This window comes from Periweissella fabaria, assembly GCF_918814575.1.
Taxonomy (GTDB): domain Bacteria; phylum Bacillota; class Bacilli; order Lactobacillales; family Lactobacillaceae; genus Periweissella; species Periweissella fabaria.
Genome location: NZ_CAKKNS010000003.1, coordinates 1 through 115343, shown reverse-complemented (window position 1 = coordinate 115343; position 115343 = coordinate 1). Strand labels below are relative to the sequence as shown.

At 38.7% G+C, this 115343-nt stretch carries 114 protein-coding genes and 4 tRNA genes; 108 read left to right on the top strand and 10 right to left on the bottom strand.

The window, feature by feature from the left end; translation table 11 throughout:
- The first annotated feature begins 47 nt into the window (after positions 1-47).
- From LQZ75_RS04620 to rpoC, 10 genes are all read left to right on the top strand, one after another.
- On the top strand, positions 48-686 hold the full coding sequence (locus LQZ75_RS04620; protein WP_230096664.1) for a deoxynucleoside kinase: 639 nt from the start codon (positions 48-50) through the stop codon (positions 684-686).
- 12 nt (positions 687-698) lie between these two features.
- Positions 699-1982 (top strand): serine--tRNA ligase, encoded by a 1284-nt coding sequence (gene serS, locus LQZ75_RS04615; protein ID WP_230096663.1) that lies wholly within the window; start codon positions 699-701, stop codon positions 1980-1982.
- Between the two features lie 236 nt (positions 1983-2218).
- Positions 2219-2300, top strand: a tRNA-Leu gene (locus LQZ75_RS04610).
- An 18-nt stretch (positions 2301-2318) separates the two neighbouring features.
- Positions 2319-2391: transfer RNA gene (locus LQZ75_RS04605), tRNA-Thr, on the top strand.
- Between the two features lie 5 nt (positions 2392-2396).
- Positions 2397-2468 (top strand) — tRNA-Gly (locus tag LQZ75_RS04600).
- Between the two features lie 15 nt (positions 2469-2483).
- Positions 2484-2557, top strand: a tRNA-Arg gene (locus LQZ75_RS04595).
- A 151-nt stretch (positions 2558-2708) separates the two neighbouring features.
- The gene (locus LQZ75_RS04590) at positions 2709-3176 is read left to right on the top strand and encodes a CtsR family transcriptional regulator (protein ID WP_230096662.1); all 468 of its coding nucleotides are present in this window, start codon (positions 2709-2711) and stop codon (positions 3174-3176) included.
- Positions 3177-3201: 25 nt separating this feature from the next.
- A complete protein-coding gene (locus tag LQZ75_RS04585) occupies positions 3202-5667 on the top strand; it encodes an ATP-dependent Clp protease ATP-binding subunit (RefSeq protein ID WP_230096661.1) in 2466 nt (821 codons plus the stop codon).
- 399 nt (positions 5668-6066) lie between these two features.
- Positions 6067-9648 (top strand): DNA-directed RNA polymerase subunit beta, encoded by a 3582-nt coding sequence (gene rpoB, locus LQZ75_RS04580; RefSeq protein WP_230096660.1) that lies wholly within the window; start codon positions 6067-6069, stop codon positions 9646-9648.
- An 18-nt stretch (positions 9649-9666) separates the two neighbouring features.
- Positions 9667-13308: a DNA-directed RNA polymerase subunit beta' gene (rpoC, locus tag LQZ75_RS04575; protein ID WP_230096659.1), complete on the top strand. Its 3642-nt coding sequence runs from the start codon at positions 9667-9669 to the stop codon at positions 13306-13308.
- A gap of 44 nt (positions 13309-13352) precedes the next feature.
- On the opposite strand, the gene LQZ75_RS04570 is transcribed toward rpoC, so the two are convergent.
- Positions 13353-13946, bottom strand: coding sequence for a hypothetical protein (locus LQZ75_RS04570; protein WP_230096658.1), 594 nt, complete (start codon positions 13944-13946; stop codon positions 13353-13355).
- Positions 13947-14241: 295 nt separating this feature from the next.
- On the opposite strand from LQZ75_RS04570, the gene rpsL reads away from it, so the two are divergent.
- From rpsL to LQZ75_RS04535, 7 genes are all read left to right on the top strand, one after another.
- A complete protein-coding gene (gene rpsL, locus LQZ75_RS04565) occupies positions 14242-14655 on the top strand; it encodes a 30S ribosomal protein S12 (protein WP_168722269.1) in 414 nt (137 codons plus the stop codon).
- Between the two features lie 17 nt (positions 14656-14672).
- Complete coding sequence (gene rpsG / locus LQZ75_RS04560) at positions 14673-15143, top strand: 30S ribosomal protein S7 (RefSeq protein WP_168722268.1); 471 nt, start codon at positions 14673-14675, stop codon at positions 15141-15143.
- Positions 15144-15248: 105 nt separating this feature from the next.
- Positions 15249-17366: an elongation factor G gene (gene fusA, locus LQZ75_RS04555; protein ID WP_230096657.1), complete on the top strand. Its 2118-nt coding sequence runs from the start codon at positions 15249-15251 to the stop codon at positions 17364-17366.
- A 135-nt stretch (positions 17367-17501) separates the two neighbouring features.
- Positions 17502-18587, top strand: coding sequence for an ABC transporter ATP-binding protein (locus LQZ75_RS04550; RefSeq protein ID WP_230096656.1), 1086 nt, complete (start codon positions 17502-17504; stop codon positions 18585-18587).
- Positions 18588-18599: 12 nt separating this feature from the next.
- Positions 18600-19403 (top strand): ABC transporter permease, encoded by an 804-nt coding sequence (locus tag LQZ75_RS04545; protein WP_230096655.1) that lies wholly within the window; start codon positions 18600-18602, stop codon positions 19401-19403.
- Complete coding sequence (locus LQZ75_RS04540) at positions 19403-20215, top strand: ABC transporter permease (protein ID WP_230096654.1); 813 nt, start codon at positions 19403-19405, stop codon at positions 20213-20215. Before LQZ75_RS04545 ends, LQZ75_RS04540 begins: the two co-directional genes overlap by 1 nt.
- The gene (locus LQZ75_RS04535) at positions 20212-21300 is read left to right on the top strand and encodes an ABC transporter substrate-binding protein (RefSeq protein WP_230096653.1); all 1089 of its coding nucleotides are present in this window, start codon (positions 20212-20214) and stop codon (positions 21298-21300) included. The genes LQZ75_RS04540 and LQZ75_RS04535 overlap by 4 nt, the downstream gene beginning before the upstream one ends.
- Before the next feature lie 76 nt (positions 21301-21376).
- On the opposite strand, the gene LQZ75_RS04530 is transcribed toward LQZ75_RS04535, so the two are convergent.
- Positions 21377-21931, bottom strand: a complete 555-nt coding sequence (locus tag LQZ75_RS04530; RefSeq protein ID WP_230096652.1) for a cysteine hydrolase family protein — start codon at positions 21929-21931, stop codon at positions 21377-21379.
- Positions 21932-22240: 309 nt separating this feature from the next.
- Between LQZ75_RS04530 and rpsJ the strand changes: the two genes are divergently transcribed.
- The 30 genes from rpsJ (at position 22241) to LQZ75_RS04380 (ending at position 37251) form a co-directional block, all read left to right on the top strand.
- The gene (gene rpsJ / locus LQZ75_RS04525) at positions 22241-22549 is read left to right on the top strand and encodes a 30S ribosomal protein S10 (protein WP_133363110.1); all 309 of its coding nucleotides are present in this window, start codon (positions 22241-22243) and stop codon (positions 22547-22549) included.
- Between the two features lie 57 nt (positions 22550-22606).
- Positions 22607-23233 (top strand): 50S ribosomal protein L3, encoded by a 627-nt coding sequence (gene rplC, locus LQZ75_RS04520; protein WP_230096651.1) that lies wholly within the window; start codon positions 22607-22609, stop codon positions 23231-23233.
- Positions 23234-23255: 22 nt separating this feature from the next.
- Positions 23256-23879 (top strand): 50S ribosomal protein L4, encoded by a 624-nt coding sequence (rplD, locus tag LQZ75_RS04515; protein WP_230096650.1) that lies wholly within the window; start codon positions 23256-23258, stop codon positions 23877-23879.
- Complete coding sequence (rplW, locus tag LQZ75_RS04510; protein ID WP_168722259.1) at positions 23879-24166, top strand: 50S ribosomal protein L23; 288 nt, start codon at positions 23879-23881, stop codon at positions 24164-24166. The genes rplD and rplW overlap by 1 nt, the downstream gene beginning before the upstream one ends.
- A gap of 24 nt (positions 24167-24190) precedes the next feature.
- Positions 24191-25024 (top strand): 50S ribosomal protein L2, encoded by an 834-nt coding sequence (gene rplB, locus LQZ75_RS04505; protein ID WP_230096649.1) that lies wholly within the window; start codon positions 24191-24193, stop codon positions 25022-25024.
- A gap of 45 nt (positions 25025-25069) precedes the next feature.
- Complete coding sequence (rpsS, locus tag LQZ75_RS04500) at positions 25070-25351, top strand: 30S ribosomal protein S19 (protein ID WP_168722257.1); 282 nt, start codon at positions 25070-25072, stop codon at positions 25349-25351.
- 19 nt (positions 25352-25370) lie between these two features.
- Positions 25371-25721, top strand: coding sequence for a 50S ribosomal protein L22 (rplV, locus tag LQZ75_RS04495; RefSeq protein ID WP_168722256.1), 351 nt, complete (start codon positions 25371-25373; stop codon positions 25719-25721).
- Between the two features lie 14 nt (positions 25722-25735).
- Entirely contained in the window at positions 25736-26386 is a 651-nt protein-coding gene (rpsC, locus tag LQZ75_RS04490) for a 30S ribosomal protein S3 (protein ID WP_230096648.1), read from the top strand.
- Position 26387: 1 nt separating this feature from the next.
- Positions 26388-26807, top strand: a complete 420-nt coding sequence (gene rplP / locus LQZ75_RS04485) for a 50S ribosomal protein L16 (RefSeq protein WP_168722254.1) — start codon at positions 26388-26390, stop codon at positions 26805-26807.
- A gap of 2 nt (positions 26808-26809) precedes the next feature.
- Positions 26810-27004 (top strand): 50S ribosomal protein L29, encoded by a 195-nt coding sequence (gene rpmC, locus LQZ75_RS04480; RefSeq protein ID WP_168722253.1) that lies wholly within the window; start codon positions 26810-26812, stop codon positions 27002-27004.
- A 23-nt stretch (positions 27005-27027) separates the two neighbouring features.
- Positions 27028-27294 (top strand): 30S ribosomal protein S17, encoded by a 267-nt coding sequence (gene rpsQ / locus LQZ75_RS04475; protein ID WP_230096647.1) that lies wholly within the window; start codon positions 27028-27030, stop codon positions 27292-27294.
- A gap of 60 nt (positions 27295-27354) precedes the next feature.
- On the top strand, positions 27355-27723 hold the full coding sequence (gene rplN / locus LQZ75_RS04470) for a 50S ribosomal protein L14 (protein ID WP_168722251.1): 369 nt from the start codon (positions 27355-27357) through the stop codon (positions 27721-27723).
- 39 nt (positions 27724-27762) lie between these two features.
- A complete protein-coding gene (rplX, locus tag LQZ75_RS04465) occupies positions 27763-28071 on the top strand; it encodes a 50S ribosomal protein L24 (protein ID WP_230096646.1) in 309 nt (102 codons plus the stop codon).
- A gap of 32 nt (positions 28072-28103) precedes the next feature.
- Positions 28104-28646 (top strand): 50S ribosomal protein L5, encoded by a 543-nt coding sequence (gene rplE, locus LQZ75_RS04460; protein ID WP_230096645.1) that lies wholly within the window; start codon positions 28104-28106, stop codon positions 28644-28646.
- A gap of 17 nt (positions 28647-28663) precedes the next feature.
- A complete protein-coding gene (locus tag LQZ75_RS04455) occupies positions 28664-28849 on the top strand; it encodes a type Z 30S ribosomal protein S14 (protein WP_133363096.1) in 186 nt (61 codons plus the stop codon).
- Positions 28850-28908: 59 nt separating this feature from the next.
- On the top strand, positions 28909-29307 hold the full coding sequence (gene rpsH, locus LQZ75_RS04450; protein WP_168722248.1) for a 30S ribosomal protein S8: 399 nt from the start codon (positions 28909-28911) through the stop codon (positions 29305-29307).
- 33 nt (positions 29308-29340) lie between these two features.
- Positions 29341-29877, top strand: coding sequence for a 50S ribosomal protein L6 (rplF, locus tag LQZ75_RS04445; protein ID WP_230096644.1), 537 nt, complete (start codon positions 29341-29343; stop codon positions 29875-29877).
- 52 nt (positions 29878-29929) lie between these two features.
- Positions 29930-30286: a 50S ribosomal protein L18 gene (gene rplR, locus LQZ75_RS04440; protein WP_168722246.1), complete on the top strand. Its 357-nt coding sequence runs from the start codon at positions 29930-29932 to the stop codon at positions 30284-30286.
- Between the two features lie 20 nt (positions 30287-30306).
- Entirely contained in the window at positions 30307-30810 is a 504-nt protein-coding gene (gene rpsE / locus LQZ75_RS04435) for a 30S ribosomal protein S5 (protein WP_168722245.1), read from the top strand.
- A 15-nt stretch (positions 30811-30825) separates the two neighbouring features.
- Complete coding sequence (rpmD, locus tag LQZ75_RS04430; RefSeq protein ID WP_168722244.1) at positions 30826-31008, top strand: 50S ribosomal protein L30; 183 nt, start codon at positions 30826-30828, stop codon at positions 31006-31008.
- A 36-nt stretch (positions 31009-31044) separates the two neighbouring features.
- On the top strand, positions 31045-31479 hold the full coding sequence (gene rplO, locus LQZ75_RS04425) for a 50S ribosomal protein L15 (protein ID WP_168722243.1): 435 nt from the start codon (positions 31045-31047) through the stop codon (positions 31477-31479).
- Positions 31479-32783 (top strand): preprotein translocase subunit SecY, encoded by a 1305-nt coding sequence (gene secY, locus LQZ75_RS04420; RefSeq protein ID WP_230096643.1) that lies wholly within the window; start codon positions 31479-31481, stop codon positions 32781-32783. The genes rplO and secY overlap by 1 nt, the downstream gene beginning before the upstream one ends.
- Before the next feature lie 3 nt (positions 32784-32786).
- The gene (locus tag LQZ75_RS04415) at positions 32787-33347 is read left to right on the top strand and encodes an adenylate kinase (protein WP_230096642.1); all 561 of its coding nucleotides are present in this window, start codon (positions 32787-32789) and stop codon (positions 33345-33347) included.
- A gap of 148 nt (positions 33348-33495) precedes the next feature.
- Complete coding sequence (gene infA, locus LQZ75_RS04410; RefSeq protein ID WP_230096641.1) at positions 33496-33711, top strand: translation initiation factor IF-1; 216 nt, start codon at positions 33496-33498, stop codon at positions 33709-33711.
- A gap of 28 nt (positions 33712-33739) precedes the next feature.
- Positions 33740-33859: a 50S ribosomal protein L36 gene (gene rpmJ, locus LQZ75_RS04405; RefSeq protein ID WP_010621648.1), complete on the top strand. Its 120-nt coding sequence runs from the start codon at positions 33740-33742 to the stop codon at positions 33857-33859.
- A gap of 63 nt (positions 33860-33922) precedes the next feature.
- A complete protein-coding gene (gene rpsM / locus LQZ75_RS04400) occupies positions 33923-34288 on the top strand; it encodes a 30S ribosomal protein S13 (protein ID WP_168722239.1) in 366 nt (121 codons plus the stop codon).
- 32 nt (positions 34289-34320) lie between these two features.
- Positions 34321-34707 carry a 30S ribosomal protein S11 gene (rpsK, locus tag LQZ75_RS04395; RefSeq protein WP_230096640.1) on the top strand — a complete coding sequence of 129 codons (387 nt, stop codon included), beginning with the start codon at positions 34321-34323 and terminating at the stop codon, positions 34705-34707.
- Between the two features lie 94 nt (positions 34708-34801).
- Positions 34802-35746: a DNA-directed RNA polymerase subunit alpha gene (locus LQZ75_RS04390; protein WP_230096639.1), complete on the top strand. Its 945-nt coding sequence runs from the start codon at positions 34802-34804 to the stop codon at positions 35744-35746.
- A 30-nt stretch (positions 35747-35776) separates the two neighbouring features.
- On the top strand, positions 35777-36160 hold the full coding sequence (gene rplQ / locus LQZ75_RS04385; protein WP_168722236.1) for a 50S ribosomal protein L17: 384 nt from the start codon (positions 35777-35779) through the stop codon (positions 36158-36160).
- A 212-nt stretch (positions 36161-36372) separates the two neighbouring features.
- A complete protein-coding gene (locus tag LQZ75_RS04380) occupies positions 36373-37251 on the top strand; it encodes a sodium:solute symporter (protein WP_230096638.1) in 879 nt (292 codons plus the stop codon).
- Positions 37252-37305: 54 nt separating this feature from the next.
- Here LQZ75_RS04380 and LQZ75_RS04375 read toward each other — a convergent pair whose 3' ends face one another.
- Positions 37306-38646 carry an aminotransferase-like domain-containing protein gene (locus LQZ75_RS04375; RefSeq protein WP_230096637.1) on the bottom strand — a complete coding sequence of 447 codons (1341 nt, stop codon included), beginning with the start codon at positions 38644-38646 and terminating at the stop codon, positions 37306-37308.
- Positions 38647-38746: 100 nt separating this feature from the next.
- Between LQZ75_RS04375 and LQZ75_RS04370 the strand changes: the two genes are divergently transcribed.
- The 9 genes from LQZ75_RS04370 (at position 38747) to LQZ75_RS04330 (ending at position 46548) form a co-directional block, all read left to right on the top strand.
- Positions 38747-39607 (top strand): NAD-dependent epimerase/dehydratase family protein, encoded by an 861-nt coding sequence (locus LQZ75_RS04370; protein WP_230096636.1) that lies wholly within the window; start codon positions 38747-38749, stop codon positions 39605-39607.
- Positions 39591-39809 carry a hypothetical protein gene (locus tag LQZ75_RS04365; protein WP_230096635.1) on the top strand — a complete coding sequence of 73 codons (219 nt, stop codon included), beginning with the start codon at positions 39591-39593 and terminating at the stop codon, positions 39807-39809. The genes LQZ75_RS04370 and LQZ75_RS04365 overlap by 17 nt, the downstream gene beginning before the upstream one ends.
- 65 nt (positions 39810-39874) lie before the next feature.
- On the top strand, positions 39875-40462 hold the full coding sequence (locus tag LQZ75_RS04360; RefSeq protein ID WP_230096634.1) for a DUF1349 domain-containing protein: 588 nt from the start codon (positions 39875-39877) through the stop codon (positions 40460-40462).
- A gap of 182 nt (positions 40463-40644) precedes the next feature.
- The gene (locus LQZ75_RS04355) at positions 40645-41091 is read left to right on the top strand and encodes a hypothetical protein (protein ID WP_230096633.1); all 447 of its coding nucleotides are present in this window, start codon (positions 40645-40647) and stop codon (positions 41089-41091) included.
- A gap of 480 nt (positions 41092-41571) precedes the next feature.
- Positions 41572-42690: an ABC transporter ATP-binding protein gene (locus tag LQZ75_RS04350; protein WP_230096632.1), complete on the top strand. Its 1119-nt coding sequence runs from the start codon at positions 41572-41574 to the stop codon at positions 42688-42690.
- Positions 42690-43622, top strand: coding sequence for a carbohydrate ABC transporter permease (locus tag LQZ75_RS04345; RefSeq protein WP_230096631.1), 933 nt, complete (start codon positions 42690-42692; stop codon positions 43620-43622). Before LQZ75_RS04350 ends, LQZ75_RS04345 begins: the two co-directional genes overlap by 1 nt.
- On the top strand, positions 43619-44440 hold the full coding sequence (locus LQZ75_RS04340) for a carbohydrate ABC transporter permease (protein ID WP_230096630.1): 822 nt from the start codon (positions 43619-43621) through the stop codon (positions 44438-44440). Before LQZ75_RS04345 ends, LQZ75_RS04340 begins: the two co-directional genes overlap by 4 nt.
- A gap of 11 nt (positions 44441-44451) precedes the next feature.
- The gene (locus tag LQZ75_RS04335; RefSeq protein ID WP_230096629.1) at positions 44452-45795 is read left to right on the top strand and encodes an ABC transporter substrate-binding protein; all 1344 of its coding nucleotides are present in this window, start codon (positions 44452-44454) and stop codon (positions 45793-45795) included.
- A 15-nt stretch (positions 45796-45810) separates the two neighbouring features.
- Complete coding sequence (locus LQZ75_RS04330) at positions 45811-46548, top strand: glycerophosphodiester phosphodiesterase (protein ID WP_230096628.1); 738 nt, start codon at positions 45811-45813, stop codon at positions 46546-46548.
- A 106-nt stretch (positions 46549-46654) separates the two neighbouring features.
- Here the strand turns inward: LQZ75_RS04330 and guaA are convergent, their stop codons facing one another.
- A complete protein-coding gene (gene guaA, locus LQZ75_RS04325) occupies positions 46655-48202 on the bottom strand; it encodes a glutamine-hydrolyzing GMP synthase (RefSeq protein ID WP_230096627.1) in 1548 nt (515 codons plus the stop codon).
- A 32-nt stretch (positions 48203-48234) separates the two neighbouring features.
- Entirely contained in the window at positions 48235-50298 is a 2064-nt protein-coding gene (locus LQZ75_RS09830; protein WP_432443441.1) for an IMP dehydrogenase, read from the bottom strand.
- 260 nt (positions 50299-50558) lie between these two features.
- Here LQZ75_RS09830 and LQZ75_RS04310 point away from each other — a divergent pair, with 260 nt between their 5' ends.
- Both LQZ75_RS04310 and LQZ75_RS04305 read left to right on the top strand, forming a co-directional pair.
- A complete protein-coding gene (locus LQZ75_RS04310) occupies positions 50559-51533 on the top strand; it encodes a beta-ketoacyl-ACP synthase III (protein ID WP_230096626.1) in 975 nt (324 codons plus the stop codon).
- A 112-nt stretch (positions 51534-51645) separates the two neighbouring features.
- Entirely contained in the window at positions 51646-52308 is a 663-nt protein-coding gene (locus tag LQZ75_RS04305) for a 2,3-bisphosphoglycerate-dependent phosphoglycerate mutase (protein WP_230096625.1), read from the top strand.
- A gap of 93 nt (positions 52309-52401) precedes the next feature.
- On the opposite strand, the gene LQZ75_RS04300 is transcribed toward LQZ75_RS04305, so the two are convergent.
- Positions 52402-53385, bottom strand: coding sequence for a polyprenyl synthetase family protein (locus LQZ75_RS04300; protein ID WP_230096624.1), 984 nt, complete (start codon positions 53383-53385; stop codon positions 52402-52404).
- A 298-nt stretch (positions 53386-53683) separates the two neighbouring features.
- Between LQZ75_RS04300 and LQZ75_RS04295 the strand changes: the two genes are divergently transcribed.
- The 9 genes from LQZ75_RS04295 to LQZ75_RS04255 all read left to right on the top strand — a co-directional run bounded on the left by LQZ75_RS04295 (position 53684) and on the right by LQZ75_RS04255 (position 61941).
- Complete coding sequence (locus LQZ75_RS04295) at positions 53684-54526, top strand: energy-coupling factor ABC transporter ATP-binding protein (protein WP_230096623.1); 843 nt, start codon at positions 53684-53686, stop codon at positions 54524-54526.
- Positions 54502-55371, top strand: coding sequence for an energy-coupling factor transporter ATPase (locus LQZ75_RS04290; protein WP_230096622.1), 870 nt, complete (start codon positions 54502-54504; stop codon positions 55369-55371). The genes LQZ75_RS04295 and LQZ75_RS04290 overlap by 25 nt, the downstream gene beginning before the upstream one ends.
- Entirely contained in the window at positions 55361-56164 is an 804-nt protein-coding gene (locus LQZ75_RS04285; protein WP_230096741.1) for an energy-coupling factor transporter transmembrane component T family protein, read from the top strand. Before LQZ75_RS04290 ends, LQZ75_RS04285 begins: the two co-directional genes overlap by 11 nt.
- 10 nt (positions 56165-56174) lie before the next feature.
- The gene (gene truA, locus LQZ75_RS04280; RefSeq protein ID WP_230096621.1) at positions 56175-56942 is read left to right on the top strand and encodes a tRNA pseudouridine(38-40) synthase TruA; all 768 of its coding nucleotides are present in this window, start codon (positions 56175-56177) and stop codon (positions 56940-56942) included.
- 154 nt (positions 56943-57096) lie between these two features.
- Positions 57097-57540, top strand: a complete 444-nt coding sequence (rplM, locus tag LQZ75_RS04275) for a 50S ribosomal protein L13 (protein WP_168722216.1) — start codon at positions 57097-57099, stop codon at positions 57538-57540.
- Between the two features lie 14 nt (positions 57541-57554).
- The gene (gene rpsI / locus LQZ75_RS04270; RefSeq protein WP_168722215.1) at positions 57555-57947 is read left to right on the top strand and encodes a 30S ribosomal protein S9; all 393 of its coding nucleotides are present in this window, start codon (positions 57555-57557) and stop codon (positions 57945-57947) included.
- A gap of 143 nt (positions 57948-58090) precedes the next feature.
- A complete protein-coding gene (locus tag LQZ75_RS04265; protein ID WP_230096620.1) occupies positions 58091-58996 on the top strand; it encodes a UbiA family prenyltransferase in 906 nt (301 codons plus the stop codon).
- A gap of 142 nt (positions 58997-59138) precedes the next feature.
- Positions 59139-60188 (top strand): tRNA dihydrouridine synthase, encoded by a 1050-nt coding sequence (locus tag LQZ75_RS04260; RefSeq protein WP_230096619.1) that lies wholly within the window; start codon positions 59139-59141, stop codon positions 60186-60188.
- 316 nt (positions 60189-60504) lie between these two features.
- Positions 60505-61941 carry an amino acid permease gene (locus LQZ75_RS04255; RefSeq protein ID WP_230096618.1) on the top strand — a complete coding sequence of 479 codons (1437 nt, stop codon included), beginning with the start codon at positions 60505-60507 and terminating at the stop codon, positions 61939-61941.
- A 40-nt stretch (positions 61942-61981) separates the two neighbouring features.
- Here the strand turns inward: LQZ75_RS04255 and LQZ75_RS04250 are convergent, their stop codons facing one another.
- Positions 61982-62932: an NAD(P)-dependent oxidoreductase gene (locus LQZ75_RS04250; protein ID WP_230096617.1), complete on the bottom strand. Its 951-nt coding sequence runs from the start codon at positions 62930-62932 to the stop codon at positions 61982-61984.
- 130 nt (positions 62933-63062) lie between these two features.
- Between LQZ75_RS04250 and LQZ75_RS04245 the strand changes: the two genes are divergently transcribed.
- Positions 63063-63674, top strand: coding sequence for an ECF transporter S component (locus LQZ75_RS04245; protein WP_230096616.1), 612 nt, complete (start codon positions 63063-63065; stop codon positions 63672-63674).
- Between the two features lie 131 nt (positions 63675-63805).
- On the opposite strand, the gene LQZ75_RS04240 is transcribed toward LQZ75_RS04245, so the two are convergent.
- Positions 63806-64486 (bottom strand): YoaK family protein, encoded by a 681-nt coding sequence (locus LQZ75_RS04240; RefSeq protein WP_230096615.1) that lies wholly within the window; start codon positions 64484-64486, stop codon positions 63806-63808.
- A 166-nt stretch (positions 64487-64652) separates the two neighbouring features.
- Between LQZ75_RS04240 and LQZ75_RS04235 the strand changes: the two genes are divergently transcribed.
- The 6 genes from LQZ75_RS04235 to LQZ75_RS04210 all read left to right on the top strand — a co-directional run bounded on the left by LQZ75_RS04235 (position 64653) and on the right by LQZ75_RS04210 (position 73106).
- Complete coding sequence (locus LQZ75_RS04235) at positions 64653-66137, top strand: nicotinate phosphoribosyltransferase (RefSeq protein WP_230096614.1); 1485 nt, start codon at positions 64653-64655, stop codon at positions 66135-66137.
- A gap of 1 nt (position 66138) precedes the next feature.
- Positions 66139-66972 carry an NAD(+) synthase gene (gene nadE / locus LQZ75_RS04230; RefSeq protein ID WP_230096613.1) on the top strand — a complete coding sequence of 278 codons (834 nt, stop codon included), beginning with the start codon at positions 66139-66141 and terminating at the stop codon, positions 66970-66972.
- A 281-nt stretch (positions 66973-67253) separates the two neighbouring features.
- Positions 67254-69905 (top strand): cation-translocating P-type ATPase, encoded by a 2652-nt coding sequence (locus tag LQZ75_RS04225; protein ID WP_230096612.1) that lies wholly within the window; start codon positions 67254-67256, stop codon positions 69903-69905.
- A 104-nt stretch (positions 69906-70009) separates the two neighbouring features.
- Entirely contained in the window at positions 70010-70456 is a 447-nt protein-coding gene (locus LQZ75_RS04220; protein WP_230096611.1) for a hypothetical protein, read from the top strand.
- Between the two features lie 121 nt (positions 70457-70577).
- On the top strand, positions 70578-71912 hold the full coding sequence (locus LQZ75_RS04215; protein WP_230096610.1) for a C1 family peptidase: 1335 nt from the start codon (positions 70578-70580) through the stop codon (positions 71910-71912).
- A gap of 300 nt (positions 71913-72212) precedes the next feature.
- Entirely contained in the window at positions 72213-73106 is an 894-nt protein-coding gene (locus LQZ75_RS04210; protein ID WP_230096609.1) for a phosphate ABC transporter substrate-binding protein, read from the top strand.
- A 68-nt stretch (positions 73107-73174) separates the two neighbouring features.
- Here LQZ75_RS04210 and LQZ75_RS04205 read toward each other — a convergent pair whose 3' ends face one another.
- The gene (locus tag LQZ75_RS04205) at positions 73175-73813 is read right to left on the bottom strand and encodes a YigZ family protein (RefSeq protein WP_230096608.1); all 639 of its coding nucleotides are present in this window, start codon (positions 73811-73813) and stop codon (positions 73175-73177) included.
- Positions 73814-73899: 86 nt separating this feature from the next.
- Here LQZ75_RS04205 and LQZ75_RS04200 point away from each other — a divergent pair, with 86 nt between their 5' ends.
- From LQZ75_RS04200 to LQZ75_RS04085, 24 genes are all read left to right on the top strand, one after another.
- Positions 73900-75192, top strand: coding sequence for a DEAD/DEAH box helicase family protein (locus tag LQZ75_RS04200; RefSeq protein WP_230096607.1), 1293 nt, complete (start codon positions 73900-73902; stop codon positions 75190-75192).
- The gene (locus LQZ75_RS04195; protein ID WP_230096606.1) at positions 75182-75859 is read left to right on the top strand and encodes a ComF family protein; all 678 of its coding nucleotides are present in this window, start codon (positions 75182-75184) and stop codon (positions 75857-75859) included. The genes LQZ75_RS04200 and LQZ75_RS04195 overlap by 11 nt, the downstream gene beginning before the upstream one ends.
- A 125-nt stretch (positions 75860-75984) precedes the next feature.
- Positions 75985-76536, top strand: coding sequence for a ribosome hibernation-promoting factor, HPF/YfiA family (gene hpf, locus LQZ75_RS04190; RefSeq protein WP_230096605.1), 552 nt, complete (start codon positions 75985-75987; stop codon positions 76534-76536).
- Between the two features lie 265 nt (positions 76537-76801).
- Positions 76802-79165: a preprotein translocase subunit SecA gene (gene secA, locus LQZ75_RS04185; protein ID WP_230096604.1), complete on the top strand. Its 2364-nt coding sequence runs from the start codon at positions 76802-76804 to the stop codon at positions 79163-79165.
- 83 nt (positions 79166-79248) lie between these two features.
- Positions 79249-80364: a peptide chain release factor 2 gene (gene prfB / locus LQZ75_RS04180; RefSeq protein ID WP_230096603.1), complete on the top strand. Its 1116-nt coding sequence runs from the start codon at positions 79249-79251 to the stop codon at positions 80362-80364.
- Positions 80365-80469: 105 nt separating this feature from the next.
- Positions 80470-81177: a response regulator transcription factor gene (locus tag LQZ75_RS04175; RefSeq protein WP_230096602.1), complete on the top strand. Its 708-nt coding sequence runs from the start codon at positions 80470-80472 to the stop codon at positions 81175-81177.
- 3 nt (positions 81178-81180) lie between these two features.
- Complete coding sequence (locus LQZ75_RS04170; RefSeq protein WP_230096601.1) at positions 81181-82569, top strand: sensor histidine kinase; 1389 nt, start codon at positions 81181-81183, stop codon at positions 82567-82569.
- A 388-nt stretch (positions 82570-82957) separates the two neighbouring features.
- Entirely contained in the window at positions 82958-83878 is a 921-nt protein-coding gene (pstC, locus tag LQZ75_RS04165) for a phosphate ABC transporter permease subunit PstC (RefSeq protein WP_230096600.1), read from the top strand.
- Complete coding sequence (pstA, locus tag LQZ75_RS04160; RefSeq protein WP_230096599.1) at positions 83878-84765, top strand: phosphate ABC transporter permease PstA; 888 nt, start codon at positions 83878-83880, stop codon at positions 84763-84765. The genes pstC and pstA overlap by 1 nt, the downstream gene beginning before the upstream one ends.
- Before the next feature lie 27 nt (positions 84766-84792).
- Positions 84793-85611, top strand: a complete 819-nt coding sequence (gene pstB, locus LQZ75_RS04155; protein WP_230096598.1) for a phosphate ABC transporter ATP-binding protein PstB — start codon at positions 84793-84795, stop codon at positions 85609-85611.
- Positions 85612-85625: 14 nt separating this feature from the next.
- A complete protein-coding gene (gene pstB / locus LQZ75_RS04150) occupies positions 85626-86384 on the top strand; it encodes a phosphate ABC transporter ATP-binding protein PstB (protein WP_230096597.1) in 759 nt (252 codons plus the stop codon).
- A gap of 22 nt (positions 86385-86406) precedes the next feature.
- Positions 86407-87084 (top strand): phosphate signaling complex protein PhoU, encoded by a 678-nt coding sequence (gene phoU, locus LQZ75_RS04145; RefSeq protein ID WP_230096596.1) that lies wholly within the window; start codon positions 86407-86409, stop codon positions 87082-87084.
- A gap of 220 nt (positions 87085-87304) precedes the next feature.
- Complete coding sequence (locus LQZ75_RS04140; protein WP_230096595.1) at positions 87305-87703, top strand: PspC domain-containing protein; 399 nt, start codon at positions 87305-87307, stop codon at positions 87701-87703.
- A gap of 3 nt (positions 87704-87706) precedes the next feature.
- Positions 87707-88063, top strand: coding sequence for a phage holin family protein (locus tag LQZ75_RS04135; protein WP_230096594.1), 357 nt, complete (start codon positions 87707-87709; stop codon positions 88061-88063).
- Positions 88064-88076: 13 nt separating this feature from the next.
- Positions 88077-89009, top strand: coding sequence for an HPr(Ser) kinase/phosphatase (gene hprK, locus LQZ75_RS04130; protein ID WP_230096593.1), 933 nt, complete (start codon positions 88077-88079; stop codon positions 89007-89009).
- Positions 89010-89042: 33 nt separating this feature from the next.
- A complete protein-coding gene (gene lgt, locus LQZ75_RS04125) occupies positions 89043-89867 on the top strand; it encodes a prolipoprotein diacylglyceryl transferase (RefSeq protein ID WP_432443442.1) in 825 nt (274 codons plus the stop codon).
- A gap of 18 nt (positions 89868-89885) precedes the next feature.
- Positions 89886-90902 (top strand): NAD(P)H-dependent glycerol-3-phosphate dehydrogenase, encoded by a 1017-nt coding sequence (locus tag LQZ75_RS04120; protein WP_230096591.1) that lies wholly within the window; start codon positions 89886-89888, stop codon positions 90900-90902.
- A gap of 101 nt (positions 90903-91003) precedes the next feature.
- Positions 91004-91876: a UTP--glucose-1-phosphate uridylyltransferase GalU gene (gene galU / locus LQZ75_RS04115; RefSeq protein ID WP_230096590.1), complete on the top strand. Its 873-nt coding sequence runs from the start codon at positions 91004-91006 to the stop codon at positions 91874-91876.
- 132 nt (positions 91877-92008) lie between these two features.
- Complete coding sequence (gene trxB / locus LQZ75_RS04110) at positions 92009-92938, top strand: thioredoxin-disulfide reductase (RefSeq protein WP_230096589.1); 930 nt, start codon at positions 92009-92011, stop codon at positions 92936-92938.
- 95 nt (positions 92939-93033) lie between these two features.
- On the top strand, positions 93034-94761 hold the full coding sequence (locus LQZ75_RS04105; RefSeq protein ID WP_230096588.1) for a phospho-sugar mutase: 1728 nt from the start codon (positions 93034-93036) through the stop codon (positions 94759-94761).
- Between the two features lie 126 nt (positions 94762-94887).
- Complete coding sequence (locus LQZ75_RS04100; protein ID WP_230096587.1) at positions 94888-95517, top strand: YfbR-like 5'-deoxynucleotidase; 630 nt, start codon at positions 94888-94890, stop codon at positions 95515-95517.
- 123 nt (positions 95518-95640) lie between these two features.
- Complete coding sequence (gene uvrB / locus LQZ75_RS04095; protein ID WP_230096586.1) at positions 95641-97659, top strand: excinuclease ABC subunit UvrB; 2019 nt, start codon at positions 95641-95643, stop codon at positions 97657-97659.
- Positions 97660-97668: 9 nt separating this feature from the next.
- Positions 97669-100515, top strand: a complete 2847-nt coding sequence (uvrA, locus tag LQZ75_RS04090; protein ID WP_230096585.1) for an excinuclease ABC subunit UvrA — start codon at positions 97669-97671, stop codon at positions 100513-100515.
- 12 nt (positions 100516-100527) lie between these two features.
- Positions 100528-100917, top strand: coding sequence for a hypothetical protein (locus LQZ75_RS04085; protein WP_230096584.1), 390 nt, complete (start codon positions 100528-100530; stop codon positions 100915-100917).
- Positions 100918-100949: 32 nt separating this feature from the next.
- On the opposite strand, the gene cbpA is transcribed toward LQZ75_RS04085, so the two are convergent.
- Entirely contained in the window at positions 100950-101585 is a 636-nt protein-coding gene (gene cbpA, locus LQZ75_RS04080; protein ID WP_230096740.1) for a cyclic di-AMP binding protein CbpA, read from the bottom strand.
- Between the two features lie 189 nt (positions 101586-101774).
- On the opposite strand from cbpA, the gene pth reads away from it, so the two are divergent.
- The 10 genes from pth to lysS all read left to right on the top strand — a co-directional run bounded on the left by pth (position 101775) and on the right by lysS (position 114942).
- Positions 101775-102338 carry an aminoacyl-tRNA hydrolase gene (gene pth / locus LQZ75_RS04075; RefSeq protein WP_230096583.1) on the top strand — a complete coding sequence of 188 codons (564 nt, stop codon included), beginning with the start codon at positions 101775-101777 and terminating at the stop codon, positions 102336-102338.
- Between the two features lie 37 nt (positions 102339-102375).
- Entirely contained in the window at positions 102376-105906 is a 3531-nt protein-coding gene (gene mfd, locus LQZ75_RS04070) for a transcription-repair coupling factor (RefSeq protein WP_230096582.1), read from the top strand.
- Complete coding sequence (locus tag LQZ75_RS04065) at positions 105896-107470, top strand: putative polysaccharide biosynthesis protein (RefSeq protein ID WP_230096581.1); 1575 nt, start codon at positions 105896-105898, stop codon at positions 107468-107470. The genes mfd and LQZ75_RS04065 overlap by 11 nt, the downstream gene beginning before the upstream one ends.
- Positions 107457-107732: an RNA-binding S4 domain-containing protein gene (locus LQZ75_RS04060; RefSeq protein ID WP_230096580.1), complete on the top strand. Its 276-nt coding sequence runs from the start codon at positions 107457-107459 to the stop codon at positions 107730-107732. Before LQZ75_RS04065 ends, LQZ75_RS04060 begins: the two co-directional genes overlap by 14 nt.
- A 64-nt stretch (positions 107733-107796) precedes the next feature.
- Positions 107797-108171: an FtsB family cell division protein gene (locus tag LQZ75_RS04055; RefSeq protein ID WP_230096579.1), complete on the top strand. Its 375-nt coding sequence runs from the start codon at positions 107797-107799 to the stop codon at positions 108169-108171.
- A gap of 63 nt (positions 108172-108234) precedes the next feature.
- The gene (gene tilS / locus LQZ75_RS04050; RefSeq protein WP_230096578.1) at positions 108235-109602 is read left to right on the top strand and encodes a tRNA lysidine(34) synthetase TilS; all 1368 of its coding nucleotides are present in this window, start codon (positions 108235-108237) and stop codon (positions 109600-109602) included.
- A gap of 19 nt (positions 109603-109621) precedes the next feature.
- Positions 109622-110191: a hypoxanthine phosphoribosyltransferase gene (gene hpt / locus LQZ75_RS04045; protein WP_230096739.1), complete on the top strand. Its 570-nt coding sequence runs from the start codon at positions 109622-109624 to the stop codon at positions 110189-110191.
- A 72-nt stretch (positions 110192-110263) separates the two neighbouring features.
- Positions 110264-112339: an ATP-dependent zinc metalloprotease FtsH gene (gene ftsH, locus LQZ75_RS04040; RefSeq protein ID WP_230096577.1), complete on the top strand. Its 2076-nt coding sequence runs from the start codon at positions 110264-110266 to the stop codon at positions 112337-112339.
- Positions 112340-112483: 144 nt separating this feature from the next.
- Positions 112484-113365 carry an Hsp33 family molecular chaperone HslO gene (hslO, locus tag LQZ75_RS04035; protein ID WP_230096576.1) on the top strand — a complete coding sequence of 294 codons (882 nt, stop codon included), beginning with the start codon at positions 112484-112486 and terminating at the stop codon, positions 113363-113365.
- An 89-nt stretch (positions 113366-113454) separates the two neighbouring features.
- Positions 113455-114942 carry a lysine--tRNA ligase gene (gene lysS / locus LQZ75_RS04030; RefSeq protein ID WP_230096575.1) on the top strand — a complete coding sequence of 496 codons (1488 nt, stop codon included), beginning with the start codon at positions 113455-113457 and terminating at the stop codon, positions 114940-114942.
- The last annotated feature ends 401 nt before the right edge of the window (positions 114943-115343 follow it).

Genomic DNA, 115343 nt, shown 5'->3' with positions numbered 1-115343 from the left:
TTTGATATAGTTATAGGGATAAGTTTGATGATGTAGAGGAGTATGTAATGATAGTTTTATCTGGAACGATTGGGGCAGGTAAGTCAACTTTAACGAAGATGTTGGCTGATCATCTGGGCACACAAGCATTTTATGAAACGGTTGATGACAATACTATTTTAAAGATGTTTTATGCTGATCCACAAAAATATGGTTTCCTTTTGCAAGTTTACTTTATGAATAAGCGCTTGGGCTATATTCAACAAGCTCAGAGCAATGAGTTAGATATTTTGGATCGCTCAATTTTTGAAGATGCACTATTGTTTAAGCTTAACGCTGATCTTGGTCGAGCAACTGAAACGGAAGTTGAAATTCACCAAGCTTTACTTGAAAACATGATGGAAAACTTACCTGGTGTAGCTTCAAAAGATCCTGGTTTATTAATTTATATTCGTGTTTCGTTTGAAACGATGCTTAAACGAATTGAATTACGGGGGCGTGATTTTGAACAAGTTGAACAAGATCCGAGTTTGTATGAATACTATCGGACATTGACAAGTCGTTATGACGCTTGGTTTGAAGCGTACGATCGTTCACCTAAAATTATGATTGATGGTGATCGATTAGATTTTGTTACAGAAGAATTGGCACGGACGGAAGTGCTCGCGGCAATTGATAATAAATTAACCCAATTAGGATTGAGATAGGAGATTTTTTGTATGTTAGATATGAAGTTATTTCGTACTGAAACTGAGTACGTTAAAGAACGATTAGCTACCCGTGGAGTGGCTAGCCAAACTATTGATGAGTTAATTACATTAGATACTAAGCGCCGGGATTTGATTCAAGAAACGGAACAATTAAAGGCTAAACGTAATGTGGTGTCTGAAGAAATCGCTGTGGCAAAGCGCAACAAGCAAGATGCTAGTGCGGTAATCGCTGAAATGCAAGCGGTTGGAGCTAAGATTAAGTCAATTGATGCTGAACTTGAAACAGTTGAAGCATCAATCTTCAGCATTGCTTCACACTTGCCTAACATGCCTCATGAAAGTATTCCAGTTGGCCCAGATGAAGAAGCCAACGTTGAAATTCGCACAGATGGTCAAATTCCTGAATTTGACTTTGAACCTAAAAATCACTGGGAAATTGGTGAAGATTTAGGGATTCTTGATTTTGAACGTGGTGCCAAAGTTGCAGGGGCCCGCTTCTTATACTATGTTGGACAAGGTGCACGTTTGGAACGGGCAATCTACAATTTTATGTTGGATGAACACCGTAAAGAAGGTTACAAAGAAATGTTGACGCCTTACATGGTTAACTACGACTCAATGTTTGGAACTGGTCAATATCCTAAGTTTGAAGAAGATGCTTACCGTGTAGGTGTTGAAAATGACATGACGTTAATTCCAACGGCTGAAGTACCATTAACTAACTACTACCGTGATGAAGTGATTCCAGCCGAAAAGTTACCAGTATACTTTACAGCTGTATCACCATCATTCCGTCAAGAAGCTGGTTCAGCCGGTCGCGATACCCGTGGTTTAATTCGTTTACACCAATTTAATAAGGTTGAAATGGTTAAATTTGCTAAGCCTGAAGATTCATATAATGAACTTGAAAAGATGGTTACAAATGCTGAAAATATCCTACAACGTTTAGGATTACCATATCACGTAATTAATTTATCAACTGGGGACATGGGCTTCTCGGCTGCTAAAACTTATGATTTAGAAGTTTGGATGCCAGCACAAAACATGTATCGTGAAATTTCTTCATGTTCAAATACTGAAGCCTTCCAAGCACGTCGTGCTCACATTCAATACCGGGATGCTGATGGTAAGTTACAATTCGTTCATACATTGAATGGATCTGGACTTGCTGTTGGGCGGACTGTTGCTGCTATTTTGGAAAATTGCCAAAATGCAGATGGTACTGTGACTATCCCTGAAGCACTTCGGCCATACTTTGGTGCTGATAAGATTGTTAAAGAAGACGAATTATAAGCATTAATGTAATTAGATGATATTTAAAAAGCACGCTAAAAATTTTAATTTTTGGGGTGCTTTTTTATTTTGCTTAATTAAATAATTTGGAAATCTTTATTTTAAGGTAAATTCAAGGCGTATTTTTTGATTAATAAAAGTTTTTGTGCTTTTTAGTAAAAAAACAAAAATTTTTGTTGACCTTTTTGTTTCTGCGAGGTATTATAAAATAGTTGTTTCAATAAATACGAAATGAAGCGGATGTGGCGGAACTGGCAGACGCGCTGGATTTAGGTTCCAGTGTCTTATGGCGTGGGGGTTCGAATCCCTTCATCCGCATTTCTTTTTTGGAGAAACGCCGACTTAGCTCAGTTGGCAGAGCACATCACTAGTAATGATGGGGTCGAAGGTTCGAATCCTTTAGTCGGCATTAGTGCGAAAGTAGTTCAGTGGTAGAACATCACCTTGCCATGGTGGGGGTCGCGGGTTCGAATCCCGTCTTTCGCTTAAATTTAATATTATGCACCTATAGCGCAATTGGATAGAGTGTCTGACTACGAATCAGAAGGTTGCAGGTTCGACTCCTGCTAGGTGCATCGCGTAAAATCACGTCTTTGAATAAAGACGTGATTTTTTGTCGACAAACTTTATTGAATAATTTGATACCTTGCAATTTTGAACAGTATTAAGGATAATAAAGTCAAGATTAGTCAAAGAAATGTTCGCAGTGAAAGGAGGCGGTGGATAGTGGAAACACAAAATGTTTCAGATATGATTGAACAATATTTAAAAAATATTTTGCAAGAACATCAACACATCGAGATTCGACGTGCAGAAATTGCACAACAATTTGATGTGGTCCCATCGCAAATTAATTACGTCATTAAAACCCGATTTACGATTCAGAATGGTTATTTAGTTGAAAGTAAACGTGGTGGTGGTGGCTATATTCGCATTGCGAAAGTGCGCTTATTAGAAGATAATCAAGTGTTAGATTTGTTGATAGCAGCAATTGGAACAACGGTTTCACAACATGATGCCATCGCTGTTGTCCAAAGTTTATTTGAAGATAAGTTGATTTCGCCGCGTGAGGCAAGTTTGATTTTGTCGACTATTGATAAAGATACGCTTCGGATTCACGATACTCAAACGGAAAATGCGATGCGTGCGCGTATTTTAATTGGAATTTTAAATCGGCTGCGGTTTAAAAGTTAAGATAGCAAAAAAGTGAGGTGTACAAATGGAAAATGAATACACAAGAAGTGCTCGAAATGTACTAGTATTAGCACAAGAACAAGCAAAATTTTTTAAACATCAAGCGGTTGGTACCGAGCACTTGCTTTTAGCTTTAGCCATGGAATATGAAGGAATGGCTGGAAAAGTGTTGGCTCGCTTTGGGCTAGATGCTGATAAAATTCGCCGTGAAATTGAAAATTATACAGGTTATGGTAATTTAAATCCGCTTGAACGAGAGGATTATTTGCCATATTCACCTAAAGCTGCCGCTACACTACGTGCTGCTGGTGAGGAAGCGCGTAATTTGCAAGCTAAAAATATTGGAACGGAACATATTTTATTAGCGTTGTTAGGATCACAAAGCAATTTGGCAACACGGATGTTAGGTGATTTGAATGTTAAACCAGCTGATATTCAACGCCAAATATTAAAAAATGTTGGTGTTAACGCTGATGCTCCTCGTGGTAAAGGTGGTCGGGTCACGCCAAAGGGCACACCAACACTAGATGGTCTTGGTCGAGATTTAACTAAGATTGCGGCAAGTAAGCAAATGGACCCAGTAATTGGTCGGACTCAGGAAGTAAAACGCGTTATTCAAATTTTGAGTCGCCGTACGAAAAATAACCCTGTACTTGTTGGGGAACCAGGAGTTGGTAAAACAGCGATTGCTGAAGGCTTGGCACAAAAGATTGTCAATAAAGAAGTGCCTGCCAATTTACAAGGTAAGCGGTTGATGTTGCTTGATATGGCGGCAGTAGTTGCAGGTACGAAATACCGTGGTGAATTCGAAGAACGATTACGTAAAATTGTGGATGAAGTTTACAATGATGGTAATGTGATTTTATTTATTGATGAATTGCATACTTTGATTGGTGCTGGTGGTGCTGAAGGTGCGATTGATGCATCTAATTTATTGAAGCCAGCTTTAGCGCGCGGTGAGGTGCAAATTGTTGGGGCAACCACCCTTAATGAGTATCAAAAGTACATTGAAACTGACACTGCCCTTGAACGCCGTTTTGCTAAAGTGTTGGTTAATGAACCTTCAGAAACGGATACGACGGAAATTTTACGGGGCTTAAAGCAACAATATGAAAAGCACCATCGAGTTGGGATAACTGATGAAGCGATTGAAGCGGCAGTTAAGTTGTCGGTGCGTTATATTCCTGATCGCTTTTTGCCTGATAAAGCAATTGATGTGATTGATGAAGCGGCTGCGAAGGTGCGCATTAATAATCCGGAAGTTAGCGATGAATTTTTACCACTAACGCAAAAATTGGCAGAATTAGTACGTCAATGTGATGAGGCTTTGTTACAACAAGATTTTGAACGGGCGGCGCAGTTGCGGCGACAATTTGTTGAGGTAAATGAAGAGTTAGAAGCTAAGCAACGGCAACAAGCGACCCAAAAGTTGTTACGAAAAGATGATGATTATTCATTGGTGGTAACGGCTGAGGATGTGGCGGAAATTGTGGCTGAGTGGACTGGTGTGCCTGTGACGCAGATGGAAAAAACGGAACAGACACGATTAATTAATTTAGAAAAAGTACTCCATGAACGGGTGATCGGGCAAAATGAAGCGGTATCAGCGATATCACGCGCCATTCGCCGGGCCCGTTCTGGTTTGAAAGACCCTAAAAAACCAATTGGAAGCTTTATGTTCCTGGGGCCTACGGGGGTTGGGAAGACGGAATTGGCTAAAGCATTAGCCGAAGCTGTTTTTGGCTCTGAAAAGAATATGATTCGGATTGATATGTCTGAATACATGGAAAAATATTCAAGTAGTCGCTTAGTTGGAGCGGCACCTGGGTACGTTGGCTTTGACGAAGGTGGACAATTGACGGAAAAAGTTCGGCAACAACCATATGCTGTGGTGTTGCTTGATGAAGTTGAAAAAGCACATCCAGATATTTTTAACTTACTTTTGCAAGTGTTAGATGATGGTTATTTAACTGACTCTAAGGGTCGCCGGGTTGACTTTAGTAATACGATTATTATTATGACATCTAACCTTGGTGCAACACGCGTTCGTGATGAAAAGACAATGGGTTTTGGTGCTAAAAAAGCCGAAGAAGATTATGAAGCAATGGCGGCTAAAGTCCGGGAAAGTTTGAAAGAACAATTCCGGCCAGAGTTTATTAATCGGATTGATGAAACGATTATTTTCCACAGTCTAGGTAAAACGGAGCTGCACGAAATTGTTAAATTGATGGCGCGGAGTTTACTTAAACGTGTCCAAGAACAAGGGATTGATATTAAAATTACGCCGGCAGCAATTGATGTTGTTGCGGCAGCTGGTTTTGATCCTGAATATGGAGCGCGGCCATTGCGACGGGCTTTACAAACAAAAGTTGAAGATGTTCTTAGTGAAGAATTACTTGCAGGCCACATTGCGACTAATGACAGTGTGACAATTGGGGCTGCTCGTGGTGAAATTAAGTTAACAATTAAGCATCCCGAAATTTCGCATTAAAAAACTAACAAGCTAGGTGAATTTTTGAATTCGCCTAGCTTGTTCTAATCTATGGCGGTATTTAGGTGTGTAACACAATTTTTTGAGTGTATTTTTGGATATTAAAGGTCTACTATCATGGCGATTCTTTCTAAATAATATTTTTTGGGATAAAAGTCAAGTATTACTTGCAAAAAGTTATTATTTTTAGTAGTATATATAGAGAACAAACTACGAATAAAAATGGCTTTTGTGATATATTGTCCGCAGAAACCTGTATATTAAGACAACTGGAGCTTCGGAAAAAGCTGCAAGTTGTCTTTTTTATGCCTTGGATTAGGATATTATGCTATTTGTAACCATAATGTAATAATTCAGGACGTAAACGTAGGGCAAAAATTTGAGATGAGGTGACCAATTTTGGCAGGGCATTTAATTCAAACCGGCAAACGCCGTACCCGTCGCAGTTACGCGCGAATCAAAGAAATCCTTGATTTGCCTAACTTAATCGAAATTCAAACAGATTCATATCAATGGTTTTTAGACGAGGGGTTACGGGAAATGTTTAACGACATTCTCCCAATCGAAGACTTCCAAGGTAAATTATCATTGGAATTTGTTGACTACAAGTTAATGGAACCAAAGTACACAGTTGAAGAAGCCCGTGAACACGATGCTAACTATTCAGCTCCATTACACGTAACTTTGCGTTTAATTAACAATGAAACTAACGAAATCAAGTCACAAGATGTCTTCTTTGGTGATTTCCCATTAATGACTGACCAAGGTACTTTCATTATTAACGGGGCTGAACGTGTTATTGTTTCACAATTAGTACGTTCACCAGGGGTTTACTTTAATGAAGAACTCGACAAAAATGGCCGCCCAAGTTACGGTACTACTGTAATTCCTAACCGTGGAGCATGGTTGGAATTTGAAACAGATGCAAAAGATGTTGCATATGTTCGAATTGACCGTACACGTAAGATCCCATTGACTGAATTAGTACGTGCACTTGGTTTCTCTTCAGATAGCGATATCTTAGAAATCTTTAGTTCATCATATGATTCATTGATGAACACTATCGAAAAGGATGTTCACAAAGAACTTTCTGAATCACGTACTGAAGAAGCCTTGAAAGACATTTACGAACGTCTACGTCCAGGTGAACCAAAAACTGCTGATTCATCACGGTCATTGTTAACAGCTCGTTTCTTTGATCCAAAACGTTATGATTTAGCACCAGTTGGTCGTTACAAGATCAACAAGAAGTTGAACTTGAAGACTCGTTTACTCGGTCTTACATTAGCTGAAACTTTGGCGGATCCTGAAACTGGTGAAGTTATTGCAGCTAAGGGTACTAAGATTGACAAGAATGTAATGGCTGACTTGGCACCATTCCTTGATAAGGAAGACTTCAAGGCAACAACATTCTTCCCAACTGAAGACGCCGTTGTAACCGAACCAATGACAATTCAAACTATTAAGGTTGAATCTCCAAACGATCCTGAAAAGGAACTCTTGGTAATTGGTAATGGTCACATTGGCGCAACAACTCGTACGGTTACACCAGCTGATATCATTGCATCAATGAACTACTTCTTTAACTTAAAAGAAGGTCTTGGCGCAACTGATGATATTGACCACTTAGGTAACCGTCGGATTCGTTCAGTTGGTGAATTATTACAAAACCAATTCCGAATCGGTTTATCACGGATGGAACGTGTCGTTCGCGAACGGATGTCAATCCAAGACGCCGAAACGGTAACACCACAACAATTAATTAACATTCGTCCAGTAGTTGCTTCAATTAAGGAATTCTTTGGTTCATCACAATTGTCACAATTCATGGACCAAACTAACCCACTTGGAGAACTTTCACACAAACGTCGTCTTTCAGCGCTTGGACCTGGTGGTTTGACACGTGACCGTGCCGGATATGAAGTCCGAGACGTTCACTACACGCACTACGGTCGGATGTGTCCAATTGAAACTCCTGAAGGTCCTAATATCGGTTTGATTAACTCACTTTCATCATATGCGAAAGTGAACCGTTACGGATTTGTTGAAACACCATACCGTCGTGTTTCATGGGATGACCATAAGGTTACTGAAAAAATTGATTACTTAACTGCCGATGAAGAAGATAACTTTGTTATTGCACAAGCAAATACACCATTAAACGATGATGGTTCATTTGTTGAAGCAGCTGTAATGGCGCGTGATGCGGATGACAATATTGAAACTTCAATCGAAAACGTTGATTACATGGACGTTTCACCTAAGCAAGTAGTTGCCGTGGCGACAGCCAACATTCCTTTCTTGGAAAACGATGACTCAAACCGTGCTTTGATGGGAGCCAACATGCAACGTCAAGCGGTGCCATTGGTTAACCCACATGCACCACTTGTTGGTACAGGTATTGAATATAAAGCAGCCCACGATTCAGGGGTTGCAATGATTGCTAAACACGCCGGTGAAGTTGAATACGTTGACGGTCGTGAAATCCGTATCCGTCGTGAAGATGGTTCATTAGATACTTACAAGTTGATGAAGTTCCGTCGTTCAAACTCAGGTAAGAACTACAACCAACGTCCAATTGTACGTGTTGGTGAAATGGTCGATGCCGATGAAGTCCTTGCTGATGGTCCATCAATGGAACAAGGTGAATTAGCCTTGGGTCAAAACCCATTGATTGCCTTCATGACTTGGAAAGGTTACAACTTTGAAGATGCCATCATCTTGAACGAACGTTTGATTCGTGAAGATGTCTACACTTCAATTCACATCGAAGAATTTGAATCAGAAGCTCGAGATACAAAGCTTGGACCTGAAGAAATGACTCGTGAAATCCCTAACGTTGGGGAAGAACAATTAAAAGACCTTGATGCAATGGGTATTATCCGTATCGGGGCCGAAGTTGAAGATGGTGATATCTTAGTTGGTAAGGTTACTCCTAAGGGTGTGACTGAATTATCAGCCGAAGAACGCTTGCTTCACGCCATCTTTGGTGAAAAAGCACGTGAAGTTCGTGATACATCACTTCGTGTACCTCACGGTGGTGGAGGGGTCGTTCAAGACGTTAAAATCTTCACTCGTGAAAACGGTGATGAACTTTCACCAGGTGTTAACATGATGGTTCGTGTCTACATCGCCCAAAAACGTAAGATTCAAGTTGGGGATAAGATGGCCGGACGTCACGGTAACAAGGGTACTGTATCAATCGTTGTGCCATCAGAAGACATGCCATACATGCCAGATGGTACACCAATCGATATCATGCTTTCACCCATGGGTGTGCCTTCACGGATGAACATCGGTCAAGTGCTTGAATTGCACTTGGGTATGGCTGCTCGTACATTGGGTATCCACATGGCCTCACCAGTATTTGATGGTGCTACTGATAAAGATATCTGGGATGCTGTTCGTGAAGCTGGTCTTCCAGCTGATGGTAAAACCGTTCTTTACGATGGTCGTACTGGGGAAGCATTTGATAACCGAATCGCCGTTGGGACAATGCACTACATGAAGCTTGCTCACATGGTTGATGATAAGATTCACGCCCGTTCAATCGGACCTTACTCACTTGTTACGCAACAACCACTTGGTGGTAAAGCGCAATTTGGTGGACAACGTTTCGGGGAAATGGAAGTTTGGGCCCTTGAAGCGTATGGGGCTGCTTACACTCTTCAAGAAATCTTGACTTACAAGTCAGATGACGTTGTTGGTCGTGTTAAGACTTATGAAGCCATTGTTAAGGGTGAACCAATCCCACAACCTGGAGTTCCAGAATCATTCCGTGTGCTTGTAAAAGAATTACAATCACTTGGTCTTGATATGAAGGTGTTGGATGCAGATAAAGAAGAAATTGAACTCCGTGACATGGACGAAGACGATGATGACGTTGTAAACGTTGATGCTCTTGCTAAGTATGCTGCTGAACACGCTGCTGAAAATACTGAAACAGCAAAGCCAGCAACTGATACAATCGAACAAGAATAATGAAAGGTGGTCAATCCTTTGATTGATGTTAATAAGTTTGAAAGCATGCAAATTGGTCTGGCATCACCAGACAAAATTCGCAGCTGGTCTTATGGTGAAGTTAAAAAGCCCGAAACAATTAACTACCGGACTCTAAAACCTGAAAAAGATGGACTCTTTGACGAACGCATCTTTGGACCAACCAAGGACTGGGAATGTGCTTGTGGTAAATACAAACGCATTCGTTACAAGGGGATTGTTTGTGACCGATGTGGTGTTGAAGTTACGCGTGCGAAAGTACGTCGTGAACGGATGGGACACATTGAACTTGCAGCCCCAGTAACCCACATTTGGTACTTTAAGGGTATCCCATCACGAATGGGACTTGTCCTTGACATGAGCCCTCGTTCACTTGAAGAAATTATTTACTTTGCTTCATACGTTGTTACTGAAACTGGTAACACACCGCTTGAAAAGAAGCAATTACTTTCAGAACGTGAATACCGTGAATTAAAAGCTGAATACGGTAACGAATTTAGCGCAGCAATGGGTGCGGAAGCAATTAAAACATTACTTGCTGATGTTGATTTAGCTAAAGAAGCCCAAGCGTTGAAAGCTGAATTAAAAGAAGCTTCTGGTCAAAAACGGACGCGGGCCGTTCGTCGTCTTGACATTATTGAAGCGTTCTTAAAATCAGGTAACCGTCCTGACTGGATGGTAATGGATGTTATTCCAGTTATTCCGCCTGATTTACGACCAATGGTTCAACTTGAAGGTGGCCGTTTTGCTACTTCTGACTTGAATGATTTATACCGTCGGGTAATTAACCGTAACAACCGTTTGAAGCGTTTGTTGGATCTTAATGCACCTGGTATCATTGTTCAAAATGAAAAGCGGATGCTTCAAGAAGCCGTTGATGCCTTGATTGACAATGGTCGTCGTGGCCGTCCGGTTGCTGGTCCTGGTAACCGTCCATTGAAGTCGCTTTCACACATGTTGAAAGGTAAGCAAGGACGTTTCCGTCAAAACTTGCTTGGTAAACGTGTTGATTACTCTGGTCGTTCTGTTATCGACGTTGGTCCTTTCTTGAAGATGAACCAAATGGGTCTTCCACGTCAAATGGCGTTGGAATTGTTCAAACCATTTATCATGAAGGAATTGGTTTCACGTGAATTAGCATCTAACATTAAGAATGCTAAACGTAAGATTGATCGCCGTGATGATGATGTTATGGACGTCTTGGAAGATGTTATTAAGGAACACCCAGTTCTATTGAACCGGGCACCTACGCTTCACCGTCTTGGGATTCAAGCCTTTGAACCAGTGCTTGTTTCTGGTAAAGCAATGCGTCTTCACCCATTGGTTACTGAAGCATATAATGCCGATTTCGATGGTGACCAAATGGCCATTCACGTGCCATTGTCAGATGAAGCGCAAGCTGAAGCTCGTTTGCTTATGCTTGCTGCTGGGCACATCTTGGCACCTAAAGATGGTAAGCCAATCGTTGCGCCATCACAAGATATGGTTATCGGTAACTACTACTTAACTACTGAAGAAGCTGGTCGTGAAGGTGAAGGGATGATCTTTAAGGATCTTAACGAAGCCCAAATCGCATACCAAAACAAGTATGTCCACTGGCACACTCGGATTGGGGTGCAAACTTCAAACTTCCCAGCAGATAAGCCATTTACTGATGAACAACGTAGCAAGATCTTGGTAACAACTGTTGGTAAATTAATCTTTAACAACATCTTACCAGGGGACTTCTTCTACTTGAACGAACCAACTGAAGCTGCTTTAACAACTGGGGTTGATGATAAATACTTCATCGAACCTGGTACTAACTTGAAAGAATTCTTGCGCGACCAACCAGTTGTTGCACCATTTAAGAAAGGTTTCTTATCTGATGCCATTGCTGAAGTTTACAAGCGGTACAAGGTTACTGAAACTTCATTACTCTTGGACCGTATGAAGGACTTAGGTTATGAAGAATCAACTATTTCAGGTTTGACTGTTGGGGCTGCCGACGTTACTGAATTAAAAGAAAAGAATGAAATCGTTGATGCTGCCCATGAAAAGGTTGCCGTTGTTACTAAGCAATTCCGTCGTGGATTGATTACTGACGATGAACGATACGAACGTGTTATTGCTATCTGGAACGCTGCGAAGGATGAAATCCAACAAAAGCTTATTGAAGGTTTCGATTCAAATAATCCAATCTTCATGATGTCAGATTCAGGAGCGCGTGGTAACATTTCTAACTTTACACAACTTGCCGGTATGCGTGGTTTGATGGCTGCGCCTAACGGACGAATCATGGAATTGCCAATCATTGCCAACTTCCGTGAAGGTCTTTCAGTGCTTGAAATGTTTATTTCAACCCACGGGGCTCGTAAAGGGATGACCGATACGGCCTTGAAGACTGCCGATTCAGGTTACTTGACTCGTCGTTTGGTTGACGTTGCTCAAGACGTTATCATTCGTGAAGTTGACTGTGGTACTGACCGTGGTCTTGATGTTTCTGCCATTATGGAAGGAAACGAAGTAATCGAATCACTTTATGACCGTATCTTAGGTCGTTACGCAATGAAGTCAATTATTAACCCAGAAACAGGCGTTGTAATTGTTAAAGCGAACGATATGATCCAAGAAGATGCAGCTAAAGCAATTGTTGAAGCTGGTATCCAAATGGTAACTATCCGTTCAGCCTTCACTTGTAACACTAAGCACGGGGTTTGTGAACGTTGTTATGGACGTAACATGGCCACTGGTGATGAAGTTGGGGAAGCAGTTGGTACTGTGGCTGCGCAATCAATCGGTGAACCTGGTACGCAACTTACAATGCGTAACTTCCACACCGGTGGGGTTGCCGGGGACGATATCACTCAAGGGCTTCCTCGTGTCCAAGAAATTTTTGAAGCACGTAACCCTAAAGGGCGTGCTGAAATTACTGAAGTTACAGGGATTGTTGAATCAATCGAAGAAAACCCTGCTGAACGGACTAAGGAAATCACGATTGCTGGTGATACTGATAGCCGGACATACACATTACCATTATCAGCCCGCATGCGTGTCGGCGAAGGTGATCACATTCACCGTGGGGATGCGTTGAACGAAGGTTCTGTTGATCCTAAGCACTTGATTCAAGTGCGTGATGTCCTTTCAACTGAAAACTACATCTTACGTGAAATCCAAAAGGTTTACCGTTTGCAAGGGGTTGAAATCTCAGATAAACACGTTGAAGTTATGGCGCGCCAAATGCTCCGTAAAGTTCGCGTGATGGATCCAGGTGACACTGACTTGCTTCCAGGTAACTTGATGGATATTAACGACTTCCGCGATGCTGTTGCTGAAACAGTAATCAAGGGTGGTATTCCAGCGACTGCACGTCCAGTGCTTCTTGGTATTACTAAGGCTTCACTTGAAACTAACAGTTTCTTGTCAGCCGCATCATTCCAAGAAACAACACGTGTGCTTACTGATGCTGCTATTCGTGGTAAGAACGATCCATTGATTGGATTGAAAGAAAATGTTATTATCGGTAAGATTATTCCTGCCGGTACTGGTATGCAACAATACCGTGACATTAAGTCAAAAACAATTGCAACACCATCAACAACTGCTGAAGGTGTCTACTCAATTGCTGATATCGAAGCTCAACTTGAAGCTGAATCAAAGTAATTTAATAAAGAAAGCCATGGAAAATTCGTTTTCCATGGCTTTTTTTAGATTAAATTTAATAGCAACAAGCACCAATAAGCGCCGGCAAGGCTAGGAATAAACGGAACGGCTCGTTGATTACTTAAAAGTAACCACCCAGATGTAAAAGTAGCCGCTAAAATCAGTAGATAACTAAACGTTGGTGGTGGTAGAACTAGTTGTAACATTAAAATAACCGGGAAATCGCCACTGCCTAAAATCGCCCAATCAATACAAATTAGTAAAATTAAGGCGAGACATAACGTGATATTGATACTAGTTAATGTTAGTATTGGTAGGTTTAAAACTATTACAAATACCAGGATTATCCATGCAAAAATAACGTTAACGTAAGCGGTTAACAAATCTTGAATGAATAAAACTAAAATAGATAGGCTAATCAAAGTTATTAAATAGGAATGAAAATGATTTTTTAGGAGTAACATGAGACTATTGGATCCTAAGATGAGGGCGATGCTTAACCAATAAGCTGGTGGTTCACTAATTAGGTGGGGACAATTAGTGTGCGATATGGAATGATTAGGTAGAGTTGCGATACTATCCCATAGCGCCCAATAGCTAATAGCAGTAACGACGATGATAAAGTAAATTGTTTGCATAATTTATTCTCCATAGATAAAGTGGATACAAAATAAAGTACGCATAATAATGATAAATCACAAAAAATTTTATTATTTGGTTGACGAAGGTTACTACAAGTGATATATTTATAGTTGTGCTTTTTACAGGACAGTTATCGCTGGTGGTTGCGACCATTTCAGCCGTGCTGACTGCCTCGAAGGGCCATCAGCAAACCCATATATCTAAGGATTATTTTTTTGTTTAAAAAATGATACTCCTGGATGTGTGGACTAAAACTTATAAAACAAACGAAAATGGGAAGGAGCATTTTAGATGCCTACAATTAACCAATTGGTTCGTTCAGGACGTAAGAGCCGAACAACTAAATCTAGCTCACCTGCCTTGAATTTTGGTTACAACAGCCAAAAGAAAGTGCAAACTAACACACCAGCCCCACAAAAACGTGGTGTTGCTACCCGTGTTGGTACTATGACTCCAAAGAAGCCTAACTCTGCCTTACGTAAGTATGCGCGTGTGCGTCTTTCAAACTTGTTCGAAGTTACTGCCTACATTCCTGGTGAAGGCCACAACTTGCAAGAACACTCTGTTGTATTGATCCGTGGGGGCCGTGTAAAGGATTTACCTGGGGTTCGTTACCACATCATCCGTGGTGCGCTTGATACTGCTGGTGTTGATAACCGTCGTCAAAGCCGTTCTAAGTACGGTACTAAGAAACCTAAGAAATAATAGGAGGGTAACGTAATATGCCACGTAAAGGTTATACAAAACGGGCCGAAGTATTGCCCGATCCAATTTACAACTCAAAACTTGTTTCTCGCTTAATCAACCGTCTTATGTTAGATGGTAAGCGTGGAACTGCTTCAACTATTTTATACTCAGCTTTTGATACTATCAAGGCTACTACTGGTAACGATCCATTAGAAGTTTTTGAAGAAGCTATGAACAACATCATGCCAGTGCTTGAAGTTAAAGCACGTCGTGTTGGTGGTTCTAACTACCAAGTTCCTATCGAAGTACGTCCTGACCGTCGTACTACTCTTGGCCTTCGTTGGTTGGTTAACTACGCTCGTTTGCGTGGGGAACACACTATGGACGAACGTCTTGCAAAGGAAATTATGGATGCTGCTAACAACACTGGTGCATCTGTTAAGAAACGTGAAGACACTCACAAAATGGCGGAAGCCAACCGTGCCTTTGCTCACTACCGTTGGTAAGATTTCAGGATTGGCTATCATATAGTATTTGATAGTCAATTTTGTTGTATATTTTTACATTTTGTCGTATTGTATAATTAATATTTCCAGAGGAGAATAACCAAAATGGCAAACAAGCGTGAATACCCGCTCGACCATACTCGTAACATCGGTATCATGGCCCACATCGATGCGGGTAAGACTACTACAACTGAACGTGTTTTATACTACACTGGTAAGATTCACAAGATCGGTGAAACCCACGATGGGGCTTCACAAATGGACTTCATGGATCAAGAAAAGGAACGTGGTATCACTATCCAATCAGCCGCTACTACTGCTGTTTGGCACGGTTTCCACAACCAATTCGATAAAAACCCATACCGTGTTAACATCATCGATACTCCAGGTCACGTTGACTTTACTATCGAAGTTGAACGCTCACTCCGTGTGCTTGATGGTGCCGTAGCCGTTCTTGATGGTGCTGCAGGGGTTGAACCACAAACTGAAACTGTTTGGCGACAAGCAACTACTTACGACGTTCCTCGTGTTGTTTTTGTTAACAAGATGGACAAGATGGGTGCTGACTTCCAAATGTCAGTTGACTCACTTGGTGAACGTTTGCAAGCTAATGCCAAGGCTGTTCAATGGCCAATTGGTGCCGAAGATGACTTTGAAGCCATCATCGACTTGCTTGAAATGAAAGCTGAATACCCAGTTGATGCTCTTGGTGAAACTTGGGAAATGCGCGACATTCCAGCAGATTACGTTGAGTTAGCTGAAGAAAAGCACAACGAATTAGTTGAAGCTATTGCTGATGTTAACGAAGATATCATGGACAAGTACCTTGAAGGTGAAGAAATTTCAATTGCTGAATTGAAAGCTGCGATCCGTAAAGCTACTTTGGCCTTAGAATTCTTCCCAGTTCTTGCAGGTTCAGCCTACAAGGATAAGGGTGTGCAAATGATGCTTGATGCGGTTGTTGACTACTTGCCATCACCACTTGACGTTAAGCCATATGTTTCAACTGACCCAGATACTGAAGAAGAAGTTGACTTGATTGCCGATGACGACAAGCCATTTGCTGCCTTGGCATTTAAAGTTATGACTGACCCATTCGTTGGTCGTCTTACTTTTATTCGTGTCTACACTGGTACTTTGGAATCAGGTTCATACGTTCTTAACACTACTAAGGGCAAACGTGAACGTGTTGGTCGTTTGCTTCAAATGCACGCAACTAACCGTACTGAAATTGATGAAGTATTCTCAGGTGATATTGCTGCCGCTATCGGTTTGAAAGACACTACTACTGGTGACTCATTGACTTCTGTTGATCGTCCATTGATTCTTGAATCAATGGAATTCCCAGAACCAGTTATCCAATTGGCTATCGAACCTAAGACTAAGGCCGACCAAGATAAGATGTCTAACGCATTGCAAAAGCTTGCTGAAGAAGATCCATCATTCCGTGCCGAAACTAACCCAGAAACTGGTGACACTTTGATCTCAGGAATGGGTGAACTTCACTTGGATATCATCGTTGACCGTATGAAGCGTGAATTCAACGTTGAAGCAACTGTTGGTGCGCCTCAAGTTGCTTACCGTGAAGCCTTTACTAAGACTGTTCAATCTCGTGGATTCTTCAAACGCCAATCTGGTGGTAAGGGTCAATACGGGGACGTTTGGGTTGAATTCTCACCAAACGAAGAAGGAGCAGGTTTCGAATTCGAAGACGCCATCGTTGGTGGGGTTGTGCCTCGTGAATACATCGGTTCAGTTGAAGCCGGTTTGAAGGAAGCAATGAATGCTGGTCCATTGGCAGGTTACCCATTGGTTGACTTGAAAGCCAAATTGTACGATGGTTCATACCACGATGTCGATTCATCTGAAGCAGCCTTTAAGATTGCCGCTTCACTTTCATTGCGTAACGCTGCCAAAGAAGCTGGTGCCGTTATCCTTGAACCAATCATGAAGGTTGACATCGTTGTTCCTGAAGATAACTTGGGAGATGTTATGGGTCACGTTTCAGCTCGTCGTGGACTTGTTGAAGGTCAAGAATCACGTGGTAACGTTATGATGTTACACGCTAAGGTTCCATTGTCAGAAATGTTTGGATACGCAACTACTTTACGTTCATCAACGCAAGGTCGTGGTACTTTCCAAATGGCATTTGACCACTACGAAGCTGTTCCTAAGAACATCCAAGAAGACATTATCAAAAAGAACGGTAAAGATGGTGAATAATCATCTTTCCTAAAAAGCTATCGCAGAAATGCGGTAGCTTTTTTCTTTGATTATTTTAGACGGAATACTTTATAAATCAATTTATATCAGTTATGATTAGGTTTTAGATAAATTTTTGAAAAGGAAACTGGTAAAATGACGCAAACAATTATTGAGTTTAAAAATGTCACTAAAAGTTATCAAGAAACCCAGGTCTTAACCGGGGTTGACTTAACAATTGAGGCTGGAAAATTTTATACTTTATTAGGACCTTCGGGAAGTGGTAAAACAACAATTTTACGGTTGATTGCGGGTTTCTCAAATGCAACGAGTGGGGATATCATTTTTGATGGTAAACGAATTAATGATGTACCCGCTAACAAGCGGCGAGTTAACACAGTCTTTCAAAATTATGCATTATTTCCAAATATGAATGTGTTTGAAAATGTTGCTTTTGGGATGACTTTAAAGGGAGTTAATAAAGTCCAAATTAAAGAAAAAGTAACTAGTATGCTTGAGATGGTGCAGTTAGCCGGATATGCAGATCGGAGCATTGATGAATTATCTGGTGGTCAGCAACAACGGGTGGCGATTGCGCGAGCGCTTGCTAATGATCCCGAAGTTTTATTGTTGGATGAACCACTATCAGCTTTAGATTACAAGTTACGTAAAGATATGCAATATGAATTGCGTGAATTACAACAACGGTTAGGAATAACCTTTATTTTTGTTACTCACGACCAAGAAGAAGCATTAGCGATGTCTGATTGGATTTTTGTAATGAATGAAGGTAAAATTCTCCAAAATGGTTCACCAGTTGATATTTATGATGAACCAATTAATCACTTTGTAGCTAACTTTATTGGTGAAAGTAATATTATTGATGGGGTTATGCGCGAAGATTATAAGGTTATGTTTGCGGGTAAGGAATTTGAAAATGTTGATGCTGGGATGCGACCAAATGAACGGGTGGAAGTTGTTTTACGGCCGGAAGATTTGGATTTAACAACTCCTGAAAACGGTAAGTTAATTGTGACAATTGATGCCCAATCATTCCGTGGTGATTACTATGAAATTAGTGCACATGATGATGACAATAATGAATGGCGCATTCAAGCAACCAATCCATCGGTATTGAATTCACGCCAAGGGTTAACTTTTGATCCTGAGGATATTCATATTATGCGTTTTGACGAATCCGAAGATGATTATGATGCCCGTCTAGATAACTATGAAGAGTAAGGAGGCTGTGAGTTGAAGAATCGACTATTTTATTTCATTCCATATAGCCTATGGTTAATCTTGTTTGTTGGGGCGCCCATTATTTTAATGCTCGGTGAATCCTTTTTATCGGTCTCACATCACTTTACGTTCGCTAATTATCAAGATTTCTTAGGGTCTGGTACTTACTTACGAATGATGTTTAATTCCGTCTGGTATGCCTTTTTAATCACCCTGATTACGTTAATTGTTAGTTTCCCAACGGCTTTATTTTTAAGTAATTTAAAGTACAAGCAATTTTGGTTATTGTTAATTATTTTACCAACTTGGATTAATTTACTTTTAAAAACATACGCCTTCATCGGATTATTATCAAAAGATGGCTCAATTAATCATTTTATTGAATTACTTGGCTTTGCACCACAACAATTATTATTTACAGATGCCAGCTTCATCTTAGTGGCAGCTTATATTGAAATTCCATTCATGATTTTGCCAATTTTTAATTCAATTAATGAGATTGATCGTAGTTTGATTAATGCTAGTTATGACTTAGGGGCAACTAAATGGCAAACATTCCGACGCGTGATTTTACCGCTCTCTGCAGATGGTATTCGTGCCGGAATTCAGGCGGTTTTCATCCCGTCGTTATCATTATTTATGATTACCCGACTGATTGGTGGAAATCGTGTTATTACGCTAGGGACAGCAATTGAAGAACACTTCTTAGTGACGCAAAACTGGGGGTTGGGTTCAACGATTGGGGTAGTCTTGATAATTGCCATGATTATCACGATGGCATTAACACGTGAACGTAAGAAACGGGGGCGTAAGTAATGGTTGAAAAACAAAGCCGTTGGGCCAATGTTTATTTAGTAGTTATGTTTTTAATTTTATATAGCCCGATTTTTTATCTGATTTTCTGTTCTTTCAATGCTGGCCAATATATGCAAAATTTTAGCGGGTTTTCATTAGTGCATTATGGAGAATTATTTTCGGATAATCGGATGTTACAAATTGTGTTAAACACGTTTGTAATTGCTTTATTATCATCTTTGTTGGCAACAATTATCGGTACATTTGGGGCGCTTGGGATTTTTAGTGTCCGTAAATCGTTTATTAAGAATATTTTGTTGTCGCTAAATAATATTTTACTGGTTTCTCCAGATGTTATTATTGGGGCAAGTTTCTTGATATTCTTCACCTTGCTTGGTTTAAGTTTAGGTTTTGGCTCCGTTTTAATGAGTCATATTGCGTTTTCAATTCCAATTGTAGTTTTGATGGTCTTGCCAAAGCTTAATGAAATGAACAGTTCATTAATTGATGCCGCCCAAGACCTAGGGGCGAATAGTTGGCAAGTACTGACACGTGTTATTTTACCTTACTTGACGCCGGGGATTGCCGCAGGGTTCTTTATGGCTTTCACGTATTCATTGGATGATTTTGCTGTAACCTTCTTTGTGACGGGGAATGGCTTCTCGACTTTAGCGGTTGAAATTTATTCACGTGCCCGTCAAGGAGTTAGTTTGGAAATTAATGCCTTGTCAGCGATTATGTTTATTATTTCGTTATTATTGGTAGCTGGATATTTCTTCATCAACCAACATAATAGTGCTCGCAAAAATAAGAAAGGACGGGGGCGTGGATGAAAAAATTAATTTACGCAATGTTAGCGGTGCTAATTACTTCAGGCCTTTTAGCGCTTGGTGCCCGTCACTTCGAACAAGCGCAGAGTGCTGCTACTGGCGATGAACGTAGTGGAAAAGTATTGAACATCTATAATTGGGGTGCGTACATTGATCCTGCATTGATTACTAAATTTGAAAAACAAACCGGTATTAAGGTTAACTACGATACTTTTGATAGTAACGAAGCGATGTTGACCAAAATTCAACAAGGTGGCACAAGTTATGATATTACGGTGCCTTCTGACTATACGGTTCAAAAGATGAAGCAATTAGGTTTGCTACATCCCTTAGATCATAGTAAATTAACGACACTTAAATATTATGATCCATTTATTATGAATCGGGCCTTTGATCCACATAATGAATATTCAGTGCCATATTTCTGGGGAACTTTAGGGATTACGTACAACGATAAGTATGTTAATGCTAAAGATGTGCAAACGTGGAATGATTTATGGAATCCTAAGTTCCGTGATGATATCATGCTAACTGATGATGCTCGGGATGTATTCGGTTTTTCACTCTTATCGATGCACAAATCAGTTAATACCACTGATAATGCTGATTTATTAGCAGCTAAAGGTAAGTTAGATGCTTTAATGCCAAATGTTAAAGCAATCGCAGCTGATGAAATTAAAATGTACATGGCACAAGATCAAGCGGCAATTGCGGTTGGTTATTCCGGTGATGCATCCGAAATGATTGAAGAAAACAGTCACTTACATTATGTTATTCCTAAGGGTGGTACTAACTTGTGGTTTGACAATTTAGTGATTCCCAAAAATGCGAAGCACTTAGCAGCAGCATACAAGTTTATTAATTTTATTAACGAACCTAAAAATGCTGCGCAAAATGCTCAATACATTGGTTATTCAACGCCAAACTGGGCCGCTAAAAAACTATTGCCAAAATCAATTACGGATCAAAAGGAATTTTATCCGGATGATGCAATGATTAAAGATGATCAAGTTTATACGAACTTGAGTCAACTTAAGACGCAACAGTATAATGATTTATATTTAGAATTTAAAATGGCCCGCCATTAAAGATGCTGGTAATTAAAAATACAAAAGTCCCTTGGAATTTACGGTTCCAAGGGACTTTTGTATTTGTGTGAAAATATTAGGCATCGACAACCTGGAATCCAAGGCTATTTTTAAAGTGTTGTAAGGCCCATTCTTGCCCGATTGGATTAAAAGTGGCCACACCATCGGCATGGATAGTGACGTCATAATTCAAGTCATAGGCGGCTACAGCGGTGTGAAGGACACAAATATCGGTACAAACACCGACAAGATGTAGTTCGTTGATCTTACGTTCGCGTAAAAAATTATCTAAATTCGTATTCGCAAAACTATTGTAGTGGTTTTTTGGGAATACATAGACATGTTCATTAGCTTTATTGTTTTGTACCCAGGTTTCTAAATCACCGAAATATTGACGTCCCCAAGTATTTTTGAGGTTATGTGGTGGGAAAAGTTTGGCTTCAGGTTCAAACGGGTTATTTGCATTATGGAGGTCAGTTGGTAAAATGACATAATCACCATTGATTAGAAAATCAGTGGCAAGTTGAGTTATCTTAGGTGCTAAGGCCTGTGCGGGTTCTCCGACGGTTAAGGCACCTTCAGTAGCAACGAAATCGTTAGTATAGTCGATTATAAGTAACGCTTTAGTCATAAATAGACTCCTTTATCTGTAAAAATGAAATGTTTTCTTCTATATTATAGCGTAATTGACGAGCTTAAAAGTAGTGGTAAAAGTTTATTTAAAAAAAGCGGACAAAGTTGTTGCGTTTTTATGGAGGATGCGGTATTATATTCTAGTACGCCAGACGAGGGTAAGAAATTATCCTCTGGTCTTGATGTATCAACATTCAGCTATGATGTGGAAGATTGCGACACACGCGGTTACGTTGCCACGGACGCATGTGACGGTAACTCCCATGGAGCTAGTCTTATTAGAAAATAGACGAAGGAGGAATTAAAAATGGCAAACAAAAAGATTCGTATTCGCTTAAAGGCTTACGAACACCGGATTCTTGATCAATCTGCTGAAAAGATTGTGGAAACAGCAAAGCGGACAGGTGCTGAAATTTCAGGTCCTATCCCATTGCCTACTGAACGTACTCTTTACACGGTGTTACGTTCACCACACAAGCACAAGGATTCACGTGAACAATTCGAAATGCGCACTCACAAGCGTTTGATTGATATTGTTAACCCAACTGCTAAAACAGTTGATGCCTTAACTAAGCTTGAATTACCAAGCGGTGTTGACATCGAAATCAAATTATAATTTGATCTGATTTAGCTTTAAAAAATTTTATTTTAACAAATTACATGGAGGTTAGTCATGACTACCAAAGGAATCTTAGGCCGTAAGGTCGGTATGACTCAGGTTTTCACTGAAAACGGCGAACTTATCCCAGTAACTGTTGTTGAAGCAACTCCAAACGTTGTGCTTCAAGTTAAAACTATCGAAAACGATGGTTACGAAGCAATTCAACTTGGTTACCAAGATAAACGCGCAGTTCTTTCAAACAAACCTGAACAAGGTCACGTTGCGAAAGCAAACACGGCCCCTAAGCGCTTCATTCGTGAAATTCGCGGCGCAGAAGGGGAATTTACTGTTGGAGATGAAATCAAAGTTGATATCTTCGAAGCAGGCGAAGCAGTTGATGTAACTGGTATCACTAAGGGTCATGGTTACCAAGGTAACATTAAGAAAGACGGTCAATCTCGTGGTCCTATGGCTCACGGTTCTCGTTACCACCGTCGTCCTGGTTCACTCGGTGCAATTATTAACCGTGTGTTCAAGGGTAAGTTACTCCCTGGTCGCATGGGTAACAACAAGCGTACTGTTCAAAACTTGAGCATTGTACGTACTGATGTTGAAAACAACGTTATCTTGATTAAAGGTAACGTACCAGGTGCTAACAAGTCACTTGTTACTATTAAGAGCTCAGTAAAGAGCAAGTAATTCAGAGAGGAGGAATTAGTTAATGACAAAAGTAGCTTTATTTAAGCAAGACGGATCAAACGCTGGTGAAGTTGAATTGAACGCTGCCGTATTCGGTATCGAACCAAACAACAACACTATTTTCGACGCAGTTCTTATGCAACGTGCGTCACTCCGTCAAGGAACTCATGCCGTTAAGAACCGCTCAGCTGTTCGAGGCGGTGGTAAGAAACCATGGCGTCAAAAGGGTACTGGTCGTGCCCGTCAAGGTTCTATCCGTTCACCACAATGGCGTGGTGGTGGTATCGTCTTCGGACCTACTCCACGTTCATACGCATACAAGTTGCCAAAGAAGGTTTACCGTTTGGCGCTTAAGTCAGTCCTCTCTCAAAAGGTTCTTGACAACAAATTGGTTGTAGTTGACGCACTTAGATTCGACGCACCAAAGACACAAGCATTCAAAGCTGTATTAAACAACTTGAATGTAAACGAAAAGACACTTGTAGTGCTTGATGATGAAAACGTAAACGCAGCTTTATCAGCTCGTAACCTTACTAACGTAACTGTTATGACTGCTAAGGGCGTTAACGTCTTGGACGTTGTGAACAACGATAAGTTGCTCATCGTTCAATCAGCACTCGCTCAAGTTGAGGAGGTGCTTGCATAATGGACGCACGCGATATCATTTTACGCCCTATCATTACTGAAGCTACTATGGCTGGTTTAGATAGCAAGCGTTACACATTCGACGTTGATACACGAGCTACTAAGACGCAAGTTAAATCAGCTATCGAAGAAATCTTCGAAGTTAAGGTTGCTAAAATCAACGTAGCAAACGTGAAGGGTAAATTAAAGCGCCAAGGTCGTTTCTCAGGTTACACTAAGAAGCGTAAGAAGGCTATCGTTACTCTTTCAGCAGATTCTAAAGAAATTCAATTATTCACTGAAGAATAAAATCTAATATAGGAGGAATCGATAGTGGCTATTATTAAGTACAAACCAACAACAAACGGTCGTCGTAACATGACCAGCTCAGACTTTGCTGAAATCACTAAGTCAAAGCCAGAAAAGAGCTTGTTGGAATCAAAATCAAAGTCTGGTGGTCGTAATTCTTACGGTCACATGACTGTTCGTCACCGTGGTGGTGGACACAAGCGCGCTTACCGTATTATTGACTTTAAGCGTACTAAGGACGACATCAAAGCAACTGTTAAAGCTATTGAGTACGACCCAAACCGTACTGCAAACATCGCTTTGATTGTTTACTCTGATGGGGTTAAAGCATACATCCTTGCACCTAAGGGTCTTAAGGTAGGTATGGTTGTTGAATCAGGTGTGAATGCAGATATTAAGGTAGGGAACACTCTTCCATTATCAGCTATTCCAGAAGGTACTTTGATTCACAATATCGAATTGAAGCCAGGTAAGGGTGGACAACTTGTTCGTTCAGCTGGTACTTCAGCTCAATTACTTGGTAAAGAAGGTAAGTACGTACTTGTACGTCTTACTTCTGGTGAAGTTCGTATGATTCTTGCTACTAACCGTGCCACAATTGGTGAAGTTGGTAACTCAGAACACTCATTGATTAACTGGGGTAAAGCCGGTCGTAACCGTTGGAAGGGTCAACGTCCACACGTTCGTGGATCTGTAATGAACCCTAATGATCACCCACATGGTGGTGGTGAAGGTAAAGCGCCTGTTGGTCGTCCTTCTCCAATGTCTCCATGGGGTAAGAAGACTGCCGGTAAGAAGACTCGTAACGTTAACGCACGTTCTACTAAGTTCATCGTTCGTGGTCGTAAAGGTAAGTAATTAACCATTAATCAAAAAAACTAATCCAGAAGAGGAGGACATACGATGGCTCGTAGTCTTAAAAAAGGCCCATTCGCCGATGCTCACTTGTTGAAGAAGATCGAAGCACAAGCTGACTCTGAAAAGAAATCAGTTATCAAAACTTGGTCACGTCGTTCAACAATTTTCCCAAGTTTCATTGGGTACACAATCGCCGTTTACGATGGTCGTAAGCACGTTCCCGTGTTCATTCAAGATGACATGGTTGGTCATAAATTAGGTGAATTTGTACCAACTCGGACATTTAAAGGTCACGCCAGTGACGACAAAAAAACTGGTCGTAAGTAATTAAAGGAGGACAAACAACATGGCTGAACAAATCACATCAGCAACGGCAACTGCCAAAACTGTACGTGTCGCAGCTCGTAAGGTCCGCCTAGTGCTCGACCTTGTTCGCGGCAAGAGTGTTGCCGAAGCATTTGCAATCTTGCAATTCTCACCACGTGGTGCATCTGAAGATGTATACAAGGTGTTGAAGTCTGCAGTAGCAAACGCTGAAAACAACTTCTCATTAGATCAAGAAGATTTAGTAGTGTCAGAAGCATTCGCAAACGAAGGACCAACTATGAAACGGTTCCGTCCACGTGCGAAGGGTTCTGCATCACCAATTAACAAACGTACAAGCCACATCACAATTGTGGTTTCAGAAAAAAAGTAGAGAGGTATTAGCAAATGGGTCAAAAGATTAACCCAACCGGTTTCCGTGTTGGTATTATCCGTGACTGGGATGCTAAGTGGTACGCAAACAACCAAGATTTTGCAAACTACTTGCACGAAGACTTACGGATTCGTAAATTTATCGAACAAAAGCTCGCTGATGCTTCTGTCTCACGTATTGAAATCGAACGTGCTGCAAAGCGCGTGAACGTTTCAATCCACACTGCCAAGCCAGGAATGGTTATTGGTAAAGGTGGTTCAGAAGTTGAAACTCTCCGTCAATCATTAAACAAATTGACTGGTAAGCGAGTACACATCAACATTGTTGAAATTAAAAAGCCTGATTTGGATGCCCACCTTGTTGGTCAACAAATCGCAAACGACTTGGAACGCCGTGTTGCCTTCCGTCGTGCAATGCGTGGAGCAATCCAACGTGCAATGCGCGCCGGTGCCAAGGGTATCAAGACGCAAGTCGCTGGTCGTTTGAACGGTGCAGATATTGCCCGTATCGAACACTACACTGAAGGAACTGTTCCTTTGCACACATTGCGTGCTGATATTGATTACTCATGGGACGAAGCAATGACTACTTACGGTAAATTAGGTATTAAGACTTGGATCTACCGTGGTGAAGTTCTCCCTACTAAGAACAAAGGAGGGAAATAAGATGCTTGTACCAAAACGTGTAAAACACCGTCGTGAACACCGCGGTAAGATGCGTGGTGAAGCCAAAGGTGGCAAGACTGTTGCTTTCGGTGAATTCGGTTTACAAGCGACTACTTCAAGTTGGATTACTAACCGCCAAATTGAAGCAGCTCGTATTGCTATGACTCGTTACATGAAGCGTGGTGGTAAGGTTTGGATCAAGATCTTCCCTCACAAATCATATACATCTAAGGGTGTTGGTGTCCGTATGGGTAACGGTAAAGGTGCCCCTGAAGGATGGGTTGCCCCTGTTAAGCGTGGTAAGGTTATGTTCGAAGTCGGTGGGGTTTCAGAAGAAATCGCCCGCGAAGCCTTACGTCTCGCTTCACACAAGTTGCCAGTTAAGACTAAAGTCTTAACCCGCGAAGTGGAGGGTGAATAAGAATGAAAGCAAGTGAAATTAAAGATTTAACCGCTGCTGAATTGGTTGCAAAAGAAAAGGGCTACAAAGAAGAACTTTTCAACTTGCGTTTCCAATTAGCAACAGGCCAACTTGAAAACACTGCCCGTTTGGCACAAGTTCGTAAGAACATTGCGCGTATCAAGACGGTCCTTCGTCAACAAGAATTGAACAAGTAGAATACGAAAGGAAGGCCATTAGCATGAGTGAAGAACGTAACGCCCGTAAAGTTTACCAAGGTCGAGTTGTTTCAGATAAGATGGATAAGACAATTACTGTTGCCATTGAAACTTACAAGAACCACCCAATCTACGGTAAGCGCGTTAAGTACACTAAAAAGTACAAAGCTCACGATGAAAACAACCAAGCTAAGACTGGTGATGTTGTTAAGATCATGGAAACTCGTCCATTGTCTGCAACTAAACGCTTCCGCTTAGTTGAAATCGTTGAAGAAGCTGTGATTATCTAATATATTATTAAGTAATATATTTCGTATTCTTAATTTTTGGATGGAAGGAGGACACTAACTGTGATCCAACAAGAAAGTCGTTTACGAGTTGCTGATAACTCAGGTGCACGTGAAATTTTGACTATCAAGGTGCTTGGTGGTTCAGGTCGTAAGTTCGCCAACATTGGTGACATGATCGTTGCTACCGTTAAACAAGCTATCCCTGGTGGTACTGTAAAGAAGGGTGACGTGGTTAAAGCCGTTATCGTTCGTACAGTTTCAGGTGTACACCGTGCAGACGGTTCATACATCAAATTTGATGAAAACGCCGCTGTTATTGTTAAGGATGACAAGAGCCCAGTAGGTACTCGTATCTTTGGCCCTGTTGCCCGTGAATTGCGTGAAAATGATTACATGCGTATCGTTTCTCTCGCACCAGAAGTATTATAATAAAAAACCATCATTCTAAAAAAAGGAGGTGCGCTACAAATGTTTGTTAAGACTGGTGATAAAGTTCGTATTATCGCAGGCAAGGACAAAGGTAAGGACGGCGTGATCTTAAAGACTATCGCTGCTTCAAGCCGTGTTGTTGTTGAAGGTATCAACATCGTTAAAAAGCACCAAAAGCCAAGCAATGCTTTCCCACAAGGTGGAATCATTGATGTCGAAGCACCTATTCACGTTTCAAACGTAATGTTGCTCGACCCTTCTACTAACGAACCAACTCGTGTTGGCTTCAAGGTTGAAGATGGCAAAAAAGTGCGTTATGCTAAAAAGTCAGGCAATAATCTTGACTAATAATTTTGACTTGAAAGGAGGAAATCATTTTCATGGCTAATCGTTTAAAAGAAAAATATGTTAATGAAGTTCAACCTTCATTAATTGAAAAATTCAGTTACACTTCATCAATGCAAGCTCCTAAGCTCGATAAAATCGTGCTTAACATGGGTGTTGGTGACGCTGTATCAAACTCAAAAAACTTGGATGAAGCAGTTGCTGAGTTGGCATTGATCTCAGGTCAAAAACCACTCGTAACTCGCGCCAAGAAGTCAATCGCCGGCTTCCGTCTTCGTGAAGGAATGGCTATCGGTGCTAAGGTTACATTGCGTGGAGAACGTATGTATGACTTCTTAGACAAGTTAGTTTCTGTTTCACTTCCACGTGTTCGTGACTTCCACGGTGTTTCAAACAAAGCGTTTGACGGTCGTGGTAACTACACACTCGGAGTTCGTGAACAATTAATCTTCCCTGAAATTGACTTTGATAACGTTAACCGCGTTCGTGGTTTAGATATCGTTATCGTTACTACTGCAAACACTGATGAAGAATCACGTGAATTGTTGAGTCAATTGGGTATGCCTTTCGCTAAGTAATTTAGGAGATAATATAAATGGCAAAGAAATCAATGGTAGCCAAGAACAAGCGCCCAGCTAAGTTCGCGGTTCAAGAATACACTCGTTGTGAACGTTGCGGACGTCCACACAGTGTTTACCGTAAGTTTCGTTTATGCCGGATTTGCCTACGTGATTTAGCTCACAAAGGTCAAATTCCTGGTATGCAAAAAGCTTCTTGGTAAGCACAGTTTACTAAAATAAAAACTTTAAAAATATTAATGATGAAGGAGGGTAAACATCAATGTCTATGACTGACCCTATTGCAGACTTTTTGACACGTATTCGTAACGCGAACATGGTAAAACATGAAGTTGTCGAAGCTCCTGCCTCAAAGATCAAAAAGGACATTGCGGAAATCTTGAAAAATGAAGGTTTCATTCGCGATGTTGAATACATTGAAGATGACAAGCAAGGCATCATCCGTGTATTCCTTAAATACGGTACTGACAAGCAACGCGTTATCACTGGTTTGAAACGTATTTCAAAGCCAGGTTTGCGTTCATACGTTAAGGCCGATGCTGTGCCAAAGGTGTTGAATGGTTTAGGTATTGCTATCATTTCAACTTCTGAAGGTGTGGTAACAGATAAAGAAGCTCGCGCCAAGAAAATTGGTGGCGAAGTTATCGCTTACGTTTGGTAATATAAAAAATTAAAAAAAAGGAGGTACCTACTCGTGAGTCGTATTGGTAATAAGACTGTTGAAATTCCAGCAGGCGTTGAAGTTAAACAAGATGGTTTCACTGTGACTGTTAAAGGTCCTAAAGGGGAATTAACTCGTACATTCAGTTCAGACATTACTTTGAACATCGAAGGAAACGAAGCAACTTTCACTCGTCCATCAGACGATAACCGTATGAAGGCAATGCACGGTACTACTCGTGCCAACTTTGCTAACATGGTTGAAGGTGTAAACGAAGGTTTCTCAAAGACTTTGAAGCTTGTTGGGGTTGGTTACCGTGCCCAAATGCAAGGTACTAAACTCGTATTGAACGTGGGTTATTCACACCCAGTTGAATTCGAAACTCCCGCTGAGTTGAAAATCGAATCACCTGACACAACTACTGTGATCATTTCAGGTGTTTCAAAACAATCTGTTGGTGACTTAGCCGCAGAAATCCGTTCAGTTCGTGCACCTGAACCTTACAAGGGTAAAGGTATTCGTTACATTGATGAACAAGTTCGTCGTAAGGAAGGTAAGACTGGTAAGTAATTAATTACTTAACTAGTATATCTTTCTAGATTAGAAAATAGAGGTTACTCAAATGATTTCAAAACCAGATAAGAACAAAACTCGCCAACGTCGCCACGGCCGCGTTCGCGCAAAAATCTCTGGTACTGCTGAACGCCCACGCTTGAACATTTTCCGTTCAAACCAAAACATCTACGCTCAAGTGATTGATGACGTAGCGGGTGTGACGTTAGCAAGTGCCTCAACACTTGACAAGGACGTTACTGGCACAACTAAGTCTGAAAAGGCTGCGTTTGTTGGTGCTCAAGTTGCTAAGCGCGCTGTTGCGGCTGGTATCGAAGACGTTGTCTTTGATCGTGGTGGTTACTTATACCACGGCCGTGTACAAGTGCTTGCTGAAGCAGCTCGTGAAAACGGTCTTAAGTTCTAAGGAAAGGAGGAATAAAAAACATGGCATTTATTGATCCAAAAACTCTTGGTGAATTAGAAGAAAACGTGGTTGCTATCAACCGTGTTACCAAAGTTGTTAAAGGTGGACGTCGTCTTCGCTTTGCAGCCCTCGTGGTTGTAGGTGATAAGAACGGTCACGTTGGTTTTGGTACTGGTAAAGCTCAGGAAGTTCCTGAAGCAATCCGTAAGGCAATTGAAGACGCTAAGCGTAACTTGATTGCAGTTCCAACTGTTGCTACAACTATTCCTCACGAAACTCTCGGAATCTGGGGTGGTGGTCGCATCATGATCAAACCAGCCGTTGAAGGTTCTGGGGTTGCTGCCGGTGGTGCTGTTCGTGCCGTTATGGAACTTGCAGGTGTTACCGACGTTACTTCTAAGTCTCTTGGCTCAAGTACTCCAGTTAACGTTGTTCGCGCAACGTTTGAAGCCTTGAAGTCACTTAAGAAGGCTGAAGAAGTTTCTGCTTTACGTGGTGTTTCATTGGAACACCTTGCTGATTAATAGGAGGATTTACACATGGCTAATGTAAAAATTACACTTGTTAAGAGTGCTGCTCACCGTCTTCCTAAGCAACGTGCGATCGTTAAGGCCCTTGGTTTAAACAAGGTTAACTCATCAGTTATTAAGCCTGACAACGAAGCTACTCGTGGAGCTGTATTCTTGATTGCTCACTTGGTTTCTGTTGAAGAAGCTAAGTAATTAAAAAAACTAAAAAAATAAGGAGGTGCCTACCTAATGAAGTTGAACGAATTAAAAGCTGCAGAAGGTTCACGTCAAACACGTAACCGTGTGGGTCGTGGTACTTCTTCTGGTAACGGTAAAACCGCTGGACGTGGTCAAAAGGGTCAAAAGGCTCGTGGCAAGGTTCGTGTTGGTTTTGAAGGGGGTCAAATGCCTCTTTTCCGTCGTATTCCAAAACGTGGTTTTACTAACATTAACCGCAAAGAATACGCAATCGTTAACCTTGACACTTTGAACAAATTCGAAGACGGTGCTGTTGTTACACCAGCATTGTTAGTTGAAGCCGGAATCGTTAAAAACGAAAAATCTGGTATCAAAGTGCTTGGAAATGGCGAATTGGCTAAGAAGTTGACTGTTAAAGCTAACAAGTTCTCAAACTCAGCTGTCGTAGCTATTGAAGCTGCTGGTGGATCTGTAGAGGTACTCTAATGCTAACAACAATCAAGAATGCCATTAAAGTCAAAGACATCCGGAACAAGATGCTCTTCACACTTGGTATTTTGATTATCTACCGGATTGGTGCTTATATCACCGTTCCTGGTATCAATGCCCATGCAATTCAAAATCTTGCAAATTCGGGCTTGGTTGGCATCTTGAATATTTTCAGTGGTGGTGGGTTGACTAATTACTCATTGTTTGCAATGGGGGTCTCACCTTACGTTACTGCACAGATCGTGGTTCAATTACTCCAGATGGACATTGTGCCACGATTTGTGGAATGGTCAAAGCAAGGTGAAGTTGGTCGACGCAAACTTAATCAAGCGACACGATGGTTAACCATTGTGTTGGCGTTTGTTCAGTCAATTGGAGTTACTGCAGGATTTAACTCATTGAGTTCAATGGGTCTTGTTAAAACTCCAAATGTCCAAACATATGTAATGATTGGGCTGATTCTTACCGCTGGAACGATGTTTGCTACCTGGCTTGGTGAAATGATCACTGAGCGAGGACTTGGGAATGGCGTTTCAATGTTGATTTTTGCTGGAATTATTGCACGGATGCCTGCTGGTATCTATCAAATATATAAAGAAGAAGTTGTGCAAGCCCCACAAGGCTCACAATGGCAAGGGTGGTTGTTTATCGTTGCGTTAGCAGTTGCAGTTATTGCAGTTGTTGTGTTTGTTACCTATGTGCAACAAGCAATTCGTAAGATTCCAATGCAATACACTCGACGGTCAACTGGTTCAGGTGATTCGTCTTACTTACCATTGAAGGTTAACGTTTCTGGGGTTATCCCTGTTATCTTCGCTTCTTCATTTGTGGCGACACCACAGACGTTCTTGTTATTTTTCCAAGGTAACTATAGTGATACAACTTGGTTTAAAATTCTACAAAACGTCTTTAGTATGCAAACGACCTCTGGTTCAATCTTGTACACCGTTTTGATTGTATTATTTACATTCTTCTACGCGTTTGTTCAAGTTAATCCAGAAAAGTTAGCAGAAAACTTACAAAAGCAAGGTTCTTACATTGTAGGAATTTGGCCTGGTAAGGAAACTCAGAAATGGGTTTCAAGATTATTGATGCGTTTATCAGTTGTTGGCTCACTATTCTTAGGTTTCATCGCATTGTTGCCATTAATCGCAACTAATGTGTGGGGCTTAAATCAGTCAATCGGACTTGGTGGTACCAGCTTACTTATTGTAGTTGGTGTTGCTATTGAATTGATTCGCCAACTTGATGGCTTGATGATGAAGCGTCAATATGTTGGTTTCATCAGAGAAGGAGAATAAATCATGGCATTGAATTTAGTACTTATGGGCTTGCCTGGTGCAGGTAAAGGTACCCAAGCAGAAAAAATTATCAAGGAATTTGCGATTCCGCACATTTCAACTGGTGATATTTTCCGTGAGGCAATGGCTAATGAAACTGAAATGGGCTTGGAAGCCAAAAAATTCATCGATAAAGGTGAATTGGTTCCCGACGAAGTTACAGTTGGGATTGTTAAGGATCGTTTAGCACAACCAGACACTAAGGATGGTTTTATGCTTGATGGTTTCCCACGGACATTAGTTCAAGCAAATGCTTTGGACGAAATCTTGGCAGAACTTAACAAACCTTTAACAGCAGTGATCAACTTTGATGTTGAACCTGAATTATTAGCTGACCGCTTGCTTGCACGTGGTCGTGCTGATGATACTCCAGCAACGATTAAAAATCGTCTTGAAGTTAACATTAAGATGAACACACCATTGATTGATTTTTACAATGGTAAAGGGCTCCTTCATACTATTGATGGCGCTCGTGACATCGATGTTGTCTTTGCTGACACACAAGAAATTTTAAAATCACTGTAATGCTCGTCAAAATTGCAACTGACTTATTTTAATTATGAGTTTTCATTAGTTAAAGTAACGGGTTCAGCTTAAGGTAATTAAGTAATCTATGATTTAGGTTTTAAAACTCATATAATAATTAAGATAAAACAACAAGGAGGAATTTAGCGTGGCTAGTGATGTTATTGAAATCGAAGGTATTGTTAAAGAAACTTTGCCTAACGCAATGTTCAAAGTAGAACTCGAAAATGGACATGTTATTTTGGCTCACGTTTCTGGTAAAATTCGGAAGAACTTCATCCGTATCTTACCTGGGGACAAGGTGACTGTTGAAATGTCACCATACGATCTTACTAAGGGTCGTATTACTTATCGCTTTAAATAATCAGTTAACCGAATAGGAGGAATAGATTATGAAGGTACGTCCATCAGTTAAGCCTATGTGCGAACACTGTAAAGTGATCAAGCGTAACGGCCGTGTTATGGTTATTTGCTCAGCAAACCCAAAACACAAACAACGTCAAGGTAAGTAATTACCTTAATACACTTTCGAGTGTATAATAAAGCTCTCAAAAAAATATATGGAGGTAAATTTCATGGCTCGTATTGCAGGTATTGACTTGCCACGTGACAAGCGTATTGTCATTGGCTTGACTTACATCTACGGAATCGGTAACACAACTGCTAAGCAAATCTTAGTTGACGCTAAGGTTTCTGAAGACGTTCGTGTACGCGATTTAACTGCTGATCAAGAAGATGCTATCCGTGCCGTTGTTGACGGCATCAAAGTCGAAGGTGACCTTCGTCGTGAAGTATCATTGAACATCAAACAATTGCAAGAAATCGCTTCTTACCGTGGTATCCGTCACCGGAAGGGTCTTCCAGTGCGTGGACAACACACTAAGAACAATGCTCGTACTCGTAAGGGTCCAGCTAAGGCAATTGCTGGTAAGAAGAAGTAATTAATTTTTAAAGAAAAGGAGGATTATATCTCATGGCAGGTCGTACAAACCGCAAGCGTCGTGTAAAGAAGCATATTGAAGCCGGTGTGGCTCACATTCACGCTACTTTTAACAACACGATTGTTATGATTACTGATGTACAAGGTAACGCTGTTGCCTGGTCATCAGCCGGTTCACTTGGTTTCAAGGGTAGCCGTAAGTCAACTCCTTTCGCAGCTCAAATGGCTGCGGAAGCTGCTGCAAAAGGTTCAATGGAAAACGGAATGAAGACTGTTGAAGTAACTGTTAAAGGACCTGGTTCAGGTCGTGAAGCAGCAATTCGTGCTTTAGCAGCTGCCGGTTTAGAAGTAACAGCAATTAAAGATGTTACGCCAGTTCCTCACAATGGATCTCGTCCACCAAAGCGTCGTCGCGTCTAGTCGAGGAAATTCATATTTTGGGAATTAGCTCAATTCTCTTTAGGAATCGAATCAATTATACAACGTACGCGTTTTGAAAGGGGTTACAATAAGCATGATCGAATTTGAAAAGCCTAACATTTACAAGATTGAAGAAGATAGCAACTATGGTAAGTTCGTTGTCGAACCGCTCGAACGCGGTTACGGTACAACATTAGGGAACTCACTTCGTCGCATTTTGTTGTCATCACTTCCAGGTGCTGCAATTAGCTCAGTCCAAATTGATGGTGTTTTGCACGAATTTACCACTGTTGATGGTGTTGTAGAAGACGTTACGCAAATCATTCTTAATTTGAAAAAGGTTTCATTGCGCATCGATAGCGATGAAGACAAAACATTAGAAGTGAATGTTCAAGGTCCAGCGGTAGTTACTGCCGGTGATATCCTTGGCGACGCTGATGTTTCTATTTTGAATCCAGAATTAGCAATTGCAACTGTTGCCGATGGTGCAACATTGCATATGACTCTAACTGCTAACCGTGGCCGTGGTTACTTGTCAGCTGATGACAGTAAAGCACTTCGCGACGATTTGCCAATCGGTGTGTTAGCAATTGATTCAATTTATACCCCAATCGAACGAGTGAACTATCAAGTTGAAAACACCCGTGTTGGTCAACGTGACGATTACGACAAGTTGACATTGGATGTTACTACAGATGGTTCAATCACTCCTAGTGAAGCGATTAGCCTTGCAGCCAAGATTTTAACGGAACACTTGGCGATGTTTGTTGAAATGACAGATACCGCAATGAACGCTGAAATCATGGTTGAAAAGGAAGAAACGCACAAAGAAAAAATGTTAGAAATGACTATTGAAGAATTGGACCTTTCAGTTCGTTCTTACAATTGTTTGAAACGTGCCGGTATTAACACTGTTCAAGAGTTAACCGACAAGTCAGATGCTGACATGATGAAGGTGCGCAATCTTGGTCGTAAATCATTAGAAGAAATTCAACACAAGCTTCAAGAATTAAATTTAGGTTTCCGTAAGGAAGACTAAGAATTTTAAGTAAAAGGAGGGTATCCATTCATGAGTTACCGTAAATTAGGTCGTACTAGCTCACAACGTAAAGCACTTTTACGTGATTTGACTACTAACTTGCTTGTTAATGGTCGTATCGTAACTACTGAAGCTCGCGCTAAAGAAGTTCGCAAGACTGCTGACAAGATGATCACACTTGGTAAGCATGGTGATTTGGCTTCTCGTCGTAAGGCAGCTGCGTTTGTTCGTAACGTTGTTGCTGATGTGAAGGAAGACGGCGATAACATCAAAGTTCAAACTGCTTTGCAAAAGTTATTTGATGAATTGGCACCACATTACGCTGAACGTAATGGTGGTTACACTCGAATTCTTAAGACAGTTCAACGTCGTGGTGACGCCGCGCAAATGGTTGTCTTGGAACTCGTTGACTAATCTCATTGACTCCAATTAAATTCTACTTGTAGATCAAATCAATCTCCATGAATGATGGTATAAAGCGTCATGATGATGGATAGCTTGCTATCTAAGTCTAGCTTGAATGACAGTAATGTCGCACCGCATTCATGCGAGATTTTTTTGTACATATTTTTATGCTTAAGTAAGCAGTAGACACATATATATTATTTTTAGAATGGAATAGGGCTATGGAGCAACGTTTAATGTTACATTTAATTCAAATTATCATCATAATAACGATGATACTGTTTGTTCTGCTGATTATTAAGACAGCTTATACACGTAAAATTAATATTTTTAAATCATTTGGCCTAGGAGCACTAATTGGTTTCATTACTGATTTAGGTGATACTCTAGGAATTGGGTCATTTGCGACAACGACCGGTTTATTTAAAATCACCCATTTTACTGATGATGATGCAAAATTACCAGGTACTTTAAATGCGGTTCATGCTATTCCGGTTATGTTTGAAGCTTTATTATTCATTACGGCAGTTAAAATTGAAATTACAACGTTAATTCCAATGACCTTAGCTGCAATCCTCGGGGCGTATGTTGGACCGCACGTTACACGGAAATGGAATGTCCAAGTTGTGCGCTTAGCACTCGGAATTGCCTTGGTAGTGGCAGCTGCGATCATCGTTTATCGGATGTTTTTCATCCCAACGGTTATTGGTAGTGATACCGCTCATGGGTTACACGGTTGGTTACTACCGTTAGGAATTGTGTTTAATTTTATTATTGGTAATTTAATGACAATTGGGCTTGGAAATTACGCTCCTGAATTAATTTTCTTTACGTTAATTGGAGTTAATCCAACAATTGCTTTTCCCGTCATGATGTTGGATGCAGCGATGATTATGTCAATTTCAGGTCGAGAGTTTATCAAAATGGACCGGGTTCAATGGCGTGGTTTTGCTGGGATTATCATTGGAGGTATTATTGGCGTATTTGTAGCCGTTAAAATTGTTAAGCAATTACCACTTAATGTGTTAAATTGGTTAATTATCTTAATTGCGTTATTAACAGCCGTTAGTTTGTTTAGGCAATATGTAAAAGAACATTAAAAATAAAGGAAGGTCATTAACAGACCTTCCTTTATTTTTGTCTATAAGCTGGTTTCAAGCATCAACGTCGCGGATGATATATATGCCAATTACAGTCCAAAGAGCGGTTAAATTGGATGTAATCGTGGCATAAGGCATATTACGGACGTCAATACTAAAAAGATTTAATGGCCGCTGACCAATATAATTAGTGGTCAACATATTAACTTCCAAATTTTGCTGTTTCAGTAATTCTGTCAGCATTGATGCACTGATTTTAGTAGTATCAAAGTGCAAAACAACTTGGGTTGCCAGATTATTTTTTTTAATGCCATGTTGTTGCAAAAAAGTATTTAGTCGCCGTGCTTTTTGATGATAAGCGGTTGTGATTTGGTGGCGATGGCGGGTGAACATTGAACTCGTTAAATAGATGGCCAATGCGCGCTGCATAAACATATTAGTATCGTAGTCAATCAGTTGTTTTTCGTTAATGAACGAGTCAAATAATTTTTGGGGCATAATGACTGCACCAAGCCGTAAAGCGGGGAAAATTATTTTAGAAAAAGATCGTAAATAGATAACGTGATTGGCATGTGCCTGTTCATAAAGGGTTTTAACCCGTGAATTATTTTCAAAGTCAGCAAAATAATCATCTTCGACAAGATAGACATCGTATTTTTGGGCCAGGTGACATAGTTTGGCCCGCTCGCGGTTGGTATAACTTTGCCCATAAGGAACACTAAATCGTGGAATCGTATAAAAAAATTTAATTGGCTGAGTTTTAAAAATATTTTCTAATTCTTCCCAGTCCAGGCCATTAGTGTCACGAGTAATGGTTAAGTAATCGGTAGTTAAGTTATCCACCAAAGCATTCATTTGATGATAAGTAGGTTGCTCTAATAAAATGGTCTGCTTGTGATTGGGAAAGGGCATCCGCGTTAAAATGTATAACGCTTGTTGAATCCCGGAAGTAATCGTAATTTGACCGGTGTGGGTGAAGAGATGTTGGGTATTAAAGTAATCATTAATCGCGGTAATTAACGGTGGATAACCCGCGGGATTATTAAAGTACGTAAATAAGTGTTCGTGGGAGGTTTGGGTAACTTGATTTAAACACGCCCGAAAATCATTATAGGGAAACAACGTCTCATCGGGCATCGAATTAGCAAATTTAATGGGTTGCTTAATCGCTGGGACGGGTTGTTCAACCCCAGTTAAAACGTAATTTCCACTTTTAGCAACCGCATAAATAATATTTTGGTATTTAAGTTCTTGTAATACATGGCTAACCGTATCTTTATTACATTGAAATTGGGTCGCTAAACTACGAATGGAAGGTAGTTTGGTACCAACTGGCCAAGTGCCGTTGTTAATCATACTTGTGATATAAGCTAAGACGGTCGCGTATTTAGTCATCAGCAATTCCTTTCTGTACCCAGACAGTTAGATAATAAATCCATTGTAGCCCAGTAGAAAGGACTTTAAAATAGTTTTAGACAATAACGGAGGTCAGAACATGCAACGAATTTTTATTACAGGCGCTACAGGATTAATCGGTTTTCAATTAGGTAAAGCATTACTTAAGTTAGGTTATGAAGTGGGAGGATTAACGACTTCAGAGCACGGCGTACAACGCTTAGAAGCTGCCGGAATAACGGCCTTTAAAGGTGATATTTTAGTCTTGGATGATATTAAAGCGGCTTTAGTTACATTTAAACCAACAGTGATTATGCATCAAGTTACAGCGTTAAAGGATGGGAGTTCGGTAGCTAATGCCCATGTGCGCACGATTGGGACCCAAAATTTGGTCCAAGCGGCCCAACTTGTCGGAGTTAAGCAAATTATCGCACAAAGTATTGCCTGGAGTTATGCACCTGGGGATAACTTGGCCACGGAGGAGACTCCGTTAGATATTACGGCACCAGCCCCACGGCAAACGACGGTTAATGGGATTTTAGCACTCGAAGAAGCGGTTAAAACATTACCCTTGTGGACAATTCTACGATATGGCACATTATACGGTCCAGGTACGTGGTACGATCAAGGTAATTTAATTAATCAACAGATGGCAGCGGGGGAATTAACTTTGAGCTTGGGGATAACTTCATTTATCCACATTAATGATGCGGTTCAAGCAGCAATTCAAGCCTTAACCTTACCACAAGGTGTGTATAACATTGTGGATAACCAACCAATGGCAAACGAGACATGGTCACAGCTTTATGCACAAGTTATGCACAGCCCACAAGCCCCAAGCTTTATTCCAGCCCAGCCCTTTGAACGCGGTGTTAGTAATGCTAAATGGCTAGCTAACGGTGGGCAGTTGCAATATCCGACATTTGCTCAAGGAGTGCTTAATCATGAAGCACGTCGTTAAAATAATTATCGGCATCATTAATACCGGCATTTTATCATTGGTTTTTTATTACGTCGCACATCCAGTATTCTTGCCAATCGAATGGGGCGTGTGGTTACGTGCATGGCTAATTGCGTTTAGCTGTATTTTACCTTTAAGCTATTTAACCCCATGGTTAGTCCACAAGTTACTTGTACGTACAGGTTTGTTGAAAGAGCTTTAATTTAGCGTAAGAGTAACCTATAATGGGAGGTGCATAATAGAGAAAGTTCTCAAAGGAGTTAACTCATGGAATTTAATACTCAAGAACTAGTTTGGACGCGGCAACCACAGGCTTTTAATATCGGGGTAGACGAAATTTCAATTACAACGGCACCGCATACCGATTTATGGCAACGGACATATTACGGGTTCCAAAATGATAATGCACCTGTTTTACAAATGACGACGGCTGAACAATATTTTTCTTTTACTGTCAAAACGGAATTTAAGACCCACCAACGCTTTGATCAATGTGGGATTGTCTTGTATTTAGATAGTGATAACTGGTTAAAATCATCAACCGAATACGAAAATGAACAGTTTCAACGGTTGGGTAGTGTAGTTACTAATGATGGTTTTTCTGATTGGGCAACGATAGATGTTTCGACTGAATATCAAGCAATTTGGTATCGATTAAGTCGGCGTGCTAGTGATTTTCGACTTGAGTATTCTTTTGATGGTCAAGAATACCATCAAATGCGCATAGCTCATTTGAATCATGGGGCAGAAGTAATAAGGTTTGGTGTATATGCATGTAGCCCGGAAGATTCGAGCTTTACTGCATATTTTTCTGATATGCATTTAGGACCATGTGTCTGGGAAGCTCATAAATAAATCGTAAATTTTATAAAAAAAGCTCTTAATAGGCGTCAGTACGCAATTTTGTTGTTGTATTTAATAGCTCAAACGTGTTAAAAAGTGGGAAAAGTGCTACGATTATTGGTAACCAATGATTTGCTGTTAATATGCTTTTTATCATATATCCAATTAAACATGACATAGGGGGATTGAGTTAGATGGATGAACTAACGATGAAAAAAATAGGGGCGCGGTTAGATCAACTAGAGCAAAAAATTGAATTTCAAGACCAGGTGACAGCGGATTTAGTTACTCAGATTGAGGCTATGCGATCATTATTAATGAAAATGATTGAAGAACACGGTGGTTCAAGTGAGTTATTATTTGATATTGATTTTAGTATTCTTAAACAAGACTTGGGGGCTGAGGATAAAATCAATATTGGATTATTATTAATGAAAGTTACTAAAGATTGTGCTGCGGGACTACCTGAGCCAAGCTTGAATGAATTTCATTATCAGCTATTACAAGCAATGAAAGTATCAGAGGAACATAAAGATGATTTTTCATTAGAAATTTCCAAACGCTTGTTAGCTGAATGTATTAAAGATAGTCAAGGTGACCAACGGCAAGTAGTTAATGAAGTTTTTTCAAAACAAAAATAAGCCATGTTAGCCTAGTTTGAGATTAATTTACGCGTCAAAAAAGCACTAAACCTTTACAACAAAGGTTTAGTGCTTTTTTGATAATATGAGCTAACAGACAATAGCAATATCTCTGATATTATTACTATCAGTAGTCCACTGTAAACTATGTTATTACATAATTTATTGCACTTTTTTATGGTTATTTTTACGTTCGGTGTTACGTAACGTTAATATCATACGGTGATATCCTTAGTCGGAATGTGTTATAACAATCGCGTTAATTCCTTTAATTATCATTGAATTAATAACGATAAACACAACTACGATAGCGTACTCTAGGATATCGATTCTTAGTTAAATTTTTACAAACATCAATAAAAATGATTATTACATAAGAATTAATTTTACAAAAAGATGTATGATATTTTTACGGATTTTAAGGTTTCCTTTTACAAATAGATGCTATCTTAAGGGTATTAAGAAAAAGGAGATCCAGTAATGCCATCAATTCAATTGAAACATTTATCAAAATCTTATGACAACCACGAAAAGGTTTTATCAGATATCAATTTAACTATTAATGATAAAGAATTTTTCGTGTTAGTTGGTCCTTCAGGGTGTGGGAAAAGTACATTACTACGTATGATTGCAGGTCTTGAAACTGTTCAAGATGGTGATGTTTATATTGGTGATCGGAATGTGAGTCAATTACCCCCACAAGATCACAAAATATCAATGGTGTTTCAAAGTTACGCATTATTTCCCCATTTATCAGTTCGTGAAAATATTTTATTTGGTTTGGAAGACAAAAAAATATCAAAAATAGAGTTAGAAGAAAGATTGAATGAAGCAGTAAAATTAACAAGTTTGGAAAAATATGTTGATCGTAAGCCGAAAAATTTATCAGGTGGACAACGGCAGCGTGTGGCGTTAGCGCGTGCGATTGCAAGTAAACGTAAAGTATGTTTGATGGATGAACCTTTATCAAACTTAGATGCAGAATTACGTGAAAAAATGCGTACACAGATAAAAGAATTACAACGTAATTTAGGTATGACAATCATTTATGTTACGCATGATCAAACAGAAGCAATGACAATGGGTGATCGCATTGCTGTACTAAATGGTGGTGAAATTCAACAAGTAGGGACACCTTTAGAAGTTTACAATAATCCGGTAAATCAATTTGTTGCAGGATTTATTGGGACACCCAAGATGAATTTTTTAGCCCTAACTCGTACAGAAAATGCCCTAATTTCTAATAATTACGACGTGAATATTCCATTAACTGTTTCACAAGCAACCGCTTTAAGTGGACAAAATTCCGTTGACGTGGGAATTAGACCTGAACACTTAAAACTTTCTGAAGTAATAAATTCACAATTAACAGGTACCGTAATTAATGTAGAACAATTAGGGAACGAAACAATTGTGGTGTTTGACTGTTTAGAACATAAAATGATTGCTAAATTAAAAGGCCAACAATTATTTGTATTAGGACAAAAAGTTTATTTTGAAGTAGATTTGATGAATATGCATTTATTTGAACATACGACTCAACGTCGTATTTTGGCTGCATTTGAAGAAGTATCAGTAGCAGAAGGATGTGTCGGATAATGCAAAATAAGCTCATATTAGAACAGAAACAAAGTTCTGCCAAGGTACAAACTAAGTCATTTACTGGAAAGGACTTAAAAGTAGCATTATTGTTCTTATTGCCATCAATTGTATTGTTCAGTTTATTTGTTTTTTATCCAATGCTAAAAACAATTTATACGAGTCTTTTTTTAACTAGTACTGGTTCAAAACTGGTGTCATTTGCGGGTATTGAAAATTATCTGATAGCAATGAAATCAAGTGTTTTTCAAAATGGATTTAAATCAACCATTATTTTTGTATTAGCTACAGTACCGTTAACGGTTATTTTTGGTTTTTTGTTAGCATTTTTAACTAGTGAAAAAATTCGTGGAATGGCTTTTTTTCGGCTTATTTTTTCTTCAACAATGGGAATTTCGGTTGCTGCTTCTTCAATATTTTGGCAATTTATGTTTAATCCGGTAAATGGTTATTTAAATAAAGTAATGTTATTTTTCGGTCAAAAGCCAATTGGATGGTTAACAGATCCTAAATATGCAATTTATGCGGTTGCATTTGCGACTATTTGGATGAATATTGGTTTTATATATATTATTTTTTTAGGTGCAATTCAATCGATTGAAACGTCATTATTTGAAGCGGCTGCCATTCAGGGTGTAAAAAAAACATATTTAATGCGTAAAGTGATTATTCCAATTCTTTCTCCAACATTTTATTTTGTAATTACCGTAAGCATTATTAATTCTTTTCAAGCGTTTGGCCAAATTGATATGTTAACAAAAGGTGGACCAAATAACGCTACCAATACGCTGGTTTATCAAATTTATCAAGATTCATTTATTAATTTGAATAGTGGGCGGGCAAGTGCAGAAGCAGTAATTTTATTTATTATCATAGTAGTTATTACATTAGTTCAAACAAAATTTAGTGAAAGCAAGGTACACTACCAATGATAAAATCGAATAAATTCCAAACTACAATTCTGTATATTATTTTAATCGGGTTGGCAGTAATTTATATTTTACCCATTTTTTCAGGAATTATGATTAGCTTTGTTCCAGGGATTGATTACTTAGGTGGTTCGTTGTTTCCCAAAAGTTTAAATTTTGAAAATTATGTAAAGGCGTTTCAAAATGCTAATGTTCCACGTATGATGATTAATTCGACAATTACATCGTCGTTAATCGTAACTGCGCAGTTAATTGTGAGTAGTTTAGCGGCATACGCATTTGTCTTTTTAAATTTTAAATGGAAAGAGCCACTATTCTTTATATTTTTAATGACAATGATGGTGCCATTTGAAGCAACATTTATTGCTAATTTTCAAACAATTAAAGCAATGCACCTAATTGATTCTTACTTTGGGATTGCTTTGCCATCCTTAGCATCAGCATTTTCAACTTTTTTCTTGCGCCAAACGTTTAAACAAATTCCAAATGAATTAATTGAGGCAAGTAGGGTAAATGGTTTTAATCACTGGAGAGTTTATAAAGATGTAGTGATGCCCATTTCAAAACAAAGTCTCATTACTTTAGCAATCTATCAATTTTTAGGTGCTTGGAATATGTACCTATGGCCATTACTTGTTTCTACAAATAATAATGTTCGAACTGTCCAAATAGGATTACGTCAAATCCAGTCGGAAGAAGCTTTGACGGAATGGGGGGTTGTAATGGCCTCAGCAGTAATTGTGGCATTGCCAACATTAATTATTCTTTACTTAAGTCAAAAACGCTTACAGGAAGGTTTGGCTGAAGGTGCAGTTAAATAGGAGAAAAGCACGTGTCTAAGAAGATTTTCGTAATTTTACTTTCAATACTAGGAATTGCTGCCATTTTTGGAATAGGAATGCAAATGGCAAACGCGAATGCTAATACAAAAACCCAAGATCATCGTCAAGTAATCACTTTCTGGCATGCGATGGGTGGTGCAAATAAAGTTGCATTAGAAAAATTAGTTGCAGAATATAATAAATCACAAACTAAATATGAAATTATTCCAAGTTTTCAGGGAACTTATGCAGAAAATTTAGCGAAATACCAAAGTGTTGCTGGTAGTCCTTCTGCTCCAGATCTTGTACAAGTTCCAGAAGTGGGGACCCAAACAATGATTGATAATAAAAATTATATTCCCGCATATAAATTATTTGAACAAGACGGAGTAACCTTAAACAATATTGAAAAACCAATTTCTGCTTATTATAGTTTAGATGGTAAATTACAATCAATTCCGTTCAATAGTTCAACGCCAGTAATGTTTTACAATAAGGATGTATTAAAATCAGTGGGATATAATTCATTTCCAAAAACGTATGAAGAAATTGCTGATATTGGTCGTAAATTAAAGGAAAAAGGTTCAAAAACAAAATCATTTAGTCTCCAAGTATATGGTTGGTTATTTGAAGAATTAATTGCTAATCAAGGGAATTTTTTGATGAATAACGATAACGGGAAAACCGGTGTACCGACTAAAGTCTCGTTTAATAATGCTGATACTCGTTATATGTTAACATGGGTGCAAAACATGCTTAAAGATGGGACAGCAGTTAACTATTCAACAAATGAAAACGATCTTACTGCTGGTTTCTTAAAACAAGATGTGGCGATGATTTTTGCTTCATCATCGTCAGCAAATCAAATTTTCAAAACAGCAAAATTTAACGTAGGAATTGGCTATTTACCAATTCCTGAGAAAAAACAAACGCGTACAGGAGTTGCTATTGGTGGTGCAAGTGTCTGGATTACGAAAGGAAAATCTAAATCTGAAACAAATGGGGCGTGGGATTTCATGAAATTTATGTTAAAACCAGCGAGCCAAGCTAAATGGTCTTTAGCAACGGGTTACTTTCCAGTAAATAAGCTAGCATATAACGAAGACTTGATGAAAAAAGCATATGCAAAAAATCCAGAATTACAGCAAGCGGCTAATCAATTGCACGATACAAAAAATGTTCCGCAAACACAAGGGGTACTAACAAATGTAATTACGGAATCTCGATCAATTGAAGAAGCTGGAATGGATAGTATCTTCAACGGGGCTAATGTTACGAAAACTTTAGATAAAGTTTCTACTGACGTAAATAATGCATTATTACAATCAAATCGTTCAAATGGGAAACTACAATAGGAAAGAGGGGCTAGCATGACCAAAATTTTTGCGCATCGTGGCAGTAAAGGGACGCATCCAGAAAATACATTATCAGCTTTTCGAGAAGCAGTTCGGGTAGGAAGTGATGGTATAGAATTGGATGTACAGTTATCAAAGGATGGTCAGTTGGTAGTCATACATGATGAAACAATTAATCGCACAACCGATGGTACAGGTACTGTTGGGGATATGACTGTTAAGGAATTACAGGAATACGATGCCGGTAGTTGGTTTTCAATGGAATATGCAACTGAAAAAATTCCAACTTTTACAGAAGTTCTAGACTTATTAACCGAGATTGGGTTTACAGGAACTTTAAATATTGAACTTAAAACAGACCAATATGATTATCCTGGAATTGAGCAAAAACTAGTTAAGTTAATTCAAAAACAACAACCAGTATTTGAAGTAATCTATTCTAGCTTTAATCCTTTGACCTTGGAACGACTGGGCGAAATTGACCCTCAAACTAAGAAAGCTTGGATCATGGTGGGAGATAAATTCACCATATTATTTTCAAAATATTTATTATTAATTGATAGTATTCATCCATCTTTTACTTGGTTTTCGAAGATGGAAAAAGAACTTATTGATTACCCTAAATACATTCGTCCTTGGACCGTCAACGAAGAAAGTGCAATGATACTTTGCTTTAAGCGTAATGTAGATGCCTTCCATACAGATTATCCAGCACAAGCTATTCAATGCCGTAACAAATTAGCTGATAATTAGTCCAACATACTAAAAAACGCCACACAGTTATTAGCTGTGTGGCGTTTTTATATGCTAGTTAAGCAGATACCGCTATAAATTGATAGGACTAAAATTGCAAAGCAACTTATTCCCATTCAATAGTTGCAGGTGGCTTACTTGTAATATCGTAGACTACGCGGTTAACGTGATCAACTTCATTTACAATACGAATTGAGATGTCTTCAAGGACTTCCCATGGAATTTTTGCAAATGAAGCAGTCATTCCATCAATAGAAGTTACCCCACGTAAGGCAATTGTATAATCGTAAGTCCGACCATCACCCATGACCCCAACTGAACGAATACCAGTAAGTACGGTGAAGTATTGCCAGATTTCACTTTCAAGACCGTGAGCGGCAATTTCTTCACGTAAGATAGCATCAGTATCACGGACGATTTCTAATTTATCTTCAGTGATTTCACCAAGAACCCGGATACCAAGACCAGGACCTGGGAATGGTTGACGCCATACAAGGTGATGTGGAATATCAAGTTTTTCACCGATAGCACGAACTTCATCTTTGAAGAGTGTTTTCATTGGTTCAATTAACTTGAATGTCATTTCTTTTGGAAGACCACCAACATTATGGTGTGACTTAATAGTTTGGGCGGTATCAGTACCTGATTCAATGATATCAGTGTAAAGCGTACCTTGGGCTAAGAAATCAACGTCTTCGAGTTTAAAGGCTTCATCGTTGAAGACTTCAACGAATTCACGACCAATAATTTTACGTTTTTGTTCAGGATCAGTAACACCAGCTAACTTATCAAGGAATCGTTTTTGGGCATCGACTTTGATGATGTTTAAGCCAAAACCAGTTCCAAGATCGGCCATAACTTGTTCAGCTTCACCCTTACGGAGTAAACCGTGATCAACAAAGATACAAGTTAATTGGTCACCAATTGCTTTTTGTAGTAAGACCCCAACAACAGATGAGTCAACTCCACCAGAAAGACCAAGAAGGACTTTCTTATCACCAACAGTTTCACGGATTTCAGCAATTGTTTCGTCAATGAAGTCATCCATTGACCAGTTAGCAGTTGCACCAGCGATGTTGAATACAAAGTTTTTAAGAATGTCATTACCGAAAACTGAATGACGTACTTCAGGGTGGAATTGGATTCCAAAGAAGTTCTTGTCTAAGTTTTGGATAGCAGCAAATGGTGTATTAGCTGAAACAGCAACTGGTTCGAAACCATCAGGTAAAGAAGTTACCTTGTCACCGTGACTCATTAATACCACTTGTTCTTCAGGTGTGTTCGCAAACAATGGTGTAGTTGGTACAGTAATGTTAATATCAGTAACACCATATTCTTGGTCTTTTGCACCAAGAACTTCACCACCAGGGAGGTCGTGGGCCATCAATTGCATTCCGTAACAAATTCCAAGAATTGGTAAACCTAATTCCCAGATAGCAGGATCAATCTTGAAGGCATCATCAGCATAAACTGAGTTAGGGCCACCAGAGAAGATGATTGCTTTAGGGTTAATTGCCTTAATCTCATCGGCAGTAAGTTTGTGTGATTTTAATTCAGAGAAAACACCGAATTCACGAATACGGCGAGTAATCAATTGGTTGTATTGACTACCAAAATCAAGCACGAGAATTTTGTCGAATTCTTTATTGGCCATTACTATGGACTCCTTAAATATTTTAAATCAAATTACTTAGAGTAATTAGGTGCTGACTTAGTAATTGTAACATCATGTGGATGAGATTCAATCAAACCAGCAGTTGTAATTTGAACAAAGGCTGCTTTTTGAATCAATTCAGCTGGTGTAGCAGCACCGGTATAACCCATTCCTGAGCGTAAACCACCGAGCATTTGGAAAATAACATCCGCAGCAGAACCATTGTAACTTGTGTGTTCTTCGTAACCAGCAAGAATATTTTCATTACCAGTAACAACAACATCACCTTGAACAGCTTCGTCAGTTCCAGCAAGCATTGAGTCAAGCATAACTGCATTGGCACCAGCTGAAAGAGCTTTAACAATATCACCAGAGTATTTGATATCACCATGAGCGATTACAAAAGCACCATGAGCTTCCGCAACTTTAGCTGTGGCCAAAATTGTTGAAAGTTCAGTGTGGTCAGCAGTTTTAGCAATTAAAGTTGTGGCTCCTGCTTGGAGTAACGCTTCCGCAGCATCAGCAGAAGTTACATCATCAGCAAATAATACTAATGAAGGGAATGCAGCGTGTAATTCAGCAATAACTGCAGGAGTAGCATTGTTAACAACAACTGCATCGACCTTGGCAGCTACTAATTTTTCAACACGTGCAGTTAATTCATCATCAATGTTGACGGCAGCGGCAACAACTAAGTGACCTTGGTCACCTTGAACGTCAGTTGCGGCATTTGGTGTTGAAATAGTACTAATTGAAACTGACTTAACTAAACCAACTTCTTTAGCTTGGGCGTCAATGCTTAATTTAGCAGAAATAACACCAAGTCCACCTTGTTGTGCAAGCACAGTTGCTAAAGTTGCATCAGTGATTGTTTGATCTGAAATAACCGGAATGTTTAAAGTTAACATTGGGGCGATTTTTGAAGCTAATGAAACACTGTTTGGCAACACGTTTGAAGCGGCTGGTTGTAAGAGTACGTTTTCGTATGAAAGGTGTCGGTCAGCATTAGCAGGGAATGGATTAGCAACTTTAGCCGCTACATCATCGTTAATTAGCGTAGTAAGGCTAGCTAATTTAAGACCATTCATGTTGGCTTTTAAGCCATCAATCATTTTGCCAATGACATCAAGGGCTGTTCCTTTATAAGCAGTCCGACCTTCAATACCTTCGGGAACAAGCTTGTTAGCTTCGTTAACGCCCCCTTGGAAGTAACGGTCAGATGAACCACGTTGCATGGCACCAATTGAACCCATACCACGGTATGATTTGTATTTTTTACCATCTTCGGCAACGAATACTTCACCTGGTGCTTCATCAGTCCCAGCAAGCATTGAACCGACCATAACAGCATTACCACCAGCTACTAAGGCTTTAGTAATGTCATCGGCACTCTTTAAACCACCATCGGCGATAATTGCTTTACCAAATTCCTTGGCAACAACCGCAGCGTCATGAATGGCTGTAAATTGTGGTACACCAACCCCAGCAACAACTCGGGTAGTACAGATTGAACCAGGACCGATACCTACTTTAACAACATCAACACCGGCTTCAAATAAAGCACGTGTTCCACTAGCAGTAGCTACGTTTCCGGCAATCAAAGTGTTATTTGGGAAATCGGCACGAATTTCGGCAATTTTACGAAGAACTCCGGCTGAGTGACCGTGAGCAGTATCGATAATAATCGCATCAGCACCAGCATTGAATAATGCACTAGCGCGTTCGAATGTATCAGAGGTAACTCCAACTGCGGCGGCAACGAGAAGGCGACCTTGTTCATCAAGGGCAGCCATCGGGTTTGATTTGGTATCAATTGTTAAAGCTTTAACTTTAGCAACTTCGTTAGCTTGATCAGCAATACTCAAGTTTTTGTGAATCACTCCAAGACCACCGGCACTAGCAAGTGCTGCAGCCATATTGGCTTCAGTGACTGTATCCATGCTGGCACTTAAAACAGGGATGTTTAAGTGTAAGTTATCTGCAATTGTTGTTTGCAAATTAATAGCAGTATCGGTATTTTCGCTAGGTTCAGCTAAAAGCGCGATATCATCGAAGGTGAAACCTTGTTTTGAGAATTTTTCGTCCCAGTTAGACATGAATTTTAACCTCTTTTCAAATTTTGATTGTTCTTAATTTACCAGTGAAATCTTTAAAAGTCAAACTTATCTAGTGGATTATTAAAAAAAAACGAACTATCTCTCATGGTAGCACATAATAAAGGAAAATGAATCTTAAAAAAACAGGTGAAAAAGATTTTTTTTGATTATTTAACCTATTTTAAGCTAAAATGGACTGATAAACTTTAATAGGAATTATATTAAAAATATAATTAAGAGAATAATAAAGAGGTAATAAAATGAGTGATGGGGTCAAGATTATTGCAGCGGGGCATTATGTACCAGCCAGTGTTGTGGATAATAATCAGTTAGCCACAATCATGGACACCAATGATCCTTGGATTCAAAGTCATACCGGGATTAAAACACGGCATTTTTCCTTGGCTGGTGAAAATACATCGGATTTAGCAACTAAAGCAGCACAACAAGCGTTAGATAATGCTAAATATGCTGCAGAAGATATCGATTTGATTATTGTAAGTACCATTACCCCAGATGCGCAAACACCAGCAACGGCTGCAATTGTGCAAAAGAAATTAGGTGCAGTAAATGCGTGGGGCTATGACATTAGTACGGCATGTGCGGGGTTTGTTTTTGCGTTAAGTACCGCGGAAAAATTTCTTAAATCAGGGACGTATAAAAGTGCACTAGTAATTAGTGCTGAAGTTAATACCAAAATGATGGACTTTACTGACCGAACAACGGCCGTATTTTTTGGTGATGGCGCTGGGGCTGCATTATTAGTTGCTGATGGTGATAATTCAGTTATTCGCGCAGAAAAGTTGCAAACAATGGGGGATGCTGAAACAATTCACTCAGGTCGAGTTATGCCAATTACAGAAATTAGTAGTAATAATTATCCTGAAACGGACGCGTTTTTTCAAAATGGCCGGGCAGTATTTGAATTTGCGACGACAAAAGTGCCAACGCAAATTACGACGTTATTAACGAACAATGGCTTAACTGGGGATGATATTGATTTTTATATTATGCATCAAGCCAATTTACGCATTATTGAAGCAATTGCTGCTAAATTGGAGCAACCAATAAGTAAGTTTTGCGAAAATGTTTCATATTACGGTAATACCTCATCAGCTGGAATTGCTATGGCTTTTGCGGAATTAATGAATACCCAAGATTTAACTGGCAAGCGGTTATTATTAGCTGGTTTTGGGGCTGGTTTGAGTTATGGAAGCGTCATTCTTGAATTTTAAGTAGTAATTAAGTAAAGCTACTTGCAGTTTATTAAAAATAAGCTATCATTGGTGAAAAAGGTAACAAGTATTATTAAGTTATTTAACAAGACGGTGATTGTGAGGAACTGAGATGGTTGATTTATATATTATGCGCCATGGTCAAAGTACAGCTAATCGAGATAATATTTTTACGGGTTGGAGTGATGTTGCTTTGACGGAACAAGGTATCGCCCAAGCTAAAATAGCGGGGCAGAAATTGGCGCAAGCGAATGTTCAATTTACGCAAGTACATACATCCTATTTACGCCGAGCAATTCAAACGGCTAATATCGTGCTTGAACAAATAGATCAGTTGTACTTACCCATGCGTAAGTCTTGGCGTTTAAATGAACGGCATTATGGTGCATTACGGGGAATGAATAAAGATACTGCTAAAGAACAGTTTGGGGCATGGCAAGTACAACAATGGCGGCGTTCATATGTCGCCGTGCCACCATTACTAAGTCGCCCAGAGCCTAAACGGCAATATCCATTGGGGCTCGAACCACGTGGTGAAAGCCTCGAGATGGCCTCAGTGCGATTATTACCTTACTGGCAAGATGTGATTGCCCCAGGATTGCGCCAAGGCCAGAATCAATTGATTGTTGCTCATGGTAGTACTTTGCGGGCATTGATAAAATATCTAGAGCAAATTGATGATGCAGATATTATGCAAGTTGAAGTTGACAATGGTAGTCCGATTCATTATCAGCTAGATCAACAATTACACATCATAAAAAAAGAATTCATTTAAGAATCCGGTGTTAAAAGCAACTACTAAGATAGTGGGTAATAAAGCTAAAAATAAAAAGGCTTTGGGATATGATATTCCGAAGCCTTTTTGATATTAATTTTTACGTTTTAATAATTGGGTCGTCAATTGCAATAAAATTTTCTTAGCAGGTTTATCTGGTAGATTTTCAATATCAGCAATTGCCTTGCGTGTGTATTCTTTGGCGAGTTCTTTAGCTGGTGTTAACCCATAGTTTTTAACTAAACGATCTAAAACTATGGCTTCTGCATCGCTAATTTCAGTCCGCTTTTGTAAAATCGGTAAGATTTCAGCTTTGTGCGTGGCCATTGTGAAGATAAGTGGCGCTGAGTAGACGCCTTGACGTAAATCTTCAAGTGTCGGTTTACCAATGGCTTTACTTGATTCTTCATAATCAAGGATATCATCTAAGATTTGAAAAGCCATCCCAATGTTACGCCCAATTTTATCAGCATTGGCAAGAAAATCAGCGGGGGCATTTTCTTTGTTTGCACCAATGGTAGTTGCTAAAGCAAATAATTCAGCAGTCTTACCATCGATTTGTTTTAAGTACCGTTCGATAGTCATTTCAAAATCGTAACGGGCATCTTTTTGATTTAATTCCCCAGCTAATAAATTATCAAGATATTGCGTATCGCGTTGGATTGCAGATAAATCCAGGTGATTTTTACTCAATAAGCGGAAAACAACGACGAACAAATAATCCCCAGCATAGACAGCAACATCTTTGCCGAATTGTTGTTGTATTGAAGGTAAGTGTCGACGTGTTGGCGCATCATCAATAATGTCGTCGTGGATTAACGATGCGGCATGAAGCGTTTCGATTGCTGCGGCTAATCCAAGAATTCGTTGATGATCAATCTCATAAAAAGATGCCATTAATAGTGTATAGGCAGGTCGCAGCATTTTTCCGCCATTTTCAATCATTTTAACAATGGCTTTTTTAACATCAGACTCATCAAGATTAATATTTTGTTCAATTAGCTCAACAACCGCTCCAAGATCCTTTTTTAAGGATGGATATTTAATCCAAAGCGGGTGAAGTTGCGTGTGCGCCATAAAGCTTCCCCTTCTAAATCAAAATTTAAGCCGTATACTTATGTTAGTCAAAGTACACTTGAGCTTAAATAAATTTCTAACTAAAATATATTTTATACTAATGATACCAAAAAACACTGAAAGTACCTAAGATAATTATTTGTTAAACGTAACTTTTTGAGATAAAGCTTATATACATCATTAATCTGTATTAATAGCAGGCGCTAGTTTAGTTAGAATGATGATCTAAAGTATGGTAAAATTTTGGCTATTCTTATTAAAAACAATAAAAGCGTAGATTATGATGAGAGGAAAAATTGTGGAAAATATCATTGAAGTTAAAAATATTTCTTACCAATATCCGAGCAGTACAAGTAAGGCCTTAGATAACTTATCTTTTAGTGTTACCAAGGGTGAATGGGTCGCAATTATTGGTCATAACGGTTCTGGAAAATCAACGCTCGCTAAATTATTAAATTATTTATTAGTCGCAGATGCTGGTGAAATCTTAATTGATGGTCAACTTGTTAATGAAGCAAATATGTGGACGGTTCGTAATAAAGTGGGGATGGTTTTTCAAAATCCCGAAAATCAGTTTGTTGGCGCAACAGTTGCTGATGATGTGGCGTTTGGACTTGAAAATCGCGGAATTGAACGTGAACGAATGTTAGCTTTGGTTCCAGCGGCACTCAAAGAAGTTCAAATGGACGTATTTGCAGATCGAGAACCCACACATTTATCTGGTGGTCAAAAACAACGAGTTGCGTTGGCGGGGATTATTGCTGTCGCACCCAAAATTATTATTTTAGATGAAGCAACGGCTATGCTTGATCCTAAAGGCCGTAAGGAAGTAATTGCTGCTATCCGTAAACTTAAGGACCGTTTAGGCAAGGAACTAACAGTCATCTCAATCACACATGATATTGATGAGGCAGCTGATGCGGATCGAATTTTAGTGATTAACGATGGCCAGTTAGTTGAAGAAGGAACGCCGGCGACAATATTTAGTAGCGGTCAACGATTGTTAGCATTAGGTCTGGACGTGCCTTATGCTGAGCAATTAAAGTTAGCACTAAAGAATTTAGATGTCGATGTGCCGGAAGAATATTTAGATGAAGAAAGGTTGGTACAGTGGTTATGGCAATTGAATTTAAAAATGTAAGCTATGTCTATCAACCCGGGACACCATTTGCTAATAATGCGTTGACTGATTTGAACTTTAAGATTCAGCCTAATTCATATACCGCACTAATTGGACATACTGGTTCTGGGAAATCAACAATTTTACAGTTGTTAGATGGGTTAATTAAGCCAACAACGGGGCAAATTATTTTTGATGACCATGTAGTTGACAATAAAACATCGCAAAAAATACTGGCTAAAGTCCGTCAACACGTTGGAATTGTATTTCAATTTCCAGAAAGTCAATTATTTGAACAAACGGTTCTAAAAGACGTCATGTTTGGACCGCTAAACTTTGGTAAAAATCCACAAGAAGCACAAGAATTAGCTCAAAAGGCGTTACGATTAGTAAATTTACCCGAAGAGCACTGGCAGAAATCACCTTTTGACTTATCAGGTGGGCAGATGCGGCGAGTTGCGATTGCGGGTGTCTTAGCTATTGAACCACAAGTATTAATTTTGGATGAACCAACTGCGGGTCTTGATCCAGTCGGTCGTAAAGAAATGATGGCGATGTTTGCGGAGTTGCATGCGACCAAGAATTTAACGATTATTTTAGTCACACACCAGATGGAAGATGCCGCTGAGTATGCTGATGATGTGTTAGTAATGGCTAACGGGCAACTTGTTAAACATGCTACCCCAATGGAAGTTTTTGCCGATATTACATGGTTGCAAGCTCAACAACTTGATGTCCCTCACACAGTGCTATTTAAAAATAAATTAAGCGCACAAGGATTTGATCTGAGTGCCAATATTATTAACGTAGAGCAACTTGCTTTGGCGTTGCAACGTAGTTTAAAAAAGGGGGGCAATCATGAGTAATATGATTATCGGCCGCTATGTCCCAGGAAATTCAATTATTCATCGTCTAGATCCACGTGCTAAATTAATTTTAAGCGTTAGTTTTATTATTTTAATTTTTTTAGCAAATAATTGGCTAGGTTATCTAATTTTAGGTCTGTTTACTTTGTTGGCGGTGGCTAGTACGAAGATTAGTTTGGCAATCTATCTTAAAGGATTAAAGCCCGTTTTATGGTTAATTGTTTTTACTATTGTCTTGCAATTATTTTTCTCACCAAGTGGCCATGTTTATTGGGCATTTGGACCATTTACAGTAACTAATACCGGAATCATTAATGCCGTCTATGTGTTTTTACGGTTTTTATTTATTATTTTAATGTCAACCGTCCTTACATTAACGACACAACCACTGGCTTTGGCAGATGCGCTAGAATATTTAATGAAGCCGTTATTAAAAATTAAATTTCCAGTGTATGAATTATCGTTAATGTTGGCAATTGCGTTACGATTTGTACCAACATTGATGGATGAAACCGTTAAAGTGATGAATGCCCAACGCGCTCGTGGAGTTGATTTTGCGAATGGGTCAATTGTTAAACGGAGTAAAGCGATTGTGCCGATTTTAATCCCATTGTTTGTCGGTGCCATTCAACGCGCAATTGATTTAGGGGATGCAATGGAAGCCCGTGGTTATCAAGGTGGTGAAAATCGGACGAAATTTCGTGTTTTAGCATGGCAGCGGCGAGATTCACTAGCGGTATTAGTTTTTATGTGTGTGTTAGTGATTTTAGTTGGCACACGATTTTTAATGTAGGAAGGTTAGTATGCCAAGATATAAAGTAACAATTGCCTATGATGGTACGGATTTTGCCGGCTTTCAACGGCAACCAGAGCAACGGACCATTGAATCAGTATTGACACGGGTAGTCAATAAGATTGCCAAAAATGATGCTGGCACGATTGAAGTATTTGGTTCAGGACGTACTGATTCGGGGGTTCATGCCTACGGACAAGTTGTCCATTTTGATTTACCATTTTCAATTCCAGCCGAAGGGTTACGGCATGGTCTTAATTCAATGTTTCCGCTTGATTTAATGGCGGTTGAGGTTGAACAAGTGGCCGATGATTTTCATAGTCGTTTCAATACGCATGGTAAGCAGTATCGATACAAGATTGCGCGTAATGAATTTGTTGATCCATTTAAGCGACGGTATGCATATAATTTTAAATACAATCTTGATTTAGATTTAATTCGCACCGCAATGCAAGATTTAATTGGCGTTCATGATTTTACGAGTTTTGCGGCCGCAGGTAATTCGACAAAGGATTTTGTACGTGAGATTTACGATGTACAATTAGTTGAGTATCCTGAGTTAAATGAAATTCATTTTATTTTTACCGGGAATGGCTTTTTATATAATCAAGTACGTATTATGACGGCCGTCTTACTCGAAGTCGGAACAAAAAAACGACCAGTACATGATATTTTACGACTATTTACCGTTAAAAATCGGTTAGAGGCACCATTAACAGCACCAGCACACGGCTTGTATTTAGAAAAAGTTTTTTATGAGAATACGGCTAAAAAATAAAGTTAAGTTTTTGCAAAAATTGCACACATTTTAATTGACTTTACCTATACTTACCAGTAATATTAAGGACGGTATTGTTTACCATCCACATTTTAAAAGTCCCGGTAAGATTTGAAAAATTGATTGTAAACAGACAAAAACGGAGGAATTTTCCATGCGCACTACATTTATGGCAAAACCAGGCGAAATTGAACGCAAATGGTACATTGTTGACGCTACTGACATCTCATTAGGTCGTCTTTCATCAGTTGTAGCTTCAATTTTACGTGGTAAGAACAAGCCAACATTCACACCTAACGTTGACACAGGTGACAACGTAATCGTTATCAACGCTTCTGCAGTTAAATTAACTGGTAAGAAAGCTACTGATAAGATTTACTACCACCACTCAAACCACCCAGGTGGTTTGAAGTCACGTCAAGCTGGTGACTTGCGCTCAAACAACCCAGAACGCTTAATTGAATTATCAGTTAAGGGTATGCTTCCAAAGGGTTCATTGGGCCGTAAGCAAGGTTTGAAACTTCACGTTTATGCTGATGCGAACCACAACCACTCAGCACAACAACCAGAAGTTTTAGATATCACTAACTTAATCTAAGGAGGAGAATGGAAATGGCTACAGTTCAATACAGCGGCACAGGTCGTCGTAAAAATTCAGTTGCTCGTGTACGTTTGGTACCAGGTAACGGTAAAGTAACTATGAATGGTAAAGACATTACTGAATACGTTCCATTCGCTAACTTACGTGAAGTTGTTATGCAACCTTTTGCAGTAACTGAAACTTCAGGTAACTACGATGTTCTTGTAAACGTAAACGGTGGTGGTTTCTCAGGTCAAGCTGGTGCAACTCGTCACGGTATTGCTCGCGCATTACTTACAGTTGATCCAGATTTCCGTGGTCCATTGAAACGTGCCGGTCTCTTGACTCGTGATGCACGTATCAAGGAACGTAAGAAACCAGGTCTTAAGAAAGCCCGTAAGGCTTCACAATTCTCAAAACGTTAATATTTGGTTTACTAAATATTTTCATTTTGGAATTTCTTGGTGTAATCGCTGCCAAGCAGCCACAATACATTAAGATAAAAAAGGTCGATCCAGTAATGGGTCGACCTTTTTATTAGTAAAAATTATCGTAGATGGAGAAAAAAATGCAAAAGAAAGTTCTGCTTGATTTAGTTGAAATTAAATCCGGTATCGCCAGTGTACTACCTTTTTTAGTGGGATTATTATATTCCGCCTATGCTGGTTTAAAAATTGATTGGATATCTGTAGGGATGTTTTTTATTGCAGCAGTATCGTTTCACTTAGCAGCCAATGTTTGGGATAATTTCCAAGATTTCACCAATGCCAAGCATGAGACCTTTAAGGCGGGTATTAACGATGTTATTGGTCGGGAAGGCGTAGCTAAAAAGCAAGTTATGGTCGTATTGTCAATTCTATTAATTGTGGCAACCGTTCTAGGTTTTGCAACATGGGCCCGAGTAGGTGGCTGGTTGTGGCCATTATTAAGCTTAATTAGTTATGCGGTAGCTTTTTTCTATTCCGCTGGACCGAAGCCAATTTCACGGACCCCATTTGGTGAGTTAGCCTCAGGAGTAACGATGGGGTATATCATTGTGTTGTTAGTTGTGTTATTAAATAATCCAAGTCCAGTTAATTGGTCGTTAGCTGGTCAAGTTTTCTTAGTATCTGGGTTAGGCGTCTTTAGTATTGCCAACATTATGTTAGCTAATAATATTGGGGACTTACCAGAAGATATTAAAGAAGATCGCCACACTTTGGCGTTTTATCTTGGCCAAACTAAAGGGCTAATTTTGTACTTGATTTTATATATTTTGGGTTATGTTAGTTTAATTGTGGCCGTTATTATGGGGATTTTACCATGGACGGTTTTGATAACGTTACTTGCGATACCAATTATTATTAAGCACTTTAAGTTTTTCTGGCAAGACCGGACAAAACGTGGATCATTTTTGTTAACTATTAAAAATACAGTTATTTTGATGGCCTTATTTATTATTGGGATGATTTTAGGTTTAATGTTCATTGGTTAAGGCCAGGACTTGAAAATTGATGTAAAAAGTCGCATACTTATTATTTAGTGTATTATTAAAAATTTGGCGGCTACTATTTGGTGTCTTTAACAGCCAGGAAGCATTGAAATGGGTCGCGATGTTGATTTAAGGAGTAGTTAAAATGACAGAGAAGACGACAAATTTTTGGAACGATGTTGCTGCAAACGCAAAAGATGCGCAAGGCAATAAACGACCTTTCTTAACTTTAGCCCCAATGGAAGCTGTTACTGATACAGTATTCCGACAAGTGGTGGCTAAAGCATGTGCACCAGACGTATTTTTCACGGAATTTACGCATGCACGCTCAATTACCCATCCGCAGGCTAAATTTTCGGTTCAAGGGCGCCTATACGTTGATCCAGCTGAAGAATTTCCAGTAGCCCAACTATGGGGTGATAAGCCAGAAGACTTTGAGAAAACGGTTCCCGAAGTTGTGGCCATGGGATATAAAGCAATTGATCTTAACATGGGTTGTCCGGATGGAACAGTAGTTAAAAATGGTGGTGGGAGTGATTTGATTCGTCACCCTGAAGCGGCTGAAGCAATCATCGCAGCGGCTCGTAAAGCGGGCGTACCAGTTAGTGTTAAAACGCGGATTGGGTTTGCTAAGATTGAAGAAATGTACACATGGTTACCATTTTTATTAAAACAAAATTTACCATTGTTGACAGTCCACTTACGAACACGTCAAGAAATGTCACGTGTACCAGCTCACTATGAATTAATTGATGAAATTGTTAAGATGCGTGATGAAATTGCACCTAACACATTATTACAAATTAATGGTGATATTGAGAATGCAACACATGCAATGGAATTAGGTAAGCAACACCCCGGCGTTGATGGGTTCATGATTGGTCGTGGGATTTTTACAAATCCATTTTGTTTTGAACTTGAACCAAAGGCACATACTTTGAAAGAAACGTTTGATTTATTACGTTTCCAATTAGATTTATTCGATGATTTCTATAATCGCTTTGGCTCACGTAAATTTGTGGCCTTACGTCGGTTCTTTAAAATTTATGTACGAGGCTTACGGAACGCACATGAATTACGTGAAAAATTAATGGAAGCTAGTTCAACTGATGAAGTTCGCACAATTATTAATGATTTGGAAAGTCAATATGGATTAGATGTTATGGATCCTCGTTTTCAGACATTAAACGATTAATAATGAATTTAAAATGAGAATGCGCAAATTGTTTTAAAAAAAGTAAAAATAAAAAATTGTAAATTTTCATAGACGATTAGAGTAAAAAACGTTTGCTAATTTTAGCAAACGTTTTTTGTCTATAGTGCATTAGGTTGAACGACGGAATATTAAAAAGTAATTACTCCTAGGATAAGTTTTATAAGTACAAGTTGTATAGAATTATGCTTTATTATTTGCTATGATTAATAAATTGACATTTTTTGATAAAAAAGGCTTTTGTTTTTATGAAAAAATGTGTATTATCTAATAATCATATAGAAAGAAGGTAAGTATTATGGCAGCAAATCATACAAGTATCTTTATGAAAAAAGATGTTGCGTCCGATCTTGCAAAAAAGCCCGTTCTTGAGCGGACATTAAGTGCATTTGGATTGACGACAATGGGAGTAGGAGCAATTGTTGGTGCTGGTATTTTTATCACACCTGGAATTATTGCAGGTAAATATGCCGGTCCAGCCGTTGTTTTATCATTTCTACTGGCAGCTGTTGTTTGTGCGTTAGCAGCATTATGTTATGCCGAATTTGCTTCAACGATTCCTTTGGCCGGAAGTGCATATACATATGCATATTCAGTCTTTGGCGAAATTATTGCGTGGATTCTAGGCTGGTCATTAATTTCAGAATATTTGTTTGCCGTGTCATCCGTTGCGGGATCATGGTCGGCGTATTTTCAAAATTTATTAGGTGGGTTCGGTATCAACCTACCAACGTACCTCCAACATGCTAATGGTAAAGGTATTGATATTATTGCAATTATTATTGTTTTACTTGTCACAGGTTTATTAATCAGTGGTGTGCGTGAATCTACGCGAGTCAATGAAATTATGGTTATTGTCAAGATTGCTGTTATTTTATTATTTATCGGTGTGGGAGTCTTCTTTATTAAATCAGGTAACTTTGTTCCATTTATTCCAAAAGGGTTTACGGATGCCGCTGGTGTTCATCACTATGGTTTTGGTGGAATTGTTGCCGGAGCAGCGACAGCATTCTATGCTTATATCGGATTTGATGCTGTTTCAACGGCATCAGAAGAAGTTAAAAATCCTAAGCGTGATATGCCAATCGGAATTATCGGTTCATTGGGTGTGGCCTCAGTGCTTTACATGGCCTTATCAGCAGTGTTAGTTGGGATTGTTAACTACAAAGACTTAGCTAATCCTGCCCACCAAGGTGACCCAGTTGCCTATGCGCTTACATTGATTCACCAAAACTGGGTTGCTGGAATCGTTTCACTAGGGGCCGTGGTTGGAATGACAACGGTGTTAATGGTAATGTCATTTGGTGGTAACCGCTTGTTGTTTGCGATTTCACGGGACGGTTTATTACCTAAAACATTTAGTAAAGTTTCTGAACGTTCAAAGATCCCTGTTTCAAGTACGATTATCTTTGGAGTATTAGCTGCTGTTATTGGTGGTGTTGTACCTTTGCAAACAATCGCTGAATTAGTTAACATTGGAACTTTGTTTGCCTTTGCATTGGTATCACTTGGAGTTGTGTTCTTACGTCGTGATCCACAATTTAAAGATAACCGTAAGGGCTTTAAAGTACCGCTCTATCCAGTTGTACCAATTTTGTCATTTGCCCTTTGTGTCTTCTTGATGCTTCAACTTGAAATGATTACATGGAAAGTCTTTATCATCTGGCAAGTAATTGGTTTAGCATGGTATGCATTATACGGTTCTCGTAATTCAAAAGTTCGTCATCAATTATAATAAAAAAGAGTTTACATGATAGTTCATGTAAACTCTTTTTTTAGTAGCCTTTGTTTAAGTCAACCACATTACGAATGAATGAACCATTTGTAAAGTAACTAGGTAAGTTTTGTTGGAAAATACGTACTAAGCGTAAGTTGTAGTCATATGAAAAACCAGTTGTATGGCTTGTAATTAATACTTCAGGAATATCCCATAAAATACTGTCTGCTGGTAATGGCTCTGGATTTGTAACGTCTAAGGCAACATAACGTACTTTTTTAGCGTTAACAGCTTTAACGAGGGCATCATTATCGACAGAAAAACCACGGCCGACGTTAATGAACATGAAGAGGTTATCAACATGACTAAAGAAGTCATCATTAAAGAAATTCCGAGTTTCTTCGGTTCCAGGTAAAATATTGACGACAATATCAGCATCTTTAACCGCCGTTGCGTAATCGGCAATTGGATAAGTTTTATCAAAGCCTTCAACCGCACGACCACTGTGGTTAATACCAGTCACTTTAACATGTAGTGCTTGCAAGTTTTTGGCAAGTTCAATCCCAATGTTACCGGTACCTAAAATGAGCACTTTGAGTTCACTAAGAACATAGATATTGGCATGCTTATCATCCCAAATTTTTTTGGCGGTATTAGTAACGTGGGTGTTTAATCCACGAGTGAAGTATAAAATGTCTCCGATTACTGATTGTGAAATTTGTTCGGCATGGACACCACTAGCATTAGTAACAGTAATGTTTTTAGCCGCAATTTTATCATGAGGTAAGTAATCAATACCCGCACTGTGGGTTTGAATCCATTTTAACTTAGATGTTGGATCGTCTAAAATGGCATTACCGATTTTAGCATCCCAACCTAGGAGAATCGTTACGTTAGCATAGTCCTCAGGTTTAAGGTCTTTGAGAGCAATAACGGTTGTATCATTAGCTTGAAGTTCTTCTAAGACGTCATCTGGTAATTCGCAGAAAGTGGCAAGAAGTTGAGACATAAGCAATTTCCTTTCCATAGTTAGATAAGTTATAATAATTTGTACCTATGTTTATTATAGCGATTATTTGTGTTAAAAGGGCAAGTTAATGCCACATTTCAAATAAAATTAAATGGGGGTTTATTATACGATGCGAAATATTCGACAGTTAGTGTTAACAGCAATTTTTATGGCAATTATTTTAGTACAAGTATTAGTACCATTTTTAGGATACATTCCTTTAGGTGCGGTTGTTGTTGGGGCTTCGGTAACTATTATTCAATTTACCGTTGCTATTGGAACAATTTTCTTAGGCTTACGTTCTGGCTTGATTTTAGGGTTGTTTTGGGGTTTAATCCGACTTTGGCAAGCATTTACGACACCATTTTCAGTAGGCTCATTAATTTTTATGAATCCTTTTACAGCAATTGGAGCGAGTGTTTTAATTGCGGTAGCAGTTAATTTAGTAGTTCGACCAAGTACGACAGCCGCGAATGTTAAAGTTTGGCGGCTTAGCTTAGCCGGTGCAGTCGCGGCAATAGTTAATACAGGTGTAGTTACTTTGATTACTTGGATAGGATTTACTTTTTTCCATATTGATTGGCATCAGTTTATTAACCTTGGACAAAGTCAACATTTCTTAGGGTGGTTCCTCTCAATTATTGTGGGGTTCAATGGGATTTTTGAAATCATTGCAGGTATCATTATTGTGCCAATTATTGCATTGCCTTTACTCCAAATAAAACAACGTTTATATAAATAAAAGCGTGACAGCAGTCAGGCAATACCAAAAAACTACACTAAATAGCCTCCATGATAAATTATTCATGGAGGCTATTGTTGTATTTTGAATATATCAGGCTATGGCCCCTGTCTTGGTAGCCCGTTATGCCTTTATACGACCTTAGTATGATTGAAAAGATGGTGACGTAAGATAACTAATGCGATGACTAAAAAGATACATAAGCCAAAAAGGGCATGAATACCAAAATGGTGGATACCAATGTTTGCTAAGACAACACCAAAGAAAAATGCCAAAATAATCATCGCGAAGTTGGTGGCGTTACGTAAAGCAGACGGCTTACGAGTTAGTAGGAATTCACCAATACTAGAACCTAATGTTTTAAGGTTGTTTGTACTCATAATTGAGGCATAAGTCATTCCATGGACGGAGTTAAGTGTATCTGCTTGAATAGCAGCAAAGAAAGCCATAACAGCAACTAGAACTTCTGGATTTAATTTAGTTGCAAAGAGACCACAGATGAAGAACCCAACTAATTCAACTATCAGGCTGACCTCTTGCCAGACGTAGCTACTTTGGGTGGGAAAGATATGGCGACAAATATAATTACAGCCAGCCCCAAAGATAAAGGCAAATAATGGAACTAAATATGATGTGGCAGTAGCTAGATGATGATTAAACAAATTTAGTGTCAATAAAATAATATTACCTGATTGGAGACTGGCAAAATGGCCATCAAAATTTAGATAACAAAATGCATCTAAATAACCACCAAGTAAGGAAAGTGTAAAAGCAATACGTAATGATTGGGTCGGGTGAATAGGGTTTTGCATGTGAATAGAAATTTCCTTTAAGTATATGAATAAATGATAAATATCTATTGTAATGCAATTTTATTGAAATTAAAAGATTAATCACAAATAGGGATTATTTCCGTTAAATATAGGGGGCAAGTGCTATAATTATAGTTAAATCATTGCAGACGAAGAGGACAATACAATGGAATTTAAATATCCTGATGATAGTTTAATGTTGCATACCGATGCGTATCAAATTAATATGGTTCAGACTTATTGGTCACAAGGAATTCAAAATCGCCAAGCCGTTTTTGAAGTTTTTTTCCGTAAGCTACCATTTGAGAATGGATACGCAATTTTTGCGGGGCTTGAACGAATTATCAATTTCCTTGAAAAATTACATTTCAGTGCTAGCGATCTAGAATATTTGGCTTCATTGGGAACTTATAGCCCTGAATTTTTGGCATATCTGAAAGATTGGCGCTTTACAGGGACGGTCCGGGCCGCCCGTGAAGGTGAAGTTATGTTTGGAAATGAACCAATCATTCAAGTGGAAGCCTGTTTAGCTGATGCCCAATTAGTTGAAACGGCGTTATTGAATATTATTAATTACCAAACTTTAATTGCGACTAAGGCCGCCCGAATTCGTTCAATTGTACAAGATGACGGTTTGATGGAATTTGGGACACGCCGGGCTCAAGAAATGAGCGCTGCTATTTGGGGAACACGGGCGGCATATATTGGTGGATTTGATGCCACAAGTAATGTTCGCGCGGGTAAATTATTTGGTATTCCTATTGCTGGTACACATGCTCACTCATTAGTGCAAACTTACCGAAATGATTATGAAGCGTTTAAAGCTTATGCACAAACCCATAAAGATGTTGTATTTTTACTAGATACCTATGACACACTTAAGTCAGGTGTTTTAACGGCGATTAAAGTTGCTAAAGAGATGGGTGATAAGATTAATTTTGTTGGAGTCCGCATTGATTCTGGTGATATGGCTTATATTTCAAAACAAGTCCGTAAGCAGTTAGATAAAGCTGGTTTTCCAAATGCCAAGATTTTTGCCTCTAATGATTTAGATGAAAAAACAATTATGAACTTGAAGATGCAACATGCCAAAATTGATGTTTGGGGTGTTGGAACAAAGCTAATTACTGCCTATGATCAACCAGCACTTGGAGCGGTGTATAAAATGGTTTCAATTGAAGATCAACACGGTCAAATGGTTGATACAATTAAGTTATCAAATAATGCTGAAAAAGTATCAACACCAGGTAAAAAACAAGTTTGGCGTATTCGACGTAATACCGATGGTAAATCTGAAGGTGATTACATTGCATTATGGGATGAAGATCCCCAACATGAAAAATCACTTCATATGTTCCATCCTAACTACACGTATATTTCAAAAGAAGTCGTTGATTTTAATGCCCGTCCAATCTTAGTTGATATTTTTAAGGATGGTAAATTAGTGTACGATCAACCAACGCTTGAAGAAATTAAAGCTTATTCAGCTCAAAGTTTAGAAAGTTTATGGGAAGAATACCGGCGTGATTTGAATCCTCAAGACTATCCTGTTGACTTGTCACAACGTGCCTATGATCACAAGATGAATATGATTCATGATGTCCGTAATTACGTTAACGCATTAGAAATTAAGTTAGAAGAGGAAGTTTAATATGCGCGCATTACAAGCGGAAATTATAGAAAAGTTAGGGGTACAACCAACTGTTGATCCTCAAGTTGAAATTCGCCGAAGTGTCGATTTTTTAAAAGACTATTTACTTGATAATCCTTTTTTGAAAACATTGGTTTTAGGGATTAGTGGTGGCCAAGATTCAACCTTAGCCGGGAAACTAGCTCAAATCGCTATTAATGAATTACGTGAAGAAACTGGTGATCAAACGTACCAGTTTATTGCCGTACGGTTACCATATGGGGAACAAGCGGACGAAAGCGATGCAATGGACGCCATTGCCTTTCAGAAGGCTGATCGTTCCGTTCGAATCAATATCAAAGAAGCTACAGATGCAACTGTGGCTGCTTTGGAAGCAAATGATGGGATTGAAATAACTGATTACAACAAAGGTAATATTAAAGCCCGCCAACGAATGATTGCCCAATTTGCAATTGCGGGGGCAACGAGTGGGGCTGTTATTGGGACTGATCATGCTGCTGAAGCAATTACAGGTTTTTACACTAAATTTGGGGATGGCGCGGCTGATATTACTCCGCTCTATCGGTTAAATAAGCGTCAAGGGAAAGCAATGTTAGCTACATTAGGCGCCCCTGAACACTTATACTTGAAAGTACCAACAGCTGACTTGGAAGAGGATCGACCATCATTACCTGATGAAGTTGCACTAGGAGTAACTTATACTGATATTGATGATTATCTTGAAGGACGTGAAGTAGCCGAGAAAACTGCTACGATTATTGAAGGTTGGTACACTAAGACCGAACATAAACGCCAATTACCGATCACGGTGTTTGATAATTGGTACAAAAAATAATTAAGTAAAGCTTAAAGTTTTAAATTTTGCTTAATTAGTGTATACTATGGTTCATAAGATAAATATATGAGGGAGTAACCTGCATATTATTATGTGATGTTGTCGTCAGCAAGAAGCAATTCCGGCAATATTCTTAATTGGTGAGACTCATTTATGTTGGCATTTTTGCGCATAAGTGAGTTAATAAGCTGAATATTAACTCGTAAACTCGAAACGCATAATTGCCATAACTGGTAGTTGTGCGTTTTTTATGTGCAGAAAAGAAAATCAAGGGGATGGACATGGAGTTAAAAAGTTATCAACAAACGCCTGAAAAGGTAGCAACAGCGGTAGAAGGTGATTTGAAAGTCGGTTTAAGTGTGAATGAGGTTAAACGACGACAAGTAGAATATGGTGAAAATACCTTAAGTGAACAAAAAAATACAACGCTGCTTCAAAAATTTATTGGTCAGTTTAAAGACTTAATGATTATTGTTTTGCTAGTAGCGGCACTTGTAGCAGCGTTTGCGGGTGAAGGGGTCGATACATTAATTATTTTATTAGTAGTGGTCTTAAATGCGATTTTTGGTGTTTTTCAAGAAGCTAAAGCTGAACAAGCCATTACCGCTTTAAAAACGATGTCAGCTCCACAAGCACATGTGATTCGGGATGGTAAAACCCAAACAGTGCCCGCTAGTGAATTGGTCGTGGGTGATATTGTCTTACTTGAAGCTGGTGATATTGTTCCAGCTGATTTACGCTTAACTAAATCAGCATCATTGCGAATTGATGAAGCGATGTTAACTGGTGAGTCAATTCCGGTTGAAAAAGATATCGAAGCGTTAACTGGGGAAGATTTACCATTAGGTGATCGTACTAATTTGGCCTTTATGAATAGTAATGTGACTTATGGTCGTGGTCAAGGGATTGTTACCGGTATCGGGATGGCAACTGAGGTGGGGCAAATTGCAACCATGTTAACGCAGGCCAAAGTTAATGAGACCCCTTTACAAGCTAATTTACGGCACTTAGGTAAGACCTTAACTTGGCTCATTTTATTAATTGCGGTAATCGTGTTTATTGTCGGGATGCTTAACCATCAACACACATGGATCGATATGTTACTCGTTGCAATTGCTTTAGCCGTAGCCGCAATTCCAGAAGGATTACCAGCAATTGTTACAATAACATTAGCGTTAGGCACAACTCGCATGGCTAAGCAACATGCCCTGATTCGTAAATTACCGGCAGTTGAAACGTTAGGGGCTACAGAAATCATTGGTTCTGATAAAACCGGGACTTTAACTCAAAATAAAATGACGGTTGAAAAATATTTTGTTACAAATGAAATATTTGAGAGTGAAACACCGTTGAATACTGATGCAGAAGTATTAGCTGATGTAATGGCTTTGAATAATGATACTAAAATAATTGATGGCCAATTAGTTGGAGATCCAACTGAAACCTCCCTAATTAGCTTTAATCAAAAACATAATCGTGGCCTAAAAGAGTTGTTTAATGCCCAAAAGCGCGTAGCTGAAATTCCATTTGATTCAGAACGTAAGCTAATGACAACCATTAATCAACAAACTGATGGCTATGTAATTACGGTAAAAGGAGCACCAGATCAATTACTTAAACGGGTTAGCCAAATATTGATTAATGGCCAAGTTGTCGCATTAACTGACGCAGATAAGGATAATATTTTAGCGCAAAATCATTTATTAGCGACGCAAGCGCTACGTGTTTTAGCATTTGCATATCGTAAAAGTGCTACAATTCCAACGGAATTAACCTCAGCAGCCGTTGAAAATGAGTTAATCTTTGTTGGGTTAGTGGGGATGATTGATCCTGAACGGCCAGAGGTTAAAGATGCGGTTGCCGCCGCTAAAGCTGCTGGTATTAAACCATTAATGATTACAGGAGACCACCGCGATACAGCTGCGGCAATTGCCACACGATTAGGTATTTTAACGGCTGCTGATCATGATGCAGTTATAACTGGTGCCGAATTAGACCAATTAGATGAAGCGGCCTTTATGCAAAAAGTTGACCAATATGTGGTTTATGCACGGGTTGCCCCAGAACATAAAGTCCGAATCGTCAAAGCTTGGCAAGCTAAAGGTAAAGTTGTGGCAATGACGGGGGATGGTGTCAATGATGCCCCAGCGTTAAAAAATGCTGATATTGGGATTGCAATGGGAATTACCGGTACCGAAGTGTCGAAAGGGGCTGCGGATATGGTATTAGCAGATGATAACTTTGCAACGATTATTTCAGCTGTTAAAGAAGGTCGTAAAGTCTTTGCTAATATTCAAAAAGCAATTCAATATCTTTTATCAGCCAATTTAGGGGAAGTGTTAACACTGTTTATTATGACGTTGATGGGTTGGAGTATTCTAGCACCGGTGCATATCCTATGGATTAATTTAGTTACGGATACCTTACCTGCGATTGCGTTAGGAGTGGAACCGGCGGAAAAGCAAGTCATGCAACGACAACCTCGCGGCCGATTAGCTAATTTCTTATCTAATGGCGTTCAAGGGGCAATTTTGTATCAGGGACTTTTAGAAGGACTATTAACATTAGGGGTATATTGGATTGGAATTACCTTCCCCGTGCACGCTAATGATGCTTTAGCGCATGCGGATGCCTTAACAATGGCGTATGTAACTCTAGGGCTACTCCAATTAGTACATGCTTTTTCAACTAAGTCAGTTTATCAATCAGTATTTACAATTGGAGCGTTTAAAAACAAATTCTTTAACTGGTCAATTGTGATTGCAGCGGTATTACTCAGTGCGACGGTCTTTATTCCTGGTTTGAATGGGGTCTTCCACGTAACGCCACTTGATGCTTTACAATGGGGAACAATTGGTGTTGCAGCATTCTTAATGATTGCGGTAGTTGAAATTGTAAAATTTGGTCAACGGCGTTTTGGTAATAAAATGTAAAGTTAGTTAGTGGTTAACTGCCGCCTAACCTTAAATTTAATGTATAATAGACCAAGACCGTTTTTAGATTAACGGATAAAATATTTATAATTAGGAGTCAGTCAATGGCTAAAAAATCAAACGCATCAATTCAGCAGTTCGCAATTACCTTACAATCAGTAGTTGAAGAAACTGAACAAACTGGTCAAAATGTTGCCCCATTCTATGAAAAATTAGACAATGCTTTACAAGCTAATGAACTTGCAAGTATGGATAAAGCGGCTTTCCAAGAAATTGTTGCTGAATTCAACGATGCAACGGAAGTATATGAAGCTAATGTTACACGTTTGGCAAGTGTTAATGCGCCAATCAAGATGATGGGAATGTATGTTAACTTGAAGAAGCATTATGCTAACTATGCAGCTGCATGTCGTCAAATGACAAATGCATTAAATGTTGAAGATCAATCAGTTGATTTAGAAGCATTTAATGCATCAGGTGATATTCAAGAAGTTGAAATGGATAAAATTTCAGTTTCAATTCAAAAAATGATGGCACAAAGCCAGTTTTAAGTAAAAACGTCTGGGAAACCAGACGTTTTTTATTTATAAAAATGACTTTTGAATTAAAATGTAATTAACTTTCTTTAATAAAAGGCGTATGATGAAGATATACTTTTTTGGAGGTTCGAAAATGACAAAAGCAATTTCACAAGAACAAATTAATGATTATCGTAAAGATACCGCACAACGGCCAGGTACGGCTGTAATTCGTCGTACTGTAACTAAAAATGGTATTTATGCCAGTGCGCAAGACGCCCAAACGATTATTGATAATACCCCTATTTTTTCAATTGATTTAGCAACGGGGAAGGTCGCTAATCAAAAGCAATCTGGTCGTTGCTGGATGTTTGCCGCCCTTAATACAATGCGGCATGAAGTTAAAGATTTGTTCAAGTTTCCTGATGGTTTTGAACTTTCACAAAATTACACATTTTTCTGGGATAAATTCGAAAAGGCAAATTACTTCTATGAAAATATTATTAAAACTGCCGACCAAGCACTTTCTTCACGCAAAGTAAGCTTTTTATTACAAACGCCACAACAAGATGGTGGCCAATGGGATATGATTGTAGCCCTTATTGAAAAATACGGGGTTGTGCCTCAAAGTGTTTATCCAGAAGCCCAAGCTTCATCAGCATCTCGTGAATTAAATAGCACGTTAAACTTGAAATTACGTAAAGATGCAGTGACATTACGGGATTTGATTAATGGTGGTGCTACATCAACTGAAGTTACAAGCGCTAAGGAAAATATGCTACAAGAGATTTATCGTTTCCTAAGTTTGACATTAGGTGAACCACCAGTTGCGTTTGATTTTGAGTACCGAGATGATGAAAAGGAATATCACTTGGATCAAAACTTAACACCACAAAGCTTTTATGATAAATACATTGGCTGGGATTTAGGTGAATATGTATCAATTATCAATGCACCAACAGCTGATAAACCATACAACCATACTTATTCAGTAGAAATGCTTGGAAACGTAATCGGTGGACGTGAAGTAAAACACTTAAATGTTGAAATTGAAACATTTAAGGAATTGGCAATTAAGCAATTATCAGCTGGTCAATCTGTTTGGTTTGGGGTTGATATGGGACCACAAACTGAACGAGATAATGGGTTGATGGCAACGGGCGTACATCGTGAAGATGAATTATTTGATATTGATTTTTCAATGACTAAAGCGCAACGACTAGATTATGGTGAAAGTTTGATGACCCATGCGATGGTTTTAACCGGTGTTGATTTAGTTGATGGTAAACCAACTAAATGGAAGGTTGAAAATTCATGGGGTGACAAGATTGGTAATAAGGGTTACTTCACGATGTCTGATGATTGGATGAGTGAATACTGCTATCAAGTCGTTATTAAAAAAGAATTTTTACCTACTAACTTAGTTGAAGCATATAATGAAAAGCCAACTGAATTACAACCATGGGATCCAATGGGTGCCTTAGCATAAACTTACACTTAATGTAAAAATGAACACGATACAAAAAGCAAATGCCTAAATTAACGGCATTTGCTTTTTTAATTGTAAAGGTACATTTACAATTCGTTACAATATCAATACTTTAAAGTGTGGATTATGTTTACATTGTTGCTATATATTTATTTATGTAATCAAGTGCGACAATGTTAATACCTACCATGTCCGTACTTATTTGTACGAAACTTATCATAAGTTAATTCGTCTTACTTGCTTACTAAAGTATGCTATTAATTAATTTTGCACTAAAAGTGCTAAAGGAGTATGAATATTATGAAGAAAATCGTCACATTGGGTGCCACAGTAGCAGTAGCAGCATTTATGTTAGCTGCATGTGGAAACACTGGTTCAAAAGACTCAGCTAAGTCAGGTTCAAGCTCAAGCGAAGTTAGCGGTAAGGTTCTTGCTGTTGGTTCAACTGCCCTTCAACCATTGGCTGAACAAGCTGGTGCACAATTCCAAAATGACAACCCAAAGGCTTCTGTTGAAGTTCAAGGTGGTGGTTCAGGTGCTGGTCTTTCACAAGTAGCGGCTGGCTCTGTTCAAATCGGTGATTCTGATATTTTTGCTGAACAAGGTAAGAGCATCGATGCAAGTAAGTTAGTTGATCACAAGGTGGCCGTAGTTGGTATGGCCCCAGTTGTTAATAAGGACACTAAAGTTACTAACTTGTCACAACAACAATTAATCGACATCTTTACTGGTAAGATTACTAACTGGAAAGAAGTCGGTGGTGCTGATCAAAAAATCGTACTAGTTAACCGTGCTGCTGGTTCAGGTACTCGAGTTACTTTCGAACAATTTGGTTTGAAGGGTGCAAAGCCAAAGGCATCTCAAGAACAAGATGCTAATGGTACTGTTCAAAAGATTGTTTCAACTACACCAGGTGCAATTTCATACTTAGCATTCTCATACCTTACAGGTGCTAAATTGCAAGCTGTCTCAATTGACAATGTTAAGCCAACAGATGCCAACGTTGAAACTAACGCATGGAAGATCTGGGGTTACGAACACATGTACACTAAGGGTGACGCTAAGGGCGCTACTGCAGCATTCTTGAAGTACATGGTTTCACCAACAGTTCAAAACGGTCTTGTTAAGAAACTTGGTTACTTACCAATTTCAGACATGAAGGTTACTCGTGATGCTTCCGGAGCAATCAAGTAATTAATCGATATAACTTAGCTTAAAATACTCAATTAAAAAAGCTCTCCACATAATTTGTGGGGAGCTTTTTATTTGTTTTGAAAGGCAATTTCTTGAAAACTTTGCCCACCATCAATTAACGTTACCTTACCGCTAAGGACTTCTGTCACAGCTTTAGTAAATGTAGCGTAGTCACTTACTTTGACAGGCAAAGTTAGGGTGATCACGTCACTATATTCGATTTGGGGTGTGGGATAGTTATTTTGGGTTAACCAATAAGTTAGCGAGTCTAATTGATGGTATTCAATCGTTAGCTCGACAGTTTGCATCAATAAACGTTCAACTAAGCCAACACCATCAATGCCATTGGCGGCACTACCAGCGTATGCTCGAATCAGGCCACCAGCGCCAAGTTTAATACCACCAAAATAACGAGTTACAATTACACATACATCATGAATTTGATTACGTTTGAGCACTTCAAGAATCGGCACACCAGCCGTACCACTAGGTTCACCATCATCACTAGCCCGTTGAATTTGATCTTGATCACCTAACATAAAAGCAAAACAATTATGATTTGCTTTGTTATGCATTTTTTTTGTTTGGGCAATAAAGTCTAAAGCTTCTTCTTCAGATGTAATCCGTTTAAGACTAGCGATGAAACGTGATTTTTTGATGACGGTTTCAGAACTATAATCTGTTTTAATTGTTAAATATTGGAGCATTTTTCTCTCCCTGTTGGTTATTTTATTACAAAATACGTATGTTGTTATCTATATCTATTTTAGCAAGAGATAAATGGAGAAGCAAAATGCAGATGAGTAATTTTTATGGCCGGCTATTAGTGATAGGTAAGGAACAGTTTGATGCTAACCAAGTACCTCGATTGATTGGCATACCAGCAATTAAAAATAAAAGGTGCCAACGCTGTTTTAATAAGGTGGCACGTCAATGGCAGCTGCCAAATGGGGAACAATATTGTCGGTGGTGCTTACAATTTGGCCGGCTCACAACAAAGCAGATGTTAGTAACGATTGCCGAGCCTAATTCTTTTCCAATATTTACAGGATGGCAGTGGGACGGGACGTTAACACCAGCCCAGCAACGTGTGGTTAATGAAATCCAAAGTCATCAACAAAATCATTTGATTTGGGCGGTGACTGGTGCAGGTAAAACGGAAATTTTATTTCCAATAATTGCCCAAGCATTACACAAACAACAACGAATCTGTCTTGCGGCCCCCCGAATTGATGTCATATTAGAATTGGTACCACGGATTACAGCCGTATTTCCAACAATTTCAACGGCAATATTGTACGGTAAAGCTAAAGAACCTTATCGTTATTCACAGTTGGTAATTTGTACAACGCATCAACTAATTAATTTTCGAGCGGCATTTGATTTGCTGATTATTGATGAAATCGATTCATTTCCATTTGCAAATAATGCAATGCTTAAATATGTTCCCAAGTTGGCACTTAAAGAAAATGGCCGTTTAATTGCCATGACTGCTACCCCCAGTTACCGTCATTTACTGACATTTTGCCATCGAAGTTACTTACCAGCACGATTTCATGGCTTTGCGTTACCAACGATAAAGCGGGTAGTAGTACCTAAATGGCGACAATTAATTAAAAACAATCAGCTACCCCCAGTTTTAGCTAAATACCTTAAACACAACGGTCAAGCACAACAATGTTTAATTTTTGTGCCAACCATTCGTGAGGTAGCATTAGTTGAAAAAGCAATTCAACAACGTTTTGGGAACCTTAAAGTAATGGGGGTATCTGCCCAAGATCCAGAACGCATCCAAAAAGTTCAATTAATGCGTGCACAGCAAATTCAATATTTAGTTACTACAACAATTTTGGAACGGGGGGTAACTTTACCGGATATTGATGTAATTATTTTAGGAGCTGATCATGTAAATTTCACTAGCCGCAGCCTGATTCAAATTGCTGGCCGTGTTGGGCGAAAAGTATCACGACCGACAGGCCTAGTATTAGCAATTGTTAGTCAACCAAGCTGGCAAGTTTGGTTGGCACAAATAACAATTAATTGGTTGAATTATCAAGCACGTAAAGGAGATAAACATGAATTGTAAATTTTGCAGTGAATTTATAACATTAGAATTATCTTTTATTGATATTTTAAGTTTTAAGAGCTTGGAAAACCCGCAAATATGCCAAAAATGTCGTGAAAAATTTACTTATATTGATGAAATGCATTGTCCGACATGTTACCGACAACAGACTAATAGTGATGTATGTAGTGATTGTTTACGGTGGCAAGCTAACCGGCAACCACTCATTAATCGTGCTCTGTTACAATACGACGATGCGATGCGTGGCTTTATGCAAGCGTATAAGTATCACTATGATATTGAACTAGCGCAGCTTTTTAAAGCCGAGTTTACCAATTTTTTGCAATCCGCCGGGGCGGTTGTGTATGTACCGATTCCGGTTAAAAATACGGAACGCGGTTTTAATCAAGTTACCGCTTTGATTAATCGGCAGCAAATCCAGTTGATTTCAATTTTACAGGTGCGAGAGGCAGCCCTAAATCAAAAACAAGCTCAACGTAATCGATGGCAACGGGTTCAGAGTGTGCAGCCGTTTTACCTTGATGACGAATTAATTTCGCAAATAAGCAATCAAAAAATTATCCTCATTGATGATATTTATACAACGGGGACAACGGTTCGCCAAGCAGTTGAGTTATTAGCACCATTTACAAACCAACAAATAGATAGTTATACTTTGTGTCGATAAAGTGAATTCGTTTACATTTTATGTAAATATGGTTTATAATTATAGTAAGGTAAGCGGATATAGGATATTTGCTAACACCAAAACCTTGAAAGTTATATCTTTCAAGTCGAAGGGGGATTTTTATTATGTTAAAAATTGATGTACGTGGTGTGAACATTGAGGTTACAGATGCTATTCGTGAATATGTTGAAAAACGTTTAGAAAAATTAAACCGTTTCTTAGATGACACAACAGATTCATTAGCACATGTAAAAGTGGGCGTTTACCCAGAAAAAGCCGCTAAAGTTGAGGTGACAATTCCATTGCCATACCTAACGTTACGGGCTGAACATACAGAGACTGATTTGTATGCAGCAATCGATTTAGTGGTTGATAAATTAGAACGTCAAATCCGCAAACACAAGACTAAGGTTAACCGTAAGTCACGTGAAAAAGGATATAAAGGTTTAGATTTTGTTGGTGAAACTGTCGATGCAGAAGTTGAAGCAGAAGATAAATTAGAAATTGTTCGTAACAAACACATTTCATTGAAACCAATGGATTCTGAAGAAGCAGTGCTTCAAATGGAACTACTTGGCCATGAATTCTTTATTTTTGAAGATGAAGATCAACGTGTGAATGTTGTTTATCGTCGGGCCGATGGTCGATATGGTTTGATTGAAGCTGAACGTGATTAATTAAAAATTTAAATGGCCCTGGTTATTAATTGGGTATAGATAAAAAATAAAGTAGTCGGGAAATAAAATTTTCCTGGCTATTTTTTTGGTGTTAGAAAATAACGAGCAGTTATATAAAGACATTATTAAATAGGATAAAAAATCAGTTTTTTTACCGTCAGTTTCTTTAATCATTGCATACTTTCTGATAGTATATATATTGGAGTATTTTAACTAAGTATCAATATTCAAACGAAAATAGAATTGAAAAGAAGGATGTAGATTTATGGCTAACTTTTTACGCACATGGATTGAAAGTGATACCCGTGATTTAAAGCGACTAGGCAAAATTGCTGACAAGGTTGAAAGCCATGCTGATGCAATGGCTGCATTGAGCGATGAAGAATTAAAGGCTAAAACAACCGAATATCAAGAACGATACAAAAAAGGTGAATCTTTAGATAAGTTATTACCTGAAGCATTTGCAACAATTCGTGAAGCGGATAAACGGGTTTTAGGATTATTTCCATTCCGTGTTCAAATTATGGGATCAACGGTTTTACATGAAGGTAACATTGCCGAAATGCGCACTGGTGAAGGTAAGACTTTGACAGCCACAATGGCGGTGTATTTGAATGCAATTTCTGGTAACGGAGTGCACGTTGTGACAGTTAATGAATACTTGTCAGCACGTGATGCCGCTGAAATGGGTGAAGTATATAACTGGCTTGGTTTATCAGTTGGTGTTAATGCATCTGATATGAGCCCTGAAGAAAAACGGGCTGCTTATCAAGCTGATATCACATACTCAACTAATTCTGAATTAGGCTTTGATTACTTACGTGATAACATGGTGACAGATCCTGAAGATCGTTCACAACGACCATTGAACTTCGCAATTGTCGATGAAGTTGATTCAATTTTAATTGATGAAGCTCGAACACCGTTGATTATTTCTGGTCCATCATCTGGAACAACTGCCTTATACCAACGTGCTGACCGCTTTGTTAAAACATTGACAGTTAAAGATGACTATAAGGTTGATTTAGAATCTAAGACAATTACGTTAACAGATGCTGGGATTAAAAAAGCAGAAGACTTCTTTAATCTTGATAATTTGTATGATGCTGAAAACACAGCATTAACACACCACTTGGATCAAAGTTTACGTGCTAACTTTATCATGTTAAAAGATAAGGACTACGTTGTTTCTGGCGATGAAGTTATGATTGTTGATAGTTTTACTGGTCGGATTATGGATGGTCGTCGTTTCTCAGATGGCTTACACCAAGCTATTGAAGCCAAAGAACATGTTGAAATTCAAGATGAAAACAAGACGATGGCGAATATCACATACCAAAACTTCTTCCGGATGTACAAGAAGTTATCAGGTATGACTGGTACTGCACAAACTGAACGAGAAGAATTCCGTGAAATTTATAATATGGAAGTTATCTCAATTCCAACTAACCGGCCAATTGCGCGTCTTGATGAAGCCGATTTACTTTACCCATCATTGAAAAATAAATTTGATGCAGTGGTTGAGTTAGTCAAAAAATTACACAGTAAAGGGCAACCAATCTTGATTGGGACAGTTGCTGTTGAAACATCAGAATATTTAGCGCACTTACTAGATAACGAGAACATTCCACATAATGTCTTAAACGCCAAAAACCACGCAAAAGAAGCTGAAATTATTGCTAATGCTGGCCAACGTGGGGCCGTTACTATTGCGACTAACATGGCTGGTCGGGGAACTGATATTAAGCTTGGACCTGGAGTTTCTGAATTAGGTGGTTTAGCGGTTATCGGAACTGAACGTCACGAATCACGGCGGATTGATAATCAATTACGGGGGCGTTCAGGTCGTCAAGGTGATAAAGGATATTCACAATTCTTCTTATCACTTGAAGATGATTTGATGCAACGTTTTGGTGGTGAAAAAATTCGGGCCATTATGGAACGTATGAACCTTGAAGATGATGACGCCGTAATTAAAAATCGCTTGATTACACGCTCAGTTGAATCAGCTCAAAAACGAGTTGAAGGTAATAACTACGATTCACGTAAAAATGTCTTGCAGTACGATGATGTTATGCGTGAGCAACGTGAAGTTATCTACCGTGAACGTAATCAAATTATTGATGAAACCAAAGATTTAAAGAACGTATTATTACCAATGGTTAAGCGGACTATTACTCGAGTTGTTGATGCGCATACGTTTGGTAAACAAGCCGAATGGAATTTAGATGCGATTGTTGATTTTGCTACATCAGTTATTGTGCCGGAAGATTCATTGTCACTTAACGATTTAGGTGGTAAAGGTAAAGAACAATTGATTGATTACCTATATCAAAAAGCTCTCGGTATTTATAACGAGAAGGCTAAATTGCTTTACGAACAAGCACAAATGCTTGAATTTGAACGAGTTGTTATTTTACGTGTTGTTGATAGCCACTGGACAGATCATATTGATGCGATGGATCAATTACGTCAAGGGATTGGTTTACGTGGATATGGTCAATTGAACCCGTTGGTTGAATATCAATCAGAAGGTTTCCGGATGTTTGAGGAAATGATCGCAGATATTGAATATGACGTAACTCGTTTATTCATGAAAGCTGAAATTCGTCAAAACTTAACAATGTAATTAGTACGGAAATCGTATGATTCGTTTTATGAATCATGCGATTTTTAATATAAAAAATGTGAATAAAAGGAGGTTATTAGTTAATGGAATTAAGTGAAGCAAAGAAAAAACTCGAAACCATGCAACTAGAAGTTACTAAATTTGGTGAGTCATTAGATTTAGATGCGTTGGATGGTCAGATTGCTGAAAATGAATATGAAATGAGCCAAAGTGCCTTTTGGAATGATAATCAGGCAGCACAAAAGGTGATTGATGAAACCAATCAACTAAAAAAACGGCGGGATGAATATACTGACTTAGTAGATGGCGTTGATAACATTGGGACCACAATTGAATTATTAGCAGAATTACCAGATGAAGATTTACAACTAGAGTTAGACACTGAGATTGTGGCTTTAGAAGAAAGACTTGAAAGCTATCGGCTTGCACAATTATTAAATGAGCCATATGATGCTAACGACGCGATTTTAGAAATTCACCCAGGATCAGGTGGAACAGAATCTGCTGATTGGGGTCAGAATTTATTTCGCATGTATACCCGTTGGGCTGAACAACATGATTTCAAAGTTGAAGTCATGGACTATCAACCCGATGACGTAGCCGGTGTATCATCGGTAACACTAGCAATCAAAGGATACAATGCGTATGGTTATTTACGTTCTGAAAAAGGGGTCCACCGCTTTGTTCGTATTTCACCCTTTGATTCAGCTGGTCGCCGGCACACTTCATTTGTGTCAATCGATGTTATGCCAGAAATTGATGATAGTGTCGAAGTTGATATTAGTTGGGATGATATCAAGATGGACGTTTTCCGGGCATCTGGTGCTGGGGGACAACATATTAATAAAACTAGTTCCGCTGTACGATTAACACACATTCCAACTGGTATTGTGGTGGCATCTCAGGCACAACGTTCACAATTCCAAAATAAAGATACGGCCTTAGCGATGTTGAAATCAAAGTTGTATCAATTAGAAATGGAAAAAAAGGAACAAGAACGGGCCGCAATTGCGGGTGAACAAATGGAAAATGGTTGGGGATCACAAATTCGTTCGTATGTATTCCACCCGTATAGTATGGTTAAAGATCATCGGACGAATTTTGAAACAAGTAATCCACAAGCGGTCATGGACGGAAATATCGATCCGTTTATTATGGCGTACTTACAATGGAAATTAAGTTTACAAAACCCAGAATAAACTTATGTTTACAAAACATTTACAAAAGCGATACATCAGTTGATGTATCGCTTTTTTATTAGTTTGGTATACTTATAGTAAATATATATCTGTGAGGGTTTAGGAATGCGAAAAGTTTTGGTGGTCGATGATGAACCGGCAATTGCAACATTGCTCGAATATAATTTAAAGCAAGCAAATTACGAAGTGCAAGTTGTAAATGATGGTTTACAAGCATTTGAAGCTGGGCGAACGAATCAGTATGATGTAATCTTATTAGATTTAATGTTACCTGGAATGGATGGGATTGATGTCACTAAAAAATTACGCCAAGAAAAAGTGAAGACGCCAATTATTATTATTACCGCCAAAGGTGATGAATTCGATAAGGTTTTGGGGTTAGAAATTGGTGCTGATGATTACATTACGAAACCATTCAGTCCACGTGAAGTTTTAGCCCGAATGAAGGCGGTAATGCGACGTTATGAAGAAATGGCAGCAACAAGTGATAAAGGTGAAAGTAGTGCAATTTTACGTTTCTCAGGCGTCCAAATTGATAAAAATCGTAAATCAGTAACTATCGAAGGCAATGATATTAATTTAACCCCGAAAGAATTTGAACTTTTACTATTTTTAGTTGAACGTAAAAACCGGGTACTTAGTCGTGAAGAAATTCTTAGTGGCGTCTGGGGATATGATTATGCGGGTGAAACTCGGATGGTGGATATTCATATTTCACACTTACGTGAAAAATTAGAGGTGGATGTAAAAAATCCGCAGATTTTAAAAACGGTCCGTGGCTTTGGATACCAATTTGTAGTTAAGAAGGATTAAGCCATGCAAAAGCAAGTATGGCGTCGAATTATTTTAATTAGCACTGTTTTATTAAGTATTAATATTAGTATTGTGTTGATTTTGGTGCATATTTTAGATACGATGCTGAAGTTGAATTTTGTGTGGGTTGCAATTATTGCCAGCATTGTTTTAACGATTATTCAAATTTGCATGTATACGATGATTGTGACGCAACGGCAGACATATTTGAATGCAATGACGGAAAAATTGGAAGCTATTGCTGCCGAAAAAAATCCTAGTCATATTTTGTTAGACAAGGGTGATCCATATTATGATGTGATTAACGCCATTAATAAAGTGCAATCATTTGAAAGTAATAAAGTTTATTGGTTACGTCGGCGCGAAGGTGAATTATCAACATTAATTCAGCACTTGCCAGTAGGGGTATTAGTTGTTAACCATCATCGAAAAATTAAGATTATGAATGCCGCAGCCAACCAATTACTAGGCGTTGATTTAGTAATTGGCGAAGCGTTATACAGTATTATTACCAATCATTACGCCTTAACAGCGATGCTTGAAAATATGATGGAAACCCATCAAGATCAACGCAAGGCCATTCAGATTGAGACCGAAGAGGGGATTAAACACCTTGAAGTTACAATGGTTTATCACGAAACATCGAAAACGCATTTTCAAGTTGTGATAATCATCTATGATTTAACAGAAGTCGTTCAGTTGGAACAGATGCAAGTTGATTTTGTTTCAAATGCTTCACATGAATTAAAAACACCGATTACAGCGATTAATGGCTTTGCAGAAACGCTACTAGCTGGTGCTAAAGATGATCCGGCAACGTTAGATCAATTTCTGACAATCATTAACAATGAAAGCAAGCGCCTCATTGATTTAGTTGAAGATGTGTTATCAATTTCGCGTTTTTCAACGGCTGACGTTGGGGATGAGAAAAATGATGAACCACTTGAAATTAAAACTTGGTTGGATGATGAGGTTACTAGTATGTCAAGAATCTCAGCTAATAAAAAAGTGCAAGTCATTAATGCTACACCAACCACTTTTGCCGTTAATACAAAAGCAAATTACCTAACCCAAATTGTTAAAAACTTACTCAGTAATGCCATTAAGTACAATAAAGATGGTGGGAAAGTCGTGATTACGGCGCAACTAATTAATGAGGGCTGGCAGTTAGAAATTAAAGATAATGGTATTGGTATTCCGAGTAAGCAAGTGCCACGCGTATTTGAACGCTTTTATCGTGGGGATGCCTCAAGAACCCAACAGATTGCTAGTGGAACCGGCTTAGGACTAGCGATTGTGAAAGAGTTAGTTACTAAGTTAAATGGTGAAATTAGTTTAAAAAGTCAAGTTGGTGTGGGGACCACGATTACAGTGGTTTTCAATACCGTATAAACATTAAATATAACTAAGTGTTACATAAATTAAACGTCTAATTAGTTGCTAGATTAGGCGTTTTTTTTAGTACGTTCAGGAATATTTACAAAACATTTACATTACCACTACAGCGGATTTACGTTATTTACGTATACTTACCTAGTAAGTAAATTAGATATACGAAAATTATGCAGGGGAGGATACAAAAGATAAACGTGGCGAATATTTCGACACGGACTTTTTTGTTGATTAAAAGAAATAGAATATTATTGTTTATTTAGCAGAACTTAGAATTTAGCAAACATAAATTACATTATCTGCTAACTTAGTAGATGACTTTTGATACATAATTGTGCCGTATAAGAGCAATATGTACTTAAGTGGGTTAATTAGAAGGAGAGTGCTCATGGATCAAATCCGTGAAAGTTTATTAAAAACATCAATTGCAACCAAGCGTGAACGTTTTGGGCGGTCAATTACGATGGCAGCATTAATTTTGATTGCTGTAATCGTTATTTCAATTTTTTACTTTATCGCATCGAAAGGATTATCAACATTTTTTGTTGATAAAATCAATGTCTGGGATTTTTTAAGTGGTAAGACTTGGAATCCTAGTTCAACGGACGCACATGGTAAACCAGAAGTTGGGGCACTCCCAATGATAGTTGGTTCGTTCTTAATTACAGTATTGTCAGCAATTATTGCAACCCCTTTTGCAATCGGAACGGCCGTATTCATGACTGAAATTTCACCAAAAAATGGTTCACGAATTTTACAACCAGTTATTGAATTATTGGTTGGGATTCCATCAGTTGTGTATGGGTTCATTGGTTTGACAGTGATCGTACCGCTTCAACGGCATATTTTTGGTGGTTCAGGATTCGGGGTATTAGCCGGGACAGTCGTATTATTTGTAATGATTTTACCAACTGTAACTTCAATGACAGTTGATACTCTCCGCTCTGTGCCACATTACTACCGTGAATCTGCATTGGCAATTGGGGCAACCCGTTGGCAAGCAATTTATAAAGTTATTTTACGGGCAGCAACACCAGGTATTTTAACTGCGATCGTGTTTGGGATGGCGCGGGCGTTTGGTGAAGCCCTAGCAGTTCAAATGGTTGTTGGGAACGCGCCAATTTTACCAGCTAACTTAACTAGCCCAGCGGCTACTTTGACATCTATTTTGACTCAAGGTATCGGAAATACCGTGATGGGTTCAATGCAAAACGATGTTCTTTGGACATTAGCATTAATCTTGTTACTTATGTCATTAGTATTTAACATCATTATTCGTTTGATTGGCAAGAAGGGAGAATTGAAATAATGAATGCAAAAGTTTCTAATAAGATTGCAACGGCAATCCTATACTTAATTGCGGGATTAGTGATTCTTCTCTTAGCAGGTTTACTTGGATTTATTTTATTTAACGGTGTGCCACACTTAAGTTGGCATTTCTTGACTAGTCCTTCATTAGCATTCCAAGCTGGTGGTGGGATTGCCTTCCAATTGTTTAATTCAATTTACCTTTTATTTATTACAATGTTGATTTCATTTCCAATTGCTTTGGGAGCCGGAATTTACTTGAATGAATATGCAAAGCAAAATATTTTTACAACAATCATTCGAACAGCCATTGAAATTTTGAGTTCATTACCATCTGTTGTGGTGGGGTTATTCGGATTCTTATTAATCGTTGTTAAGTTAAAACTTGGCTTCTCAATCCTTTCTGGAGCGATTGCCTTAACCATTTTCAACTTACCATTATTAACACGTTCAGTTGAAGGTTCATTGAAATCAATTCCTGATTTACAACGTGAGGCCGGAGCGGCTTTAGGACTTTCAAAGTGGGAGACAGTTATTCATGTTATTTTCCCCGCCGCCTTACCAAGTATTGTAACTGGAGTGGTCCTTTCAGCTGGACGGGTATTCGGTGAAGCCGCCGCCTTGATTTACACAGCGGGACAATCAGCACCTGCGCTCAACTTCTCAGACTGGAATCCATTTGATGCTGCCAGTCCATTAAACTTAATGCGTCCAGCTGAAACTTTAGCTGTACACATCTGGAAAATCAACTCTGAAGGTATCCAACCTGATGCTGCTCAAGTATCAGCTGGTGCGTCAGCAGTCTTGATTATCGCAGTTCTTATCTTCAATATTTCAGCACGCTGGATAGGTAAGGTACTCTACAAACGCTTGACATCAGCTCGTTAGTCGCTGGAATCTGAAAGGAATTAAAGTATGTTAGAAAATGAAGCATTAAATACTGATAACGCACCATTACGGAATATTTATCGTTTTGGTGAAGACGCAGAGATTGCGTTATCTACCCACGACCTTCATGTATTCTATGGTGATAATGAAGCGTTGTCAGAAGGTGATTTAGAATTTGAACGATACAAGATTACATCTTTAATTGGTGCTTCGGGTTCTGGTAAATCAACTTTTCTTCGATCACTTAATCGGATGAATGATAATGTTGCGACAGTTAAAGGTCAAATTATGTACCGAGGCATCGATATTAACTCAAAAGAAGTTGATGTTTACGAAATGCGTCGTCACATTGGAATGGTTTTCCAACGCCCCAACCCATTTGCTAAATCAATTCGTGATAACATCACATTTGCTTTGAAGCAACGTGGGATGCGCGATAAGGCAAAGCTTGAAGAGATTGTTGAAACGTCCCTTAAACAAGCTGCCTTGTGGGATCAAGTTAAAGATGACTTGGGTAAAAGTGCTTTGGCGTTATCAGGTGGACAACAACAACGGTTAGTAATTGCCCGGGCAATTGCGATGACTCCCGATATTTTATTGCTTGATGAACCAGCGAGTGCGTTGGATCCAATTTCAACGTCACAAATTGAAGATACATTATTAGAACTTAAAGAAAAGTATACAATCGTGATTGTTACACATAACATGCAACAAGCCGCCCGGATTTCAGATTACACTGCCTTTTTCCATTTAGGAAAAGCTATCGAGTATGATGAAACACGTAAGATTTTTACACGTCCAAAGGTTAAGTTAACAAACGATTATATCTCAGGTAATTTCGGGTAGTATAGGAGGCCACAATGGCAGATTCAATTTTAACAACAGAAAATGTGCGCCTTTACTATGGCGATAAAGAAGCCTTACATGGTTTTGATTTAGATTTCCCTGAAAAAGGAATTACCGCTTTAATCGGACCTTCAGGTTCAGGTAAATCAACGTATATTCGAGCAATTAACCGGATGCACGATTTGACCGAGGGGGTAACCGTTACTGGAAACTTTATGTTTAAAGGTAACAATATTTATGCACCGACGACAGATACGGTTGAACTACGTAAGCAAATTGGGATGGTATTCCAACAACCTAACCCATTCCCGTTTTCAATTTATGATAACGTGGCCTTTGGGTTACGGATTGCAGGTAAGACTAAAAAAGTTGAACTTGATGAGATTGTTGAAAAATCTTTAAAGCAAGCCGCAATTTGGGATGAAGTTAAAGATGTTCTTCATAAAAGCGCTTTGTCACTTTCTGGTGGACAACAACAACGGGTTTCAATTGCGCGGACATTAGCAGTTTCACCCGATATCTTATTACTAGATGAACCAACTAGTGCACTTGATCCCGTTTCTTCACATAAAATTGAAGAGACGTTAATGAATATTCGTAATGATTACACCATTATTATTGTTACGCACAATATGTCTCAAGCATCTCGTATTTCTGATCGTACGGCCTTCTTCATGGATGGAAACTTAATTGAAGTTAGCCCAACGACTGAATTATTTACTGATCCAAAAGAAAAACAAACACAAGACTATATCACTGGTCGTTTTGGCTAGTTAACTGGAATAGGAGATTATTATGCGACGCTTATTTGATGAAGAATTAGCAGACTTAGATGCATCTTTTACTGAAATGGGGATGCTTGTAAGTGAAACAATTGGTAAATCAGTAGTAGCTTTTGTTAACCACGATCGCGAAACCGCTTTAGAAATTATCAAGTCTGATGAACAAATCAACCAACGTGAAGTGGCTATCGAAAAGAAAACTTTTGAGATGATTGCTTTGTACCAACCAGTTACAATTGATTTACGTGAAATTGTAACCGTCTTAAAAGCGGTATCAGAACTTGAACGGATGGGTGACCACGCACGGGATGTTGCGGAAGCGACAATTCGTGTTAAAGGTACTAAGCGCTCTGCAGAAATCGAAGAAACAATTGCCCAAATGGGTGAACAAACTCGCCAAATGGTTAAAGATATCCTTGGCGTGTATGTTAATGATGATGCCCAAGCAGCCAGCATAATTGCGGCTAACAATGTTAATGTTGGCGAATTATCACATAAAGTCCGTTTAGATGTTATTGCAAGTATTGAACGTGACAGTGAATTAGCGACATCAGGAACGGATTACTTGATTGTTGCGGGTCACTTGAAGCGGATTGCTGATTATGTAACGAACATTGCTGAATGGATTGTTTACAAACGGACAGGTAAAATTGTTGATTTAAACCCTGGTAATAGTAGTTCATTTGTTTAATTAATATGAATTGTAATGAATCTCAGTCAGCTAATAAGTTGATTGGGATTTTTTATTGTTTAGGATGGTTATTACACGTTTGGTGTAGTAGATGTGAATGGTTAAATTGCCTAAAGCTTTACTTAGCATTTGGTATTTATAGTGTTAAAAAGCGATTAGATACGATAAAATTAAATGGTAAAGCTATAAAATATTAAGTTTACGAGGTATAGAAAAGTTAATGAAACAAACAAAGAAATTACGACGTTCAAATAATCGCGTTGTGTTTGGAGTTTTGGGCGGCTTTGCCGAATATTTTAAGGTTGATGCTAAGATTGTTCGTTTAGCATTCTTAATAGTCGTAGTATTAGTTACGATTATTAGCCACGCCCATGTTGGGTTAGGTACATGGTTATTAATTTATTTATTAGCAACCATTTTGATGCCAGCTCCAGTGGGTAGTTGGTTAAATATATTTTCGCAATTAAGAGATGCCAGTCGCGCACAACAAGCACATACTGAGAATAAGACTCGTGCTAATACGCAACGTGCAACACGGCAAAAAACAGATCGACAAAAACCGACCGTTGTTATTGATGGTGAGGTTCTTGATGAAAGTAATCCAAGGAAAGAAAAGTAATATATGACATTTTTACAACGAGTAATCATTAATGCAATTAGTTTTGTGGCTTTAGCAGGATTATTACAAAGTACACAAATTTTTTACGTTAGTAGTATTTGGGCGGCATTAGGAGCAGCCATTGTTTTAGCGTTCCTGAATGCTTTTGTAAAACCGTTTTTGATAGTTATTTCACTACCAATCACGATTATGACATTGGGCCTCTTTAGTATTATTAATGCATTCTTACTGGAATTAACTGCTTACTTGGTAGGAACTCCTCATTTTCATTTTGCATCATTTGGGGCAACTATTTTAATGGCAATTATTATGTCAGTAATTAATGCAATTGTTTCAAATTATTTTAATCGCGAAAATTAGGAGAATACATTAAATGGCAGAAGTTGTTAAGGTACGGGATTTAGTTGAAAATACCCGGTTAGAAGTTGTAGCCGGTTCAGAATTTTTAGATCGGATAATTACAACGGGTGATATTTCACGGCCTGGTTTAGAGATGACGGGGTACTTTAGTTATTACGCACCTAATCGGGTGCAACTACTAGGGATTACCGAGATTTCTTTTTCAAAACGGATGAGTCATGATGAATTATTAATGATCGCTCGCAAAATGGCGTCCAAAGAAACACCGGCATTTGTTGTTTCAACAGGGTTACAAGTTCCTGATGAGATTATCCAAGCTGCCGAAGAGGCGCAAATTCCAATTTTAGGGACAAAACTAACTTCGTCACGTATTTTAGCTAACATGACGTACTTCTTAGGTGGTAAGCTAGCAGAACGGCAATCAGTACACGGGGTGTTAGTTGATATTTATGGCCTTGGGGTTTTAATTACTGGGGATTCCGGGGTTGGTAAATCTGAAACAGCCTTAGAACTAGTTCGGCGTGGTCACCGCTTAGTTGCTGATGATCGTGTTGATGTATACCAACAAGATGAAGAACGGTTGGTTGGAGAAGCACCCGCAATTTTAAATCACCTGATGGAAATCCGTGGAGTCGGTATTATTGATGTCATGAATCTTTATGGCGCTGGTGCTGTCCGATCACACGCTACGATTGCAATGAACTTACATCTGCAAACATGGACATCTGATGCTAAATTTGACCGTTTAGGGAATGCTGGTGATGTTTTAAGTATTTTTGGCGTTGATATTCCACGATTTGCGGTTCCAGTTCGGACTGGTCGTAACTTGGCTATTATCATTGAAGCCGCTGCTATGAACTTCCGTGCTAAATCAATGGGTTATGATGCGATGAAGAAATTTGATGATAATTTAAATAAATTAATCGCTGAAAACAGTGATAAATAATTGAGAGTTGGGGATTGATAATTGATTGATTTAATGATGGCATTAAATCCAATTGCATTTAAGATTGGAACATGGCCAGTACACTGGTATGGGGTAATTATTGCTAGTGCGGTCGTATTAGCGGTTACGTTGTCAGTTCGTGAGGCTAAGCGACGTAATTTAATTTCAGACGATATTTATGATGTAATTTTAATTGGTATGCCAGTAGCACTAGTTACGGCACGCTTATACTACGTTATTTTTGAATGGTCATATTACAGTCAACATCCAGCCTTGATTCCAGCGATTTGGGATGGTGGGATTGCGATATATGGTGGTTTAATTGGTGGTTTGCTAGTTGTCTTGTTTGTAACACGGCACAAACTGATTAATACATGGTTATATTTGGACATTATTGCACCAACGGTTATTTTGGCTCAAGGAATTGGCCGTTGGGGTAATTTTATGAATCAAGAAGCCTATGGTCGTATTGTATCCCACGCATTTTTAACCAATTTACACGTGCCAACGTTTATTGTGAATCAAATGTTTATTGGCGGCCACTATCGCATGCCAACTTATTTGTGGGAATCACTATGGGATGTAACAGGCTTTATTATCATCATGCTATTACGTCATCGTCCGCACCTATTTAAACAAGGTGAAGTTGTTTTGACTTATATTATTTGGTATTCATTTGGTCGTTTTTGGATTGAAGGAATGCGAACAGATAGCTTATACTGGGGACCATTACGTGTATCCCAAGTCTTATCATTGATTTTATTTTTCGGGGCAATCATCCTTTGGTATATTCGTCGGAAACGCTACCCGGAAAATAGTTGGTATTTAGATGGTCATAGTTTGACCCAAAACATCTAGTAATTGAGGAGATTACAAATGACAGAAAAAATTGCAGTGCTTGGTGCTGGTTCATGGGGGACCGCTTTAGCCAATGTTTTAACTGAAAATGGCCATGATGTCCGGTTGTGGTCACATAACCCAGCGCAAGTGGCAGAAATTAATGAACAACATACTAATACTCGGTATTTAAAAGATGCTCAGCTTAATAGTAAATTAGTTGCCTTTGCTGATATGGCTACCGCAGTTAGCGATGTTGATATTGTTTTAAGTGTTGTCCCAACCAAAGCGGTACGGGAAGTTGCAGCACAATTGGCTAAAATTTTAGTTGCTAATGATCAAAAAGTTATTGTGGCTCATGCAACTAAAGGAATTGAACAAAAGACCTATAAGCGCGTTTCAGAAATGTTGAGTGAAGAAATTCCCGCAAATAATACAGTAGCAATTGCTGTTTTATCAGGGCCTTCACACGCGGAAGACGTCATCAAACACGACTTAACACTAGTAACTGTTGCAAGTACAAGTATGCCAATTGCTGAACGGGTACAAAAGGCCTTTTCAAATCACAATTTTCGGGTATACACCAATGATGATGTCATTGGGACTGAAATGGGTAGTGCACTAAAAAATATCATTGCGATTGGCGCGGGTGCGTTAGTAAGCTTGGGCTATGGAGATAATGCTAAAGCAGCGTTATTGACACGTGGTTTGGCTGAAATTTCCCGCCTAGGCTTAGCTTTTGGTGCTAATCCGTTAACGTTTATTGGTCTTTCAGGGGTTGGTGATTTAATTGTCACAGGGACTTCTAAAAACTCGCGTAATTGGCGAGCTGGATATCAATTAGGTTTAGGTAAATCATTAGCTGAAGTTGAAGCAGAGATGGGCATGGTGATTGAAGGAGTATCAACAACTAAGGCTGCCAAAGAATTAGCAGCACAACGACATGTTGAAATGCCAATTACCGATGCGATTTATCAAGTTCTTTATGAAAATAAAGATATCAAAACAGCAATTAAGGAATTGATGCAACGTGAAGCAACATCTGAAATCGATTAAAAAGGATACATGTAGTCGATAAAGCGTGATAGAATATAAATATTAAATTAATTAATTATTTATTTATAAAAATTTACAGACTAAATTTGGGAGTATGTGAAATGAAATCAGTTAAAAAAGCAGTTATCCCTGCAGCTGGATTAGGAACACGTTTTTTACCTGCAACAAAAGCATTAGCAAAAGAAATGTTACCAATTGTTGATAAGCCAACGATTCAATTTATTGTTGAAGAAGCCCGTGCGGCTGGAATTGAAGATATTTTGATTGTTGATGGTAAATCAAAACGTTCAATTGAAGATCACTTTGACTCAAATCCAGAACTTGAAGCCGCGCTTGAAGCCGATGGTAAGCTTGAAAAGTTACAAATGGTTCAAGAAACGACTGATATTAATTTATACTTTATTCGTCAATCAAAGCCTCGTGGTTTAGGTGATGCGGTTTTACAAGCTAAAGCATTCGTTGGTGATGAACCATTCGTTGTTTTGCTTGGTGATGATATGACTCGTGATGAAGTACCTTTGACTAAGCAATTGATTGATCAATATGAAAAAACTGGTGAATCAACTTTAGCAGTTGTTAAAGTACCACACGAAGAAACCAAGAAATATGGTGTTATTGACCCAATCGAAAAAGTTGGTGACAACTTGTACCAAGTGCGTCAATTCGTTGAAAAACCAAGTCCTGATAAAGCACCATCTGACTTGGCGATTATTGGTCGCTACTTGTTAACACCTGAAATTTTTGAAGAACTTGAAAATACAAAACCTGGTAAAGGTGATGAAATTCAACTTACTGATGCCATTGACAGCCTAAACAAACGCCAACATGTGTATGCACATGAGTTTACAGGTCGTCGTTATGATATCGGTTCTAAGATTGGTTTCTTGGAAACGTCAATTGAATTTGGGCTTGAACACCCAGAAACAAAAGATGAATTACGTGAATATATTAAAACAATTGCTAAAGAACTTTAAGCAAATGGTGTAAAATAAAGGGATTAGGGCAGGAATGTTACTAGTCCTTTTTTGATAAAATAAAAGGTATTAAGTGACTTACTTACTAAAGTATAGTAGAATGAATTAAACAAATTAAGCGAGGCAATTTAAATGGCAGAAAAAACATATGATGCAATTGTTATTGGTGCTGGGCCTGGTGGGATGACTGCCGCCTTGTATCTTTCACGTTCAAACTCTTCAGTTTTAATGATTGACCGTGGTGTTTACGGTGGTCAAATGAATAACACAGCTGAGATTGAAAACTATCCTGGATTTGATTCAATTTTAGGACCTGATTTAGCCGAAAAAATGTACCAAAGTTCAACGCAATTTGGTGCGGAATATGCTTTTGGGACGGTAACTAAGATTGAAGATCATGGCGCAACTAAGACTGTTGTGACTGATATGGATACGTACGAAACTAAAAGTGTAATCATTGCAACTGGTGCGCAATATAAAAAATTAGGGGTTGCTGGTGAAGAAGAATTCGGTGGCCGTGGAGTTTCATACTGTGCCGTTTGTGATGGGGCCTTTTTCCGTAATAAGCATGTTATTGTTGTCGGTGGTGGTGATTCAGCCGTTGAAGAAGGTACTTATTTAGCTGGTTTAGCCGAAAAGGTGACGGTTTTACACCGACGTGACAAGCTTCGTGCCCAACAAATTTTACAAGATCGCGCATTTGCAAATGAAAAAATTGACTTTAAGTGGTTTACGGAAGTTCAAGAAATTTTGGGTGACGATAAAAAAGTTACCGGTGTTCGCGTTGTTGATAACCAAACCCAAGAAGTTTCAGAAATTGCCGCTGATGGGGTCTTTATTTATGTTGGGATTAACCCAATTTCAGAACCTTTCCTTGACTTAGGGATTACTAACGAACAAGGTTGGATTGAAACAAATGAATCAATGGCTACTAAGGTACCAGGGATTTATGCACTGGGTGATGTTCGTGAAAAAGAACTTCGTCAAGTGACAACAGCCGTTGGTGATGGTGCAATTGCTGGTCAAAGTGCATATGGTTACTTACAATCATTAGGTGATTAAAATATAAAATCAGGTCGAAACTCGTTTTCTATCTGATTTTTTTGTTTTAATAAGTTATAATTAATGTACAAATTAACTATGCGGAGGCAAATATTGTGAGTTGGAAAGATAACTATGAAGTATGGCGCGATTACCAAAATTTAGATGCTGATTTACGGAATGAATTAGATGCTAATGTGCATGATGACGCAATGTTGGAAGATGCATTTTATCAACCAATGAGTTTCGGAACAGCAGGGATGCGTGGGATCTTGGGTGCTGGGATTAACCGGATGAATATCTATACGGTTCGGCAAGCGACTGAAGGTTTAGCGAAATTTATGGATACGTTATCTGCCGATGAACGTAAACGTGGAGTTGCAATTAGTTTTGATTCACGGCATAATTCAGAATTATTTGCGCATGAAGCAGCGCGGGTTTTAGGAACACATGGGATTCAAGCGTATGTTTTTGAAGGTTTACGGCCAACCCCAGAACTTTCATTTACAGTTCGTCACTTGAAAACGTATGCCGGAATTATGATAACGGCATCACATAATCCAAAAGAATACAATGGTTACAAAATTTACGGCGAAGATGGTGGTCAAATGCCACCGAAAGAATCGGATTTAATTACCGGCTATATTCGTGAAGTAACAGATTTATTTGGTGTTAAAGTGGCTGACGAAAATGAATTAATGTCAGCTGGGACGATTAAGGTAATCGGTGAAGAAATTGACCGTGCTTATTTACAAGCCGTTAAAACGGTCACGATTAACCAAGAACTAATTGATACAGTTGGTAAGGACATGAAGGTTGTCTTTACACCGTTACACGGAACAGGTCAAATGATTGGGGAACGAGCACTTAAAAATGCTGGTTTCAATAATTATGTAATTGTACCTGAACAAGCCGTTATCGATGGTGACTTCCCAACGATTAAGTCACCAAATCCAGAATCACCAGCAGCCTTTGACTTAGCGATTAAACTTGGTAAAGAAGTCGATGCAGACTTATTAATGGCCGTTGATCCAGATGCAGACCGTTTGGGTGCTGCGGTTCGTTTACCAAACGGCGAATACCAATTGTTAACTGGTAATCAAATTGCCGGAGTTCTCTTACACTACATTTTGAAGGCAAACCAAGCTGCCCAAACATTACCAACTAATGCAGCAGCAGTGAAGTCAATTGTATCATCAGAATTTGCGACGGCAATTGCACAATCATTTAACGTTGAGATGATTAATGTCTTAACTGGGTTTAAATATATCGCAGAACAAATTGAACATTTTGAAGCGACTAACGAACATAGCTTTATGTTTGGTTTTGAAGAATCATATGGTTACTTAATTAAGCCATTTTCACACGATAAGGATGCCATTCAAGCATTGACTCTATTGGCTGAAGTAGCTGCTTACTACAAGTCACAAGGTCAAACGATTTATGATGGGGTTGAAAGCCTATTTGCTGAATATGGTTATTTCCGTGAAAAGACAATTTCTGAAACTTTTGCCGGAGTTGATGGCGCTGATCAAATTAATGCAATTATGACGAAATTCCGTGAACAAGCCCCAGCTGAGTTTGCTGGTGTTTCAGTAGTCAAGATTGAGGACTTCAGTAAACAAACATCATTTACGGTAGCGACACAAACAACAACACCATTGACATTACCAACTGCGAATGTGTTGAAATATCACTTAGCAGATGGGACATGGATTGCAGTGCGGCCATCAGGAACAGAACCTAAAATTAAGTTCTATATTGGTACGGTATCTGCCTCAGAAGCACAATCATTACAACAATTAGCTGATTTTGAACAAGCAATTAGTGCATTTATTGCATAATTAGATAGTAAAAAGAGTGGTGTGACTAGAATACTAGTTAAGACTACTCTTTTTTATTAGTGGAAAATATTGCAAGTCTTTTCACATTTTGTTAGGATATATAAAACAAATCGGAGGCATAATTTAATGGGGATGCATGAATACTTACAAGGATTAAGTGAACTCGAGATGGTTGTCCGTGCGCCAGGATATTTTAAATATCAAGGACATAGTGTGGCAGCGCACTCATGGAAGGTAACCCAAGCAGCCCAATTTTTAGGCGATATCGAAGAAGTAAATGGCAATGAGGTTAATTGGCAACGATTATACGAAAAAGCGCTCAATCACGATTATACGGAGCGATTTATCGGTGATATTAAGACTCCAGTTAAATATGCAACACATACCTTGCGGATGATGTTATCAGATGTTGAAGATTCATTGACAGAAAATTTTATTGAAAATGAAATTCCATCAGAATTGGCCGACCGTTACCGCCGCCGTCTAACTGAAGGTAAAGATGATACTTTAGAAGGTCGTATTTTATCAGTAGCTGATAAATTAGATTTATTATATGAAGCCTTTGGTGAAATTCAAAAGGGTAATCCTGAACCGGTCTTTGTCGAAATTTACAAAGAAAGTCTGGAAACAATGTTGGAATTTGGTGATATGCCAAGTGTTAAATATGTGATTAAATCAGTCTTACCAGAAATGTTGGATCAAGAATTTTCTGATCGCGGTAAATTAATGGCACTGACAAAAACTATTTTAAAATAGTTAAGACAGGGATTATTTTACCGAACAATCGTTCTGTATGGTAAAATTAATTAATTAGTAAAAAGAAAGCTTAATATTAAGCTTTCTTTTTTATTCGATTTTTTATTTTGAAAGGGGTCATTTATGATTAATCGGGAGACAACGCATGAATTTAACGTACATTCAAAATACCAACCAACTGGGGACCAACCGCAAGCGATTAATCAGCTAGTTGCCGGTATCAATGCGGGTAAGAAAGAACAAATCTTACTTGGAGCAACTGGGACTGGGAAAACTTTTACAATTAGTAATGTTATTAAAGAAGTCAATAAACCAACTTTAGTTTTGTCACATAATAAAACTTTGGCGGGGCAGCTATATGGCGAATTTAAAGAATTTTTTCCCGACAATGCTGTTGAATACTTTGTCTCATATTATGATTATTATCAACCAGAAGCATATGTCCCATCATCGGATACGTATATTGAAAAAGATTCATCAATCAATGATGAAATTGATAAATTACGAAATTCAGCAACAGCATCATTACTAGAGCGTAACGATGTGATTGTGGTGGCTTCCGTGTCGTCAATCTTTGGATTGGGAGACCCGCATCAATATCGGGAACATGTTGTGTCTTTACGAGTTGGGATGGAAGTGGAACGAGATGCTTTATTACGGCAGTTAATTGATATTCAATTTGAACGTAATGACATTGATTTTCAACGGGGACGTTTTCGTGTTCGCGGGGATGTAGTAGAAATTTTCCCGGCTTCAAGTGATTCTAAAGCTTTGCGGATTGAATTTTTTGGGGATGAGATTGATCGTATTCGCGAAATTGATTCATTAACAGGTGAAATTCTCAGTGATCAAGCGCATGTTTCAATTTTTCCAGCTAAGCACTTTATGACTAATGACACAATTATTGAACGTGCAACGCAAACCATTGCTGCAGAACTCGAAGAACAGCTTAAAGTTTTTGAAAATGAAGGAAAATTACTCGAGGCCCAGCGTCTAAAACAACGGACAGAGTATGATATTGAAATGCTCAAAGAAATGGGCTTCACAAGTGGGATTGAAAATTATTCCCGGCATATGGATGGTCGTCAAGCAGGTGAACCACCATTTACCCTCCTTGATTTCTTTCCTGATGATTTCTTAATTGTCGTTGATGAAAGCCATGTTACGATGCCGCAAATTCGTGGGATGTACAACGGTGACCGGGCGCGGAAACAACAGCTAATTGACTATGGATTCCGTTTGCCATCGGCACTTGATAACCGACCATTAACTTTAACGGAATTTGAAAAACATGTACAACAAATTGTCTATATGTCAGCAACGCCCGGTGTTTATGAAACTGAACGGGTACCAGCAGAAGATATTGCACAACAAATTATTCGGCCGACTGGGTTACTTGATCCAACGGTCGAAGTTCGACCAGTTATGGGGCAAATTGATGACTTAGTTGGTGAAATTAATGAACGGGTTGAGCGTAATGAACGGGTCTTCATTACAACACTGACTAAGAAAATGGCGGAAGATTTAACAGATTACTTTAAAGACTTAAGCATTAAAGTTAAATATCTACACGCTGATATAAAAACACTTGAGCGAACGGAAATTATTCGTGATTTACGGCTGGGGAAATTTGATGTATTAGTTGGGATTAATTTGTTGCGAGAAGGAATTGATGTCCCTGAAGTATCATTAGTGGCCATTTTGGATGCTGATAAAGAAGGCTTTTTACGGAATGAACGTTCATTGATTCAAACAATTGGTCGAGCGGCACGTAATAGTAACGGCCATGTGATTTTGTATGCTGATAAGGTAACTGATTCAATGCAAAATGCAATGGATGAAACAGCGCGCCGACGTGAGATACAAACTGCTTATAATACAGAACATGGGATTGTTCCAGAAACGATTATTAAACCAGTTCGTGATTTGATTTCTATTTCGCAACCAAGTTCGGATGATGGCCAATCAAAATCGGCTAGTTTAACGGAAGTTGAATTTAAGGATATGAAGAAAGCTGATCAAGCCTTAATTTTAGCTAGTCTTGAAGATCAAATGAAGAATGCTGCGAAGCGACTTGATTTTGAAGAAGCCGCCACGTTGCGTGATACGATAATGGAATTAAAAGCACTTAAAAAAGCTTGAGGATAAAGTATGGCAAACGATAAAATAGTAATTCATGGCGCACGCGCCCATAATTTAAAAAATATTGATGTTACAATTCCCCGTGATAAATTAGTGGTTGTAACCGGCTTATCTGGCTCTGGAAAGTCATCATTAGCCTTTGATACTCTGTATGCTGAAGGTCAACGCCGCTATGTTGAAAGCCTTTCGGCCTATGCACGGCAATTTTTAGGACAAATGGATAAACCAGATGTTGATTCCATTGATGGCTTGAGTCCAGCAATTTCAATTGATCAAAAAACAACTTCCAAAAATCCCCGGTCTACAGTAGGAACCGTTACCGAAATTAATGATTATTTACGGTTGTTGTGGGCCCGGGTGGGAAAACCGGATGCGGCTGCAGATGGCATTATTACATTACCATCGATTGAACAAATTGTTGATCATGTGCTCCAGCAATATCCAGAACGGACTAAATTGCAAATTTTAGCCCCCGTGATTGTTGCAAAAACAGGTACCCACCAATCAATTTTTGCTAAAATTCGTAAAGAAGGCTTTGTACGTATTCGTTTAGACGGAGAGATTGTTGATTTAGCGGAAGACTATGCTTTAGATGAAAATGTGGCGCATACAATTGAAATTGTCGTCGATCGCATTGTTTTAAAAGACGGTATTCGTTCACGATTATTTGATTCGGTTGAATCAGCAATGCGCTTAGCGGAAGGATTAGTAACAGTTGATATTATTGGTCAAACTGAAATTACTTTTTCTGATCACTATACAGGTGCGCTTAAAGATTTTGGAGTCGGTAAGCTCGAACCACGGTTATTCTCATTTAATGCCCCATTAGGAGCTTGTCCTGTTTGTGAAGGGCTTGGAGTTAAACTTGAAGTGGATGAAGATTTAATTGTGCCAGATAAGACACTAACCTTAACTGAAGGTGCCGTTGCTGCTTGGAGTCCGATTTCATCACAATACTATCCGGCTATGTTAGCGCAATTTGCTGAACAATTTAAGATTCCAATGGATGTACCTTTTGCTAAATTAACGAAAAAGCAACGTGATCTAGTCTTGTATGGTTCTGGTAAGAAGAATTTTCATTTTCACTTTCAAAGCGATTTTGGTGGTGTTCGTGATGTGGATGCACCATTTGAAGGGGTTATTAATAATATTTCACGCCGTTACAAAGAAACGAATTCTGATTTTACCCGCGATCAAATGCGTCAGTATATGACTGAATTAACGTGTGTCGCCTGTCATGGGTACCGCTTAAATCCGGCAGCGTTATCTGTCAAAGTGAACGGCCAACACATTGCGGAAGTTTCAGAAAAAGCCGTGACGGATGAATTAGCATTTTTTAGGCAAGTTACGTTTGGTGAACAAGATGCTACGATTGCCCAACCAATCATTAAAGAAATTATTGACCGGTTAACATTTTTGGAAAACGTTGGGTTAGATTACTTAACACTATCCCGCTCAGCACGAACTTTATCTGGTGGTGAAGCTCAACGTATTCGATTAGCCACCCAAATTGGTTCGAACCTTTCAGGGGTGTTATATATTTTGGATGAACCATCAATTGGGTTGCATCAACGGGATAATGATCGTTTGATTGCGTCCCTTAAAAAAATGCGTGATTTAGGGAATACTTTAATTGTCGTTGAACACGATGAAGATACAATGTGGGCAGCTGATTATTTAATTGATATTGGGCCAGGGGCTGGTGATTTAGGTGGGCAAGTTATGGCTGCTGGTACACCTAAGCAAGTTGCACGGACAACAAAATCATTAACTGGACAATATTTAGCCGGGAAAAAGTTTATTCCAGTACCAACACAACGGCGTCAAGGGAATGGTCAAAAATTGACAATTACCGGTGCGGCTGAAAATAACTTGCAAGATGTGACGGTCGATTTTCCATTGGGGAAATTTATTGCTGTTACCGGTGTTTCAGGCTCTGGGAAATCAACGTTGGTTAATATGATTTTGAAACGGGCTTTAAAACAAAAATTGAATCATAACTCTGAGAAACCCGGCAAATTTACTAAAATTACGGGTTATGAAAACATTGAGAAAATTGTTGATATTGATCAAAGTGCTATTGGACGGACACCAAGATCTAATCCTGCAACATACACAGGTGTTTTTGATGATATTCGCGATTTATTTGCGACAACTAATGAGGCCAAGATGCGAGGCTATAAAAAAGGTCGCTTCTCATTTAATGTCAAAGGTGGGCGATGTGAAGCTTGTCACGGTGATGGTATTATCAAAATCGAGATGAATTTCTTACCTGATGTTTATGTGCCTTGTGAAGTTTGTCATGGTGCCCGGTATAATTCAGAGACGTTAGAAGTTGAGTATAAGGGTAAAAATATTGCTCAAGTTTTAGAAATGAAAGTTGCTGAAGCATTAGCATTTTTTGAACCTATTCCTAAAATTCGGCGTAAGTTACAAACAATACAAGATGTTGGCTTAGGCTACGTTGCGTTAGGTCAAAGTGCCACAACGTTGTCTGGTGGTGAAGCCCAACGAATGAAGTTGGCATCGGAATTACACAAAAAATCAACCGGAAAGAATTTTTATATTCTTGACGAACCGACAACCGGCTTGCATACTGATGATATTGCGCGTTTATTGGTCGTCTTAAATCGATTAGTCGATGCAGGTAATACTGTTCTAGTTATTGAACATAATTTGGATGTTATCAAAGCTGCTGATTACTTGATTGATATGGGCCCAGAAGGCGGCGCCGGTGGTGGTATGGTCTTAGCAACTGGGACACCAGAGGAAATCGTTGATGTTGCTAATTCATATACCGGTCAATATCTTGGTCCAATCATGAACCGCACAAAAGAATTAATGGAAAAGAAGTAGGAGATTTAAATTATGAAGCAACATGTACGTAGTTTTACTAAATTAGATGCAACAGAAGCAGCTGCAATTAGTAAAGCCTTTTTGAACTTTGCCAATGGGATGCCAGTTGATACTGATGACGTTGAAATTGCTGAGCAAGTTCAACAATTAGCAACAGAACTTGGACGGGCCAAAACGGTATCATATCTAATTGGTCGATTAGGTGATTACCAAAAGGCGTACACAAGTGCCATTACAGAGCAAGCTGGTAGTGATGAAACGGCTAAAGCATTTTATAACGGTGTTCAAACTGGTATGAATTTTATGGCTGGAGTTGGTATGGTTTTAGATGGTCGGATTGATAGTGCCGGCTTGATTGAATTTTTGGAATCAACTGAAAATAACACGGACACTGCAGAATAATTAAAAAAGGAACGCCATTTGGCGTTCCTTTTTTAATTATGTAAATCTTCAATTTCGACGACTGGATAACCTTTACGTTGTAAACCACGGATAATTTTTTGTAAAAGACTATTTTCAAGACCAAATGGTAAAGTAAATAAAATATCAACAGATTTATTTTCCGGGTGTGAATTAGACGTCATTACGGCTTCAATTGCGGTATATTTAGAAATAACTTTTGAAGTTGATTGCAAATCACCGCGTTGACCAGCTGTGCGAACCCGAAGGACATAAGAACCACGATCAACATTCCAACTTGTTGAAAGAGACTCCATTAAACTGGCGTGAGTTAAGATACCATAAAAATGATTTTGATGATCCAATACTGCGATGTAAGGGAGGTCACGAATAGCGAAAAAGATTGAATAAAAAGCAGCGTCAAGGTTAATGAACTTGGTGGAATTACGCATTAACGTAGTTACAGGTAATTCCATGTCACCATGTTCAGCCATGTGGCGATAGACGTGCATTTTATAGATATTACCACGGAAAAGTTCGCCGGTAGTATCTAAAATCGGAATTGCACGAAAATTAGAATTTTCAAAGATAGCAAGAGCTTCACTAATTGTTGTATTTTCATGAACAATTGTGAGCTCCTGTTTAGGTTTTATGAACGAAATATCCAAAATGTCGCCTCCGATTAAAATTTGCTGAGATAATATTTAATCTTATCATATAGATGGTTAAAAAAATAGAACAATCGATGAAAAAGTAGTTAACATGGTATAATAACTTTGAGTGATTTTAAATTAAAAGTAGGGGGGTCCGATTACGGGCGCCTCTACTTTGGCATAATGAAACGAGGATATAGATAGATAATGAAAATGATAGTTGGTTTAGGTAATATTGGTGAAAAGTATGCACAAACCCGCCACAATGTGGGCTTTATGGTGGTTGATGCGTTAGCGAAAGAGTTGAAAATTAGTTTAAAAAAAGTGAAACAAGAGGCGTTTATCGCTCAAGTTCAATTGGCAGGTGAAAAGGTCTTGTTAGTGCAGCCAACTACCTACATGAATGATTCTGGTCGGGCGGTCGCTGCTTTGATGAAATATTATGATATTGCCATTGAAGATATTTTAGTTATTTTTGATGACATGGATCGGGCGATGGGCTCACTGCGGTTACGCCAAAAAGGGTCAGCAGGTGGTCATAATGGGATTAAGAGTATTATTGCTCATACTGGGACCCAGGAGTTTAAACGTTTGAAATTTGGTATTGACCATCCTGACCATACACCAGATGCAGTAGTTAATTATGTCTTAGGTAAGTTTAGTAAAGAACAACAACAACCATTGGCAGATGGGTTAATTTTAGCAATGCAAATTGTTGAAGATTGGGTTGGTAATGACGATTTTCAAGCAACGATGAATAAATTTAACTAACCCCGGCATGTAGCAATTTATAAAAGGAGTTGAAGGGATGCAAATTCAAGATTTAATTGCTCAGACTGATGAATTTAAAAATGTTTTAGAGCATTTGATACCTCATACCCGCCAATTGATTACTGGTTTGACGGGTTCAGCTCGAACGACGTATTATGCTTCATTTTTTGCGAATTTAACACAGCCACAATTAATTGTGGCAGATAATCAATTACATGCTGACCAAATTATTGAGGATTTGAAAAATTTTATAAATGACGAGCAAATCTTTAATTTTCCAGCTGAAGATCGAATTGAAGTTGAGCTAGCAACAGCGTCTCCAGATGCTCGAGCTGCTCGAATAGCAGCCTTAACAGCTTTACTGTCAGAACAACCAGTAATTGTTGTCACGACGTTAGCCGGTGTCCGCAAAAAATTGACGCCGCCATCAATTTTTAAAGCTGCCAATCTCCAGCTTGATTTTGTAACTGAGTATCAATTTGAATCATTACAGCCATCCTTACTAATGATGGGATACGAACAAGTTAAGATGGTTGATAAACCTGGAGATTTTGCGATTCGAGGTTCAATTATTGATATTTATCCTTTTGGCGTTGAGAATCCAGTCCGGGTTGATTTTTTTGATACGATGATTGATTCAATGCGCTTTTTTGATATTGTTTCCCAAAAATCCTTAGCAACAATCGAACAGTTCACAGTTCGACCAGTCAATGAATTTATCTTAGATGAGCCCACTTTAGTTAATGGTCAAGCAAAATTAGCAGATGCGATGACGACGGTCCGGACTAGTCTTACAGGGGCCGCTAAAAAACATTTGACGGATTATTTTACACCGTTGCTAGCAGATAACGCTTTGACACAAGCTCAAGAGTTGAACATATATATTGACTATTTCTACCCGCAAACAGCGTCGATTGTCGATTATTTAAGTGACCAAGGAGTTTTAATTTTTGAAGATTTAGCTCATTTACAAGATTCAGAACAACAGCTAATAACTAATGATGCAGAATGGATTACTAATCGTCTAGCACAACAAAAAGTGTTACCACAAGTTGAAGTGGCGCATCGGTTGCTAAATATTGTGCATCACAGTGGTCATGCTCAGATGATTGTAAGTCAATTTCAAAAAGGCATCGGTAAACTTAAATTAGATAATTTGGTGCAAGTTAATTCACGAGTCATGCAACAATTTTTTGGCCAATTACCATTGTTAAAATCAGAGATGGAACGTTGGTACAAACAAAAATATACGGTTTTGATTTTAGCTAATACGCAAGACCGTATCAGTGAAATTCAACGAATTTTAGCTGATTTTGAAATTAGCGTCACCATTGTTAAAGTTGACGAACTTCAAGCGCAATTAGTTCAAGTACTTACAGGTCAATTACATAGTGGTTTTGAATTAACAACTCAACGATTGGCTGTACTAACAGAAAACGAAATTTTTGCCAGCGTCCGTAAAAAGGCCCGTCCAAAACGCCAAACATTAGCGAATGCAGAGCGCATAAAAAGTTATTCTGAACTAAAAGTTGGCGATTATGTGGTGCATGTTAATCACGGAATTGGTGTGTATGAAGGCATGCAAACTTTGGAAGTACATGGTGTTCACCAAGATTACATCACGATTGGGTATCAAAAAGACGCTAAAATTTTTATTCCCGCTTCGCAACTTAATTTAGTACAAAAATATGTTGGTGCCGAGGATAAAACACCAAAAATTAATAAATTAGGTGGTGTTGAATGGGCTAAAACGAAACGTAAAGTTGCTAGTCAAATAGAAGATATTGCTGATCAACTCATTGCGTTATATGCTGAACGTGAAGCGGCTCAAGGTTTTGCATTTAGTCATAATGAAGCAGCGATGCAAACTTTTGCCGATGCCTTTCCATATACAGAAACGCCTGATCAATTACGTTCAACAGCGGAAGTTTTGGCCGATATGGAAAAACAACGGCCAATGGATCGACTATTAGTGGGAGATGTTGGTTTTGGTAAAACAGAAGTGGCATTTCGAGCTGCTTATAAAGCGTTTTTAGACCAAAAACAAGTTGCGATTTTAGTACCAACAACGATTTTGGCACAGCAACATTTTGAATCAATGCAAGCACGATTTGCAGAGTTTGGTGTAAAACTAGGCTTGTTATCACGTTTTCAAACTCCCAAACAAATAAAAGAAACGATTGCTGGATTGAAAAATCACACAATTGATATTGTTGTTGGGACGCACCGAGTATTATCAAAAGATGTCGTTTTTGCTGATATTGGTTTGCTGATTGTTGATGAAGAACAACGCTTCGGGGTGAAACATAAAGAACGCTTGAAAGAATTAAAAACAAATGTTGATGTCCTAACGTTGACTGCCACGCCTATTCCACGGACATTACATATGTCAATGTTGGGAGTTCGCGATTTATCAGTTATTGAGACGCCACCAGCAAATCGGTATCCAATCCAAACATATGTTATGGAACAAAATGGTGGGGTAATTGCTGATGCAATTGAACGTGAAATGGGGCGGCAAGGACAGGTTTTTTACTTGCATAATCGGGTTAATGATATTGAAAAAGTTACGGGTTATTTAGGAGCGTTAGTACCTGAAGCACGGATTGTTTATGCTCACGGGCAAATGACTGAAAATCAGTTAGAAACGGTTTTATATGATTTTATTAATCGTGAATATGATGTGTTAGTGGCAACAACAATTATTGAAACAGGTGTTGATATTCCCAATGCGAATACTTTAATTATTGAAAATGCTGATCATATGGGATTAGCCCAATTGTATCAATTGCGTGGCCGGGTTGGTCGCTCCTCACGAGTCGCCTATGCGTACTTTACGTATCCGATAAACCAAAGTCTCAACGAGGAAAGTGAAAAGCGCCTCGAGGCAATTCGTGATTTTACTGAACTAGGCTCAGGATTTAAGATTGCAATGCGTGATTTAAGCATTCGGGGAGCTGGGAATTTATTAGGTAAGCAACAACATGGTTTCATCGATTCTGTTGGATATGATTTATATACACAAATGCTAACCGAAGCGGTTGCGAAAAAACGTGGACAAGGGCAAACGAAGGTCTCAGATGCCGAAATTGATTTAACAATTGAAGCCTATATTCCAACTACGTACATTGAAGATCAAGGTCAAAAAATTGAAATGTATCGTCGAATTCGTCAAGCTATAACCGAACCGCAGTTTATTGAAGTCGAAGAAGATTTATTAGATCGCTTTGGGGAATATCCAACCGAAGTTAGCAATTTACTCCAGATTAGTCGCTTGAAAACACTTGCTGATAGTGCATTGGTTGAAAAAATTTGGCAAGAAAATAATTTTATTTTCGTACAATTTTCAGCGTCAGCAGTTAAAGCGTTATCAATGGAAACAGTAATGACCAATATGGCGCATACTAAGTTACGCTCAGCAATTGGTCAAGGAACTAATGACGCGCTTAAAATTAAGTTTGTTATTCAACCTAATATGACCCAATCAATTTGGTTTACGGAATTAAGTAACTATTTACAAGCTATTGTAAGTAGTCAACAAATTGGCGAGGAAAAAGATGGGCAATAAAAAGTTAGTACAAGGGACAGCATTATTAGCTATTGCGGCTTTAATTGCCAAAGTCCTTAGTGCTGTATATCGGATTCCTTTAGAAAATTTTGTCGGTGATACGGGATTTTATGTGTATCAGCAAATTTATCCAATTTACGGGATTGGCATGGTTTTAGCTTTAAATGGGTTGCCTAATTTTATTTCTAAATTAATTGTTGCAGAACCAACCCAAGATGCTCAAGATAAATTGGCTGGGCATTTATTACGATTACTGACTTTGTTGGCAATTATCCTAGTGTTGGGGTTAAACTTGGGTGCTAAATTAATCGCTGAATTAATGGGTGATGTTCAGTTAACAAATGTAATTAGGGCCGTTAGTCTCATGTTTATCATTATGCCCGTGATGGCGGTTGGACGTGGCGTGGCCCAAGGTCAGTTAGATATGCGACCAACAGCGTATTCACAAGTAATTGAACAGTTTGTACGTGTGCTGATTATTGTTGTTGTGGCATATGTGGCCATGAAAACTACAATGAATGTTTATTTAATGGGTACGTTAGCAATGCTTTCGGCGCCAATTGCCGGGTTAGCTGCTAGTATGTTTTTTATTAAGCCAACTCGAAAATATTGGCAAGTAACCCAGCACGAAAAATTAAATTGGAATTTGTTTGGGAAAATTGGTAGTGAAGGGTTGTTAGTTAGTGTACTAGCAGCATTGTTGATTATCTTGCAATTAGTTGATTCCTTCACGATTAAGAATGGTTTAGTGGCCAATGGTATGCCGACTGAAACGGCTAAGATAGCCAAAGGAATTTATGACCGGGCCCAGCCAATTGTGCAATTTGGTTTAGTAATTGCAACTAGTTTTGGGACAGCCTTAGTGCCGCGATTACGACAAGCGTATTTAGCTGGGGAATGGGCTACGGTTGCACAAACTGGTCAAAGCCTTTTACGGCTAACCGTCTGGCTATCGAGTGCTGCAACGGTGGGGATGATTTGTTTGATGCCACAGATCAATCTTGTATTATTTGGTAGCACCGCGGGAAGTTCTGTCTTAGCAGTGTATATTTTAAGTGTGGTAATTATGTCCATCTTAATTTTATTAACAAGTATTTTACAGAGCTTAGATCTGACAAAAATTTTAACTCATGGGATATTAGTTGCGTTAATTAGCAAAATAGGGGTAAACTTATTATTAATTAAATACCTCGGGTTAATTGGCGCTAGTTGGGCAACCGTATTGTCGTTATCCTTGATGTTAGGGTACGTGTTAATGCGCTTACCCAAACAGTTACAGGTTGTGTTATTACCTTGGCGGTTATGTTTAAAAATGGCCGGTCACTTGCTTATTATGGCTGGACTTGTTAAATTTATAACTTATATAACCACTCTAATAATCGGTCAAGATCGTTTGTTGAGTATTATAGTAATTAGCGTGGGAAGTATTGTCGGTGGCCTTGTTTTTATTTGCCTCTCGGTTTGGCAACAAACTTTGACGGATAAAGAATGGGAATTGTTACCTAAAGGAGCCGATATTATTGAATTAACCAAGAAATTGAGGAAAAAAGATGCGATTAGATAAATTTTTAAAAGTTTCACGTATTATTAAGCGCCGGAGTGTGGCCAAAGATATTTCCGATCAAGGACGTATTTTGATTAATGGAAAAAAAGCTAAATCATCATCAAATTTAAATATCAATGATGAGTTAGAAATCCATTTTGGTAATAAGACGCTAGTTGTTGAAGTGTTGGCATTACTTGAAACAACTAAAAAAGAAGATGCTGATAAGATGTATCAAGTATTAAAAGAAGATTACGAACAAAACTTTGATATCGAAGCATAGGTTGTTCATGTTAAAATAAAGTGGGATTATAACGGATGTTAAAGAGTGGTGAGGACAGATACGTATGAAATTAAATTCAGAATTTAAACAAGACATTCGTGCAAGCGAGAGTTTAAATGATCAACGCGATTCATACTACGCTGATGTCCATCGTCGCCGCCGAAAAATGATGCGTTGGGCTACAACGGCTATTTTAGTGGTATGTTCTTTAACGATTGGTTACCGAATGGTGCAATATCAAATCGTTAAGCAACAAATTGCGGAAGTAAATCAGTCGGTTGTTAAAGTTAAGCAAGATAATAGCAATCTTAAACAACAAGTCACGGCATTACATGATCCGACTTATTTACAACAATTAATTCGTGAAAAGTACATGTATACAAAACAAGGCGAACAAGTCTATAATTTGCCAGCAACTGATCCAGATGCTAATAGATAAATAAAAAGCTACGCTATGGCGTAGCTTTTTATTTATTATGAAATAGGTATAAGTAAAGGGGGCATGATGAAACGACAATTAATTAAGCTTATGCAGCAAGTTAAAAATAATATAACTAAACAGCAACTATTTTTACCAACAGAAACCCTCGTTGTTGCTGCGTCAGCCGGGGTTGATTCACAAGTATTGTTAGCCAGTCTAGCGCAACTACATGCGGCCCCAAAAATTATTGTGGCCCATATCAATCATGATATGCGAGCGCAAGCAGCCACTGAAGCTACTTTTGTCGCCCAACAAGCCAAGCAATATGGTTTCAAATATGAAGAATTAATCTGGCCACAAACACAACACCCAAAGCATGGGATTGAAGCGGCTGGTCGTGAAGTACGGTATCGGTTTTTAGCACAAATTGCTGCTAAATATCACGCTTCAAAAATTCTTACAGCTCACCATGCTAATGACGTCGCTGAGACCTTTTTGATGAAATTAATGCGTGGTGGCCGTTGGGAACAATTAGGAAGTATTCAATGGACGCGGGCGTTTAATGCTCAAACAGATATCGTACGACCATTACTAAATATTCCTAAAAAAGATTTAATAGCGTATGCCCACCAAAATAACCTTCAGTGGTATGAGGATGCTAGTAACCAAGATTTGAATTACACGCGTAATCGGATTCGCCATACCCTGTTACCGCAAATGATTACTGAAAATCCACAAGCAGTAAGCCAGCTTAATCAATATGCCCGGCAAATCACACATGTTGATGAAATGGTTACGGAACAAGTCGAACTTTATTTAAAAACGGTGCAACAAACTCAATATTGGGACAAAATTCCTAAGTCGTGGTTCCAAGCAACTTTAAAGGCGTATCTAGCAGTAGAAGTACCAAATGTTAGTATTAAAGAAAATCAATTACACCAAATTGAAAATTTGTATTTTAATGTTACTCGACCAAATGGCAAAGTAGTTCTGAATAAAGAATACGAATTAGTTAAAACTTATCAAAAAATAGCTTTAATACGTCGGCAGACAAAAGTAATTCACCGACGAAATTCGTTGGATAATGTGATAACATTGAATAAGTGGTATTTATTACCAAATGGTGGTAAATTTATTGTTAAACAAAAGGTAACAAACCCACACAATTTGAATAATAGCGCTATAATCATCCCAATACACCTTGAGGACGATGCTTGGCCTTTACGCCTACGTTATCGAAAAGACGGGGATGCAATTGGCTTAAAAAATGGACATCAAAAAGTTGCACGGGTCTTAATTGACGCCAAGGTGCCCTTTGAAGAGCGTGATGCAATTCCGTTATTAACTGATGCACATAATCAAGTATTGTGGGTAGTTGACTATAAAGCAAATTGGGTAAGGCCTGATCAAGTAAATTATGAAGTAATTTACATTCCAGATACTAAATAGGAGAGTTTATTAGATGACAATGAACAACGACATTGAGCGCGTTTTATATAGTGAGGCAGATATTGCGGCGGCTGCCCAACGAATTGGAGCTCAATTGGCGCATGATTACGCTGGTAAAACCCCAATTTTACTTTCAGTTTTAAAGGGTGCTATTCTTTGGACTGTTGATGTAATGCGGGCAATGGATGAATATGCTGAGATTGAATTTATCGATGTTTCTAGTTATCATGGTGGTGTTGAGTCTGCGGGTTCAATTACTTTGAAAACGGATTTAACAACTGATGTTAAAGGTCGTGATATCATTATCCTAGAGGATATTGTTGATACCGGTCGAACTTTGAAGTACATGATTGAATTATTGAAACAACGTGGGGCTAATAGTATTAAAGTAGCAAGTTTACTTGATAAAAAAGAAGGTCGCGTAGTCGAGATTGATGTTGACTACATTGGCTTTGATGTACCAAATGAGTTTGTAGTCGGCTATGGCTTGGACTACAAGGACTTGTATCGTAACTTGCCTTATGTGGGTGTTTTGAAGCCAGAAATATATACAGCTGAAGATACTGCAACATTAAATGGTCAAGATTAGTCAAATGTGGTATATTATCAATTAAATAGATAAGCTAACGCTAAATTCGAAAGATTCAGCAAGGAGGCATATATGAACAATCGACGGAATAATGGTGTATTCCGCAATTCTTTCTTATATATTATTATGTTTTTGGCCGTGATCGGGGTAATTACCTTTTTCACTAACGGCGGAGGGCAAAATGGGACACAAGAAATTAATGCAACAAAATTCACCAGCCAATTAACGAGTGGTAAAATTAAAACCTACTCAATTCAACCGGGTAACGGAGTTTACAAGATTTCTGGTGATTACAAAAAAGCACAAACAGTGTCAAGTAAAGCACCATTACTAGGTGGTTCAACAACAAGTAAAGTAACAAGTTTTACAACAACTGTGTTGACAAATGACCCAGTTGTTAAAGAAATTCAACAAGCAACTAAGAAGGGGGATGCGACAGAAGTTGTTAAATCACAACCTTCAGGTATTTTAAGTAATATTCTCATTACATTAGTACCAATGTTAATCTTAGTTGGTTTATTTTATCTCATGATGAGTCAAGCTGGTCAAGGTGGCGGTGGCGGCCGTGGCGGCGTGATGAATTTTGGGAAATCAAAAGCCAAGCCAGCTGATCCAAAATCTAACACAGTTCGATTTGCCGATGTTGCCGGTGCTGAAGAAGAAAAACAAGAATTAGTTGAAGTTGTTGACTTCTTGAAAGATCCTAAGAAGTTTGCTGCTTTAGGAGCACGTATCCCAGCGGGGGTACTTTTAGAAGGGCCTCCCGGAACAGGTAAGACTTTACTTGCTAAAGCGGTTGCTGGTGAAGCCGGCGTACCATTCTACTCAATTTCAGGTTCTGATTTTGTTGAAATGTTTGTTGGGGTTGGGGCATCACGGGTTCGTGATCTCTTTGATAACGCCAAGCGTACGTCACCTTCAATTATCTTTATTGATGAAATCGATGCCATTGGTCGTAAACGTGGCTCAGGTATGGGGGGCGGTAACGATGAACGTGAACAAACCCTTAACCAAATGTTGATTGAAATGGATGGATTTACTAAGACTGATGCAGTTATTGTTATTGCAGCAACTAACCGTTCAGATGTCTTAGATCCAGCACTTCTTCGGCCAGGTCGTTTTGACCGTAAAATTTTAGTTGGTGCCCCTGATGTTAAAGGACGTGAAGCTGTTTTACGTGTGCATGCTAAGAATAAGCCGTTGGCATCTGATGTTGACTTAAAAGTTATTGCACAACAAACTCCTGGTTTTGTTGGGGCTGACTTGGAAAACTTGCTTAATGAAGCAGCTTTACTTGCCGCTCGTCGTAATAAGCAAGAAATTGATGCATCTGACGTTGATGAAGCGGAAGATCGTGTGATTGCTGGTCCAGCTAAAAAGGATCGTGTTATTTCCAAACATGAACGTGAAACAGTTGCATATCACGAAGCTGGTCACGCTTTAGTTGGGATGGTCTTGAGTAATGCCCGCGTAGTGCACAAAGTTACGATTGTACCACGGGGTCGTGCCGGCGGTTATGCTATTGTCTTACCAAAAGAAGATCAAATGTTGCTTAATAAAGATGATGCCATGGATCAAATCGCTGGTTTGATGGGTGGTCGTGCGGCTGAAGAAGTTATCTTCCACCAACAATCATCGGGAGCATCTAATGACTTCCAACAAGCAACAGGGATTGCTCGTGCCATGGTTACCCAATATGGAATGTCTGATAAAGTTGGAATGGTCCAACTTGAAGGTGGTGGCGCAATGTTTGCTGGTGAACAATTTGGTGGTAATGCACCATTCTCTGAAGAAACTTCACGGATGGTTGATGAAGAAATTCGTCGGATTTCCACTGAAGGATTCACACAAGCGAAGGAAATCATTGAATCTCACCGGGCACAACACAAAGCGATTGCTGAAGCCTTGTTGAAATACGAAACCCTTGATGCTAAGGAAATTAAGAGTTTGTTTGAAACTGGTTTAATGCCAGCTGAATCTGAAGCGCAAGCAAATGCTGATCATTCAGCATCAACTTTCGAAGAAGCTAAAGCTGAAGCTGCTAAAAAAGATGCGGAACAAGCCGCTCAATATACGCAACCAGAAGATGAATCAAAAAATGAAACATCAACATTTGATACATCACGTCATGATACGGATGCAGAATAATGTTTAAAAAGAGCTTCTTGACCTTTGGGTTAAGAAGCTTTTTTTGTGAGTGCAAGGTAAAAATATGAAAATGACAGTCAAATCACAATCAAGTTGCTTTTTTTGCTAAAATAAAGGTAAATATAATTAATATAGGAGATTTTAATGACAGATTATTTAATTAAAAGTGTTACTCAAGATGGTAACTTTCGGGCGTATGCAATTTTAACGACTGATTTAGTAGCTAAAGCTCAAGTTTTACACGATACATGGGCGTCATCATCAGCTGCGTTGGGACGGACATTAACAGGCGGCTTATTAATGGCATCATCAATTTTAAAAGGTGACGATAAGTTAAGTATTAAATTTGATGGTCAAGGGCCGGTCGGGAACGTGGTTGTGGAAGCAACTCCTAAAGGGAAAGTTAAAGGCTACATTCAAAATCCGCATGTTAACTTGGAACCTAAAGCGGACGGCCATATTGATGTTGCTAAAGCCGTTGGTCAGGATGGCTTTTTGACGATTACAAAGGATCAAGGATTTGGTATGCCGTTTACTGGGCAAGTACCAATTGTGAGTGGTGAAATTGGTGAAGACTTTACATATTACTTAGCTAAGTCAGAACAAATTCCATCTGCAGTGGGCGTCTCAGTGTTTGTAAATGCAGATAGTACAATTGCTGCTGCAGGCGGCTTTTTAATTCAACTGTTGCCGGGAGCTGATGACGAAGCAATTTCAGCGCTTGAAAAAAAGTTAGCTGAAATGCCAATGTTATCGGAGTTATTATTAGCCGGTAAACAACCAGAAGATATTTTGGAAATGCTTTTTGATAATACTGAAGTAAATGTGATTGATAAAATTCCAGTTGAATTTGAATGTGATTGTTCAAAAGAAAAATTTGCAGACCGAATGGCTGCTTTGCCTAAAGCTGATTTACAAGATTTGATTGACCTTGATCATGGTGCTGAAGTAGTTTGCTCGTACTGTAATACGCATTATCAATTTAGTGAAAGTGATTTACAAGGTATTATTGATAATCAAGCGTAAACCGACGGTAAATTCTATTTAAAGGCTTGCATTTTTATGTTTTTCTTGTAATAGTAATAAAGGAATAACTGCAGAAAAGAGGAATAATTGTGGCAAATCAAGAACCAACAATGAATGACCAAATGATCGCCCGTCGCGAGAAAATGACTGAATTACGCGAAAATGGGATTGATCCATTTGGTCAAAAATTTGATCGTACAGCATTAGCAGCTGACTTACACGCCGAATATGGCGATTTAGAAAAAGACGAATTAAACGATAAACACCTTGTTGTGAAAATCGCTGGTCGGATGATGTCTAAACGTGGTAAAGGTAAAGTTGGTTTTGCAGACATTAAAGACCGTAGTGGTAAGTTACAAATCTACGTGCGTAAAGATGTTGTCGGTGAAGAAAACTACTTTATCTTTAAAAAAGCAGACCTTGGTGATTGGTTAGGGGTCGAAGGTGAATTAATCAAGACAGATATGGGTGAATTGACAATTAAGCCAACTCACGTAACTCACTTGAGTAAAGCGCTTCGTCCATTACCAGATAAGTACCATGGTTTGACGGATGTTGAAACTATCTATCGTCAGCGCTATTTGGACTTGATTGCTAATGAAGAATCATTTGATAAATTTCAAAAACGTTCAAAGATTATTTCTGCAGTACGTGCTTACTTGGATAGTCAAATGTTTACAGAAGTTGAAACACCAATGCTTCAAACTGAAGCTGGTGGTGCTTCAGCCCGTCCGTTTGTTACTCACCACAATGCTTTAAATATTGATATGTATCTTCGGATTGCGCTTGAACTTCATTTGAAGCGTTTGATTGTCGGTGGAATGGATCGTGTTTACGAAATTGGCCGAGTATTCCGAAATGAAGGGATGGATACAAAACACAATCCTGAATTTACGGTTCTTGAATCATATGCTGCTTTTTGGAACTTTGAAGATGTGATGAATGAAACGGAAGCTATCTTTAAAGCTGCGGCTAAAGTAGTAACTGATAATGGAATTGTGAATTACCAAGGAACTGAAATTAATTTAGAACAACCATTTGCACGTAAGCACATGGTTGACTTGATTAAAGAACAAACAGGAATTGATTTCTGGCAACCAATGACAGTTGAAGAAGCTAAAGCATTAGCTGATGAAAAACATGTTAAGTATGAAGCATACTGGACAGTTGGGCACATCATTAATGAATTCTTCGAAACATTTGTTGAAGATACATTAGTTCAACCAACATTTGTATACGGTCATCCATTGGAAGTTTCACCATTGGCCAAGAAAAATGATGATGATGCTCGCTTTACTGATCGTTTTGAATTGTTTATCATGGGTGGTGAATACGCCAATGCCTTTACTGAATTAAACGATCCAATTGATCAACGTCAACGTTTTGAAGCGCAAGCAGCTGAACGTGAAGCTGGAAATGATGAAGCTGAAGGAATTGATGAAGACTTTATCGAGGCCCTTGAATATGGTATGCCACCTACAGGGGGACTTGGAATTGGGATTGATCGTTTAGTTATGTTATTAACTGATTCGGAATCAATTCGCGATGTCTTGTTATTCCCAACAATGCGACCATAATTAAATTAAGCAAAAAGACTCTGAAATAGCTATTTTAGAGTCTTTTTTTGTTACATAATTGCGTAAAAAGGTTACCGGTTGTTAATGACTAATGAATTTGGATATAATTGATGGTTTTTTTACAAAAATTGTTGACGAAAGGCAGTGATTCATAGTAAGATATTACTTGTCGCTAAACGAGTTATTTAAATGTTATGACAATGATTATTAAATGAAAAAAGTTGTTGACTAAATGTTGAACTTCTGATATTATTAATAAATGTTGTTGCGGCATATTAAGTTGCTAACAACAACGTAGATCTTTGAAAACTGAATAAAGTTTTGACAATCAAATGTGTAAGTACTTTGAAACTAGATTTCAGAGTTAAACAAATTTGCGAATGTCAATTTCGCTAGTAAAT

Excerpts from the sequence above, each read along its gene's own strand:
- LQZ75_RS04620 (WP_230096664.1), top strand. The coding sequence starts at position 48 with ATGATAGTTTTATCTGGAACGATTGGGGCAGGTAAGTCAACTTTAACG.
- serS (WP_230096663.1), top strand. The coding sequence starts at position 699 with ATGTTAGATATGAAGTTATTTCGTACTGAAACTGAGTACGTTAAAGAA.
- LQZ75_RS04585 (WP_230096661.1), top strand. The coding sequence starts at position 3,202 with ATGGAAAATGAATACACAAGAAGTGCTCGAAATGTACTAGTATTAGCA.
- LQZ75_RS04570 (WP_230096658.1), bottom strand. The coding sequence starts at position 13,946 with ATGCAAACAATTTACTTTATCATCGTCGTTACTGCTATTAGCTATTGG.
- rpsL (WP_168722269.1), top strand. The coding sequence starts at position 14,242 with ATGCCTACAATTAACCAATTGGTTCGTTCAGGACGTAAGAGCCGAACA.
- rpsG (WP_168722268.1), top strand. The coding sequence starts at position 14,673 with ATGCCACGTAAAGGTTATACAAAACGGGCCGAAGTATTGCCCGATCCA.
- fusA (WP_230096657.1), top strand. The coding sequence starts at position 15,249 with ATGGCAAACAAGCGTGAATACCCGCTCGACCATACTCGTAACATCGGT.
- LQZ75_RS04550 (WP_230096656.1), top strand. The coding sequence starts at position 17,502 with ATGACGCAAACAATTATTGAGTTTAAAAATGTCACTAAAAGTTATCAA.
- LQZ75_RS04540 (WP_230096654.1), top strand. The coding sequence starts at position 19,403 with ATGGTTGAAAAACAAAGCCGTTGGGCCAATGTTTATTTAGTAGTTATG.
- LQZ75_RS04535 (WP_230096653.1), top strand. The coding sequence starts at position 20,212 with ATGAAAAAATTAATTTACGCAATGTTAGCGGTGCTAATTACTTCAGGC.
- LQZ75_RS04530 (WP_230096652.1), bottom strand. The coding sequence starts at position 21,931 with ATGACTAAAGCGTTACTTATAATCGACTATACTAACGATTTCGTTGCT.
- rpsJ (WP_133363110.1), top strand. The coding sequence starts at position 22,241 with ATGGCAAACAAAAAGATTCGTATTCGCTTAAAGGCTTACGAACACCGG.
- rplC (WP_230096651.1), top strand. The coding sequence starts at position 22,607 with ATGACTACCAAAGGAATCTTAGGCCGTAAGGTCGGTATGACTCAGGTT.
- rplD (WP_230096650.1), top strand. The coding sequence starts at position 23,256 with ATGACAAAAGTAGCTTTATTTAAGCAAGACGGATCAAACGCTGGTGAA.
- rplW (WP_168722259.1), top strand. The coding sequence starts at position 23,879 with ATGGACGCACGCGATATCATTTTACGCCCTATCATTACTGAAGCTACT.
- rpsS (WP_168722257.1), top strand. The coding sequence starts at position 25,070 with ATGGCTCGTAGTCTTAAAAAAGGCCCATTCGCCGATGCTCACTTGTTG.
- rplV (WP_168722256.1), top strand. The coding sequence starts at position 25,371 with ATGGCTGAACAAATCACATCAGCAACGGCAACTGCCAAAACTGTACGT.
- rpsC (WP_230096648.1), top strand. The coding sequence starts at position 25,736 with ATGGGTCAAAAGATTAACCCAACCGGTTTCCGTGTTGGTATTATCCGT.
- rplP (WP_168722254.1), top strand. The coding sequence starts at position 26,388 with ATGCTTGTACCAAAACGTGTAAAACACCGTCGTGAACACCGCGGTAAG.
- rpmC (WP_168722253.1), top strand. The coding sequence starts at position 26,810 with ATGAAAGCAAGTGAAATTAAAGATTTAACCGCTGCTGAATTGGTTGCA.
- rpsQ (WP_230096647.1), top strand. The coding sequence starts at position 27,028 with ATGAGTGAAGAACGTAACGCCCGTAAAGTTTACCAAGGTCGAGTTGTT.
- rplX (WP_230096646.1), top strand. The coding sequence starts at position 27,763 with ATGTTTGTTAAGACTGGTGATAAAGTTCGTATTATCGCAGGCAAGGAC.
- rplE (WP_230096645.1), top strand. The coding sequence starts at position 28,104 with ATGGCTAATCGTTTAAAAGAAAAATATGTTAATGAAGTTCAACCTTCA.
- LQZ75_RS04455 (WP_133363096.1), top strand. The coding sequence starts at position 28,664 with ATGGCAAAGAAATCAATGGTAGCCAAGAACAAGCGCCCAGCTAAGTTC.
- rpsH (WP_168722248.1), top strand. The coding sequence starts at position 28,909 with ATGTCTATGACTGACCCTATTGCAGACTTTTTGACACGTATTCGTAAC.
- rplR (WP_168722246.1), top strand. The coding sequence starts at position 29,930 with ATGATTTCAAAACCAGATAAGAACAAAACTCGCCAACGTCGCCACGGC.
- rpsE (WP_168722245.1), top strand. The coding sequence starts at position 30,307 with ATGGCATTTATTGATCCAAAAACTCTTGGTGAATTAGAAGAAAACGTG.
- rpmD (WP_168722244.1), top strand. The coding sequence starts at position 30,826 with ATGGCTAATGTAAAAATTACACTTGTTAAGAGTGCTGCTCACCGTCTT.
- rplO (WP_168722243.1), top strand. The coding sequence starts at position 31,045 with ATGAAGTTGAACGAATTAAAAGCTGCAGAAGGTTCACGTCAAACACGT.
- secY (WP_230096643.1), top strand. The coding sequence starts at position 31,479 with ATGCTAACAACAATCAAGAATGCCATTAAAGTCAAAGACATCCGGAAC.
- LQZ75_RS04415 (WP_230096642.1), top strand. The coding sequence starts at position 32,787 with ATGGCATTGAATTTAGTACTTATGGGCTTGCCTGGTGCAGGTAAAGGT.
- rpmJ (WP_010621648.1), top strand. The coding sequence starts at position 33,740 with ATGAAGGTACGTCCATCAGTTAAGCCTATGTGCGAACACTGTAAAGTG.
- rpsM (WP_168722239.1), top strand. The coding sequence starts at position 33,923 with ATGGCTCGTATTGCAGGTATTGACTTGCCACGTGACAAGCGTATTGTC.
- rpsK (WP_230096640.1), top strand. The coding sequence starts at position 34,321 with ATGGCAGGTCGTACAAACCGCAAGCGTCGTGTAAAGAAGCATATTGAA.
- LQZ75_RS04390 (WP_230096639.1), top strand. The coding sequence starts at position 34,802 with ATGATCGAATTTGAAAAGCCTAACATTTACAAGATTGAAGAAGATAGC.
- rplQ (WP_168722236.1), top strand. The coding sequence starts at position 35,777 with ATGAGTTACCGTAAATTAGGTCGTACTAGCTCACAACGTAAAGCACTT.
- LQZ75_RS04380 (WP_230096638.1), top strand. The coding sequence starts at position 36,373 with ATGGAGCAACGTTTAATGTTACATTTAATTCAAATTATCATCATAATA.
- LQZ75_RS04375 (WP_230096637.1), bottom strand. The coding sequence starts at position 38,646 with ATGACTAAATACGCGACCGTCTTAGCTTATATCACAAGTATGATTAAC.
- LQZ75_RS04370 (WP_230096636.1), top strand. The coding sequence starts at position 38,747 with ATGCAACGAATTTTTATTACAGGCGCTACAGGATTAATCGGTTTTCAA.
- LQZ75_RS04365 (WP_230096635.1), top strand. The coding sequence starts at position 39,591 with ATGAAGCACGTCGTTAAAATAATTATCGGCATCATTAATACCGGCATT.
- LQZ75_RS04360 (WP_230096634.1), top strand. The coding sequence starts at position 39,875 with ATGGAATTTAATACTCAAGAACTAGTTTGGACGCGGCAACCACAGGCT.
- LQZ75_RS04355 (WP_230096633.1), top strand. The coding sequence starts at position 40,645 with ATGGATGAACTAACGATGAAAAAAATAGGGGCGCGGTTAGATCAACTA.
- LQZ75_RS04350 (WP_230096632.1), top strand. The coding sequence starts at position 41,572 with ATGCCATCAATTCAATTGAAACATTTATCAAAATCTTATGACAACCAC.
- LQZ75_RS04345 (WP_230096631.1), top strand. The coding sequence starts at position 42,690 with ATGCAAAATAAGCTCATATTAGAACAGAAACAAAGTTCTGCCAAGGTA.
- LQZ75_RS04340 (WP_230096630.1), top strand. The coding sequence starts at position 43,619 with ATGATAAAATCGAATAAATTCCAAACTACAATTCTGTATATTATTTTA.
- LQZ75_RS04330 (WP_230096628.1), top strand. The coding sequence starts at position 45,811 with ATGACCAAAATTTTTGCGCATCGTGGCAGTAAAGGGACGCATCCAGAA.
- guaA (WP_230096627.1), bottom strand. The coding sequence starts at position 48,202 with ATGGCCAATAAAGAATTCGACAAAATTCTCGTGCTTGATTTTGGTAGT.
- LQZ75_RS09830 (WP_432443441.1), bottom strand. The coding sequence starts at position 50,298 with ATGTCTAACTGGGACGAAAAATTCTCAAAACAAGGTTTCACCTTCGAT.
- LQZ75_RS04310 (WP_230096626.1), top strand. The coding sequence starts at position 50,559 with ATGAGTGATGGGGTCAAGATTATTGCAGCGGGGCATTATGTACCAGCC.
- LQZ75_RS04305 (WP_230096625.1), top strand. The coding sequence starts at position 51,646 with ATGGTTGATTTATATATTATGCGCCATGGTCAAAGTACAGCTAATCGA.
- LQZ75_RS04300 (WP_230096624.1), bottom strand. The coding sequence starts at position 53,385 with ATGGCGCACACGCAACTTCACCCGCTTTGGATTAAATATCCATCCTTA.
- LQZ75_RS04290 (WP_230096622.1), top strand. The coding sequence starts at position 54,502 with ATGGCAATTGAATTTAAAAATGTAAGCTATGTCTATCAACCCGGGACA.
- truA (WP_230096621.1), top strand. The coding sequence starts at position 56,175 with ATGCCAAGATATAAAGTAACAATTGCCTATGATGGTACGGATTTTGCC.
- rplM (WP_168722216.1), top strand. The coding sequence starts at position 57,097 with ATGCGCACTACATTTATGGCAAAACCAGGCGAAATTGAACGCAAATGG.
- rpsI (WP_168722215.1), top strand. The coding sequence starts at position 57,555 with ATGGCTACAGTTCAATACAGCGGCACAGGTCGTCGTAAAAATTCAGTT.
- LQZ75_RS04265 (WP_230096620.1), top strand. The coding sequence starts at position 58,091 with ATGCAAAAGAAAGTTCTGCTTGATTTAGTTGAAATTAAATCCGGTATC.
- LQZ75_RS04260 (WP_230096619.1), top strand. The coding sequence starts at position 59,139 with ATGACAGAGAAGACGACAAATTTTTGGAACGATGTTGCTGCAAACGCA.
- LQZ75_RS04255 (WP_230096618.1), top strand. The coding sequence starts at position 60,505 with ATGGCAGCAAATCATACAAGTATCTTTATGAAAAAAGATGTTGCGTCC.
- LQZ75_RS04250 (WP_230096617.1), bottom strand. The coding sequence starts at position 62,932 with ATGTCTCAACTTCTTGCCACTTTCTGCGAATTACCAGATGACGTCTTA.
- LQZ75_RS04245 (WP_230096616.1), top strand. The coding sequence starts at position 63,063 with ATGCGAAATATTCGACAGTTAGTGTTAACAGCAATTTTTATGGCAATT.
- LQZ75_RS04240 (WP_230096615.1), bottom strand. The coding sequence starts at position 64,486 with ATGCAAAACCCTATTCACCCGACCCAATCATTACGTATTGCTTTTACA.
- LQZ75_RS04235 (WP_230096614.1), top strand. The coding sequence starts at position 64,653 with ATGGAATTTAAATATCCTGATGATAGTTTAATGTTGCATACCGATGCG.
- nadE (WP_230096613.1), top strand. The coding sequence starts at position 66,139 with ATGCGCGCATTACAAGCGGAAATTATAGAAAAGTTAGGGGTACAACCA.
- LQZ75_RS04225 (WP_230096612.1), top strand. The coding sequence starts at position 67,254 with ATGGAGTTAAAAAGTTATCAACAAACGCCTGAAAAGGTAGCAACAGCG.
- LQZ75_RS04220 (WP_230096611.1), top strand. The coding sequence starts at position 70,010 with ATGGCTAAAAAATCAAACGCATCAATTCAGCAGTTCGCAATTACCTTA.
- LQZ75_RS04215 (WP_230096610.1), top strand. The coding sequence starts at position 70,578 with ATGACAAAAGCAATTTCACAAGAACAAATTAATGATTATCGTAAAGAT.
- LQZ75_RS04210 (WP_230096609.1), top strand. The coding sequence starts at position 72,213 with ATGAAGAAAATCGTCACATTGGGTGCCACAGTAGCAGTAGCAGCATTT.
- LQZ75_RS04205 (WP_230096608.1), bottom strand. The coding sequence starts at position 73,813 with ATGCTCCAATATTTAACAATTAAAACAGATTATAGTTCTGAAACCGTC.
- LQZ75_RS04200 (WP_230096607.1), top strand. The coding sequence starts at position 73,900 with ATGCAGATGAGTAATTTTTATGGCCGGCTATTAGTGATAGGTAAGGAA.
- LQZ75_RS04195 (WP_230096606.1), top strand. The coding sequence starts at position 75,182 with ATGAATTGTAAATTTTGCAGTGAATTTATAACATTAGAATTATCTTTT.
- hpf (WP_230096605.1), top strand. The coding sequence starts at position 75,985 with ATGTTAAAAATTGATGTACGTGGTGTGAACATTGAGGTTACAGATGCT.
- secA (WP_230096604.1), top strand. The coding sequence starts at position 76,802 with ATGGCTAACTTTTTACGCACATGGATTGAAAGTGATACCCGTGATTTA.
- prfB (WP_230096603.1), top strand. The coding sequence starts at position 79,249 with ATGGAATTAAGTGAAGCAAAGAAAAAACTCGAAACCATGCAACTAGAA.
- LQZ75_RS04175 (WP_230096602.1), top strand. The coding sequence starts at position 80,470 with ATGCGAAAAGTTTTGGTGGTCGATGATGAACCGGCAATTGCAACATTG.
- LQZ75_RS04170 (WP_230096601.1), top strand. The coding sequence starts at position 81,181 with ATGCAAAAGCAAGTATGGCGTCGAATTATTTTAATTAGCACTGTTTTA.
- pstC (WP_230096600.1), top strand. The coding sequence starts at position 82,958 with ATGGATCAAATCCGTGAAAGTTTATTAAAAACATCAATTGCAACCAAG.
- pstA (WP_230096599.1), top strand. The coding sequence starts at position 83,878 with ATGAATGCAAAAGTTTCTAATAAGATTGCAACGGCAATCCTATACTTA.
- pstB (WP_230096598.1), top strand. The coding sequence starts at position 84,793 with ATGTTAGAAAATGAAGCATTAAATACTGATAACGCACCATTACGGAAT.
- pstB (WP_230096597.1), top strand. The coding sequence starts at position 85,626 with ATGGCAGATTCAATTTTAACAACAGAAAATGTGCGCCTTTACTATGGC.
- phoU (WP_230096596.1), top strand. The coding sequence starts at position 86,407 with ATGCGACGCTTATTTGATGAAGAATTAGCAGACTTAGATGCATCTTTT.
- LQZ75_RS04140 (WP_230096595.1), top strand. The coding sequence starts at position 87,305 with ATGAAACAAACAAAGAAATTACGACGTTCAAATAATCGCGTTGTGTTT.
- LQZ75_RS04135 (WP_230096594.1), top strand. The coding sequence starts at position 87,707 with ATGACATTTTTACAACGAGTAATCATTAATGCAATTAGTTTTGTGGCT.
- hprK (WP_230096593.1), top strand. The coding sequence starts at position 88,077 with ATGGCAGAAGTTGTTAAGGTACGGGATTTAGTTGAAAATACCCGGTTA.
- lgt (WP_432443442.1), top strand. The coding sequence starts at position 89,043 with ATGATGGCATTAAATCCAATTGCATTTAAGATTGGAACATGGCCAGTA.
- LQZ75_RS04120 (WP_230096591.1), top strand. The coding sequence starts at position 89,886 with ATGACAGAAAAAATTGCAGTGCTTGGTGCTGGTTCATGGGGGACCGCT.
- galU (WP_230096590.1), top strand. The coding sequence starts at position 91,004 with ATGAAATCAGTTAAAAAAGCAGTTATCCCTGCAGCTGGATTAGGAACA.
- trxB (WP_230096589.1), top strand. The coding sequence starts at position 92,009 with ATGGCAGAAAAAACATATGATGCAATTGTTATTGGTGCTGGGCCTGGT.
- LQZ75_RS04100 (WP_230096587.1), top strand. The coding sequence starts at position 94,888 with ATGGGGATGCATGAATACTTACAAGGATTAAGTGAACTCGAGATGGTT.
- uvrB (WP_230096586.1), top strand. The coding sequence starts at position 95,641 with ATGATTAATCGGGAGACAACGCATGAATTTAACGTACATTCAAAATAC.
- uvrA (WP_230096585.1), top strand. The coding sequence starts at position 97,669 with ATGGCAAACGATAAAATAGTAATTCATGGCGCACGCGCCCATAATTTA.
- LQZ75_RS04085 (WP_230096584.1), top strand. The coding sequence starts at position 100,528 with ATGAAGCAACATGTACGTAGTTTTACTAAATTAGATGCAACAGAAGCA.
- pth (WP_230096583.1), top strand. The coding sequence starts at position 101,775 with ATGAAAATGATAGTTGGTTTAGGTAATATTGGTGAAAAGTATGCACAA.
- mfd (WP_230096582.1), top strand. The coding sequence starts at position 102,376 with ATGCAAATTCAAGATTTAATTGCTCAGACTGATGAATTTAAAAATGTT.
- LQZ75_RS04065 (WP_230096581.1), top strand. The coding sequence starts at position 105,896 with ATGGGCAATAAAAAGTTAGTACAAGGGACAGCATTATTAGCTATTGCG.
- LQZ75_RS04060 (WP_230096580.1), top strand. The coding sequence starts at position 107,457 with ATGCGATTAGATAAATTTTTAAAAGTTTCACGTATTATTAAGCGCCGG.
- LQZ75_RS04055 (WP_230096579.1), top strand. The coding sequence starts at position 107,797 with ATGAAATTAAATTCAGAATTTAAACAAGACATTCGTGCAAGCGAGAGT.
- tilS (WP_230096578.1), top strand. The coding sequence starts at position 108,235 with ATGATGAAACGACAATTAATTAAGCTTATGCAGCAAGTTAAAAATAAT.
- hpt (WP_230096739.1), top strand. The coding sequence starts at position 109,622 with ATGAACAACGACATTGAGCGCGTTTTATATAGTGAGGCAGATATTGCG.
- ftsH (WP_230096577.1), top strand. The coding sequence starts at position 110,264 with ATGAACAATCGACGGAATAATGGTGTATTCCGCAATTCTTTCTTATAT.
- hslO (WP_230096576.1), top strand. The coding sequence starts at position 112,484 with ATGACAGATTATTTAATTAAAAGTGTTACTCAAGATGGTAACTTTCGG.